The sequence below is a fragment of the Streptomyces sp. NPDC005393 genome, from assembly GCF_040606675.1.
In the GTDB taxonomy this organism is placed as follows: Bacteria; Actinomycetota; Actinomycetes; order Streptomycetales; family Streptomycetaceae; genus Streptomyces.
In genome coordinates this window covers 51,654-166,996 of record NZ_JBEXFG010000004.1, presented here as the reverse complement: position 1 = coordinate 166,996, position 115,343 = coordinate 51,654, and the positions used below count along the sequence as shown (strand labels likewise).

Here is a 115,343-nt window from a genome sequence, read left to right as displayed (position 1 = left end):
CGCAGAAGGACCCGGGAGATCTAGCAGGCGGCACGGCAGCAGCAGGACGCGCGGAAGGCGCAGAGGGGCTTCCAGCAAGCCGGGAAGGGCAGGCGGGCATGGACGAGACGCTGGGCGGTCGAGCGGGGCCGCTGAAAGCCGTGGAGGCGGCCAACCGGGACTTCAACCGGGCCTCGGTCGAGGAGCTGTGCCGCGAGAACGGCCTCATCTTCACCCCGAGGGGCGCGGTCTACGAGATAGGTTGGGCCCGAGCCCGAGCGCTTTTCCACGACCGGCAGGGCCGGGCCTACGTGGACGCAGTCCTGGTGGCCGAGTCCCTGGACCTTCCCCCCGAGGATTGGGGCTGGGTGGAGATGTGGCTGGAGGCTCGTCACCTGCCAGTGGTCTCCCTGGAGCGGGGGATGCACGTGGCCCTAATGGTGGAACTGCACCACCTCGCCCGGGTCCTGGGAGACGTCCTGCCCGAGCCGGCGGACGTGCGGCAGGTGCGCGCGTCCTGGGTACGCACCTGGTCCACCCCGGCCACCCAGACCGACATCGAGGCGCTCGCCGTGCAGCAGGGCCGGTGAGGAGGAGACAGGTGAAACTGCCCCGACGTCCCGTCCAGGTCCAGCCGAGGGTTGCCGGGGATCCCGGGATCGCCCGAAAGTCCGCGACGCCCCGCTTTCGAGCCCCCTCAGTGGCCATCTACCCGACACTCCAGCGGTTTCCTGGCCGTCCGGTGACTTCCAAGCCAAGGGGGGCGGTGCCCTTCTGGGAGAGGTGAGCGAGAGGTCGGGTTCCTGACCGAAGAGGACCCGACCTCCAGACGTCCGCAGTAGGTTGGGCCGATCACAGGGGAGAGGGGATTCCATGCACGCGCCGTCAGCCGGAAAGAGCTTCTACGTTCCGTCCGACGGACCCAAGGATCGATTCGTTCCTCCCCCAGGCAGGATGCCCCGACTGCACCTGGTCGACCACCAGGGGGACCTGCGCCTCTGCGAGGACGCGACGGGTCTCCTGGTGGGACCGACGGACCGACGCCTCCACCTGGCGGGCCTGTACACGACGAACCTCCGGGGTGAGCGCCACTACGCCAAGGCCGCCCGGGAGGCCGATCTCCGGCCTGGCCGGCTCGTGCGCCTGGTTCCCGAGCCCGACAACCCCCACGACGCCAACGCCCTCGCGGTCCACCCCGAGCAGGGCCCGGCCCTGTCGGATACGTGAACAAGGCGAAGGCGCGGTCGTGGTCGAAGCTCCTGGCCGAGGGGGTCCGGCTCCGGGCCATCAGCCTCCGAGGGACAGGCCCTGGGAAGCCCTGCCATGCGGTCGCGGTACTCGCAGCTGATCCGAAGGTGATCGACCACCTGCTCTCCCCACGGCCCATCGGGTTGCCCGCCCCCGTCTTCATGCGGAGCCGTTGAGTTGCGCCTGCGCCCTGAGGGTGGCGTGGGTCAGCGTTTGATGCGTCCGCGGATGGCGAGGGCGCCGAGGGCGAGGAGGGTGGGTTCGAGGAGGCGGGAGATCATCTCGATGTAAGTGCCCCAGGTGGTGAGGTTCTGCCCGGAGGAGCGGAAAATCACCGAGTTCACGGCGACACGGGTGGCTTTCTCTGCGCGGGCCCAGGTCATGCGCTTGGACCATCCGCCGTGCAGGGTGGGGTCGGGGGTGGTGGTGTTGAGGCTGATCTTGCTGCCGTCGAGGGTTCCGGTGGTGGCGGGGTCGGGGTCGTGGGTCGGCAGGCCGACGCCCATGAGGAGCAGCACGGTCAGCGACATCGCGGCGAGCAGCCAGGCGAAGGCTCGGGAGGCGCGCAGGCCGTAGCCGGACAGCAGCCAGTAGGCCCACAGCAGGTGGCGTTCGCCTTTCGCGGTGCCAGTGCGGTCGTGGCGGCGCATCTCGCACTCGCCGTAGTAGAAGTCTGCGGCGCCGGGTTCGTTCTTGCCGTCCTCGAAGGCTTTGCGGAGCTGGCGGTAGAGTGCGGCGACGTTCTCGGGGTCGGGGGTGAGTCCGGGGTCGGGGTGGTGCGGGCCGGGACGCCACTGGCGGGGCGAGAGGGTGTGTCCTGGAGGCGGTGCGGGCTGGCCAGCCCTCCGCGCGCGCCAGTGGTGTTCCTCAGCCAGGGTGCGCCGACGGGTCCACCGCGTCAGTCGCAGTCCGCGGCGATGCCAGCCGGTGGGTGTGGGGGCGAAGATGGTACGGCCTTCCAGGCGGAGCTGGTCGAGGTGGAAGGCCCCGGAGAACAGGCAGTCGGTCAGATCGGTGTGAGTCAGGACCAGGTGGGCGGCATCCACCCCCTCTACCGAGGCCACCCGCACCCCGTCGTGGCAGCCTGACAGCAAGCTCTCGTCCACGGTGTGCCCGGAGCTGGAGGCGAAAGGGGCCGGGTGGGCGACGACCGCTACAGGCGCCGACAGCACCGCATGCCCGAGGTTTGCTCTGGCGTAACGCACACGCACCGTCGCCGTCGACTCCCACCGAGTCCGCTCGCAGCGCACCCTACGTGCCGCAATCTCGAGCGTCACCGGTACCTCAAACACAGCACCGGACAGATCCACCAGTGCCGCGCACACGAGCGGCCCCAATCCCGAAGCTGCCGTGAACCGTGTCCTGCCGAACCCGGCGGTGCCGGAGAGTTGCGCCCCGTCGAATCCGACGTCGCCTGAGAACTGTGCTCCGTCGAACCTGACGTCGCCGGAGAACTGTGCCTCGTGAAACCCGACGTAGCCGGAGAACTGCGCTCCGTCGAACCCCGCGTGGCCGGAGAACTGCGCCTCGCGGAACCCCGCGTGGCCGGAGAACTGTGCCCCGTCGAACCCGGCGTGATCGGAGAACTGTGCCCTGTCGAACCTAGTGGTGCTGGAGAACTGCGCCTCGTCGAACCTGGCGTCGCGGGAGAACTGCGCCTCGACGAACCCGGCGTGCCCGGAGAACTGCGCATCGACGAACCCGGCGGTGCCGGAGAACTGCGCCCCGTCGAACCCGGCGTGCCCGGAGAACTGCGTCCCGACGAACCCGGCGGTGCCGGAGAACTGCGCCCTGTCGAACACTGCGTCGCGGGAGAAGTGCGCCCTGTAGAACGCGGCGCCGCGGGAGAACTGCGCCTCGTCGAACCTGGCGTCGCGGGAGAACTGTGCCTCGTGAAACCCGGCGCCGCCGGAGAACTGCGTCCCGTCGAACCTGGCCTCGCCAGAGAACTGCGCCCTATCGAATCCGGCGGTGCCGAGGTGGGGTTTGCCGGTGGTGGGGTCGCGGAGCGCGCTAAGAAGCTGGTTCAGCAGGGCTTGGGTGAAAGGGGTGCCACCGTGGTCAATGTCGGCGCCAGGAGTCAGGCCAGCCAGGTAGGTGTCACGGTCTGCATCGGACAGGTGGGCAAGGCATGCGGTGTGGCCGGGCACGTGGATGCCGCGGCAGCCGACGGGATCGGCGGTGGGGTCCGCACCGTGTGCGCAGTACGTCCGGGAGGGCGCCCCAGGTATGGAGGGTGGGGGTGTGCTCATGACGTGGCGGCTCCCCTGCCATGTGCCGGTCCAGGGCCTCGTTCAGGCAGGACGCACAATTGGGCCCGGTCAATCCCTTCCACAGTGGAAGGGCGTGTACGTCGGACCGGCGTCCAGCCCCGTTCCCGTACCCGCCGCCCCCGACGAAACTTCCCCAGCCAGTCACCCCTCACCGGCCACAGCCTGCCAGCTCAGGCCCAGCCACGCAGGGGTGTTCAGCAAACTGATCGGCAACCGCTGCGCACGGTGCCGCGTGGCGACGGAGCGTGCGGCAGCAGCCCACTGAACGGCCCCTCCACGGACGGGGCAACAGTGGTGCCCAAACTCGTCGCCCTCCTGGTCCCCCTACACCTGTAGAAAACAGGCAGGGCTGCTGCTCAGTGGAACGACGCGGGAGACCGTTCAGCCGGAGTACGGCGGAATCATTTCCACGGGAGCACCTTCTCCAGCAGACCGCTCACCTGGCCGGCGTCCTCTGTAGACACCAGCTTCCACAGACCGGTGACGATCAGGATGATGCGCAGGCTCTCCGCCCCGGGAGAGCCGCTCACCTGTGGCAGCATCGGCAGCACGATCCCTGCGGCAACCAGTGATGCGGCTGGCCAGATCCGAGGCCAGACCCTGCGTAGCAGACTCACGCGCGGTGCCCGTTCTGGCGCGTTGGCCAGCAGGGCTGCTCGATCTCCCGCGAGCAGGGCCTCTACGGCGCAGACCAGGGAGCCGACGATCCGATCGATGTCCTCGGCGCTCCTGGCGGTGGCCAGATGGCGCTGGTGAGCTCGGAAGGCCTCAGCGACCCGGAGCGCCTCGTCCTTCATTTCGTAGGCGAGGGGACTGCGCCTGGGCACCGAGCCACTACGTGCGAGAGCCGTCTCGGCGTGGAAGGCGATTCCTTCCAACTCGCGGCACGAGCGACGGACCGCAGGTTCGGACCACCACTGCTCCCGGCCTTCCGCGATCCGTGCCACTGCCCGGACGGTGCGCAGGGTCAGTCCGTCGTACGGCCAGCACCTGCGGTTGATGCGGTAGGTCTGGTAGGCCACCTCCAGGGCACTGAAGGCGGAGAGCGTCAGCAGCGCCAGGCACCCTGCGTCCCAGCCCCAGATCACGGACCGGAGATGCCCCTTGTGCCCGACGTCGATGGATCCGGTGGCGGTGAAGAACAACGACGCCACCGGTACACCGACGGTCCCGATGACGACGACCGTCGCAGCACCCCTGCTGCGTGCGTAGCGCGGAAGGACTGCGAGAACCGGCCAGATCACCGCCCCCACTGCGACCAACCCGGCCGTGAAGAGCAGGAGATGCAGCCCGAGGTCGAGCCACGGCTCGCCTACGGCTCGGACGACAAACACTGCGGCGCAGACGGCGAGGCAGATGTACACGGCAAGGTGCATGGGCCCACTGACAGCAAAAGAGGGAAGTCCGTCGGCGTACCGGTATCGACGTGACGCACGGCGCAGTTCAGCACGCATATGCTGTCTACGGTCCCGGTCGGCGATCGGGAGGCGATCGAACGCGTCGAGGTCTTGTTCAACGTCAGCGCGGCAGGTCTGGGCAAGCTGTATTCGTGCACGGCGAATCACGGCTGCATCCACGGTCTCTCCAATGTGAAGGGGCAGGGATTCAACCGCACTCGGCCGGCTCCCAGACTGCGCGAGGCCCCCAGCACAAGGCGGTTTCTAGGGGTCGTCGCAACACGTGGTTGTGTCGTTCAGGCCGCGAGCAGTTTATGCAGGCGCTCGGCTGGGGTTTCCCAGCCGAGCGTTTTGCGTGGGCGGCCGTTGAGTTCGGCGGCGACCGCGTCCAAGTGCTCGTGGGTGTGGACGGACAGGTCGGTGCTCTTGGGGAAGTACTGCCGGAGCAGGCCGTTGGTGTTCTCGTTCGAGCCGCGCTGCCAGGGGCTGGCCGGGTCGCAGAAGTAGACCGGAACATCGGTGGCCAGGGTGAAGGCGCCGTGGGCGGCCATCTCGCTGCCCTGGTCCCAGGTCAGTGAGCGGATCAGGTGGGAGGGCAGGGTCTGGATGGTCGTGACCAGGGCGTCGCGGACGTGTTCCGCGCTGCGGCCGTCGGGCAGGTGCAGGAGCATTACGTAGCGGGTGGCGCGTTCGACCAGGGTGACGATGGCGGACGCGTTGTCCTTGCCGATGATCAGGTCGCCCTCCCAGTGGCCTGGCACGGCCCGGTCGTCGGCTTCGGCGGGACGCTCGCTGATCATGACCATCGGGGTCGCGAACCGCGGTTGTCGGGAGGCGGCCTGGCGGTGCGGCTTGCGGCGGGTACGTCCGGTGCGCAGAGCACGGGCCAGCTCGCGGCGCAGTTCACCGCGGCCCTGGACGTAGAGGGCCTGGTAGACCGTTTCGTGGACCACTTGCATCTCCGGCCGGTCGGGGAACTGTGCCCGCAGAGCCTGGCAGATCTGCTCCGGGCTCCACCGTAGGTCCAGACGGTCCTGGATGAAGTCCCCCAGCTCAGGGGTCCGGCTGATCTTGCCGGGCTTGGGCCTTGGCCGGCGGGAATCGGCGCGGGCCTGTGCGGCAAAGGGGCGGTACTGGCCGTTTTCGGGGTGCCGGTTGCGGCGGATCTCCCGGCTGATGGTCGACGGGCTGCGGCCCAGCTCGGCGGCGATCGCCCGAACCGACGCCTTCTCGCGCAGCCGGTCGGCGATGTAGATCCGGTCGACCTCACGCAGGTATCGGGACGGACCAGGAGGCGGCACCACCGCATTCGCCGGTGGTGCCGCCTTGTTCCTGCCCGACGGATTGCGGCCGTTACGCCATCGCTTTCCCGTCCGGATGTTGATCCCGACGCGTCGACATGCCTCCCGGCTGCTCAGCCCCTGGTCCATGAGCCGGAAGTATTCCTCCCGCTCACGGACCAGCCGTCTGCGCCCTGAGCCGTCCGGACCTTGCGGATCTCGAAGTCCATCGCACCCCTTGAACTGGGGTGTTGCGACGACCACTAGAACCAATGCCGTTCAGTTAGGGCGGGGCCCGGGGCGTCAAGGGCCGCTCATGAGCATGTTGATGCTGATGGTGGCTTTGTAGGTGGTCCGGTCGATGGCGGGTCCGCGCGCGTTGTATTTGGAGATCGCTCGTTTGACGATGCGGTCTTTGGTGCGGACCCGCCGGGTGGGCAGGAGGTGGGCCAGGACGTGACGGCCGATGGTGCCGACCAGATCGATGTCGGTGTCGGTGTCGGTGATGATTCCGGCGGCCAGGACGAGCTGGTCCCGGGCTGCGGCGAGGGCGGTGAGGAATCCGGCCCTGTCGGGGTCGGTGCCCGGGATGCTGTCGGTGGCGTCGGTCATCGCGGTCCGCAATGCCTGGTAGGTGGTCAGCAGGGCCCAGACCTCCTGCTCGACGCCGTCCGGGGTGCGGGCCCGCAGGACGTGTCCGCCCAGCATCGTGGACTTCAGCTCCGCGTAGGCGGTCTCGATCTCCCAGCGTTCGTGGTAGAGCCGGACGAGTTCGCCGGCCGGGTGGGTGGCAGGGTCGGTGAGGGTGGTCAGCAGCCGGTAACGGCCCGTGCGGGTGCCCTGGGCGGTGCGGAGGGTGATCTCGGCCTCGATGACACGCACGGTCAGGGGACCGATCCGCGTCAGTGTCGAGCCGTCACGGCAGCGGGCCACCGGTGGCAGCTTCCGGTTCGTCTTGCAGCGCACGAGCACATCGGCGCCGGTGGCGGCCAGCTGGTTCAGCAGTGCGGAGGCGGCGAAGTTCCGGTCCCCCAGCAGCAGCATCCCGGCCCGGAGATCCACCGCCAGGCGGCGGGCGTATTCCAGTTCGCCGGTCGTGGCCGGACCGAACACGGCCCCGATCACCGACCGGGTCCCGCAGGCCACCAGCGCGGCCAACCGCAGTTGCGGGTAGCCCGAGATCCCGTTGCCGAGCCGCTGCCGGGTGAACACCGCCAGATTGGCCGGGCAGTCCGGGACCGACAGCAGGGTGCCGTCGACCGCGACGACCCTCAGACCCCGCCATCGTCCGGCGCCAGCGGTCGTAGCCGCAGGGCCACTCACCAGGCCGAACAGGGCTTTCATCGGCGCCGGCCCCAGCCGCTGGCGGGCCTGGCGAAGTGCGCTGCCACTGGGCCGGGCCGGCGCCAGCCCCGCCAGCCCGGCACATAACCGGTCGAAGACCTGCTGGTAGCCCAGTCCGTTGAAGAGTGCCGCGGCCAGCAGCAGGTAGACCGTGACCCGCGCCGGTACCAGCCGGACCCTGCGCTGCACCGCACCGGTATCCGCCAGCACCTCATCGACCATCTCGAACGGGATGATCCGGGTCAGCTCACCGATATGCCCCGGCGCAAAGACTCCGGCCGCTACCCCGAGCGTCCTTGTTATGGCAGCCTGTTCTAACAGCGGAGCTCCTGTGGTGATGATGTCTTGGAGTGACATCCCTCTTCTACAGCAGCTCCGCTGCCTTGTTCACCAGCCTTGACGAACGACTTCCTCACCTAACTGAACGGCATTGCCACTAGAACCCAAGCAATCGCCAGGGGCCTCGCGTAGGAGCGATCACTTGTACCAGTACTTCACGCCCTTGTGGCGGGAGCACGTACCTCTGAAGGTCTTCGAGTACGAGTACGTGCCGTCCTTGCACTTCGCGGTGGCCCCGTTCGGATGGGGCTTACCAGCGGCGCAGGTGCCGGTGGTGTGATGCGCGCAGGTGGCCTTCGCCGCGGCGTGGACGGCCGGGATCAGGAGGGTCGCGGCCACCGTGAGAGCGGTGACCGTGCTACGGACGACGGAGCGGCGTGCGGGTACAGCGGTACGGATCAAGACAGATCCCTTCCTGAAGGACTGGTGAAGGGCCTGATCTTTGCGGCAGTCCGTACTGCTGTGGGAGCAGAACATCTACCTCGTGACCATCCGGTGACGGGGTGTACGAGAACGAGATCGCATTCGAACGGTGAGTCTTTCCTCGCAGAGTTCACGCGCGGCGCCACTGTCCCGAGACCGTCTCGTCATACGACGTGCCGTTGCAGGTAGGCGATCGCGCTCTGGAGAGCGTCGACACTGTCATCGAAGTGGCCGATGCCCAGGTTGCAAGCGCGGCATAGGAGTCCGCGGACCTTGCCGGTTCGGTGGCAGTGGTCAACGTTGACTTGGGCGCCCGTCTCCGCAAAGGGCTGGTCGCAGATCCCGCATCGGTCGTCCTGGGCCTTCAGCAGCGCCAGGTAGTCCTCCACCGTGAGGCCGTACTCCTTCTTCAAGTTCCGCTTAAAGGCGACTTCAGCTCGACACCGCTTGCAGACACGGTTGCCCTCGCGGTTGATCCAGACGTTGTCTCCGGCGAGTGGGTGGCCCTTGTAGCAGTGAGTCTTTTGGCGGTTGTGTGGCCGGCGTTCGCGGGTGGCAGGGTCGATGCCCTGAGAGCGGAGCTTCGACTCCCACGAGCAACGCCGACAGGCCCAAACTCCGGTGACCGGGTGCGTGTAAAGGTTCTCCCCGTCCAGCGAATGCCCCTTAGCGCATTCGTCGGGCACGACGCGCTCCTCCTTGGATGCACCGAAGGCCCGCTCGCCAAGGTCACGCCAGAGGCGAGAATGCGCATGGTTCACGCACAGCCTCTTGTTCGGGCAGTCACGCGTGAGCGTCTGCCCCTTCCTCAGGGTGCCCCCGTGGTGCTCGTACATCCACCGTTGGACGTAGACGAGCGGGTTCTCGCCGCGTTGATACCGGCCGCTGTCGTAGTAGCGAGGACGTCCATCCTTGTCGGTGTCTCCGGTCCAGACCATGCAACCCGTGTCTGTCATTTTGACGTTGGCCATGACGACCGTGACGCTGATCGGCGGCTTCGGGCCGACCGGCTCCGTTGTTCCATTGCGCTTGAAGCGCCGGTAGCACGGCTGGCACATGCCTCTACGTGAGGCGAGTTTTCCGCAGCCCGTGCTGCATGTGTTCGGCATGGGGGCCAGCGAAGCAGCCCCGGCCCAGCGCGTGACGGAGAATCCAAAAAGCTCGTACCGTACCGAGACCCCAGATGTAGGATCCGTCGCGCGATCCGAGTCCGGGCCAGAGCGGATCACATCTAAATCACGGGAGTCCTGTGGACAACATGGCCCCGCTCAGCGGTTGGTGCCGACAGCCGACTCCGCAGGACCGGTACAGCGGGTCGGGTCTCTGGACGGGCGAGGCCCTGCCTGGCTGTGGACCAAGCGACGCTCGTTGAGCGGCATGGGTCGGGACCAGCTCGGCTACTGATGGCCGTACGAGAGCGTCAATCCCGCCTGCAACTCCTCACGCACCTTCGTCAGCCGGTCGCGATCCCCGACCTGCACCTGGTACTGGACCGCCCCGCCCGGAACGCCCTTGACGGTCAGTGGCCAGGTGCAACTGTCCGCAACCACCACGCCGGATGTGCCCTTCTCCAGGCGCCCCTGTGCCAGTTCATGCCCGTCGAGGTCGAAGACGCGGACCGGAGTGCCGCTACGGAGGTCGGCGTAGGAGTCGATGCCGACGCACCCCTCGTCCTCCTGACCGTGAACCCAGGGGTCGAAGACGGTGACCTTTCCGGTGGCCGTGAACGGAGGTCCAGACGGCCGCGAGTCTCCGCTGCCGGAAGTGGCCCACCAGGCGATGCCCACGGAGCTGGCGCCCACCACGAACCCGATGGCAGCGTAGGCGATACGCATGCGCCACCGCTGGAGTGCAGGGACACCCTGCTGCTGTGCGAGGGGTGATGCGTTCTCGTTGGGGGGCAGAGGCTCGTCAGACATGCGCGGATCATGACAGCGCCGCCGCGAGGGGGATCCGTACTCATTGGAGCCGTAGCGGAATTGTGATTGCACGAGGTCGACAGCCCGGTCGCCACCGTTTCCGAGCTGATCTCCATGAACATCCTGTCCTGGAAGGCGGGAGCGCTGGGAAGGGACGGACACACGCCGCGATAGAGGAGAACCTATGCCGCTCCCGCCCACGAACGTCACTGCCGAACAGCGCACTGCCGCCCTCGCCAAGGCCCTGGAAGTCCGCCGGGCCCGATCTGTCCTCCTCGCGGAGGTCAGAGAGCACGGGGTGGAGGGCCTGGTCTCGGTCCTGGCCCGGAGCGACGACGGGGACCAGGCGGCCCTCCGGCTCCGGGTTCTCCGGCTGCTCCGCGCCCTCCCCGGTATTGGCCCTGTGCGGGCCCGACGGCTCCTGGAGCGCCTCAGCATCCCCGAGAACCGCCGGGTGCGGGGCCTGGGCCCCAACCAGCGTGCCGCCCTGCTGGAGGCCGTCGACGGCAAGTCGCAGGGCTGATCCCCGCCCTTGGGCCTCCCCAGCCGGCCAGCCCTCCACGAGCCCTCTCCCCCACCTGCGAGGAGGGGGCTCCGCCTGGCCAGTAGCCGGTCTCCTCCGTAGGCCACCCAGGCGGCCTTGCCAGCTCGGGTCCGACAGGAACCTTGATGGCCATGAACCGGTACGTCCTCGCGTCCCGGGCACGAAGAAGCCCCCGATCGGAAATCGTCAGGGGCTTCTTCATGTCCAACGGCGCCCCAGCCCCGCGAAGGGGTGAAGGGCGCGGTGGCGGTCCGGCAAGACCTCGCTGCGCAACGGGCAATCTCCGGCAAGGAAGAACGTTGTACAGCTACACCCATTCTAGCGTGAACCCCCTCAACCTGGGCGCTGACTTCGGGGGTTCTGCGATTGAGTCCCCCATCGACTCCTGGCGGGCGATGGTCTGCCGGGGCTTCAGGGTCTTCCCGCTCAAGGGGAAGGTTCCCGCCGTCAAGTGGAAGTCCGACGCCTCCACCGATCCCGGCTGGATCGCCCAGCAGCTCTCCCGTCCTGGCATCACCGGGTACGGCGTCGTTATGGGCTCCGGTGTCCTCGCCGTCGACACCGACACCCCCGAGGCCGAACGGTGGGCCTCCTCCACCCTCCCGGCCACGTTCACGGTCCGCACCGCCAAGGGGTTTCACCGCTACTACCGAGTGCCCTTCCGTTCCCGCAACAGCTCACAGCACTCCACGGTCCGAATCGCCGACGGCACGGACATCCGAGGAGACGGCGGCTACGTCGTCGGTCCCGGCTCCCGTCACCCCTCCGGCGCCGTCTACCAGGTCTCCTCGGACCTCCCCATTGCCGACCTTCCCGAGGAGTTCCACGACCGGGTGAGGGCTCCGGAGCCCCAGGCGCAGAGGACCAAAAACGCTCACGGGGGCGTCACTCCTCCCGTTCTCCTGAATGCACAGAGGAGTGACGCTCTGGTGACCGTTTTTGCTGACGACCCGAGGGTGAAGACCCGGACTCGTCAACTCCTTCAAAACGTCTCCGACGGCCGGGACTTCCGCCTGGCCCGGGTGCTGTTGTCGCTCATGCGGAGCGGTCTGAGCGACGAGGAGTGTGTCCTCCAGGTGATGCAGTCCCCGCTGGGCGGCAAGGTTCGTGAGAAGGGGAGCGACTACCTGGTCTCGAAGGTGACGTACATACGCGCGTACGTCACCGAGCACCCCTCGGTCCGCTTCACCCCGGAGAGGTGGCGGGAGAGGGCGGCCGGGACCACGATGCCGAGCGGGATGCGCAAGACGGTGGACGCCATCGCCCTGATCGCCACCCAGGCCAACGCCACCAAGCTCGTCCTGTCCTCGTACAAGGTTGCTGAGATGAGCGCCCAGGGGCAGCAGGCGGCTGCCCGGAACATCGCCAAGCTCGTGCTGGCCGGCTGGCTGAGGCTGAACACCAAGACCAACGTCCAGGCCCGGGGATACGCGCGCTCGTACGCACTGACGGTCCCGGCCTCCTCCTGCTCATCGGAGCGGCTCGGCGTGGTGGACACCGGCATGGACTCCTGGCGGCACGGCTGCAAGGCGCACTGGTACCCGCTGTACACCGCGCTCCTGACCTTCGAGGGGCAGGTGAAGGAGCTGGCCCATCGGACGGGCAAGAGCCTGCCCACTGTCCGCCGACAGCTCGCCGAGATGCAGGGGCTGGGGCTGACCCGTAAGACCGGCAAGGTCTGGTCCCTTACGGAGGGTGCCGACCTCCGGGTGCAGACCCTGGCGGTGGGTACCAAGGCCGAGGGTGCCCGGGAGCGCCAGAAGCAGCGGCATCAGGAGATCCGAGCAGCGCGGGCGATGGAGCTGGAGTTGCTGGCGTTCTCGGGTGCCAAACCCGAGCCCGCTCGCCGTTGCGGGCAGCCCAGGGCCGACGGATCGCTCTGCCGGAGGGTGTCACGCTCGGGTACCTGCCCTCAGCACCGGGAAGCCGCCGGGCAGGCCCGTCAGGTGGCCGTCCAGGAGTCGCTGGCCGCGAAGGTCCAGCACGGGCCTCAGGAGGTCGCGTCGGGGGTCGCTGAGCGGCGGATGAAGCCGATCTCTCACACGTCCGCCGAGGGCCCGCAAACCGTCCTCCAGAAGCCCGTGGCGATGCTGCCGCAGCAGCGTGTCCCGACACCTCTGAAGGCCACGCAGGAGGCCGCGGTGGTGGCGCTGCCGACGCCGGAGGAGGAAGTCGAGCGGCTACCCGTGAGCCAGCCGCTTGCCGCGATGAGGACCAGGCTGCTCGCGCCTCTGGCCGCCTGACCTCGGTCGGGCCCTCCGTGGTTCCGAGGGCGGTCGGCTAGCTCCTGTCCAACTCACTCCAGGACCGCCGAAGGGGTGAGGAGCCCCTGCTCGGGGCCTCGTAAGGAGATCTCCGTGCCGTACGTCGTCACCATCAAGCCCGAGTTGGCGGACATCTGCCTCCCCGGCAACATTCGAGTCCAGGGTGGAACGTCTGTCCGGCTCTCCGACACCGAGTACGCCCTCACCACGGCCTCGGCCCGGAACGCCCTGTTCGCCGAAGTGGAGCAGGCCGACATCCCCGTGTCCAAGGAGTACGTGGGCTTCCAGGACGTCCTCCGCCTGTCGAAGGCAGGCGGCACCATGACGGGCGACCTTGCGGTGACCGGCCGGCTGCGTTCGTCAGTCAACGAGGTAGTGGGCCTCGATGTAGGCGACGGTGGAGTCATACGGCTCCCCCACCGGCTTCAACATGTAGTGGCGGAAGACCGCGGCGGTGGCGCGGCGGACGCCGCGGTTGCGGGCGTCGGCGTTGTCCCATGACCGGGCGAGGGTGCGGGTGACCACCTGGTCGATCTCGTCGGCCAGGTTCTTCTCCGTGACGGTGAGGCCGGGCGGTGCGTGGTCGTGGATGATCCGCGACAGGACGCCCACGTGGTCGTCGTCCAGCACGACGACGGCTTCGTCGGGGTGCTTCTGGGCGTCCACGATGGCGCGGGCGACCCGAAGTGCTTCGGACAGGAACCCGAGGGCGTCCTGGGAGTTCTGGATGATCCGGTCCCGCAGCCGCTTGATTCGCTCCGCGAGGGCGGTGTACTTCGCGGACCCCGGTTCGACGCCCTTGTCGAGGGCGGCCTTAATGTGGTCCAGGATCTCCGCCGCGGACGGCGGCGTCTTGTCCTCGCCGTCGTCCTTGTCGGGCTTGGGACGGACGAGGGCCAGCAGCTCCTTGAGGATGGCGATGCCCTGGGCGTCCAGGACGAGGGGTTCCTCCTGGGGGGCGACCACGGAGAAGGAGTGGACGTGGGCGTTGATGATCTCCAGGACCATCGGTCCCAGCTCGGCCAGCCGTTCCTTCCTCTCCTCGTCGGAGGACTTCTTGAACAGGGTCGTGTACACGGACCCGAACAGCCCGAAGCCGTCCCGGTACTTGGCGATTCGCTTGTCGGTGTTGATAAGCGGGTACAGGCGGGCCAGGAGCCGGTAGTCCTTGGTGAACACCTCGGCGGCACCAGGGTTGGCGTCCAGGAAGACGTTGATGGCTCGCACGGACTCGTATCCGTGGACCGTGAGGTCCAGGTCGTCCACGTCCGCGAGGAGGTCTTCGATGCGGGCGAAGGTGGTGCGGAACTCGGCGACCAGCTCGGACAGGTCGGTGACGAACCCGCCGCCCTTGCCGGCCCCCTTTGCGGTGGGGTCGGCGACGGCCCGCTGGACCTCTTCGGCCAGGCCGATGTAGTCCACGACCACGCCGGAGGTCTTCACGAACCCGGTCGGGGACACCCAGGTGCGGTTCGGGCGGGTGATCGTCTGGAACAGATTGTGGGCCTTCAGCGGCTTGTCCAGGTAGAGGACGCCCTCGTTGGGGGCGTCGAACCCAGTCATCAGCTTCGCGGTCACCACCAGGAAGCACAGCGGGTCGTCCGGGGTGAGGAACCGCCGCTTCTGCTCCTCCTCCTCGGCCTCCGAGAGCCGGAACGGCCGCATGGCGGGGTCTTCGTCCTTGGAGTCCGAGACGGAGATATTCACCTCGGCGGTGATCCGGTCATGCTTCCCGACCTCGGCGAGCACCTGTGACGCCTCGAAGCCGGCCAGCAGCTTGTTGATCTTGTCCGTGTACGCCACGGCCAGCTCACGGTTGAAGGCGACGACCTGGGCCTTGAGGCCGTTGCGGTAGGCGCCGGCCAGGTAGTGGTCCACGATGTCCTGGCAGACCGCGTGAATGCGTTCGGGGTTGGCGAACACAGAGGTGAGACGCCCGAACTTGCGAGACAGGATCTCACGGTCGGGGTCGTCGAGGTCGAAGTCGTCAGCGAACTGGTCGAACTCGGCCTGTAACTCCTGGTCGTCTATCTCGAAGGCGACCGGGTGCGGGTCCAGCATCACCGGGACGGTCGCCTCGTCCAGCAGGGACCGGGACACCGAGTACCGGTGCAGCACCCTGCCCGGGTCGGTCTCCTCGCCGAAGAGGGCGAAGGTGTCGGTGGCGAGGTTGCGGACGGGGGTGCCGGTCATGCCGAAGAACTTCGCGTGCGGCAACGCTGCGCGCATCTGCCCGGCCAGGGACTTCGACCGGGCGGACTGGGTGCGGTGTGCCTCGTCGACTAGCACGATGATGTTGTCCCGGGTCGACAGGTTCTTGCCGGCGTCGGCGAACTTGTGGACGGTCGTGGAGATGACGCCGCGCACGTCGTCGGTCAGCAGCGCCCGCAGCTCTGCGCTGGTGGCGGGCTGGTGGAAGTAGGCGTCCCCCATCGCGGAGGTGAACACCCCGGAGGTCTGCCGGACGAGCTGGGTCCGGTCCGAGAGCAGGATGATCGTGGGCGACTCGGTGCGGGTGTCGGCCAGCAGCAGCGAGGCGGCGAACACCATCAGCAGCGTCTTCCCGGACCCCTGGTGGTGCCATATCAGGCCCTTCGACCCGCCCGCCAGCACCCGCTCGTGGATTAGGTGCGCGGCCTCCATCTGCGGGTAGCGGGGGAGGTACTTCTTGTCCGCACCGCCCCCGGAGGTGTCGAAGAGGGCGAAGTTGGCGAGCATGTCCAGGATCGTGGCCGGGTTCATCAGCAGCTCGACGGAGCGCTGCACGTCGGCCTGCCCGGACAGGTTCTCGTCGTCGGCGGTGGACCTGAACGGCTGCCACAGGTTCGTGGGCGCGCCAGCGGCACCGAACCGCAGCTTCAGCCCGTCGGAGGCGACGGCGAAGACGTTGGGGGTGAAGAACCACGGGTACTCGGTGGCGTACACGTCGTTGATCTCGCGGGCGGCGTCGGCCCACCCGGACTTCGCGGTCGGGGACTTCACCTCGAGCACGACCAGGGGCAGGCCATTGACCCAGTACACGAGGTCAAACCGGCGGGAGGTCTTGCCGGGGACGGTGATGGTCACCTCGTCGGAGACGACCAGCATGTTGGCGGTCGGGTGCTCGAGGTCGATGACCTTCAGGGCGTGCCACACGCCGTCGGCGTCCCGGAACTCCTTCCGGCCCCGCAGCAGGCGCAGCACCTGCTCGTTGGCCCGCACCAGCCCGCCTTCGACGGCGTTGACCGTGGCGACGATCTCCTCGACCACCGTGTCCACGTCGAACCCGTCGATCACCCCAGGGTTTAACCGGACGATGGCGTCCCGCAACTGGCCGACGACCACCGTCTGCGTCATCTCACGCGGCAGCGACTTGCCCGCTGTGAAGCCCCAGCCCATCGGGAGGGACCACTGGATCATCAGGTTCTGGAACTCACGCTCCCGAATGCCCTTCGCCACGGCTCAGACCCCCAGTTCGGCGGACTCGATCTCGATGGTGCGGTCCAGCAAGCTCGCGAGCAGACCGGAGCGTGTACTCCGGAGGCGGGCGGCCTCAGCACGCGCCGCATGGGCGTTCGCGCGAACGGACAGCACGACGGAGGAAATCTCCCGCTGCCGGTCCAGGTCAGGAAGCGGGATCGGTGTCTCACGAATGCGATCCTGACTGACGTTGAACATTGAGGCGCTGGTGCCTGTAGCCGAACTCGTGATGTGGGTCCGGGACGACTTCAGCGCCATCACCACCACGAGGAAGTCCGGGTCCAGTTTGGGTGACGGCACGAGTCGAAGAGTCTTGTCGGCCAGGTAGAGGCCGTTCCGAACATCGGCAGGGACTCGCGCGACGGCCCCGACTCGCAAAGGTGTGTTCGCTCGCGTGATGAGCACGTCGCCGGGCTGAACAAGCGCGGACTCAGGCATGGACGTGCCAGGTAGAAGGGTCTTGGACTCTTCCGGGAGGAACCGGAAGGGCGTGATCGCGCTGACCTTCAACACGCCAAGCTCGCCAGCGCCCGGGGGCCTCTTGTCTGCCTGGGGACTTTTCCCCCCTCGAATGTCATCGAGCATCGTTCCGAGCGCCACGATTGGTTCGTTGGAGAGCAGGTCTTCGGCAACGGCCATCGACACGCTGTCCAGCGCCTCGGCCTCTTCGTCGAGTGCTGCGATCTGGTCGTCGACCGCGTCGAGCATCTCGACGATCCGCGCTTGTACCTCACGGGGTGGGATCGGCAGTTGGATCTGCAAGAGTTGCTCTGGGTTGAGACGCTTGCGTCGTTGAACTGTCCCGCTCACTCGGTTCTTCATTTCTGCCCACAGTCGCGGTGAGCGACAGACGTGCCTCATCCAGTCGGGCATCAGTTCTGGACCAAGCGTGAACGTCGGGAACTCGTTGCTCACGACGAATCCATCGAACTCGGCAGGTACTACGGTGATCGGGCCTTCCCACGCGGTCAGTTTTCGCATCACGACCTGGTCAACGCGCAGCACGTTCATTGCCGCGTACTCTGTCTCTCCGCCGTCGAGTTCGCCTTTAGCGACAATCCCCTGTCCTGCGTTCAGGACCCCGGCCAGGCGGTAGGTAGTTGCAGGCTTCATCGGTGTGCGCTGGATTTCGAGGCGCATCACCTCTCCGAGCGGACGAAGCGGATAGCCGTCACTCATCGAAGCCCTCGATCCCGGCGGCGGCGAGTACGTCGAGCATCCGTTGCTCGGTCTTCTGGCGCTCGGCTCGGGCGACGTTGTACGCCTCGATGAGGGTGCCGAGGTCTTCGGCCTCAGCTGCGGCCTGCTTGATGTACCTGCCGATGTTGAGGTCGTACCCGTTCGCCACGATCTCCGTGGTGTGGACGAGCCGCGCCGAGAGCCCACCTGCTTCATTGGGGTCCACCGGGTTGCCGTCGGCGTCGTATTTTGACTGGTAGGCAGTCACCACATCGGCGATGTCCGCCTCAGTCAGGACGTTGCGGTTCTTGGCTTTGGTGAACCGCTTGGAGGCGTCGATGAACAGCACCCCGTTCCGGCGCTCCTCGGCCTTGGTGCCAGGGGCACGAAACACAAGGATGCAGGTCGGGATGGAAGTCGAATAGAAGAGGTTCGCTGGCAACCCGATCACGGCTTCCAGGAGGTCATCGTCCAGGACCTGCTGGCGGATGGCTGCCTCCTGCCCACCGCGGAAGAGGACACCGTGAGGCAGAACGACGCCAGCGCGGCCCTTCTTCGGGTCCATGCTGGCGATCATGTGCTGGACAAAGGCCCAGTCAGCCGACGACTGCGGGGCGACACCGCCGATGGCGCGCGGGTCGTTGGTCCAGGGCTTCCACTTCAGGCTGTAGGGCGGGTTGGCGAGGATTACGTCGAACTGCGCGACGGACCCGTCCGGCTTCTTGAAGCGCGGGTCCTTCAGGGTGTCGCCGACCTCGACCTGGAACTGGGTGAGGTTGTGCATGAAGAGGTTCATGCGGGCCACGCCGGCGGTGTCCGAGACAGACTCCTGCCCGTACAGCTTGAGCGTATAGCCACGCCCGCCGTGGGCCTTCAGGAGGTTCGCGGAGGCGATGAGCATGCCGCCCGACCCGCAGGTCGGGTCATACACCGACTCATGCCCCTTGGGGTCCAGGATCTCGACGATCAGTTCGACGACCTCGCGCGGGGTGAAGAACTGGCCGGCGCGGGTGCCGGACCCGTCGGAGAACCGCTTCAGCAGGTACTCGTACGCCCCACCGAGCACGTCGTGGGACATGTTGCCCTCGTGCATCTTCGGGGTGCGGTCCATCGCCTGCATGACCGCCGCCAACACCTCCCCCGATAGCACCTCTTCGGAGGTCCAGGTCATGGACCCGAACAGGCGGGAGAACTTGTCAGGGTTGGCCGTCTCGATGGCCTGCAGGGAGGCGCGGACCCGCTGGCCGAGGCCGGGCTGGGTGATGGTGGCGAGGATGGACGACCAGGAGGCGCGACGCTCGGCGACGGTGCCGGGGTGGATGAGCGGGATCTCGAACGACTGGTAGTCGCGGTACTCGATCTCGTGGGCTTCCTCGGCGGAGAGACCGTCCAGGCCCTCGTTGTCGGCCAGGAACTCCTGGTGGTTGTGCTCCCAGGTGTCCGACAGGTGCTTCCAGAACATCAGCGGGAAGACGACCGAGGAGTATTGCGCTTCGGGCATCGCCACGCGCAGCTCGTCGGCGGCGTCCCACAACCGGTTCTCGATCTCCTGCTGGGTCACTGCCATCAGTCGGGGGTGTCCTTGCTCGTCATAGGGTGGCGACCCGAAGGCCGTGGTGTTCCTGCTGGTCACCCTATTTCGGGCGGGCCCGGCATGTACACGCCGGGCGTGTCCTGCCGATGAACACACGCGGGGCGTCGTATTCCCTGTGCGGGCGACTCACCCACGGTATCTCTCCCCAGGACCACGAATTACGGCAAACGGCCCAAACAGCTCGTTCACCCTTGGCGGGGCGACTAGTTCCGCCTCCCCGCCTGTGCCGGTGCCCAGCGGCCATGGCCTCCTCGGCTGGTCCTACGACCCGTCGTTCGCCGTCAGCACGCTCACGCCGACGCTCGGCACCGTGTACCTGTCGGCCGTCTACATCCGGCAGGCCGTAACCGCAAGCTGTGGTTCATGCTCGGCACCGCGGCCACCACGCCGACAGCGGGCCAGAACTGGATCGGTCTGGTCAACTCCACCGGAACGATCCTTTCGACGGCGAGCCTGGTCTCCCTTATCACCAGCGGCAGCGTCCCCAAGTCGGCGACTCTCACGGCCGCCCAGTCGCTGGCCGCCGGGACGTACTGGGTGGCGCAGCTCTTCAACGCGGCTGCCGTGCCGTTGATCTACAGGACCGCGATGCCCTTCACGGGCTTCGGCGTGGTCAACCAGTCAACGGCCACCCAGCGGTACGCGACCGCCGGGACGTCCCAGACGACGCTGGCCAGCATCACGATGTCGAGCAACGCAGCTGGCCAGTCCATCTGGGTCGCGGTCAGCTAGAACAAGCCCCCGACCCTGGGGAGTCCCTGGGTGTGGTTCGCCCTGGGGCCGGGTCTTTTTAATTCCATCGCACCTGTAGTACAGGCGGCGGTACGGTCCTCGGCATGGCTCGTACCTGCGTCTTCTGTGGCGCTACTCCGCTAACGAAGGAGCACACACTTCCTAAGTGGCTCAAGTCTGTGTTGCCACCCGGCGGCTCTCGGGCCCTCCACGTCCGCGAGACAGAATCAACCCGGGCTCAACGCGTCGCACCGGCGCTTGACGCCACAGTCAAGATCGTTTGCGCGCCCTGCAACAACGGCTGGATGAACGGACTCGAAAACGAGGTGCGCCCGTTCCTGCCCGACTTGATCAACGGACGAGCGGTCGAGCTGACCCCAGAGAACCAAGAAGCACTGGCCTCTTGGTCTCTCAAGACCATGTTCATGTTCGCGGGTCAGAACAAGCATCCCAGGTTGGAGATGCTGCCACTGAAGGACTGCGCCGCCTTCTATCGCGATCGTGAGCCCAGCCGCTTCATGATCGCCAGAATCGGTGCCATGGAGCCCTGGGAAAACGACGAGGGTTCAGCCATGGTCGAATTCGTTTGCCCTCAGTACAGCTGGCCAGCCCCTACCGCCAACCCGACGTATGTCTCGACGCTGAGGATCGGCTGGTTGTTGATTCAGCTGGTCCGGGCCGGGTCCCTCGATGACGATCAGATCCTTGCGCCCTTTGATCCTCATCCCATGTTCCATCCACTGTGGCCTGTCGGCGCTACGCTGACGTGGCCACCGCCGAGGCAGTTGCCAGCAGCCCACATGGCGGCCATCGCCCGCCCAACCACTCTGCCGATTCAGTGGGCGCGCCCGTCAGAGCTTACGGACCGCACATAACTCGTCGCCTCTGTAGTACAAGCGCCGCTACCGTCCTGGCATGGACGATTCGCTCTCCTTCGAGAGCTTCCTCGAAGGCGCCAAGAAGGCCGCGCACCGGGCCATGGATGACCACGGGCGCGGCGAGTACGACGAGTTCGCGCTCCACGCTGGAGTCGCGATCGAGCGGCTCGCCAAGGCCGTTCTAGTCTCGAAGAATCCGATCTACATCGTCGAGGTCAAGGGCAACTCCAACAGCAACACAGACATGCTGTTTCACATGGGCGGCCACCGAAGAGCGAAAAAGGTGCGCACGATTGGGGCGTCCGAGGCTATATCTCGCCTACGTGCCCTGGATGTCCTCTCTCCAGACAAAGAGCTGGACACGCTGATCGACGTGCGGAACGGGGTTGCCCACGCAGGGAGCGGAGACGAGGCGAAGGCCTTCTTGCCGACTCTCGCCAAGACCGTCGAGACCCTGCTTAAGGACCTGGGTGGTTCGCTGAATGCCTTCTGGGGTCGGTGGACCATCGCAGCTCGGATGGCGGTCGACAACAAGCGCAGCAAGGTCTACCGGGACGTCCAGGTGAGGATCAAGCAGGCGAAGCATCGTTACGACGATCGGTTCTCTGATCTGCCTGAACATCTCCAGCAGCACCTCAAGATCGAGCAGCTACGGCTGGACGTCTTCAGGGTGGGTCTCACGGGGAGTGGCATCCAGATCGAGAGTCGTGAGAAGTGTCCTGCTTGTGGGAGCGGAGCCCACGTTCTCTCAGCGAACCAGGGTACGGAGGAGTCCCCGCACTTCACCGTTATTGCCCTGCGTTGCTCCATGTGTTACCTCAGGCTCGCCACTCGGGACGAGCTTGAGGCCGCTGGGGTGGACGTCAAGAGTGTTGATGATCGGGCCGCGTACCAAGCCGCAACATTTTTTGATGGCGCAGTGCTCTCGGAGAGGACGTTTCACATGAGGGTGGAGCAGTTCCTGAACACCGAAACCCACGATCCGGATTGATCTTCTCCCCAAGCCCGGCTCCCCAGCCGGGGTTGGATCCCTGAAACCGATCGCCCCTGTAGTGCAGGCGCCGTACCGTCCACTCATGGACGATTCCCTCTCCTTCGAGAGCTTCTACGAGGGCGCCAAGAAGGCGGCGCACCGGGCTATGGGTGACCACGGGCGCGGCGAGTACGACGAGTTCGCTCTCCACGGCGGTCTCGCGGTCGAGAAGCTCGCCAAGGCGGTCCTCGTCTCGAAGAACCCGGTCTACATCGCGGAGCCTCGCAACGAGGACATGCTGATGTACCTCGGCGGTCACTTCCAGGTGGCCGAGGATAAGGTCCGCACCGTCGGGGCCAAGGAGGCCATCGCCCGTCTTCGGAAGATCGGTGTGCTCCAGGCGGATCCCCAACTCGACCTGCTGATCTTGATGCGCAATGGGGCAGCCCACGCCTCCCCCGACAGCGCCGAGGCCAAGGGGATGATCTCTCCCCTCACCCAGACGATCGAGACGCTGCTCCACCATCTCGGCAAGCCGCTGGGCACCTTCTGGGACCGCTGGACGCAGGCCGTTAAGGCGGCTGTGAACGAGCAGGAGGACCAGGTCTTCCGGGACGTACAGCTGCGGATCGCGCAAGCGCTGGGACAGGGAGGGCCGGGGCATCGGCAAGCGCACCGGCGCCAACGGCAACCAGGCCCTGAACGTTGCGCACTACGCCATCGTGGGCCTGGTGGGCAGCGAGGGCCTGACCGAACCCACAGACGAGATACTCTCCGCGATACGCGACGGCATCGAGCTGCTCCGCCAGCACGGAGCCGGGGACGAGATCCTCGGCCACCGTGACGGGTACGCGACCTCCTGCCCTGGCGGCCCGCTCTACGCCTGGGTCAAGAAGGGGGCTCCCCGCCCCAAGGGCACCGAGCCGACCAACCCCCCGGCGAAGCAGTACGAGCCCTTCCCCGGAGCCGCCTGGTTCTCCATGGGCCGTAAGAGCCCGATCGTGGCCCGCATGCACAACCGTCTGGTTGCCGTCGGCTGCGGCCGCTACCAGTCCTCGGCGAACAAGAACGTCATCGGCTCCGGGGACGTCGCCTCGTACGAGGCGTGGCAGAGGCATTGCGGCTTCACCGGCAAGGCGGCCACCTGGCCGCCCGGGAAGACCACCTGGGACCTGCTTCGTGTCCCGAAGAGCTGATCTCCACAACGCCTCTCTGACATGACGCTGCCCCCTCGTCTGGCCTTCGGGCCGGGCGAGGGGGCTTTTGTCGTGCCCGAGGTCAGTGCAGGGCCTCGATGGCCTTCAGGATCAACGTCCGCGCCTCGACAGCCTCCACCTTCTGCCCACTCAGGGTCACACACCCTTGACCCGCCGTTCGCGTCACGGTGAAGGTGGTCGTGCACCAAGGTGCAACACCTTCGCTGAGGAGATCGCCATGCGCTTAAGGTTCCTGGGCATCATCCCAAACACCCCGAACACGGACTCACCGACCATCTGGCTCGATGAGGAGACCGGAGACCTGCTGATCCAGTCCTACAAGGCCACAGAGGAAGAAGTGAAGGCGTGCCAGGAGATCGGATCGATCCCCGGGCACTCCACGGACGTCCCGGATCACGAGGTGATCATCAGGCTCCCTAAGGTGATGCGGAAGTTCCTGCCCCGCGACGACGAGGACGACCGTGGCCAGCTTTCCTGAACGCCTGCGCACCACCCAACGGACGGCGTTCCACCTGGAGATGCGCGACAGCTACACCCCAGACGACCCGACCTATCTGAGCTGGAAGCGCGGCGACCAACTCGATGTAATGGAGGTCTACCGGCCGTGGGTCGACATGGTGCGCGAGGCTGTAGCGCGCGGCGTCGTCGTGCGCCGGGCGCGCATCGTGTCAGAGCCGGTCACCGACTACATCCGGTTTGAGCACGCGGTGACCTCCATGAACATCGCAGCCGGTGAGGAGGTGCGCTGGCTACCGCGTCGCCACGCCTCGGACATTGCGCTGCCCGGCAATGACTTCTGGATCCTCGATGACACGCTGGTGCGCTTTGGGCACTTCTCCGGCGACGGGGAAATCCTCAGCGAGGAGTGGACAGAGGATCCTGCGGTCGCGCGCCTGTGCGCTTCAGCGTTCGACACCGTGTGGGGGCGAGCCATCCCGCACGAGGACTACAAGATCTGACCAAGCAGAACATGCCCGCGTCACCGTCATCCAGCGCCGAGGCCGCACGAAAGGCCCTCGCTGCCCGCTTACGAGACCTGCGCCTGGATGCTGAGTTGACGGTGCGCGAGCTCGCCGACCGAGCCGGCTGGAGCCACTCCAAGGTGTCCCGGATCGAGAACGTCCGAACGGCTCCGTCCCCCGAGGACACCCGCGTATGGGCGCGCGCGTGCGGGGCGGACGACCAGGCCGAGGACCTCGTCGCCGCGCTGCGCACGGTGGAAGGCATGTGGATCGAGTGGCGGCGTATGGAGCGCAGCGGCCTGCGGAAGGCGCAGGAGTCCGTGCGGCCGTTGTACGAGCGCACGCGTGCGTTCCGTGCATATGACTCGTGGCTGGTGCCGGGCCTGTTGCAGACGATGAGCTACACCGCAGCCATCCTGCACGCCACCCGGAAGCGCCGTGGACTGGTTGATGACGTCGATGCCGCCGTGGCTGAGCGCATGGACCGCCAGCACGTGCTGTACGAGGGCCGCCACACGTTCGCTTTCCTCATCGAGGAGGCCGTCCTGCGGGCAGGGATCGGAGGCCGGGAGGTGATGCGCGAGCAACTGCGGCACCTGCTGACGGTCGGGTTCCTACCCCAGGTGAGCCTCGGCATCGTGCCGATGCAACCCTCGCGCGAGGCAATGCGCCCCGTGGAAGGCTTCTGGATCTTCGACAATGCACAGGTGGCTGTCGAGCTGGTCTCCGGCTACCTGACGATCAGCCAGCCGCAGGAGATCGAGATGTACGCCCAGGTGTTCCGCGAACTGGGCGACCTCGCGGTGTACGGGGAGAAGGCCCGAACGCTCATCCACGAGGCCATCACAGTGCTGGGGTGAAATGCGTGCACCATCGTGCACCAAGCTGGAGCCTTGAGTCGCCCTGTCCGTACGGTCCGTAACAGGACCCCGGCGAGGCGGTGGAACCTCCCGGGGCGCGGCCAACGCCACAAGGAGCGCCAGCATGGCCACTTCTACCACCCAAGCCCTCCCGTGGACACCGCCGAACACCGAGGACGTCGAGGCGTTACCGGTGGGCAAATGGTGGGACGCCATCTCCGCACCCACACCGGTCGCAGACCGCACCCTTGAACTCCTCGGGCGGGACTCGGGCGCCGTCATCCAGGACGACACCTACGGCAAGACGTACTGGCTCGTCGGCATCGACACTTCCACCCCCCGCACCTGGCGCATGCGACAGGTCCGCATGCTCACCGAACTCGCCGACGAGGGCACCCTCCTCGGCGTACCCCCCGCCTCCTGGGGGCCCGAGCACCAGACGTACTGGCGGATCCCGCTCGGCCCAGACCGGTATCTGACCGACATCAATCGCCTGGTCCCGGCCCTGCGCCAGGCCCTCGACGAGGTCCTCGGCCCGGCACCGGACGGCCGACAGCTCTGCTACCGCTGCCAGCTCCCCACCGACGAACCGGTCCCGGTCGCCGTCGAGCACAGCGGCAGCGTCGCCAGCACGACCGTCTACGCCTGCCCCGCCCACGCCCGGGACTACCCGCGCGACGCGGTGGCCCAGGCGGCGGCCATGCGCCGCGCTCTCGATCGCGGCAGGTCCCGATGACGGCGGCCGAGGAGACCAAGGACCCGTTCGCCGACGAGGCATGGCGCACAGCCATCGAGCACGCCGCGGGCTGCCTGGCCTGCCGGACGCCCGGCGCCGGATGCCAGACGGGCGAGGCGCTCCTGGACGCGTACAACGCGGCCATGCGGCAGCGGCGACCAGGCGATGCCGGATGAGCCACCGCCGAAAGTCCCCCGCCGAGCGGGCCGGGCTGGTCGCCTTCCGTGCCGCCCGCATGGGCCTGCTGATCGGCGCCGAGCTCGCGCTGCTGGTGCTCGTGATCGCCCTGTGCATCGCGGGCAACCCGAACCGGTAGCCCATCACACGAGGAGGATCGTGTCTCAGCCCAAGCCCGCGCCTCAGCCCGCGCCGCATCCCACGTGCGGACGCCCCGGCTGCGGCATCTGCGCCAGGGGCTTCTAGACCGGGTGGGCCGCTGGGCTCCGGACCCCCGCCGGAGCGCTGGCGCCAGCGGCCCGCCCTCCAAGCCCCGCCCCGGATCGCGCGCTTGGAGGCCAGCGACCGGGACGAGGACCGTGCACTACCCGACTGAGAGAGGCAGGCACATGGCCGAACGTACGGCATTACTGGACGACACACAGCGACAAGGCGTCGCTCAGACCGTCCTCGACAACAACCCCGGCATGGAGCCGGGCATGGCCGAGCGGATCGCGGACGAGGCGGCTAAGTTCGTCCTCACGGCCGCACAGTTCCCGCAGGCGGCACTGACACCCTCCAGGGTCGTGGACGAGGGATGGCATGCGCTCATCCTCCACACCCGCCTGTACAAGGCCCTCTGCGCGCGGAGGGGCGACTACGTCGAGCACACCCCCGGGTACGACCCGGAGAACTACGATCCGGCGATCCTCACTCGCACGCAGGCCATGATGCGCGAGGCGGGTTTCATCCCCGACGAGGAGCTGTGGACCGCGCCGGACAAGCCCCTCGTCGCCGTGGCCGCCAAGTGTCAGCACTCGGACGACGGCGGCCCGATCGTCGTCCAACCGAAGCCGAAGCCCAAGGGCTGACCCGTAGGCTGCGGCCCGGAAAGAGGAGGCACCTGATGGAGTGGATCAACCCGAAGTATGCGGACGTGGTGAAGGCCATGCGGCAGGCGCAGGCGGAAGCCTCCCAGCAGGACCCGCCGGTTACCCAGCCCGTCCGAGGGTTCGTCGTCCCCGATTCTGGACCCGGCTCGCAGCCCCGCTGACGACCGCGTCAAGCCCCGCCCGTGCGTCACCCCCGTGGCGTGCGGGCGGGGCCTTCCTATCCCGCCAGGCGCAAGAGGAGAGCCCGTGCAGAGCATCGCGTTCCCCTGGTTGAGCAAGCTCTCGGACGAGCGGGCGTACGAGTTCGTCGGTGAGGTGATCGAGGCGGCCCACACGGTCGGGGCCCACACCGCTTTCCTCGGCACACTGGACCAGCTCATCTCCGCCTGGGCGGTCACGGCCGAGGCCGTCGGCGTCGTGCGGGATGCCCTGGAGGAAGCCGGCCCACCGTAGGGCCCAGGAGGCCCCAGGCGAGAGCCCCGGCCGCAGCGGCCGGGGCTCCCTTCCATTCCGGGAGGATCAGTCCTCGTCCTCAAACACGAAGTCCTCGTCCGTCAGGTCCTCGATCTCGTCGTCCACAAGGTCGGGACGCCGGAACTGGACATCACGTTCCCGAGTCCAGCGATACGACCAGTCGATCTCGCTGGTGATCCCCTTGATGCTGTCAGGCGGCAGGACCTTCTGAGCCTCCCGGATGGCCGCCTCTACCGCCGCTTCGTAGGCGGCACGTGCGCGCTGATATTGGACAGTCGACCCTTCCGTCTGAAGGTCGAAGTCGATAGTGATCGTCAGGTGCTTCGGCGCAGGATCTTTGGCCATAGCTCCCCCCTCGTTACATTGCGGGCAATCAGTATCAACTGACGTGGCAGTAGATGGGAGCCATACCCCTCAAACCCTCAAGTAGATGTTCTACAAGGAAATTGTGGTGGGCGACCTTGAGGACGTCCACCTCGGGGAGGGTGGGGTGCGCCGCCAGAAGCGCTTGTTGGGCGGGTGGTTCCAGGTCGCCGAGGAGGAGAAGGGTCAGGCCCGCCGTGTGGACGAGGAGGGTCACGCTCGCGTCGTTCGGCCCCTCCTCCGCTGTCAGGGCGGGCGACGGCGCGGGCCAGAGGACCTCCCAGGACAGGGGGCCGAGGTGGCGGCGCTCCCCCGGCGCCGCCTCGACCACCGGGATATGCGCCGCCCCCGCCCGGCGCCGTACGAACTCGGCCTGCCCGGGCGGCTCCTGGAGGCTGGTCGTCTCGATCGCGCCGACCGCCCGGCCGTGCATCGCGCCGGTCAGCCCGGCCACGTGGTCGGCGTGGAAGTGGGTGAGGATCAGCAGCGGGATCCGGACGACACCCAAGGTCCGCAGACAGCGATCGACGGCTGCCGGTTCGGGGCCGGTGTCCACGACGACGGCCGTGCCGGGACCCGCTGCCAGGACGAGCGCGTCGCCCTGACCGACGTCGCACGCCACCATCCGCCAACCGTGCGGCGGCCAGCCGGTGATGACGCGGGCCAGGGGTGCCGGGCGGACGATCGCGAGCAGCAGAAGCAGCGCGCATACGGCGCACAGCCAGCGGTGGTGCAGCAGCGGGCGGCCCACGAGGATGAGGGCCAGGGTGACGGCTGCCAGCAGCAGCCCGCCGGTCCAGCCGCCCGGCCAGCCCGTCTCGGCTCCGGGCAGCCCCGCGCCCGTACGGGCCACACCGGCGATCCATCGGGCGAACCAGCCGGCCGGCCAGGCGATCCACTCGGCGGCCAGGGGCGCGAGGGGAGCCACCGCGAGCGCGGCGAAGCCGAGGACGGTGGCCGGGCCGACCGCCGCTTCGGCGAGGAGGTTGCAGGGGATCGCCACCAGGCTCACCCGCGCGGCCATCACTACCACGACCGGCGCGCAGACCGCCTGAGCCGCCGCCGCGGCCGCCAGCACCTCGGCCAACCGGGGCGGTATGCCACGGCGCCGCAGGGCGTCGCTCCACGTCGGCGCGAAGGTGAGCAGTGCGCCGGTGGCCAGCACGGAGAGCAGGAACCCATAGCTCACGGCCAGCCACGGGTCGTAGAGGACCAGCGCGAGGACGGCCGCCGCCAGGGCCGGGAGCAGGGACCGGCGGCGACCGGTGCCGATGGCGAGCAGCGTGATCAGCCCACAGACGGCGGCGCGCAGCACGCTGGGCTCCGGTCTGCAGACGATCACGAAGCCGAGCGTGAGCCCGCCCCCGAGGAGGGCGGTCGTCCGGAGCCGGATCCCGAGCGCGCCCGCGAGACCGCGCCGCTCGGCCCGTGCGGCGAGGTGGGGCGGGCCGGTCAGCAGCGCGAGCACGAGCGTCAGATTGCTGCCGGAGACGGCCATCAGATGGACCATGTCCGTGGCCCGGAACGCCTCGTCGAGATCGGGCGGCACCCGTGAGGTGTCCCCCACGACCAGCGCCGGGAGCAGCGCCCGTGCGTCCGGGGAGAGCCCGTCGGTCGCGGTGCGCAGCCCGGCGCGCAGCCGTCCGGCCAGCCGCTGGAGCGCGCTGGGCGCGCCGATGACGCGCGGCGGCCCACCACCCCTGACGCGCACCACGGAGGCGATCCGGTCCCCGTCGCGCAGCGGCGGCGCCAGGCGGCCGTGGACGCGCAGGCGTGTGGAGGGCAGGAGCCCGAGCCAGGCCGCCTGCCCCTTTCGGGCGCCCGGGTGGACGGTAAGGAGCACGGGGGCGCGGGTGGCGGTCGTGGTCCCGTCGGGCCCGGTGACCCGGCCGGCCTCGGCTTCGAGGACTACGGACGCGGGCGCGAGCGCGGCCCCCCGCACCCGGGGCCGGCTGAGCCGAGGGTCGCCCGTGACCGTCACCTGGGCGGTGACCTCGGCGTACTCCCGGGCCAGGGACGGGACAGGGCCGCTGCGCACATCCGCCGCATGCGCCGCGGCGACCGCCCCCGCCGCGGCGCCGCACAGCAACACCGCCACCATGGCTCCCACCCGCCGCCTGCGCCGCCCGGCGTCGTGCGGCGAGGGCCACGAGGGCGGCGAGGGCGGCGAGGGCGGCGGCACATCGTGGGAGACGGCGGCGCCGCCGCGTCCGCCCAGCGCCGGGTCGGCTCGGCGGCGGGCCGCATACAGCAGTGCCGCCGCGACCAGGCAGGCGATCGTGCAGGTCACGGCCACCGTGCGGGCCGGGACGCTCAGGGCGAGGGCCGCGGCGGCCCAGGCCGCCAGGGCGGGCGGGATGAGGCGAAGGTCGGCCGGGCCCTCCTGGCGTGGGTCGGACGCCCCGTGCGGTGACGTGGCGGCCGCGTGGACCGGGGCACGCTGCGTGACCGTCATGGGCGGACCAGGGGGCGCAGGTCGGCGAAGCGGCGGTCGCCGATGCCGTTGACCTCACGGAGTTCGTCGACAGCGCGGAAGCCGCCGTGCTGGGTGCGGTAGTCGATGATGTGCTGGGCAAGCACCGGGCCGACGCCCGGAAGGGTGTCGAGCTGTTCGGCCGTCGCGGAGTTGAGGCTGACCGAGCCGCCGGGCACACCCCCCGGTCCGACCGCTGCCCCCGGTCCGACCGCTGCGCCCGGCACGCCCGATGGGCTGGCTGCGCCGGTGCCGGGCGGTCCGCCCGCCGGGGCGCCGACCACGATCTGCTCCCCGTCCACCAGCGGGCGGGCCCGGTTCAGCCCGTGCATGTCCGCGCCCGGCCGTACCCCGCCCGCCGCCTCGATGGCGTCGGCGACCCTCGCCCCGGTGGGGAGCTTCCGCAGCCCCGGACGCCGGACCTTGCCCGTCACATCGACCACGACCGCCCTGCTCTCCCCGGGCGTCGGGCCGGGCTTGGCGGGCGTCGGGCCGGGCTTGGCGGGCGCCGCGCGCGGGGGCTCCGGGTCCGGCGCCCGGACGGTCTGCGGGCGGCCCGTCCAGAAGTGGTACGCCGCGAACGCCACGGCGACCAGCAGGGCCACCGCCAGGGCCGCGAGGGTCCTGAGCTCGATACCGCAGCGCAGCTGAAGCCACAGCGGCAGCCGCTCCCGCAGTGCCAGCCGCGCCCGGTCACGGCGGCGCAGTGCGGCACCGCCGTCTCCGCCGGCCACGACCTCCTCGCCGGCCACGACCTCCTCACCGTCCGCGGCATCCTTCGCATCGTCACCGGGCAAGGGTTCAACCGCGTCCGCTGCCATCGCCCATCGCGGCGTGGCCCGCTCGCCTCCGGCCTTCGGCCCGTCCCGACTGCCCATGAGCGGGGGCGTCGGCGGGGTGGGGAGCAGGGTCGCGGCTCGGGTGGCGCGTAAGGCGGCGGTGGGGCGGGGGCGCCGGTGGGCCATGCAGGAGTGGCCCCCGGCCCCGGGGCGGGCCGCGCCGGGGCCGGACGGCGGGCGGCGGCCCGCTCCGATGTCGCGGTGGCGGCCGCGCCCCGGCCCCGTGGTGACTGTCCGTGTTCGTGACCTCATGCCACCCGACGGTAGACACACTCGGTCGATCCCGCCGCCACGCCTCAATTCCCGGGGATAACCCACAGGTTGTGGATAACTCTGCCGTCCGGGCGGGTGAGCGGAAGCCGTCCACCCAGCGCTACCGCGGCGAGACGACCGCGCCCAGCAGCCCCGGCCCGGTGTGCGCCCCGATCACCGCGCCCACCTCGCTGACGTACAGCTCCTCGAGCCCCGGCACCCGCTCCCGCAGCCGCTCGGCGAGCGCCGTGGCCCGCTCGCCCGCCGCGAGATGCTGCACCGCGATGTCCACCGGGCTCTTCCCGGCCCGCTCCACCACGATCTCCTCAAGCCGGGCGATGGCCTTCGAGGCGGTGCGGACCTTCTCCCGCAGCTCGATCCGTCCCTCGTCGAGCTGGAGCAGCGGTTTGACCGCGAGCGCGGAGCCGAGCAGGGCCTGAGCCGCGCCGATACGGCCGCCGCGCCGCAGATAGTCGAGGGTGTCGACGTAGAAGTAGGCCGCGGTGCCGTCGGCCCGCTTCTGGGCCGCGGCGACGGCCTCGTCCAGCGTGCCGCCGCCCTCCGCGGCCTCGGCCGCCGCCAGGGCGCAGAAGCCGAGCGCCATCGCGACCATTCCGCTGTCCACCACCCGCACCGGCAAGGGCGCGTCCTGGGCGGCGAGCACGGCGGCGTCGTAGGTGCCGGAGATCTCGGCCGACAGATGCAGGGAGACGACGCCCGTCGCGCCCTGCGCGGCGGCGGCCCGGTAGGCGGCCGCGAACATTTCGGGGCTGGGCCGGGATGTCGTCACCGGCCGGCGCTTCTGCAGCGCCTGTGCGAGGGACCGGGCCGAGATCTCGGTCCCTTCCTCCAGTGCCCGGTCCCCGAGCACCACCGTCAGCGGCACGGAGGTGATGCGATGCCGCTCCATCGCCTCCTGCGGCAAGTAAGCCGTTGAATCGGTCACGATCGCGACATGGCGGGACATGACAGCGAGATTATCGGGGCAAGCCCCGAGCCGACAGCGCGACCCCACCGGATGATCAATGACCGTACCGGTCAGGCCGTGTTCTCGGGGCGGGCGGACTTCTGCCAGGGCTTCTGCCACGAATAGCCCTCCGCCCGGGGCGCCGTCCCCAGCGAGGGCGGCTCGGGCGCCGGCCGCGGCTCCTGCGGCTCCGACGTCCAGTGCCGCAGCGCCCCCGCCTCCATGTCGATCTCCCGCCCCAGCGCGTCCAGATCGTCCTGCGCGAACCGCTGCGCCCGGTCCTGTGCTGCCCAGCGCAGCGAGCCAGCGGAGTGGGTGATCCGCTGCGTACGCTCCCGCAGCTCGGGGAGCAGGGACGCGAGACGGGCCTTGTCGGGCTCCTGCTCCAGCCGCTTCAGATCGTCGTCCAGCTCACGGCCGTGCTCGCTCAGCCGCCGGAACAGCCCCAACGACTCCGACAGGGACCGGTCTTGCGGGGCGGCGGCCCGCAGCGCCTGCTCGGTGGCGCGCATCGAGGTGCGCAGGGACAGCCGCAGCTCGGCGAGCTGGCCGGCCGCGCCCGGCTGGGCGAGCTGTCTGGCACGGAGCCGGGTGTCCTCCACCGTGCGACGGGCCTGGTGCACCGTGCGGTCGATGCCTCGCTTGGCGGCACGGACCGTGCGCACGGCCGCGTAGACCCCCACCGTGACGAACAGCAGGAAAAGCAGCAACAGGACCCAGAGAATGGCTTCCATGGGCGCTCCTTCGGGGCGTCGGTCACGGCAGCGGCGCTCGTCCTCCCACCTTAAACGGACCGGGCGGGCCGGGGGTTCCTGTGAAACCCCCGCCCTGCCCGTAGGTGAGATCCCTGATACGAAACGGAACGATCAGGCCGGGACGATATTGACCAGCTTCGGTGCCCGCACGATCACCTTGCGGATGCCCGCGCCGTCCAGCGCCGCCACCACCGCCGGGTCGCCCAGCGCCAGCGCCTCCAGCTCCTCGTCGGAGACCGAGGGGGCGACCTCCAGCCGCGCCTTGACCTTGCCCTTGATCTGCACGACGCAGGTCACGGTCTCGTCCACGACATACGCCGGGTCGGCGGCCGGGAAGGGCTCATGGACGACCGACGTGGTGTGCCCCAGCTTGCGCCACAGCTCCTCGGCGATATGCGGGGCCAGCGGCGCGATCAGCAGCACCAGGGTCTCGGCGACCGAGCGGGGCACCTCGCGCACCTTGGTGACGTGGTTGTTCAGCTCGGTGATCTTGGCGATGGCGGTGTTGAAGCGCAGGCCCACCATGTCCTGCCGGACGCCGTCGATGGCCTTGTGCAGGGCGCGCAGCGTCGCCTCGTCGGGCTCCGCGTCGACGACGGCTACCTCACCGGTGGTCTCGTCGACGACATTGCGCCACAGCCGCTGCAGCAGCCGGTACTGGCCGACCACGGCGCGGGTGTCCCAGGGCCGGGACACATCCAGCGGCCCCATGGCCATCTCGTAAAGGCGCAGCGTGTCCGCCCCGTACTCGGCGCAGATCTCGTCCGGCGTGACGGCGTTCTTCAGGGACTTGCCCATCTTGCCCAGCAGCCGGCTGACCTTCTCGCCCTGGTAGTAGTACGCACCGTCGCGCTCCTCGACCTCGGCGGCCGGGACGGCGATGCCGCGGCTGTCCCGGTAGACGTAGGCCTGGATCATGCCCTGGTTGTAGAGCTTGTGGAACGGCTCGGCCGAGGAGACATGGCCCAGGTCGAACAGCACCTTGGACCAGAACCGGGCGTACAGCAGATGCAGCACCGCGTGCTCGGCGCCGCCGACGTACAGGTCGACACCGCCGGTGGGCTGCCCCTCGCGCGGCCCCATCCAGTAGTGCTCGGTGTCGGCGTCCACCAGCCGCTCGCCGTTGCGCGGGTCCAGATAGCGCAGCTCGTACCAGCAGGAGCCGGCCCAGTTGGGCATGGTGTTGGTCTCGCGGCGGAACGGCCGCGGACCGCGCCCGTCGCCCAGGTCCAGCACCACATTGACCCACTCCTCGTTCCGGGACAGCGGGGTCTCCGGGGAGGTGTCGGCGTCGTCGGGGTCGAAGGTACGCGGCGAGTAGTCCTCGACCTCGGGCAGCTCCAGCGGCAGCATCGACTCGGGCAGCGGATGGGCCACGCCGTCCTCGTCGTAGACGATCGGGAAGGGCTCGCCCCAGTAGCGCTGCCGGCTGAACAGCCAGTCGCGCAGCCGGTAGTTGACGGTGCCCTCACCGATGGACCGGTCCTCCAGCCACGCGGTGATGCGCGCCTTGGCCTCGGTGACGCCCAGCCCGTCCAGCGACACGGAGTCGCTCGTCGAATTGACGATCCGGGCGTCGTACGAGACGAAGGCGTCGTCCCAGGTCGACGGGTCGGTGCCACGGTCGTCGGAGGGCTCGACCACGCACCGCATGGGCAGCTCGAAGGCGCGGGCGAAGGTGAAGTCACGGGTGTCGTGCGCCGGCACGGCCATGATCGCGCCGGTGCCGTAGCCCATCAGCACATAGTCGGCGATGAAGACCGGTACGGGCTCGCCGCTGACCGGGTTGATCGCGTACGCGCCGGTGAAGACGCCGGTCTTCTCCTTGACCTCGGCCTGCCGCTCGACTTCCGACTTGACCGCGGCCTGCTTACGGTAGGCGTCGACGGCCGCGGCCGGGGTGGCGTGGCCGCCGGTCCATACGTCGTGGGTGCCCTCGGGCCAGGCGGCCGGGACGATCTCGTCCACCAGGCCGTGCTCGGGGGCGAGCACCATATAGGTCGCACCGAACAGGGTGTCCTGGCGGGTGGTGAAGACCGTGATCTTCGCGTCGGGGTGGTCGGCCACCGGGAAGTCCAGCCGGGCGCCCTCGCTGCGTCCGATCCAGTTGCGCTGCTGCAGCTTGATGGCCTCCGGCCAGTCCAGCGCGTCCAGGTCGCCCAGCAGCCGGTCGGCGTAGGCGGTGATCCGCATGTTCCACTGCCGCAGCTTGGCCTTGAAGACCGGGAAGTTGCCGCGCTCAGAGCGGCCGTCGGCGGTGACCTCCTCATTGGCCAGCACGGTGCCCAGACCGGGGCACCAGTTGACGGGCGCGTCCGAGGCGTAGGCCAGGCGGTAGCCGCTCAGGACGTCGGCCCGCTCGGCCTCGGTCAGCTCGGTCCAGGGGCGGCCGTCGGGGGTCGGGCGCTCACCGGAGGTGAACTGCTCGACCAGGGTCTCGATCGGGCGCGCCTTCTTCGCCTCCGGGTCGTACCAGGAGTTGAAGATCTGCAGGAAGATCCACTGGGTCCACTTGTAGTAGTCCGGGTCGATCGTCGCGAAGGAGCGGCGCGGGTCGTGGCCCAGGCCCAGGCGGCGCAGCTGGCGCCGCATGTTCTCGATGTTGGCCTCGGTGCTCACCCGGGGGTGGGTGCCGGTCTGCACGGCGTACTGCTCGGCGGGCAGGCCGAAGGCGTCGAAGCCCAGGGTGTGCAGGACGTTGTGGCCCGTCATGCGGTGATAGCGGGCGTAGACATCGGTGGCGATATAGCCCAGCGGATGGCCTACGTGCAGGCCCGCGCCCGAGGGGTACGGGAACATGTCCATGACGAACTTCTTGGGCCGTGCGACGGTCTCGGGGTCGCCGGCCAGATCGCCGCTCGGGTTGGGCGCGGCGTACGTGCCGTTCGCGTCCCAGAAGTCCTGCCATCGGGCTTCGATATCAGCGGCCAGCGCGGCCGTGTAGCGGTGCGGCGCGGCCACCTCGGCTGCGGCATTGGTCTCGCTCATGGTCCTCAAAGCTCCATCGGTCGTCTCTGCCTGCGGTAACGCAACGGATCCCGCTCGCTTCCGAAACAAAAAGGCCCCTCGCACAGGAGGGGACGCCGCGCTGATGCCGACCGGAGCTGTGCTCGGTCGGTATCGATCAGCGCGGCCCGCTAAGCAGAAGGCGTACGGCACGCATGGGGCCAGGTTACCGCAGGGCGCCAAGGGCCCGCACCGAGGGAAGCCACCGGGGGGCCACGACGACAGACGGGCCGCCCTCTCGGACGGCCCGCCTGTCGCTGCCGGGGGTGCGGGTGGCGAAGCCCCCGCCCGCGCGGCGCAGCCGCGCAGAAATGACGAAGTTGAGGCGGCAAACGCCCTGCGTGAGCAGGGTTCACCTGCAGGGGCTGGGGGTGCGGGTGGCGAAGCCCCCGCCCGCGCGGCGCAGCCGCGCAGAAATGACGAAGTTGAGGCGGCGAACGCCCTGCGTGAGCAGGGTTCACCTGCAGGGGGTGGGGGTGCGGGTGGCGAAGCCCCCGCCCGCGCGGCGCAGCCGCGCAGAAATGACGAAGTTGAGGCGGCGAACGCCCTGCGTGAGCAGGGTTCACCCCTCAACGGAGTGGAGCTAAGGAGAATTGAACTCCTGACCTCCTGCATGCCATGCAGGCGCTCTACCAACTGAGCTATAGCCCCAGGTCTTGCCTCCGCCCGGTTCCCCTCGGCGGCATCGCCTACATTACACGGACGGCCCGGCCTTCCGCCAAATCGATCGCCGCGGGGCCCGGAGCCCCGTTACGCCGTCGCGAACGAATAGAAACGCTTCAGCGTGCAGTGCTCGTCGAGGAGCCGACCGTAGATCGGCTCCCCTTCCAGCTCCCGGTAGGTCTCGATCGGATCGCCCTTGATGATCAACGCCTGCGCGCACTCCGCACACCAGTACTGATAGTCGGAGTTGAGCGGCTCCATGTCGCGGACGATCGGTGTGCCGCTGCCGCACCAGTCACATTTCCTGCTGTGAGCTCCCATGTCACTCAGCTCCAGCTATGGCCGCAGGCCGTACACACGTAGGAAACACCGCCGTTGTCGCCGAGGACCTGGGCCACATCGCCGGAGCCACAGGACGGGCATGCGATGCCGGAGTCGCAACGGGGGACGTCGGGCGGGATAGGCGAGGTATCCCTTCGGGCCCTCGCCCACGACACGTCGGAAAGGTCCTCGAGCGCGTCGAGGATGCTGGTCGGCATCCCACCGTCCCTCCCCATCGGACTATCGGCCCCATCCCCCTCCGGCCGTGCCGATTCTGCCATGGGACGACGCCCAGGTCAGTGGAGATGCCTCACACGTCTCACCAGACTCATCAGCGCTCCGCACAGCGCGGCCCCGGTCAAAGCGACGCAGGTCACCCACAGGGCGTCCGCGGAGTCCCCGGCGCCCGGCACCGCGCTGTCCGCCTTGTCCGCGATATCCAAGAAGACGGCCCCGAAGACGGCGACCCCGGTGAGCAGGCCGAGTTGAGCGGATGTCACCAGTACACCGCTGGCGTCCGCCGCGTCCTGCTGCCGTACGGTCGCCAACGTCCGCGTCAGCACGGGGCTGTAGGCGAAGGCGAGGCCCACGCCGACGGCGGCCATGGCGGCGTAGAGCCACAGGCCACCGTCCGTGCCGTCGCGCAGCGCCAGGCCGACCCCCGTGAACGACACGGCTGCCAGAGTGAATCCGCCCGGTACGGCGAAGGGCTGCCAGCGGGCGGAAAGCCGCTGCCAGTTGAGCCCCACCACGCCGAACGCGACCGCCGTGGGCACGAACGTCAGCCCCGCCCGCAGTGCGCTGTAACCGAGCCCGCCCTGCACATGCAGCGTCCTGAACAGGAACCCGCGTTCGCCGCCATCCCGAGCGCGATACGGACCACCGCGAGCGGCATCCCCGGCGCCCGCGCCACCCGCGGGGAAATCAGAGCGCCGCCGTGCCGGGCCAGCCGCGCCTCGTACGCCGCGAAGAGCGCCACGAGAACCGCGCTCAGCCCCAGCATGATCCAGCCCCACAGCAGCCAGCCGCGCTCCTGCCCGAGCACCATCGGCACCGTGAACAGCAGTACGGCCGCCGTGAGCAGCACCAGACCGGGCAGATCGAGCCCGCCCCCGCGCACGCCGGCCGGGCGGTCGCCGCTCGCACGCGGCGGATCGGCGGGGGTGCGCGGCGGATCGGCGGGGGTGCGCAGCAGCCGCGGCCCGAGGACGAGCAGCGCCAGCCCGATTGGCACGTTCACCAGGAAGACCGGACGCCAGCCGGTGCCGAAGAGATCGGCCTCGACCAGCACCCCGCCGAGGATCTGCTCGGCGGCGGCGCCGGAGGCGAGCACCGCGGAGTACGCGCCGAGCGCCCGCGCCCGTGAACTGCCCGTGTAGGTGCGCTGGATGAGGCTCAGCACCCGCGGCAGCATCAGCGCGGCCCCCGCCCCCTGGACGAACCGGAACGCGATCAGCTGCCCGGTGCTCGTGGCGAGATCACAGGCGAGCGAGGCGCCGGTGAAGACGGTGATCCCGATGAGGAAGATCTGCCGGTGGCCGACCATGGCGCCCAGCCGCGCTCCGGTGATCAGTAGTACGGCGTAGGAGATGGTGTAGCCCGCGATGACGAGCTGCAGTCCGGCGCCTGAGGCGTGCAGATCAGCCCGGAGGGTCGGGGCGGCGATATTGACGATGAAGACGTCGAGGACAGCCATGAGCTGGCCGGTGAGGACGATCGCGAGCGGCCAGCCGGGGCGCGGCGGCCGCCGCCCGGCCCGATTGTCAGTGGCGTCGCGTTTACTGGGTCTGCCGATGTCCCTTGTGGGCGGAGGAGAGGCGGTCAGGGTGGTGTGCGTCATGGACCGAGCCTGTACGCGGGCCGGTACGGGTAACGAGAGCCCGCCGATGCTGGTGCTGACAGCACCTGGCAGCCTTCCGCCGCTGCCGGAAGCATGGGACCACAGTGCCTGGCCCGGGGGACATGGGGAGCGACCATGGCCGTGAAGACTCAGCATACGCCGACCGCCACCGCCCCGACAGCCGCCAGAGCCCTTCACACCCTCCCCCGCGACGTTGCGGCCTTCACCGGCCGCGAAGACCAACTGCATCGACTCCTCACGGCGACCGCGAACGACCCCAGGTTGTGGCCATCCACACGGTCGACGGCATGCCCGGCGTCGGGAAGACTGCCCTGGTCACCCATGCCGCGCACCAGCTGGCTGGGCATTACCCGGACGGTCCCGTCACTCCGAGCCTCAAACAGGACGTCCAGCACGTCCGATCCAACGCTGATGGTCGGATCCCCGGGTGAATCGCCCCCCGGGCTCCCACAGAACCGTCGTGCGCGAGCAACTCTGAGAGGGCGTCCTGCGAGGTTTTCGCGAGTTCTAGAGAGGGTCATTGGCGGCTGACCGTACGGGTCACGCCCGCGACGATCGTCGTCGCCAGGGTCCAGCCGGTGATGATCAGGGCGTATGACAGCCACTGGTGCCAGCCATCAGGGGCGAACGCTGGCTCTTGGCCGAAGTTGACGACCGGCAGGAGCAGGTCGAGGGTGTAGAAGACGGGGTTGAAGTCAGGCGCCTCGCCCGCCTTGATGGGGCGTGGGTGGTCCAGGCCATACGCGATCGATCCGATAATCATGAGGGACAGGAGCCAGACGGCCGCGCGCAACGGGCGGAAGCCGTAGCCGACGGTGGCGTCCTGGACGTACCCCCACAGCCGCCCGTACCAGGTGAGCGTCGTGCGTCGGCGGCGCTGCTTGGCGAGTTGGACGAGCCGGGCCGCGTCGTCGTCACCGGCATGGCGGTAGGCCGCCGTCAGCTGCTCGTAGCCGTGCGGCTCATACTGCTCGCCGTCGAGCTCCAGCATCGGAAGGCGGCGTTCGGCGGGCTCGTGCGGGGTGAGTACGCTGTACGTGAGATTGCTGAGATACACCTGGTCCGGCAGCATCTCCGGTTCAAGGGTCAGGATCTCTATTTGAGAACGCCGCAGATTCAGGGCGCCCTCGATGCGATTGCCCCCGCGCAGCCAGAGTTCACCGATGACACAACTGCTTGCCCGCAGTGCCGTGTCGCCCGGATGCGACAGGTGGGCGTGGAGCAGGTCGAGACGGCCCGATATGCGCGAGCCTCGGAGCTCGACCCGGCCCCGCGCACGTACGCACCGCGCCCGTACATGGGCTCCCACGTTGAGGTTCTGCGCGTCCAGCGCGGTGCCATCGGGCTTGTTGAACTCGGCGTCCTGAACGTTGATCCGCCCGGCGACGGAGGCGCCAGTGAGCCGCACCTGTCCGTGCGCGCGCATCGCTGGCGCCCACACGTCGTCCCCGATCTCAGCCTGGTTGAGCTGCAGCACCGGCTCAGAGTCGTCCGGCGCCGTGAACTCCGCCCGCTCCATGAACAGTGCCCTGGAAATCTGCGCCCCACCGAGCCGCACTGGCCCCCGCATACGGCAGTCCGTCATCCGCAACACCCCCTCGATCCGCAAGGCCGCCGAGGTCAGGCCCGGCAGAACGGACTTGCTCAGATTGAGCTGGCGCAGCTGGGCACCGTACAGGTCTGGAACGCCGTCGAATTGGCAGTGGCTTAGCCGGATGGCGGCGTCGATCGTGGCGTACTTCAGGTCCAGTACGCCGGTGATCCGCGCCCCAGGTGTTGCCGAGCGCCGGATCCTCGTTCTCGGCGGCGCGGAAGTCCACGGACTCGCCTCGCGGAAAGGCCCGCCATATACATACCTCGGCCGGCGTCAGATCGTTGGTCTCGCTCACGCCGGGACTCTGACGTGCTGCGTTCGGGCTGTCAACTGCCGCAGCTGGTCACGCCAGGCGGTGCTGCCGGCAGCGGTCGGCCCGCCGGATGCACCGGGGAATCGCCCCGTCACTCCGAGCCTCGAACAGGACGTCCAGCACGTCCGATCCAACGCGGGTCGACGTCACCGACAGAAGTTCCTGGATGAAGACGAGCTCGTCACCAGCCGAATTGAGTACAGCCATCAGCGGCTCATGCCCGCGTCAGCCACTGGGGACCCGGTGCCCCTGATCCGTGTTCGTCTCGACAGCCCATACAGGCTCAACGACCACCAGGGATCAGAAACACGCACTAACTACACGTGCCACCCGAAGACCTCAGGCAAAAGGGTGCGGCGGGATCAGGATCCCCGGCCCGGAGACGGATGAGCTGATCGGCAAGCTGGTGATCGCGAAGTACGAGGAAGAAGCCAACCAGCGGCAGGCAGCCAGTCCCGAACTCCCGTTAGGGCCCGACACTGACGAGACCCTCCCAGCCCAAGCGTCGATCCGATGCGGCGCATGAGGTTCCCCGGTCGTTGAGTTCATGTGCGAGCATGATCCTGCGCAACGCAGCATCGGAGAAGCCCACGGCCAAGAAGGCCGCGAGGAAAGAGGCCGCCAAGCAGACTGCGGCGAAGAAAGCGGTCGCGACGAAGACGAGCCACCGGCCGCGCAGTGCATAGCCGCGGTGCGTCGGTGCGGTGCGTCGGTGCGGTGCGTCGGTGCGGGGCGTCGGTCACGGAGGGCCCGAAGCTCTGGCAACGGCCAGCACAGCCCTCGTCCTCGCTCACCCCCGCCTGCATCGCCCACGCACACCCCACAGTCGAAGCAAGACGTGCGACAAAGAGTTACATCCGCCAAGGTGTTGCTGGCTGGAGCAGGGCCGCCCGATCAACGCGAGCGTGCAGGTGCTGGACGCGGTCGCCCGCACCCTGCGGCTGGACCACGCCGAGCGCGAGCACCTCTACCACCTCTCCGAGGTGCCGTATGTGCCGGACCAGGAGCGTGACGCCCGGACGGTGAGCCCCAAGGTGCAGGGCATCATCGAGGCGCTCGACCCGCTCCCCGCGGTGGTCTACAACGCCCGCTACGACGTCCTGGCGAGTAACGCCGCGTACGGCGCGCTCTTCCCGGCCACGCTGCTGGCGCCCGCCCCCGAGCGGAACGTGCTGTGGCAGCTGTTCGTGACCCGCAGATGCTGCGCCGCCTTAGCCTCGATCCACCGATGTGGTCTGAGAGTGATCTTCTGAGGGGTTTCTGAGTCGGTCTGGGGCTGGCTGGTGGGCGTGGACGTGTTGTATCTGCTGGTTTGCCCAGCTCTTCCACGGTGCGGTTCCGGTCGGGCCCTGGCGGGCGAGGTGGTCGGGGGCGTCAGGCTGGTTCGGGCGGTGCGTGGACCGTGTCGAACAGGTGTGTCCAGGCGTGCTGCCAAGGCCAGTTGTGCGGCAGGTGCAGGGTGATGCGGCGGGCGGAGCGGGCGATCCTGGCGGGAAACGTGGATCAGGTGGCCGCGGAGGGTGGCGGTGGTGGCCTTGGTGTGGAAGGCGGAGGCCAGGGTACCGGTGGCCCGTAGCAGGTTGTAGGCCATCGCCCACAGGGTCAGCCAGGCCGCGTTGGCGTGGAAGTGTCCCGACGGTAGGTGGGCCAGGGCCGAGGCATTGCTGTCGGCGATGACCTGCTCGACGACGGCGCGTCGACAGCTCGAAGAGTGCCAGGAAGATCTCGATGCTGCCCGATCCGTCAACCGTGAGTACATGGCTCGACTCAACGATCCACCCACGTCTTCGAGTTGAGAGATCACCGCGTCTATCGACTTCGGCGAGCCCAAAGAGCTTCGCCGAAGCCCGTAGGATCAGGGCGTGGCATTCATGAGCACCCCGCACTGCTGCTTCCTGTGATCGGAAGACGCTGAGGGCGATGCCGGACGGCGTCGCCCTCCTTGGCGTGCCTGCCGCGTGAACCATGTTCCCGGCGCTGCCGCTCCTCCCTGGGGCAGTGACTTTCCGGGCGCACGTGCAGGCACGGTCTCTTCCCATCACCCCTGCCAGGAGTGCCTCGTGCCCGTGTTGCTTCCCCCTGCCCTCGAACTGTCCCTCGACCTGCTGCGCTGCCCGACGTGCCGGACGCGCCGCCTGGACCCCGACGGCCGCGGCTCGCTGCGTTGCCCGGCGGGTCACGCCTTCGACATCAGCCGCCACGGCTATGTCAGCCTGCTGACGGGCACCCGTGCCACCAGTGGCGACGACGCGGCGATGGTCCAGGCCCGGGACCGGTTTCTGTCCACGGGCAAGTACATGCCCATCCGGCAGGCCGTGGCCCGCCTGGCGGCCGACTCCATGCCTGAACAGGGCACCGTTGCAGACGCCGGATGCGGCACGGGCTACTACCTTGGCGGCGTACTCGACCAGCTGCCCGGCGCCCGTGGCCTGGGTCTGGACACCTCGGTGCGCGCCTTGCGCTCGGCAGCCCGAGCCCACGAACGAGCCGCCGCGGCCACCTGGGACGTCTTCCGTCCCTTCCCGCTGGCCGACGATGTGGCCGATGTCGTACTGGACGTGTTCGCCCCACGCAACCCAGCCGAGTTCCACCGAGTGCTCCGCCCGACCGGCCGGTTGATCGTGGTGCGTCCTACCGGTCGGCACCTGGCCGAGCTGCGCAGCCGGGTGCCTGCGATGGTCACCATCGATCAGGCCAAGGAACAACGCCTGCACCAAGTACTGGACCCCTTCTTTGAGGCCGCCATCACCGAACAGGTCGAGTACCCCACGTCCCTGTCCAGGCTGGAGGCCCTCGACCTCGTGGGGATGACGCCGAGCGCACGCCATTTGGGCAGCACAGACCTCAATGATCACGGCCGCCTGCCCGAACAGGTCACCGTCTCCGTGCTGGCCACCGCCTACCAGCCCCGGTGACCACCAGCCGCGCCTGCGTCCGCTGACCGACCGGCGTCCTTCTGTCCCACAACGTCGGGAAGGAAGGACGCCCGTTGCTGGCGGCACCTGGGACGCGATGCCGGCGCAGCTGACCGCACTTCTGAGCTGGGAAGATAGCGGTGTTCCAGGCCGGTCGCGGGCAGAACCCCAACAGAACCTCGGAGCCCTTCGCCACGCGCTGCACCAAGTGCAGAAGCAGCGACGAGCCCCGAAACACCTCACCAAGGGCCGGGACGCGCCTGGCAGGCCGCAGGCACCACCACACGCCGCAAGCGGGCCTCGGCACAAAAACAGCGCCCTCCCCCGGAGGGGAAGGACGCTGCCTGGGACCTGGCCCTGGCCGCCCTGGTGGGCGGCCATTGGGAGGGCAAAAGTACCAACGGTACTTCTGTGGTGGAGCTAAGGAGAATTGAACTCCTGACCTCCTGCATGCCATGCAGGCGCTCTACCAACTGAGCTATAGCCCCGCTGTTCTCTGCGCCGAAGCCCTTCGAACGAGAAGGAGCATAGCCGGTGACCTGCCGGAAAAGGAAATCCGCTCAGTCGTCGTCGCCGAGCACCGGCTCGGGCAGCGATCCGGCGTTGTGCTCCAGCAGCCGCCAGCCCCGCGCGCCCTCGCCCAGCACGGACCAGCAGCAGTTCGACAGGCCGCCCAGCGCCTCCCAGGTCCGGGGATCCAGGCCGAGCAGCCGCCCGATGGTGGTGCGGATGGTGCCGCCGTGGCTGACCACCACGAGCGTGCCGTCGTCCGGCAGCTTGTCTGCGCTCTCCAGCACCACCGGCGCCGCCCGGTCGGCCACCTCGGTCTCCAGCTCACCGCCGCCGCGCCGGACCGGCTCGCCGCGCTTCCACGCGTCGTACTCCTCGCCGAACCGCGCGATGATCTCGTCGTGCGTGAGCCCCTGCCACGCGCCCGCGTAGCTCTCCCGCAGCCCCGCGTCGTGCGAGACCGACAGGCCCGTGACGGCGGACAGCTCGGCGGCCGTGGCCGCCGCCCGCTTGAGGTCGGAGGCGATGATCGCGTCCGGCTTCAGGGCGGCCAGCAGCCGCGCCGCGCGGTGCGCCTGCGCGACGCCGGTGTCGGTCAGCTCGATGTCCAGGGAACCCTGGAAGCGGCGCTCGATGTTCCAGGCGGTCTGGCCGTGCCGCCACAAAACTATGCTACGGCCACGGCCACCCACGGTGCCGTTCAGCTCAGCTCACCGCCCGGGCCGCCGTCCGACGCCTGTGCCTGCGCGTACTCCTGGGCCTTGCCGCGGGTGGCCTTGGCGTCGGCCGGCAGCTCCAGCTGCGGGCAGTCCTTCCACAGCCGCTCCAGGGCGTAGAAGACCCGCTCCTCGCTGTGCTGGACGTGCACCACGATGTCCACGTAGTCCAGCAGCACCCAGCGGGCCTCGCGGTCGCCCTCGCGGCGCACCGGCTTGGCGCCGAGGTCCTTGTTCAGCCGCTCCTCGATCTCGTCGACGATCGACTTGACCTGGCGGTCGTTGGGCGCCGAGGCCAGCAGAAAGGCGTCGGTGATCGAGAGCACGTCGCTGACGTCGTACGCGATGATGTCGTGCGCCAGCTTGTCGGCGGCCGCCTGGGCGGCGGCGTTGATGAGCTCGATGGAGCGGTCCGTGGCGGTCACAGGCAAGGCTTTCGGTCGGTGGTATCTGAAACGTCTGACACCCCCAAGGGTCTCACGCCCCACCGTCAGCCCGGTCGGCCATGGCAGGACGGCCGCTCCCGGTCGGCCATGGCAGGACGGCCGCCCGGGAGCGGCCGCCCGTGCCGGTCAGCCCTGGCTGTCGTAGTCCGAGCCGAGCACGACCGTGATGTCCGCGTTGGCCGCGCCCTTGCCCTTCTTCACCGCGCTCGCCGGCAGCCCGAGGGTCTTGGCGACCTCCTTGGCCTGCGCCGCCTGCGCGGCGTCCGCGTAGGTCACCCGCGAGGCCGGCTGCGGCGTACCGCCGCCCTCGGTGGCCGCGACAACCGTGAAACCGCCGTTGACCAGCGCGACCCGCGCCGAGCCCGACGCGTCCTTGGTGCCTCCGGCGTTGCTCACGCTCACCCGCGGCGGGGTGTCCTTGTCGGTGTTCTTGACCGTGCCGCCGAGGATGTCCTTGACCACACGGTCGGTCGCCTGGGTGCTGAGCGTCCCGTCCGGCTGGACGGGCAGCATCGCGGTGTCGTACTTGCCGCCCTTGGCCTGCCCGGCCAGCTTCGCCAGCGACGCACCGAGCTGCTGCTCCGAGAGCGACGGATCGGGGATCTGGGCCAGCGACTCCACCGTGCTGGTGGCCCCCTTCGTATCGCTGGAGACCTTCTTCAGCGCCGCGTGCATGACCTGGCCGAACCGCGCGAGCTGCTTGGCCTGCGCCTCGCCCGGTGCCCGGTAGGTGGCGTACGCCACAGCCGCCTGCCCGCTCAGGATCTGCTCCCTGCCCCGCTTGACCAGCGGGTCCTCGCCCTTCTGGGCGCTGGGGACGGTCGCGTCGGTGTCCAGGGTGATACCGCCGACCAGCTCGACGAGGTTCTCCAGGTACGGCGTGTCCAGCCGCCAGGTGCCCTGGATCTTCGAGCCCAGCAGGGTGCTCAGGGAGTCGCGGGTGGAGTCGGAGCCCTCGTCGGTCACCGACTTGCCGAGGGTGGTGGAGCCGCCGTCCTCGGTGGAGACGGCCAGCGAGTTCGGCAGCAGTACGGTGGTGCCCTTTTTGGTGGTCTCGTTGTCCACCAGCAGGGCGGTGGAGGTGCGGCCGCCCTTGGTCTCGCGCAGATGGACCACGATCACATCGCGCTTCTGCGGGCCGCCCGCGGCCGCCTGGTCCGTGCCGTCGCCGGACAGTCCCGGGAGCTTGCCCGCGTACCAGAGGTAGCCGACGCCGCCGGCCGCGGCGAGGACCAGGACCACGACCAGCGCGACGATGCGGTTGCGGCCCTTGCGCTTGCGCTCGTCACGGCGCTCGGAGCGGGTCTCGGCGAACTTCAGCCAGTCGATGACGTCGTCGGACTCCTCGTCGTGCTCCTCGACGAAGGAGAACTCCTCGGTGTGGTACTCCTGCTCGGGCTCCTGCGGCCCCTTCCGCTCCGGTTGTTGGGGCGCGTCGGCCTCGCTCCGGGGCCGGCGCTGCGGCTCCCGGAGCTCCTCGGGGCTCAGCTGCTCGTAGGGGTTCGGCTCGCGCTGCGGGGGGACGGTGGGCGCATAGTCGTAGCCGTAGCCCTGCTGTTGCTGCTGCTGCTGCCCGTACTGCTGTTGCTGCTGGATGTAGAGGTCGTACTGCTGCTGCGTCTGGGCCTGCTGGGCCTGCTGGGCCTGTGCGTACGGGTCGTAGCCGTACCCGTCCCGCTGCTGCCCGTACTGTTGCTGTTGCTGTTGCTGTTGCTGTGCGTACGGGTCGTACTGCTGTTGCGCCGCCTGCGGCTGGTACACCGGCCGCCCATAGGCGTCATAGCCGTAGATCTGCGGCTCCTGAGCATACGGATCCTGCGCGTACGGGTCGTACGAGTCCTGTCCGTCGTTCACCGGGGGTACCCCTTCAGCAGTCGTGCCGGTACAGCTCGCGCTTGTCGATGTAGCGCACCACGCCGTCCGGCACCAGGTACCAGACGGGGTCGCCATGTGCGACCCGCGCCCGGCAATCCGATGACGAGATCGCCAGCGCAGGTACCTCGACCAGCGACACCCCGCCCTTCGGCAGCCCCGGGTCGGCCAGTATGTGCCCCGGTCTGGTCACTCCGATGAAGTGGGCGAGCGAGAACAGCTCTTCGGCGTCGCGCCAGGTGAGGATCTGGGCGAGGGCGTCGGCGCCGGTGATGAAGAACAGATCCGCGTCACCGTTCGACGCGCGCAGCTCCCGGAGCGTGTCGGTGGTGTACGTCGGTCCGCCGCGGTCGATGTCGATGCGGCTGACCGAGAACTGCGGATTCGACGCGGTCGCGATGACCGTCATCAGGTAGCGGTCCTCGGCCGGGGACACCTTCTTGTGGCTCTTCTGCCACGGCTTCCCGGTCGGCACGAACACCACCTCGTCCAGGTGGAACTGCGATGCCACCTCGCTCGCCGCGACCAGGTGACCGTGGTGGATCGGGTCGAACGTCCCGCCCATCACACCAAGCCGCCGCTTGCCGGGCCCCTTCTGCTCTTCCATGCGTGCAGACCCTACTGGGCCCGGCCCGGAGCCGGGACCCATAGGGGCAATGGCCCAGGTCAGCGGTCCCGGTTGAAGCGCGTGGTGATCCACAGCAGCAGGAAGAGAATGACGAGAGCACCGCCACCGGTCATGAAGGGGCTGATGGTCGGGTGGGTGTCGGTGTGCTCACCGCCCTCGGCCGCGAGCGTGGTCAGGGCGTGTGCGGCGGTGGTGTAAGCGCTCATCGCAGGCAGTACCTATCCGGGTCTAGGCGTCACGTCACGTCCGCCACATCGTATGCGAGCCGGATTCCGGTGCTGATTTCAGTCCTGCTCTCAGCCCCCGTCTCAGTCCTGCTTGTAGCCGCGCAGCAGAAACCATGCCAGCAGTACGGCTCCCACGACGCCGACGATGATGATCGTGCGCAGCAGCGCGCCCGGTCCGTCGTTGTGGGAGTTGGCGGCGAGGACTTGGGTGAGGCCAGTCATATCGGGCATGTCTCCACGCTAACCCCCCGCGGGACAGGGCCTAGGCTGGGGTCCGCCGGGGGACGGGGCCATGTCCGAGGCAGCTGGGCGAGCAGGGCCATCGATACGAGGGGGCCAGATGAGTGACACTCATGAGACCGGCGGCGGCGAGGGCGGAGGCGCCCGGGAGCATGTGCCAGGACGTGACCGGCGGCGATTTCCGGGCATCTCCTCCCGCGCGTACGAACATCCGGCGGACCGTTCCGCGCTGGTCGCACTGCGCAGGCTGACCGGTTTCGACACCGTCTTCAAGGCGATGAGCGGCCTGCTGCCCGAGCGCAGTCTGCGGCTGCTGTACCTGTCCGACTCGGTGCGGGTCGGCGGGCGGCAGTTCGCGCATCTCCACGACATGCTGCGGGACGCCTGCTACATCCTGGACCTGGAGCGGGTCCCGGCCATGTACGTCACCCAGAATCCGCAGCCGAACGCGATGTGCATCGGCATGGACGCGCCGATCATCGTGGTGACCACCGGGCTCGTCGAGCTGCTCGACGAGGAGGAGATGCGGGCGGTCATCGGCCATGAGGTGGGCCATGCGCTGTCGGGGCACTCCGTCTACCGGACGATACTGCTGTTCCTCACCACTCTCGCGATGAAGGTCGCCTGGATCCCGCTCGGCAATGTGGCGGTACTGGCCCTGGTGACGGCGTTGCGCGAGTGGTTCCGCAAGTCGGAGCTGTCGGCGGACCGCGCGGGGCTGCTGGTCGGGCAGGATCTGCGGGCCTCGATGCGCGGGCTGATGAAGCTCGCGGGCGGCCATCACCTCCATGAGATGAATGTGGACGCCTTCCTGGAGCAGGCGGAGGAGTACGAGTCGAGCGGCGATCTGCGGGACTCCGTACTCAAGCTCATGAACATGCTGCCGCGCAGCCACCCCTTCACCACGGTGCGCGCCGCCGAGCTCAAGAAGTGGGCCGCGACCCGTGACTACCAGCGGCTCATGGACGGTCACTACCCGCACCGCGACGAGGACAAGGACACCTCGGTCAGCGAGTCCTTCCGGGAGTCCGCGAACCACTACGCGGAGTCGGTCCGCAGCAGCAAGGACCCGCTGATGGCGTTCGTCCGGGACGTGGCGGGCGGCGCCGGGGACCTGGGCAGCAAGCTCCGGGACCGGTTCGCGGGCGGCGGCAGGCCGGGCGGGGAGACATCCACGGGGACGCCGCCCCGCCAGGACACCGACGGCCCGGAGGGCCCGGAGGGCCGTACTCCGCCCGGGGACGACGAGCCCGGGGACACCGGGCCCGGGGACGACGAGCCCGGGGACACCCCGCCGAAGGGCTGAGGACCGCCCCGGAGGTCCCTCAGGACTACCCGTTCATCCGGGGCTGGGCGCCGGGGGCCAGGACGCCGCACAGCGAGACCGTGGTCCGGCCCGTCGCGTACGGGTCGGTACCGGTCGGGGCGTCGCCCTTGGCGCTCTGCCCGGCGAGCAGCGGCCGCAGATAGCCGGAGGAGTTCGAGGCGCACGCCTGCGGGCCCGCCAGCACGGCGCTCTGCACCAGCTCCACATGGCGGTCGCGCAGATCGTCCCGGTCGAAGCGGAACCGCGTCTCGCGGCGCACGGTGAACAGCGAGGCGTGGTCCGGTCCGCGCTCATGGGCCCGCTGGACCGCGTAGACGAAGGTGTGGTCGGCGGTGACCTCCAGCGTCGCGGGGCCGCGCTCGAGGACCGTCAGGGTGCCCTGGACCCGCACCGGGGTGTCGGCGAGCGTCACCTCGGCCGGGTTGAAGCGGGTCAGCCAGCCGACGGCCGCGTGCCGGCCGTCGTCGACCGGGTGTTCGAAGCTCTGGTCGAACTGGTCCTGCTGGGCCGGATCGAGCAGCAGCCGCACCGCCTGCACCGGGCCGCCGGTCAGCACAGCCGGGTCGATGGCGGATCTGACCAGGTACTCCTTGGCCGTGGTGAGCGCCGTCATCACCTGGCTCTCGGAGAAGGTCTGGGTGCGGCGGACGCCGGGCAGGGTGACCCCCTCGGCGCCGGTGCGGAACTCGGCGGCCGGGCTGTTGAGGTACAGCTCCGCCGGCAGCCCGCCGGGCACCTCACCGCGCGGCGCGAGCGGCACCACGCTGCTGTGCAGCGGCTCCACGGTCTGCGGCTGAGGGGCCTGGTAGGGGTGGCGTACGCCCATATAGACGGCCGCGGCGAAGGCGACGGCGATCAGGAGGATGAGGACGACGGCCTGGCGCGACGCCCCGGCCCTGGCCCAGGCGTGCCGGCTGCGCACCGCTCGCGCGTGCTCGCCCATGCGCTCCTGGGCGGAGAACTCCTGGAGCCGGGCAGCCCGAACGAACGACTCGTCGAAGACGACGGAACGATACTCGTCCTCACCACCTCCCGGGACGCCTTCGGGTGTCCCCTCGGGAGGGTCTCCACGCCCGGTCATACCTCAAGAGTAGGTCGCCGACAGCGCCGATAAACGCGGTAATACTCCACAGCCGGGGACGGTCCGGGGAGGAAACGCCGCATAGTGCACGACGTGCTATCGCGCGTCGAGCGTGCCGCGGTCACGGCGACCGTGGCACGACGGACACGGCCGGTGCGTCGGACTCGGCCGACGTCGTCGCCGGCGGGTCGCCGGGCTGCCGCCCGGCGGGCGTGCCGTCGACCCCGGTGGTGGCGGGCGGCGGAGCGGGCTCCTGGCGGTTGCCCGAGGCGCCCCGGTAGACGGCGGTAAAGGCCAGCGCGACCACCCCGATACCCATCAGAACGGCCAGCAGCCAGGCCACCGGGCGGTGCCAGCGGGCATGGCCGCGATAGGGCCGCCCGGCGCTTCCGTAACGCCCATAGGGGCCGTACACGCCGTCCGGGTCCCGGCCGGGGCCGAAGCGCCCGTCCGGATCGGTGTCGTCATCCGGGTCATATCCGAAATCGGCGTCGCCCTCGGGGCCGTAACCGTCCTCGAAGAGCTCGTCCTCGGGGGGCACGGCGGCGGTGCGGCGCCGTGACGCCTCGGCCTCCGCGCGGGCCTCGGCGGCGGCCAGCATCCGCTCGATGGCGGTGGGCTCATGGATCGCGGCCGCCCGTACGAACTCCTCGTCGAAGACCACGGTGGCGAACTCGTCGTTCGCCTCCCCGTGGCTGCGGTCGTCGGGCTCGTCCCCGTCCGGGAACGGCTTGCCCCCCACGTCGTCCGGCACCCATTCAGAGTAGACCGGACGGGTCAATTTGGGCAGGGCGAAAATGGTATTCGGGGGAAGATCCGCCCCAGGACGGTCGGTAATCGGGTATCCCCCGAACGGGTGAGTCAGCGAGTGTGGCCGTCGCCGGTCACGATGTACTTCGTCGACGTGAGCTCGGGCAGGCCCATGGGGCCGCGGGCGTGCAGCTTCTGGGTGGAGATGCCGATCTCGGCGCCGAAGCCGAACTGGCCGCCGTCGGTGAACCGCGTGGAGGCGTTCACGGCGACCGTCGTGGAGTCCACCAGCTGGGTGAAGCGGCGGGCGGCCGCCTGGGAGGTCGTGACGATGGCCTCGGTGTGCCCGGAGGACCACAGGCGGATGTGGGACACCGCGGCGTCCAGGGAGTCCACGACGGCCGCCGCGATGTCGTACGACAGGTACTCGGTCTCCCAGTCCTCCACGGTCGCCGGGACCACCGTGGCCTTGGCCCCCTCGGCGGCGGCCAGGACGCGCTCGTCGGCGTGGACCGTGACCCCGGCCGCGGCCAGCGCGTCCAGGGCGCGCGGCAGGAACTGAGGGGCGATGTCCTGGTGCACCAGCAGCGTCTCCGCCGCGTTGCACACGCTGGGCCGCTGGGCCTTGGAGTTCACCAGGATCTCGACGGCCATGTCGAGATCGGCCTGGGCGTCCACGTACACATGGCAGTTGCCGGTGCCGGTCTCGATGACCGGCACCGTGGACTCCTCCACGACGGTACGGATCAGGGCGGCGCCGCCGCGCGGGATCAGCACGTCCACCAGGCCCCGGGCGCGCATCAGTTCACGCACCGACTCACGGCTCTCGCCCGGCACCAACTGCACGGCGTCCGCGGGCAGTCCGGCCCCGCCGACGGCGTCCCGCAGAACCTTCACCAGCGCGCTGTTGGAGTGGTACGCGGACGAAGAGCCGCGCAGGAGCACGGCGTTGCCCGACTTCAGACAGAGCGCGGCGGCGTCCACCGTGACATTGGGCCGGGCCTCGTAGATGATCCCGACGACGCCGAGCGGGACCCGCACCTGGCGCAGATCGATCCCGTTGGGCAGCGTCGAGCCGCGCACCACCTCACCGACCGGGTCGGGCAGCGCGATCACGTCCCGGACGTCGGAGGCGATGGCCCGCACCCGCTCGGGGGTGAGCGTCAGCCGGTCGACGATCGCCTCGCTGGTGCCGGCCTCGCGGGCCCGCTCCACATCGACCGCGTTGGCCTCGACGATCTCCTTGGTGCGCACCTCCAGCGCGTCGGCCATCGCGAGCAGCGCGTCGTCCTTGACGGCGCGCGGCAGCGGGGCGAGATCGGCCGCCGCGGCCCGGGACCGGTAGGCGGCCTGGAGGACCGGGGACTTCGGCCAGGGGTCGGTGAGCGGCGAGGTGGGTGCGCTGGTCATGCGGGCAGCCTACTGAGCCGGGGGCCGGAACCTCTCCGCTATTCCGCTCTTCGAGATGACGTTCTCACATGGCGGTGGGCGCACATCCGTCCTCAGAACGGATGCACGCCCACCGGGGAGGCCGGCGGCGGCCCGTACCCCTCCGCGATGCGCTGGTGATACGTCTCACGGTCGATGACCTCGAGCCCCACGATCTCCCAGGGCGGCAGCTTGGCCGTGGACCGGTGCTCGCCCCACAACCGCAGCGCGACCGCCGCCGCGTCATGCAGATCCCGGGCCTCTTCCCAGTAGCGGATCTCGGCGTGATCGTTGGCATAGCGGCTGGTCAGCAGAAAGGGATGATCATGGGCCAGTTGCTCCAGGCCCCGCCGGACCTCCCGCAGCGGCGCCTCGGTCCCCGAGACGCTGAGGGTGATGTGCCACAGCCGGGACGCCTCATCGCGCACGGCGCCGTGCGCGACGGCGTCGCCGACCCCGGCGTCACCCGCTCCGACACTGGTCAGGGTGCGCTCCGCCGCCCCTCTGGGCGGCGCCCCCGGGCGCCCTCGTCTCACCGGCGGCCTCCTGTAGCTCGCTGCTCCGCTCACGCGCGGGCGGAGCGTTTCGGGGCGGTGCTGTGGCCCGCGGCTCCCGCTCCGGGCCCGTCGACCGCACCACGGGACCGCAGCCCGCGCGACCCCGTTGAACAAAGTTGACCAGTCCGCGCCCGGCCGCGGGGCGGTTTTCCCCTTTTTTCGGCGGCTCGGTTCGCCTCCGGGGCGCTTCAGCCTCCCCCAGCCTTCGGCCGGGGGTGCCCCCTGTCGGGGGTCGACCGTGCTCGGCCACTCGTTCCTCGCGGCTTGCGCGCGCCCTCCCTTTCGACAGCGGCGCCCCTTCGGCTCACTCGCCGGGCGGGCGCCCCGGCCCGAGGGGCCTCCGCCCGGCTCCCCCTTACGACAGCGGCGCGTCCCTTCGGCTCGTCCCCAGCTACCGGTGGGAGGTGCCCCCAGCCGGGGGTACCCCATAACGATGAGAACCCTCGCGGCCTGGCGCCCCGGAGGCGAACCGAGCCCTTAAAAAAAGGGGGCCCCTCACACGCCGCGGTCCAGCACAACCAGGTCGTCCCGGTGTACGACCTCGCGCTCGTACGCGGGGCCGAGATCCCGCGCCAGATCGCGGGTCGACCGCCCGATCAGCCGCGGGATCTCCTTGGCGTCGAAGTTGACCAGCCCGCGGGCCACCGCGCGGCCCTCGGTGTCCCGCAGCTCCACCGGGTCCCCGGCGGTGAACTCCCCTTCCACGGCGGCGATCCCGGCCGGCAGCAGCGAGGTGCGGCGCTCCACGACGGCCCGCACCGCCCCCTCGTCCAGGGTGAGCGCGCCGCGCGGAGCGGAGGCGTGCGCGAGCCACAGCAGCCGGTTGGCGGAGCGGCGGCCGGTGCGGTGGAAGTACGTGCCGGTGCGGCGGCCGAACAGCGCGTCACCGGCCCGACTGGCCGAGGTGAGCACCACCGGGACCCCGGCCGCGGCGGCGATCCGGGCCGCCTCGACCTTGGTGACCATGCCGCCGGTGCCGACCCCGGAGCGGCCCGCGCTGCCGATCGAGACGCCGTCCAGGTCCTTCGGGCCCCTGACCTCCTCGATCCTGGAGGTGCCGGGGGTCCTGGGGTCCCCGTCGTACAGGCCGTCCACATCGGAGAGCAGCACCAGCAGATCCGCCCGGACGAGATGGGCGACCAGGGCCGCGAGCCGGTCGTTGTCACCGAACCGGATCTCGTCCGTGGCCACCGTGTCGTTCTCGTTGACGATCGGCAGCGCGCCCATGGCCAGCAGCTGGTCCAGGGTGCGGGTGGCGTTGCGGTAGTGGGCGCGGCGGCTGGTGTCGTCCGTGGTCAGCAGCACCTGGCCGACCCGGCGCCCGTAGCGCGCGAAGGAGGCCGTGTAGCGGGCCACCAGCAGCCCCTGCCCGACGCTCGCGGCGGCCTGCTGGCGGGCCAGGTCGCGGGGGCGCCGGTCCAGGCCCAGCGGCGCCAGCCCGGCGGCGATCGCGCCGGAGGAGACCAGGACTATCTCCTTGCCTTCCCCACTGTCCTCACGGTCCCCGTCGAGGGCCTTGGCGACCACGTCGACCAGCGCGTCAACGCGGTCCGCGTCCAGACCCCCGGCCGCGGTGGTGAGGGAGGACGAGCCGATCTTGACCACGATCCTGCGGGCGGCGGCCACCTCGTCCCGTACCGCCGACCCGTCCTGATGCGCCACGCCGCTCCTTCGCTCGTCCCCGGTTCCGCACCCGCCTCGACGAGACGCGTGCCCTACACACTCATCATGACAAGGGGGCAATCTACGGCAGACGGGCCCTCGCCTGCCTCTGCATTTCAGCCCCCGGACACGGCCGCGGACACCCGTACGAGAGATCATTTAGGGCCGTTTCGAACCGGTTGGCACCAGCGCGGATTGTCACCGGGCCGGGCATCGGCATACGGTCAGGGGTCTCCCCATAGTCCATCGCTCTCCTGCCAGGAGCCCTCCCCGTGCCCTCTGCCGGAATCGCCCCACGCCGGGTCGTACAGCTGACGGCGCTGCTCGCGATGCTCGTGTTCTTCACCACACAGCTCGTCGGCGCCGTGCTTCCGAACGTACCGCTCCTCATCGCCGCCTCGGCATGTGGTCTCGCGCTCGATCTGTTCCTCCAGCACCAGCAGCCAGGGCTGCTGTCGCTGCTGAGCAAGGTCCGCTTCGACGTCACGGTGCGCCAGCTGTTCCGCGACATGCTCATCATGGTCGGGCTGCTGCGTATCGAGGGCATCAATCCCCTCCATGAGCAGGCGCCCCTGACCGTCGGGCTGCTCCTGTTCTATGTGGTGCACTTCGCCTGCCAGGCCGTGGCCATATTGGTCCGCCGCAGCCGGCAGCTGCCGTTCGTCACCCGCAACATCGACGCCTCCGCACTACGGCTGTCCGACGCCCCGCCGCGGCTCTTCGCCCGCCAGCACGGGCGCCGGCTGCTGCGGCTCGCGGCGCCCATCACCGCCGGTCTGCTGATCACCGCCGCCACCAAGGACGCTCTGTGGGGCGGTATCGGCCTGGCCGTCGGGCTGCTGACCGCCATCGGCGGCACCATCCATCTGGGCACCTGGCTGCTGCCGCGCAAGCGCGTGGTGAGCGAGGCCAAGGCCCTGGAGTGGCTCGACACGTGGCTGGCCGAGTACCGGCCGACCGTGGGCATGTACTTCTCCGGCGGCAACTCCTCGGCGTACCAGGCGAACATGTGGCTCTCCACGCTCGCCGCGCTCGACGGCAACCCGATCATCCTGCTCCGTGAGCGCTTCATGGTGCAGAAGATCGAGGCGACCGACGTCCCGATCCTGTGCCTCCCCAAGGTCGCGCATCTGATGCGGATCGAGCACTCGACGCTCAAGGTGCTGCTGCACCCGGCCAACTCCGGCAAGACCTCGCAGGTGCTGCGCATTCCGTCGATCAAGCACGCGTTCACCAACCACGGTGAGAGCGACAAGCTCTCCAGCTGCAACCCGTACGCCAAGGCGTACGACGAGGTGTGGGTCGCGGGCCCGGCCGCGCGGGAGCGCTACCAGCTCGCCGACATCGGCGTCGAGGACAAGGACGTCGTCGAGGTCGGCCGCCCGCAGCTGGCCCCCATCCGGCCCTACGCGGGCGTGCCCACCGGTGAGTTCACCACCGTGCTGTACGCGCCGACCTGGGAGGGCTGGGACGGGAACCCCGGTAACACCTCGGTGGTCCTGGCCGGCGAGAACATCGTCCGCGAGCTGCTCGCCGACCCCGAGGTGCGGCTGCTGTACAAGCCGCACCCGATGACCGGCTCCGTCGACCCGCGCGCGGGTCGCGCCAACGACCGCATCCAGGCGATGATCGCCGAGGCGAACACCCAGCGGACCGGCGCCCGTCCGGGGCCGGAGGCCGCCGCCGAGCTGGCCAAGCGCACCGATGAGCTCAACTGCCTCACCAGCACCGCCTTCCGCCCCAGCGCGGACGAGATCGAGCGCATGCGGCTCCAGGGCGCCCCGGAGGACAACCGCGCGGCGACCGTCGCCGCGGCCACCGCCGCCTGGGAGAGCGCCTACTGGGCCTCGCTGCCGGCGTGGGAGCACCAGGTCATCGCCGGCCCGCGCCCGGCGATCTTCACCTGCTTCAACCAGGCCGACGTGCTCATCAGCGATGTCTCCAGCGTGGTGTCGGACTACCTGACGAGCGAGAAGCCGTACGCCGTGGCGAACACCAGCGGTCTGTCGGAGACGGAGTTCCGGGCCGGCTTCCCGACGGTGCGCGCCGCCGCGATCCTCACCCCGGACGCGAAGGGCGTCGCCGGGCTGCTCGAAGCGGTCCGCAACCCCGAGAAGGACACCCACGCCGCCGCCCGCGCCGAGCTGAAGGTCCACCTCCTCGGGCCGTCCGACCCGCCGTCCCTGGTGCGCTTCAACCAGGCCACGCAGGATCTGTGCACCAAGGCCGACGAGCGCCGGGCCCGGATGGCCACGCGGCTCTCCGATGAGATCCCCTCCCAGCGGGAGGCCCGGGACGCGGCGGAGGAGATGGAGCTGGAGTCCGGCTCCTCGGAGCCGGAGGAGACGGCGACGGTCTAAGCCGCCGAAAGCCGCCCACAGCGGCCTAAAGGGCCCGGGAGCTCCCTCCCGGGCCTTTTTGTCGTACGGACGGCCGTACGGCCCCGAGCGCGGCCCCCAAAGGCCCCGGCGGGCCTCACAGGCTTCGGGTGGCCGCCCGGACTCCGTCCGGGGGAGCGGGGGCACCCCGCAAGACGCCCCCACCGCCCCCTAGAACGGCTTGAACGCGTCGTACTCCGCCTCCGCCTCATCCCGCCCCGCGTCACGCTCACGGCGCCGCTGAGCAGCCGGACGAGGCGCCTCGAAACGGTGGTCCTCGCCTCGGCGGCCCAGCATCTCCGCGCCGGCGGACATCGTCGGCTCCCAGTCGAAGACGACCGCGTCGTCCTCGGGGCCGATGACGACCTCGTCGCCCGCGCGGGCGCCCGCCTTCGTCAGCTCTTCCTCCACGCCGAGGCGGCCCAGGCGGTCGGCGAGGTAGCCGACGGCCTCGTCGTTGGCGAAGTCGGTCTGGCGGACCCAGCGTTCGGGCTTCTCGCCCAGCACCCGGTAGAAGCCGTCCTCGACGACGACCTTGAAGCCGGCGTCGTCCACGGCCTTCGGCCGGATGACGATCCGGGTCGCCTCGTCCTTCGGCTTCGCGGCACGCGCATCGGCGACGATCTTGGCCAGGGCGAACGACAGCTCCTTGAGACCGAGATGGGCGATCGCCGAGACCTCGAAGACCTGGTAGCCGCGGGCCTCGAGGTCGGGCCGGATGATGTCGGCGAGGTCCTTGCCGTCGGGGACGTCGACCTTGTTGAGCACCACGAGCCGCGGCCGGTTCTCCAGGCCGCCGTACTCGGCCAGCTCCGCCTCGATGACGTCGAGGTCGGTCACCGGGTCGCGCTCGGACTCCAGGGCCGCCGTGTCCAGCACATGCACCAGCACCGAGCAGCGCTCGACATGGCGCAGGAACTCCAGGCCGAGGCCCTTGCCCTGGCTGGCGCCGGGGATCAGACCGGGGACGTCCGCGATGGTGTAGACGGTCGAACCGGCCGTGACCACACCGAGGTTGGGCACCAGCGTGGTGAAGGGGTAGTCGGCGATCTTCGGCTTGGCGGCCGAGAGCACCGAGATCAGCGAGGACTTGCCGGCGCTCGGGTAGCCGACGAGGGCCACGTCCGCCACGGTCTTGAGCTCGAGGATCACATCCCCGGCGTGGCCCGGCTCGCCCAGCAGCGCGAAGCCCGGGGCCTTGCGGCGGGCCGAGGCGAGGGCGGCGTTGCCGAGGCCGCCGCGGCCGCCCTGGGCGGCGATGTAGGTGGTGCCCTCGCCGATCAGGTCGGCGAGCACATTGCCCTGCTTGTCGAGGACGACGGTGCCGTCCGGGACCGGCAGGACCAGATCCGTGCCGTCCTTGCCGGAGCGGTTGCCGCCCTCGCCGGGCTTGCCGTTGGTGGCCTTGCGGTGGGGGCTGTGGTGGTAGTCGAGCAGCGTGGTGACCGACTGGTCGACGACCAGGATCACATCGCCGCCCCGGCCGCCGTTGCCGCCGTCCGGGCCGCCGAGCGGTTTGAACTTCTCTCGGTGCACGGAGGCGCAGCCGTGGCCTCCGTTACCCGCGGCGACATGCAGCTCGACGCGGTCCACGAAGGTGGTCATGACGGGTGCCTCCAGATACATACGGGGTAGGTGGTGTCGTTATGGCGCTCTTGCCACTCGTAACGCGCCGAGGGCGGACCCGCTTCCCCGTCACGGGAAAGAGCGGTCCGCCCTCGGAAAGGTGTGCGGTATCGCGCCGGGGCTGATTACTCAGCGACCGGGACGATGTTCACGACCTTGCGGCCACGGTGGGTGCCGAACTGCACCGCACCGGCGGCCAGCGCGAACAGCGTGTCGTCGCCGCCGCGGCCGACGCCCGTGCCCGGGTGGAAGTGCGTGCCGCGCTGGCGGACCAGGATCTCACCCGCGTTGACGGCCTGGCCGCCGAAGCGCTTGACGCCGAGCCGCTGGGCGTTGGAGTCGCGACCGTTCCGAGTGGACGATGCGCCCTTCTTGTGTGCCATGTCTCCTCAGTCCCTTACTTCGCAGCCGAGTCGATGCCGGTGATCTTCAGCGCGGTGTGCAGCTGGCGGTGGCCGATCCGCTTCCGGTAACCGGTCTTGTTCTTGTACTTCAGGATGTCGATCTTGGCACCCTTGTGGTGGTCAACCACCTCGGCGTGAACCTTCACACCGGCCAGGACCCACGGGTCGCTGGTGACGGCATCGCCGTCGACAACGAGCAGAGTCGAGAGCTCGACGGTGTCGCCGACCTTGCTGGTTCCAATGCGGTCGACCTCGATGACATCGCCCACGGCCACCTTCTGCTGGCGGCCGCCGGTGCGCACGATTGCGTACACGCGGTTCTCACTCTCTCGCTAGTAACAGGGACCTCTGATGCCAGCCGCTCACACGGCCCCAAAAGGGTCGTGGTCACCGAGTGATTCCTTGCGGTTCACCATCGGCGAGCGGCCTCTCCCGGTGGACCGGGAGGGATCTGCTCAGGGGTTTGGCGTACAGACGCCGAGGGTCAAGGCTACCAGAGCCCGGAGGGGCACCTACTCACGTGAGTAGGTGCCCGTCAAGGCCGGGTGCCGTCAGTCGTCGGCGGCTGCCGAGACCGACTGCGGCGTCTGCTGCTCCGCCGCCGCGGTCTTCTTCGACGTCGACTTCGAAGCCGCCTTCTTGGTGGTCGTCTTCTTCGCCGTCGTCTTCTTGGCCGCGGTCTTCTTCGCGGTGGTCTTGGCCGCGGCCGCGGTCTTCTTGGCGGCCGTCTTCTTCGCCGGGGCCTTCTTGGCGGCCTTACGGGCCGTCTTCTTGGCCTCGACCTCCGGCTCCTCCAGCTTCTCCGGCTTCGGCTCCGCCGCGGGCGCGGTGACGACCACCACGGCCGCCTCCTCGGAGCCCGTGGGCGAGCCCGCCGGGGCGGTCACCTTACGGGTCACCCGACGGCGCGTACGCGGCGCGGGAGCGGCCGGGGCGGGGGCCTCGGCCACCTCGGGCGCGGCCTCCGGCTCGGTGGGCCCGGCGGCCGGAGCGGGCGCCTCGGCAGCGGCCCGCGGCTCCGGCTGGGCCTGCGGCGCCTCCTTCGGCTCGTCCGGCGCCACGACGACCACGGCCTCCGGCTGCTCGGCGCCCTTCGGCGCGCCCGCCGGGGCGGACACCTTCCGGGTCGCCCTGCGGCGCGGACGCCCACGGGTCGCGGCGGCCTCGGCCTCCGCGGCGCTGCTGTACAGCTCCTCGTCGGGCACGAAGGCCGGCTCCGGCAGCGCCTTCGGCTCCGCGACCTCCGCGGCGACCTCGGCCGCCGTCTCGGCCACGGCCACGGCGACCTGCTCCGACTCGGGCACCTGCTGGCCGCCGCCCGCCGCGGACTTCTTCTTCTTGCGCTTGCCGCCACCGCCGACGACGGCGGTCGGCTGGTCCATGTGGACGATCACGCCGCGGCCGTTGCAGTGCACACAGGACTCGGAGAAGGACTCCAGCAGCCCCTGGCCGACCCGCTTACGGGTCATCTGGACCAGACCCAGCGAGGTGACCTCCGCCACCTGGTGCTTCGTACGGTCCCGGCCCAGGCACTCCAGCAGCCGGCGCAGCACCAGATCGCGGTTGGACTCCAGCACCATGTCGATGAAGTCGATCACGATGATCCCGCCGAGGTCGCGCAGCCGCAGCTGGCGCACGATCTCCTCGGCCGCCTCCAGGTTGTTCCTGGTGACCGTCTCCTCCAGGTTGCCGCCCTGGCCGGTGAACTTGCCGGTGTTGACGTCGACCACGATCATCGCCTCGGTCCGGTCGATCACCAGCGAGCCGCCGCTGGGCAGCCAGACCTTGCGGTCCAGCGCCTTCATCAGCTGCTCGTCTATCCGGTAGGTGGCGAAGACATCGACGTCCGACGTCCACTTCTGCAGCCGGTCGGAGAGGTCGGGCGCGACGTGCGAGACATAGCCGTGGATGGTCTCCCAGGCGTCCTCACCGCTCACGATGACCTTGGAGAAGTCCTCGTTGAAGATGTCGCGGACGACCCGGACGGTCATGTCCGGCTCACCGTAGAGCAGCGACGGGGCGTTGCCGCTCTTGGCCTTCTGCTTGATCTCCTCCCACTGCGCCTGGAGCCGCGCGACGTCGCGGGCCAGCTCCTCCTCGCTCGCGCCCTCCGCGGCGGTACGGACGATCACGCCCGCGTCCTCGGGGACGATCTTCTTGAGGATCTGCTTCAGGCGCGCCCGCTCGGTGTCGGGCAGCTTGCGGCTGATCCCGGTCATCGAGCCCTCGGGCACGTACACCAGATAGCGGCCGGGCAGGGAGACCTGGCTGGTCAGCCGCGCGCCCTTGTGTCCGATCGGGTCCTTGGTGACCTGGACGAGGACGGGCTGCCCGGACTTCAGGGCGGTCTCGATGCGGCGCGGCCCGTTGGCGAGCCCCAGCGCGTCGAAGTTGACCTCGCCCGCGTACAGCACGGCGTTACGGCCCTTGCCGATGTCGACGAAGGCGGCCTCCATCGACGGCAGTACGTTCTGGACCTTGCCCAGGTAGACGTTGCCGACGTAGCTGGTCGCCTGCTCCTTGTTGACGAAGTGCTCGACGAGGACGTTGTCCTCCAGCACGCCGATCTGGGTGCGCTCACCGCTCTGGCGGACGACCATCACCCGCTCGACCGCCTCGCGGCGGGCCAGGAACTCGGCCTCGGTGATGATCGGCACCCGGCGGCGGCCCTGCTCGCGGCCCTCGCGGCGGCGCTGCTTCTTGGCCTCCAGACGCGTCGACCCCTTGATCGACTGCACCTCGTCGGCGCCCGTGCCGGGCACTTCCTTCTTACGGGGCTCACGGACCTTGACGACCGTGCGCTCCGGGTCGTCACCGTCGGCCTCGCCCTCGACGGCGTCCCCGCTGCGCCGGCGGCGGCGACGGCGGCGACGGCTGCTGCTGGAGCCACCACCGGTGGTCTCACCGGCCTCGGCGTCCTCCTCGTCCGGCTCCTCGGCGCCCTCGCCCTCGGCGCCGGACTCGTCCTCGTACCGCTCGTCGGTCTCGCCCTCGGAACGCCCCTCGGCGCCCTCGGCGTCGGCGGCCTCGCCCCGGCGGCGGCGGCGCCCGCCACGGCGACGGCGGCGGGACGGGCGGTCGCCCGACTCCTCGTCGCCGTGCTCGTCCTCGGCCTGCTGGGCCTCCGCCTCCGCGGGCTCGGCGGCCTCGGTGGTCTCCTCGGCCTCCACCCGCTCCTCGGCGGGCTCGCCGCGGCGGCGGCGCCGACGGCGACCGCCGGTGGCGGGCGCGGCGGGCTCGGGGGCCTCGGCGGTGTGCTCTTCCTCTTCTTCCTCGGCCTCGTCCACGGCGGCGGCGGCCTCGGCGGCGGCGCTCTCCGGGGTCTGGAACACCGGCTCGGTGAACACCGGCGCCTGGAAGACGGCCGTCGGCGGCCGTACGGCCCGGCGGCGCGAACGGGGCGCGGGCTCGGGCTCGGCCTCGGCGGCCTGGGCCTGCGCGGCCTGCGGCTCCGGCTCGCCCTGCTCCTCGGCGGCGGGCGCGGTGCTACGGGTCGCACGGCGACGGGTGCGGCCGCGCGGCGCCTCCTCGGCCTCCGCGCCGCCGGTCTCCTCGGCGGGCCGGCCCTGCTCCTCGGCGGCGGGCGCCTCGGCGGCCTCGGCCTCCGAGGGCGTCCCGGCGGGGGCGGTCGCCTTACGGCTCGCACGGCGACGCGTACGAGCGGGCGCCGCGGGCACGGTCTCGGTCTCGGCTTCAGCGGACTCCTCCGCAGACTCCGCCGTCTCGGCGGTCTCCGGCTCACCGGCCGGGGCGGCCGCCTTACGGCCGGCACGACGGCGCGTACGGGCGCGCGGAGCCTCATCGGCCGGGGCGTCTGCGGCGACTGCTGCTGGGGCGGTGGCCTCGTCACCACTGTCACCAGCGGCCGCCGCAGACGACGCGTCCGCACCGGCGGCCTCGGTCTGGGGGGCGCCCGCCGGGGCGGTCGCCTTACGGCTCGCACGACGGCGCGTACGAGCGGGCGCCGCGGGCTGCTCGGCAGCCTCGGTGGCCTCACCGGCGTCGGCCGCGTCGGCGGTCCTGGTGGACCGCTCCGCGGGCTCCTCTGCCGGCACCACGGTCTCGGCGGCCTCCGGCGCACCCGCCGGGGCGGCCGCCTTACGGGTCGCACGGCGGCGCGGACGGGCCGGCGGCGCGGGCTCGGCCGCGGGCTCCTGGGCGGCCTCGGCGGAAGCCTCGGCCTCGGTCGTCTCGTCACCACGGCCGGCATCGGCCGGCACCACGGTCTCGGCGACCTCCGGCGCACCGGCCGGGGCGGTCGTCTTGCGCGTCACCCGACGGCGCGCACGGGCGGGCGGAGCGGCGGAATCCGTGTCAAGGTCGGCCTCGGGCCCACTCGCGGCGGCCACGGCGGCCCCGGCGGCGATGGGCTCGGAAGCTCCGCCGGCACCGATCTGATCAGCCGGTATGGCCGGTACGGCGGGTGCGGTGACCTCGGCGTCGCCCACTACGCCGACCGGCGGACCGGCCGGCCGGGAGGCCGCACGGCGGCGGCGCGGCGGCAGGGTGTCGCTGGGCGTGCTCTCGATGGAATCCCCGGGGACGGCGGCGCGTGGCGCGGCTTGCCCAAGGGGCTGGACAGGTTGGGTCGGCTCAATCGGCTCGAGCATGCGGGCGTTTCTCCCGTCACGCTCCCGGGCGCCGCGCCTGCTTCCGGCCGGCCATCCGCGCTATGCGCGGGTGCCGACCGTCCGGGGCGTGGGCGCCGCACGGGAGCTGTCGTCTCGCTCGCCGGGACCGGAAATGCCGGGACCGGCGAAAGTCTTCTGGTCAGTGCGCCAGCCGGACCCGGGTGGCTCCCAAGTGCATCGGCGGCGCATCGACGGCGGTCCTTACGCGGAACCTTCCGGCGCCATCGCGGCGGTCAGCTCGGCGGCCGTGGATGGGGCGGCCGGGACTGCCTCGCGATCGGGCGCGAGCGGGTCGGTCACCGTGCCGGACTCCTCATCGAGCAGCCCCTGCGCCAGCCTGGTCACCGCTGCGGGGACCGGCGGCGCCAGGTCGGCCGTAGCGCGGAGACCGGACAGGACGTCGTCGGGTCGTACAGCAGGTGTCAGGTGCCGTACCACCAGCCGCAGTATCGCACAGCCAGCGTCCTCCGGCCTATCGGCCCGAGGCGCGAGCGCCTCCAGCCGGGCCACCGCGGCTCGGGCGTCGAAGGTCCGCAACCCATTTTTCGTCCGGCGCTCGACCTCGACCGTGTCGGCCTCGAGGAAGGCCGCGACGGCCCGCTCGGCCTCCGCCGGGGCGACCCGGTCGAGCCGGATCTCCCATACGGACGCCTGCAGCCGGTCGGTGAGGCCGGGGGTACGGGCCTCGACGGCGTCGATGACGTCGAGACCCGCGGGCAGCGACTCGTCCAGAAGGACGCGCAGCCTCTCCGGGTCGCGCGCCTCGGTGAGCTGGATCTCCAGGTACTCGGCCTCACTGCCGGTGCCGGTGGGTGCGGCATTGGCGTACGACACCTTCGGGTGCGGGGTGAAGCCCGCCGAGTACGCCATGGGCACCTCGGCGCGGCGCAGCGCCCGCTCGAAGGCGCGCTGGAAGTCGCGGTGGCTGGTGAACCGGAGGCGGCCGCGCTTGGTGTAGCGCAAACGGATGCGCTGCACCGCCGGTGCGGGCGGCGGGCCTTCGGGCTGTCGCTTGCCCAGGGGACTGTCTCCTTGTACTTTCTTGCGGTCGAACACCAGGGCCTGTGCGGCCCTCGTGTCTTCCAGCCTACTTTGTGAGCCGAGGGTTACCGGACGGCTACTTCACGACCGACAGCGGCAGCAGCTTCCGGCCCGTCGGGCCGATCTGGATCCCGGTGTCCATCTGCGGGCAGACGCCGCAGTCGAAGCACGGGGTCCAGCGGCAGTCGTCGACCTCGGTCTCGTCGAGGGCGTCCTGCCAATCCTCCCAGAGCCAGTCCTTGTCGAGACCGGAGTCGAGGTGGTCCCAGGGCAGGACCTCCTCGTAGGTGCGCTCGCGCGTGGTGTACCAGTCGACGTCCAGACCGAAGTCGGGCAGCGTGCGCTCGGCGCACGCCATCCAGCGGTCGTACGAGAAGTGCTCACGCCAGCCGTCGAAGCGGCCACCGTCCTCGTAGACGGCGCGGATGACCGCGCCCACCCGGCGGTCGCCGCGCGAGAGCAGGCCCTCGACGATGCCCGGCTTGCCGTCGTGGTAGCGGAAGCCGATGGAGCGGCCGTACTTCTTGTCGCCGCGGATCTTGTCGCGCAGCTTCTCCAGCCGCACGTCCGTCTCCTCGGCGCTGAGCTGCGGCGCCCACTGGAAGGGGGTGTGCGGCTTCGGCACGAAGCCGCCGATCGAGACGGTGCAGCGGATGTCGTTCTTGCCGGACACCTCGCGGCCCTTGGCGATGACCTTCGTCGCCATGTCGGCGATCTCCAGGACGTCGTCATCGGTCTCGGTGGGCAGACCGCACATGAAGTACAGCTTCACCTGCCGCCAGCCGTTGCCGTACGCGGTGGCGACGGTCCGGATGAGGTCCTCTTCCGAGACCATTTTGTTGATGACCTTACGGATGCGCTCGCTGCCGCCCTCGGGGGCGAAGGTCAGGCCCGAGCGGCGGCCGTTGCGGGTCAGCTCGTTGGCGAGGTCGATGTTGAAGGCGTCCACCCGGGTCGAGGGGAGGGACAGGCCGATCTTGTCCTCCTCGTACCGGTCGGCGAGACCCTTGGCGATATCGCCGATCTCGGTGTGGTCGGCGGAGGACAGCGACAGCAGTCCGACCTCCTCGAAGCCGGTGGCCTTCAGACCCTTGTCGACCATCTCGCCGATGCCGGTGATGGACCGCTCGCGCACCGGGCGGGTGATCATGCCCGCCTGGCAGAAGCGGCAGCCACGGGTGCAGCCACGGAAGATCTCCACCGACATCCGCTCATGGACGGTCTCGGCGAGCGGAACCAGCGGCTGCTTCGGGTACGGCCACTCGTCGAGGTCCATGACGGTGTGCTTCGAGACCCGCCACGGCACGCCGGAGCGGTTCGGCACCACCCGGGAGATCCGGCCGTCGGCCAGGTACTCCACGTCGTAGAACTTCGGCACATAGATGCTGCCGGTGCGGGCGAGGCGGAAGAGCAGCTCATCGCGGCCGCCCGGCCGGCCCTCGGCCTTCCAGGCCCGGATGATCTCGGTCATCTCCAGCACGGCCTGCTCACCGTCGCCGAGCACCGCGCAGTCGATGAAGTCCGCGATCGGCTCCGGGTTGAACGCGGCGTGACCGCCCGCGACCACGACGGGGTGGTCCTCGGTGCGGTCGGCGGCGTCCAGCGGGATGCCGGCGAGATCAAGCGCGGTGAGCAGATTGGTGTAGCCCAGCTCGGTCGAGAAGGAGACGCCGAAGACGTCGAAGGCGGACACCGGGCGGTGCGCGTCCACGGTGAACTGCGGCACCTTGTGCTCGCGCATCAGCTCCTCGAGGTCCGGCCAGACGCTGTACGTACGCTCGGCGAGCACGCCGTCCCGCTCGTTGAGGACCTCGTAGAGGATCTGGACGCCCTGGTTGGGCAGACCGACCTCGTAGGCGTCGGGGTACATGAGCGCCCAGCGGACGTCACACTCATCCCACCGCTTGACGGTGGAGTTGAGCTCCCCGCCTACGTACTGGATCGGCTTCTGCACATGCGGGAGCAGGGCCTCGAGCTGTGGGAAGACCGACTCGACAGACATCACAGGACTTTCGTGAGTGGGACAGGGATGACCCTCAAGCCTAACGTGGTCCGGAACATCGCACTCGTCCCGGTCCGGATCACCCCCGCGCCGGCGGGGAAGCCGTGCACCAGTACCAACGATCGGCCATTCGTTCGGTCACGCTCCCAGGGCCGCCCGGTGCTTGGGGCGCGAGGCCTTCGCCCAGGCGCCCGGCAGCTCGCGCTCGCTGTCGGCCGCCCGCGCCTCCTCGCGCCCGTAGAGCAGCCCGAAGGTGAAGTCGCTCTCCCCCGCGCCGTGCGCCTGTGTGGCCAGCACCCGCAGCGCCTCACGGGCGACGACGCTGTCCTGGTGCTCGCCGAGCACGTCCTGCAGGGCTTCCATACGGCGGGCGAACTTCTTCGCGGGTTTGCCGAGCGCGGGCCGGGCGGTCTCGGCGGCGTAGCGGACGCGCTTGGCAGCCTTGCGGGCCTGGTGGACGGTGATGTCGCGGTCCGGCCCCGGGGCCGTCTCCAGGGCGGTGGCCATCCGGGCCGCGAGCCGCTCGTAGTCGCGCAGCACGGCCTTGGCGGCCACCGGCCCGGCCGGCTTCGCGGCGGCGGGCCGCAGCGGCGGGTCGGCCACCAGCGCGTCGAGGGTGTCGAGGAGCGTGAGATAGCGGTCGCTGTCGAGCGCGCCGAGCACGATCTCGCGTGCGCTGTCGCGCCGCGCCTGCGACCAGTGGCACAGCCGGGCCTCCACCGGGCCGAGCCGGAGGTCGTCCGGCAGCTCGGCGAGCCGGGTCTCGAGCCGTGCGGTGAGCACCTCGCGGTCGCGCTCCACACCGAGCTCGCCGGCCAGCCACTTCAGCTCGTCGCCGATCGGATCGGTGACCGTACGGTCGAGGACCGTGCGGTACGAGCGGAACGCGCTGCGCAGCCGGCGGGTGGCGACGCGCATGCGGTGCACCGAGTCCGGTACGTCCCGGCGCACGGCGGGGTCGAGCTCCACGAGGGCGTCGAGCTGTCGGCGTACGTAGTCCAGGACGACATCGCCCGCGCCGAGCGGGCGCCGCGGGGCCTTCGCGTCCTGTCGGACCTGCTGGGCGGTCGTGGCGGGTTTCCCGGGCTTCGCGGGCCGGCCGGGCTTGGCCCCGCCGGCCTCGACGGCGGTCGCGCCCGCCTCCGTCTCGGCCAGGGCCTTGGCGAGCTTGGAGGGGCTCTCGGCGCGGTGCAGACCCCCTTCGCCGAGCCGCACCTCGACCGCGTCGAGCAGCCGCTGGTCGTGGCCCCGGTCCTCGGCGAGCTCCACCTCGACCTCGGTCCACCGCACCGGCTCGCTCTCCTCGGGCGCCAGCCGCCGTGCCGTCACGCGGTCGACGGACACCTCGGCGAGCACGGTGCCGTCGGCGTCCACCAGATGTTTACGGTCCCGCTCGGATCGCAGATGGGCGAGTGGGAGCAGCGGGGCGCGGCGGACCCGCGAGCGCAGGAGCGCGGCCATCTCGGACGGCACCTCGTCGCCGAGCGGCGCGTGGATCTCCTCCCGGGTGTCCGGTCCGACCGGCAGCTTCAGATGCCAGCCCGCGTCATCGCCGCCCGTGCGGCGGCGCAGGGTGATGCCGTCCGCCAGAAGCCGCCGCCCGGGGGTGTCGTAATAGGTGGCGTCGAGGGTGGTCACCCCTTTGCTCACCACGGACGCGACCGGGCCGGCGCCGGTCAGCTCGGGCAGACCCGGCAGGTCGGGCCGTCCGGACGGACCGGCTTCTTCGGCCGTCGCCTCGTACTTGCGCTCGATCTCCTGCTTAGTATCGACCATGTTGTGACACGTTCCCCAACGCCACCCTGGCAGACCTACGCGGAGACCGGACGTTGCACCCGGATCGACTGCAGGAGGCCGACGGCGATCCATACGGCGAACATCGACGAGCCGCCGTAGGAGACGAAGGGCAGCGGCAGACCGGCGACCGGCATGATGCCCAGCGTCATGCCGATGTTCTCGAACGCCTGGAAGGCGAACCAGGCGATGATCCCGGCGGCGACGACCGTCCCGTACAGCTCCGTGGTGTCACGGGCGATCCGGCAGGCGCGCCACAGCACGACCCCCAGCAGCACGATGATCAGACCGGCACCGAGGAACCCGAGCTCCTCCCCCGCCACCGTGAAGACGAAGTCGGTCTGCTGCTCGGGCACGAACTGACCGGTGGTCTGGGTGCCGTGGAAGAGCCCCTTGCCGGTGAGACCGCCGGAGCCGATCGCGATCCGCGCCTGGTTGGTGTTGTAGCCGACACCGGCCGGGTCCAGGGCGGGGTTGGCGAAGGCGGCGAAGCGGTCGATCTGGTACTGGTCCAGGACGCCGAGCTTCCAGACGAGCAGCGCGCCGATCACCGCGGTGAGGATCAGTCCCGCGACCCAGCGGTTGGAGGCGCCGGAGGCGAGCAGTACGGCGAGCACGATCACCGCCATGACCATCACCGAGCCGAGGTCCGGCATCATCAGGACGATCGCGATGGGGAGCGCGGCCAGTCCGAGGGACTGGACGACGGTGCGATGGTCGGGGTGGAACCGGTCGCCGGCGTCCACGCGCGCGGCCAGCAGCATCGCCATGCCCAGAATGATCGTGATCTTGGCGAACTCGCCGGGCTGGAGGGAGAATCCGCCGCCGATCACGATCCACGCGTGGGCGCCGTTGATGGTCGAGCCGAGCGGGGTGAGGACGGCGAGGACGAGCACGACGGACAGGCCGTAGAGGATCGGGACCGCGCCGCGCAGGGTGCGATGGCCGAGCCAGATGGTGCCGATCGCGAGCAGCAGCCCGATACCGGTGTTCATGGCATGGCGGACCAGGAAGTAGTACGGATCGCCCTGGTTGAGCTCGGTGCGGTTGCGGGTCGCGGAGTGGACGAGCGCGGCGCCGATCGCCGACAGGGCGAGGGTGGTGAGCAGCAGCACCCAGTCGAGGCGGCGGACGAGCGAGTCGCGCGCCATGAGCTTGCTCCAGGTGCCGCGCTCCGGGGTGAAGCGGCGGATGGAGTAACTGGTGGAAGCGCTCACCTGTGCCTCCTGTTCATTACTCCGCCCGCGCGGCGCAGAGGTGCGGCCTTCGTTGTCTGCTGCGGCCCGGCGGCCGCGCGTGCGTCACTCACTGCCGGCCTCCCCGGCGCCGCTGGTCCCGGGCCGCCCGCTCGAACTGCTTGCCGAGCGGCTGGGCCTCGATGGAGCCGTCGGGCTCGATCCTGGGGAGGCCGGCCTGAGGCTTGGGCAGCAGCGCCTTGTGCTCGTCGATCTTGCCCTTGGCGTCGATTCCGTAGAGCGCGTTGTAGATCTTGCGCACGGCCGGGCCCGAGGCCCCGGAGCCGGTGCCGCCCTGGGAGATCGTCATGACGATCGAGTAGTCCTTGGTGTACGTCGCGAACCACGAGGTGGTCTGCTTGCCGTAGACCTCCGCGGTACCGGTCTTGGCGTGCATCGGGATCCTGTCCTGCGGCCAGCCCTGGAACCGCCAGGCGGCGGTGCCCCGGGTGGCGACGCCCGCGAGCGCGCTGTCGATTTGATCGTGCGTCCGGGCGCTCATCGGCAGCTTGCCGTGTGACGTGGGCTTGATCTCCTGGATCTGCTTGCCGTCGGGGCTGACGATCGCCTTGCCGACGGACGGGTTGTAGAGCGTGCCGCCGTTGCTGATCGCCGAGTAGATGGTGGCCATCTGGATCGGGGTGACCAGGGTGTCGCCCTGGCCGATGGAGAAGTTGACGGAGTCACCGGCGCGCATCTTCATGCCTTCGAGGCAGTTCTCGTAGGCGAGCCGCTGGCCGTAGTCCCCGTCCCTCTTGCCGCTCTTGCACCAGGCGTCCTTGTTGGCCTTCCAGTAGTCCTTCTTCCACTGGCGGTCGGGGATCCGGCCGGTGACCTCGTTGGGGAGGTCGATACCGGTCTCCTTGCCGAGGCCGAACCGGTGGGCGGTCTTGTAGAACCAGTCCGCCGGCTTCTTCTTGGGCTTGTTGCCCCCGTCCTTCTTCCACTCGTCATAGGCGAGGCGGTAGAAGACGGTGTCGCAGGAGACCTCCAGCGCGCGGCCGAGGCTGATCCCGCCGTGGCTCTGGGACTCGAAGTTCTTGAAGACCTGGCCGCCGATGTTGAACGAGCTGGTGCAGGGGTAGGGCCCGTTGAAGCCGTATCCGGCGTTGACCGCGGCGGTTGTGGGGATCACCTTGAAGATCGAGCCGGGGGCCGCCTGGCCCTGGATGGCCCGGTTCAGCAGCGGGTAGTTGCTGTCCTTGCCGGTGAGCTTCTTGTAGTCCTTGCCGGAGATGCCGCCGACCCAGGCGTTGGGGTCGTACGCCGGGTTGGAGGCCATGGCCACGACCCGGCCGGTCTTGGCCTCCATGACCACGACCGCGCCCGAGTCCGCCTTGTAATTGGTGCTGGTGTTCTTGTCGAACTGCTTGCGGGCGTCCCTCATCGCCTGGTCCAGCTCCTTCTCCGCGACCGCCTGGACGCGGGAGTCGATGCTGGTGACGACGTTGTCCCCGGGGCGGGCCCGCTGGCTCTCCCGCTGGCCGATGACCCGGCCGAGGTTGTCGACCTCGTAGCGGGTGACGCCCGCCTTGCCGCGCAGCTGGGTGTCGTACTCGTGCTCAAGGCCGTTGCTGCCGACCTGGTCGGAGCGGAGCAGCGGCGACTTGGTGTGCTCAGCCTTCTTTATCTGCTCATCGGTGACCGGCGAGAGATAGCCGAGCACCTGGGCGGCGTTGGAACCCGCGGGCGCGGCGTAGCGGCGCACGGCGGTGGGCTCGGCGCTGATCCCGGGGAAGTCCTCTTCGCGCTCGCGGATCTGCAGGGCCTGCTTGGCGCTGGCCTCGTCCGTGATCGGGATGGGCTGGTACGGGGAACCGTTCCAGCAGGGCTGGGGGGTCTTGGCGTCACACAGCCGGACCTTGTCCATGACGTCCTTGGGCTTCATCTGCAGAACGCCCGCCAGCCGGGTGAGGACGGCCTTCCCGTCGTCCGGCAGCTTCATCAGCTCGGTGCGGCTGGCGGAGACGACGAGACGGGTCTGGTTGTCGGCGAGCGGCACGCCGCGGGCGTCCAGTATCGAACCGCGCACGGCGGGGTGGACGACCTGCTGGACATGGTTGTTGGCGGCTTCGGCGGTGTACTCGTCGCCGTTGCGGATCTGGAGATACCACAGACGGCCGCCGAGGGTCAGCAGCAAGGAGAAGACCAGGATCTGGATGGCGACGAGCCGGACGGTGACCCGCGGAGTCCGTCCGGTCTCCGGGATGTTGCTCATGGCGCGCCTCCGCTGAGGGTGGTGGCGGGCGACGGGTGGGCGGCGGGAGATGGCAGCCTCACAGGCGCTTGACCCCCTTGATGCGTCCCGTCCTGCTCTTGCCGGCCTTCGAGAGCAGCCCACCGCGCTGGCTGCTGATGCGGGCGGTCCGGCCCGGGCGGCGGAGCCGGCTCATCCGGCTCATCCGGCCGGTGCTGACGCCGCCCGCCGCGCTGATCCAGCGGGACGCGCTCTCGCCGCCGGTGCCACCGGCGCTGTCGGCCATCGGATCGTTCTCACTCCGTCTGGCCAGCCCCATGATGAGCGGCACCGTGAAGGGCGCCAGCAGCAGGTCGTAGAGGACGGCGGTGAACAGCAGCTTGCCCAGGCCCACCTGGCGGGCCGCGTCGTCACCGACGAGGATGCCGACGCCCGCGTACAGCAGCGTGGCCCCGAGGGCCGCGGCCACGACCACGAGCATCGGCCCGGTGGCCGACCGGAGCTGGCCGGTCTCCGGCTTGGCGAGCCCCGCCAGATAGCCGATGACGCACAGCACCAGCGCATAGCGCCCGGCGGCGTGGTCGGCGGGCGGGGCGAGGTCGGCGAGCAGGCCCGCGCCGAAGCCGATGAGGGCGCCGCCGGTGTGGCCGTAGACGAGCGCGAGGCCGAGGACGACGAGCAGCAGCAGATCCGGTACGGCGCCGGGCAGTTGCAGCCGGGCGAGCACACAGATCTGGACGACGAGGGCGAAGACCACGAGGACGGTCGACAGGACGATCCGGTTGAGGTGCAGCATCGGTCAGCTCCTGTTGGCGGCCGGGCTCGTGGGCGTGGCGGAGGGGGTGGCCGTGACGGTGACCGTGGGCGTCGGCTTGGGCTTCGCGGGCTTGGGCGGCAGCACGGTGTCGCGCGGGTTGGTGCGCGGCGGCTGGACGACGACCCCTACGATGTCCAGCTTGCTGAATCCGACGTACGGGCGCACCTGGAGCGTGCGGGTGAGGTCGCCGCCGGTGGGGTCGACGCGGACCACCTTGCCGACCGGGACGCCGGGAACGAACGGCTTGTCAGCCTGGGAGCCGAAGGTGACGAGCCGGTCGCCCTTCTTGATCTTGGCCTTGCCGTTGAGGAGCTGGACGTGGAGCGAGCGATCGCCGCGCCCGGTGGCGAAGCCGAGCTCACCGGACTTCTCCATCCGGGTGCCCACGGTGAAGTCCGGGTCGATGGCGAGCAGCACGGTGGCGGTCGAGGGGCCGACGGTGGTGACCCGGCCGACCAGTCCGTCGCCGTTGATGACGGTCTGGTCGCGGCGGATGCCGTCGTCGCTGCCGACGTCGAGGGTGACGGTCCAGGAGAAGCCCTGGGCGGCGCCGATGCCGATGACCTCGGCGCCCTTGATGCCGTACTGGCCTCGGCCCGCGGTCTTCAGCAGCTTGTCGAGCTCACCGGCGCGGGCGTGGTTGCGGGCGTCGCTGCCGAGCCGCTGCTTGAGCTTGGCGTTCTCCCGTTCCAGGGCGCTGATCCGGTCGTGCCGCTCATCGGAGTCCCGTACGGCCGCCACGGCGTTGCCGACCGGGTCGACGGCGGAGGAGACCCCGTCCTCCACCGGGCCGAAGACGGAAGCGGCGGCCTGACGGGCGCCGTCGAGGGGCGAGTCCTCGCCGCCGCGGATATCCACCGTGATCAGCGCGAACGCGATGGCGACCAGCAGCACCAGGAGCAGCCGGCTCTCTCGTGTGTCCCTCACGTGCGGCGACGTGCCTTCCTCGTCGAAGTCGGACCGATCCCGGATTTATGGTGTGCGACCGGTCCTGGGGAGCCTTATGCCTGTATATCAGCGTTCCGCCGCACGGGCAGCCATCCACCCGTACGGCGGATCCGCCGGATTGTCATCTGCGGGGCTGGGCGTCCAGCACCTGCTGGAGCGCCTCGAACTCCTCGACGCACTTGCCGGAGCCGAGCGCGACCGAGTCCAGCGGGTCCTCGGCGATATGGATCGGCATGCCGGTCTCGCAGCGCAGCCGCTCGTCGAGGCCGCGCAGCAGCGCGCCGCCGCCGGTGAGCACGATGCCACGGTCCATGACGTCACCGGAGAGCTCCGGCGGGCACTTGTCGAGGGTGGTCTTGACCGCGTCGACAATGGAGTTGACCGGCTCCTCCATGGCCTTGCGGACCTCGGCGGCGGAGATCACGACGGTCTTGGGGAGCCCACTGACCAGGTCGCGGCCGCGGATCTCGGTGTGCTCCTCCTCGTCGCTCTCGAACGCCGAGCCGATTGTGATCTTGATGTTCTCGGCGGTGCGCTCACCGAGCAGCAGGCTGTATTCCTTCTTGATGTGCTGGATGATCGCATTGTCCAGCTCATCGCCCGCCACCCGGATGGACTGGGCGGTGACGATGCCGCCCAGCGAGATGACGGCGACCTCGGTGGTGCCACCGCCGATGTCCACGACCATGTTGCCGGTGGCCTCGTGGACCGGGAGGCCGGAACCGATGGCGGCGGCCATGGGCTCCTCGATGATGTGCACCTGGCGGGCGCCCGCCTGGGTGGACGCCTCGATGACGGCGCGGCGCTCGACTCCCGTGATTCCGGAGGGAACACAGATGACCACACGGGGGCGGGCGAGATAGCGGCGCTTATGGATCTTCAGGATGAAGTACCGCAGCATCCGCTCGGTGATCTCGAAGTCGGCGATAACGCCGTCCTTGAGCGGACGCACAGCGACGATGTTGCCAGGGGTGCGGCCGATCATCTTCTTTGCCTCGGCGCCCACGGCGAGAATTCCGCCGGTGTTGGTGTTGATGGCGACGACGGATGGCTCGTTGAGGACGATCCCGCGGCCCCTGACGTACACCAGCGTGTTGGCGGTCCCGAGGTCGACAGCCATGTCACGGCCGATGAACGACATGTTGTTCCCCATGAGGATACGTCAGGCCTTCCCTACTGGAGCGTTTGCTTACTTGAGGTCGGCAGGGATGTGTGGTGCGCTGCGAGGCGCGGAAGCTTCATCGTAGTCACGCCCGCTCGAACACGCTGCGGGGGTCCTCCGCCATTGTCAGCAGAACACGAGCCCGCCCCACCTAATGGTGACGTCGTGTCGCGGAGATGCGTTCCCCCGATCGGCCCGCATATGCCAAGGGGCGGCCGAGAAATTCGACCGCCCCCAGGTCAACAGGGGGTGTGCCAAGCTGATGAACGATCAGGCGAGATCGGGACGATCAGGCAAGACCGGGAAAGAAAATCTTGATTTCCCGTTCGGCGGACTCTTCGGAGTCCGAGGCATGGATCAGATTTTCCCTCACGATGGTGCCGAAATCGCCACGGATGGAGCCCGGCGCCGCGGCGATCGGGTCGGTCGGCCCGGCCAGCGCCCGTACGCCCTCGATCACCCGCTCGCCCTCGACGACCAGTGCCACGGCCGGACCGGAGGCCATGAACTCCACCAGCGGCTCGTAGAACGGCTTGCCGACATGCTCGGCGTAGTGCTGCTCCAGGACCTCATGGCCCAGCTCGCGCAGCTCCAGGGCACTGATCGTCCAGCCCGCCTTCTTCTCGATCCGCCCCAGAATCTCGCCCACCAGACCGCGTCGTACGGCGTCGGGCTTGAGAAGGACGAGCGTGCGCTGGCTCACTGTGCGGGCTCCTTAGGGAAGTGGCGTGCGGGTGAAGCTGTGTCGCAGAGGCTACATGGGTGAACGTGGCCCACGTTACGCAGCGTCAGCGGAGGGAGCGGAGGACGCGGCGAACCGCGCCTTCGCCTCGTCGACCTTGCGGCCGAAGTAAACGGAGGCCCACCACAGAGCGGCGAAGACCACGCCGAGGAAGAACATCGTGGTGACGATGAAGCCGCTCAGCACCAGGCCGATCTGGAGGGCCCAGCCGATCTGCACCGCCCCGGGACGGCTCAGCGCGCCGCACAGCAGCACACACAGCGCCATGGCGACGCCGCAGACCGTCCAGACAGTGCCCATCGACAGATCGGACATCTTCATCGCGACCAGCCCGGCGAAGCCGATCACAAAGAACTCGCCGATCAGAGTGGAGGCGCACAGCGTTCGCATATCAGCCCTTCCCCAGGAGCAGCCGGGCCTCGCCGACCGTGATCACCGAGCCGGTCACCAGCACACCCGCGCCGGAGTATTCGCCCTCTTCCTCCGCAAGGGTGATCGCCTCCTCCAGGGCATCGTCAAGCCGCGGCTCGACCTGTACCCGGTCGGGGCCGAAAACCTCGACGGCGATCGCGGCCAACGCGTCCGGGTCCATCGCGCGATGGCTGGAATTACGGGTCACCACGACCTCGGCGAAAATCGGCTCGAAGGCTTCCAGAAGGCCGCGGACGTCCTTGTCGTCGCTCGCCCCGACCACACCGACCAGCCGGCTGAAGCCGAACGCCTCGGTGACGGCCTCGGCCGCGGACCGCGCGCCCGCCGGGTTGTGCGCGGCGTCCAGCACCACGGTGGGGCTGCGGCGCACGACCTCCATACGGCCGGGCGAGGTGACGGAGGCGAAGGCGGAGCGGATGGTCTCGAGGTCCAGCGTGCGGGCATGCTGGGTGCCGATCCCGAAGAACGCCTCGACGGCGGCCAGCGCCACCGCCGCGTTATGCGCCTGATGGGCGCCGTACAGCGGGAGGAAGATGCCGGGGTACTCACCGCCGAGGCCGCGCAGCGTCAGCAGCTGCCCGCCGACCGCCTGCTCACGGGAGAGCACGCCGAACTCCATGCCCTCGCGGGCGACCGTGGCGTCCACCTCGACCGCGCGCTTGAGGACCACGGAGGCGGCCTCCACCGGCTGCTGCGCGAGCACCACGGTGGCGTCCTGCTTGACTATCCCGGCCTTCTCCGTGGCGATCTGCTCCGGAGTGGTGCCGAGCCGCTCGGTGTGGTCCAGGGAGATCGGCATGATCACGGCGACGCCCGCGTCGATCACATTGGTGGCGTCCCAGGAGCCGCCCATGCCGACCTCGACCACCGCGATATCCACCGGCGCGTCCGCGAAGGCTGCGTACGCCATACCGGTGAGCACCTCGAAGAAGGACAGCCGGTGCTCCTGTTGGCCGTCGACCATATCGATATACGGCTGAATATCCTGGTATGTCTCGACGAACCGCTCGGCGGAGATCGGCGACCCGTCCAGGCTGATCCGTTCGGTGATGGACTGCACATGCGGGCTCGTATAGCGGCCGGTGCGCAGATCGAAGGCGCCCAGCAGCGACTCGATCATGCGGGCGGTGCTGGTCTTGCCGTTCGTCCCGGTGATGTGGATCGAGGGGTAGGCCCGCTGCGGCGAGCCGAGGATGTCCATCAACGACTCGATCCGCACCAGCGAGGGGTCGAGCTTGGTCTCCGGCCAGCGCTTGGCCAGCTCCGTCTCCACCTCGCGCAGGGCGCGGTCCACCTCGGGGTCGGCCGGCCGGGCCGGGATGCCGTCCCCCTGCGGCGGCCCCGACTGCGCGCGCAGCGTCCGGCTGCCGGCCTCGATCACCGCCAGATCGGGGTCACGGTCGGTCTCGGCTCCGACGATCTCTTCGAATTCGTCGGATTCGTCGGATTCGTTCTGGGGGCGCTCGCTCACGCCGTCCAGTCTACGAGGCACCCTGTTTCTTTCCTGGCTCGGTTCGCCTCCGGGGCGCTCGAGTCGCTGTCGACAGTCGACCGTGCTCGGCCCCCCCTTTTTCAGGGCTCGGTTCGCCTCCGGGGCGCTCCAGCCTCCCCCTGCCCAGCCGACCGTGCTCGGCCACTCGCGCGGCGGTAGCCGCATAGCGATGGGAGCCCTCGCGGCCTCCGCGCGCTCTCCCTTTCGACAGCGGCGCGCCCCTTCGGCTCACTCGCCGGGGAGCGCGGCCTTCATGACCGACTTGGCGATCGGCCCGGCCAGGCCGCCGCCGGAGATATCGGCGCGCGCCGCGTCGCTGTCCTCGACCACCACCGCGACCGCGACCTTGTGGCCGCTGCCGTCATCCGCGTAACTCACGAACCACGCGTACGGGTTGGCGCTGTTGTTCTCGCCGTGCTGGGCGGTGCCGGTCTTGCCGCCCACCGTCACCCCGGGGATCTTCGCGTTGGTGCCGGTGCCCTTCTCCACCACCGTCCGCATCGCGGACCGGAGCTCGGTCGCGGTGTCCTTGGACATCGCCTGGCTGTAGGTCTTGGTCCCGGTGCGGTCCAGCGCGGACGCGTTGCCATCGGTGGTGCGGTCGACCTCGTACGGGGTCATCAGCTTGCCGTCTTCGGCGATGGCCGAGGCGACCATCGCCATCTGCAGCGGGGTCGCGGTCACATCGAACTGGCCCATACCGCTCAGCGCCGTCTGCGCCCGGTCCATACCGTGCGGGTAGAGGCTCTTCGCGGCGCGCACCGGAATGTCCAGCTTGGAGTCGTCGAAGCCCAGCTTCTCGGCCTGCGCCGCCACCTTGGACTGGCCCAGGTCCACGGCCATCTTCGCGAAGACCGTATTACAGGAGTACTGCAGGGCGGTGCGTAGCGTCGCGTTCTCACAGGGCGCCGACCTGTTCTCGTTGTGCATATCGGTGGTCGTGCCCGGCAGGCGGTACGGATCCGGGCTCTTGGTCGGCTCGTCCACCGAGGAGTACAGCCCGTCCTCCAGCGCCGCGGCGGCGACCACCAGCTTGAAGGCCGAGCCCGGCGGATACGTCTGGCGCAGGGCCCGGTTCAGCATGGGCTGCATCTTTTTCTTCTGCAGCGCGCTCCATGCCTTCCCGTCGGCCGTGGAGGAGCCCGCGAAGGAGCCAGGGTCGTAGGAGGGCGTGCTGGCCAGGGCGAGGATCGCGCCCGTCTTGGGGTCGATCGCCACGGCCGCGCCGGTCTTGTTCCCCAGCCCGTTGTACGCGGCCTTCTGCGCGGCCGGGTCGATCGTGGTGATCACATCGCCGGGCTTGGACCGCTCCCGGGTCAGCGCCTGGAGCGGATTCTTCAGCCGGCTGTCGGAGCCGTCGAGGACCCCCCGGTCCAGCGCCTCCAGCTGATTGCTGCCGTACGACTGCGAGGCGTATCCGGTGACCGGCGCGTAAAGCTTCCCGTCGGTGTACGTCCGCTTGTACTTCAGACTGCCCGTGGTGGCGGCGGAGCCGGTGACGGGCTTGCCGCCGACCAGGATGTTGCCCAGCGGGCCCGCGTACTGGGAGATGGCCGTCCGGCTGTTGTGCGGGTTGTCCCGGAGGCTGCTCCCTCTCGCCACCTGGACATAGGTGACCCAGATGAGCAGGGCCAGCACGAGCAGCAGGGAGAACACGGAGGCGTTCCGCAGGGGCTTGTTCATAGAGGGGTGGAGCTCCTTCCGGGACGTACGGGCAGATAACTCCCGGAAGGCAGGGTTTGGTTCCTGCGGGGCATTCCTGTGCGGCGACTGTGAGATATGACGCGAAGCGCCCCCGCCGGCATGCGGCGGGGGCGCTTCGTGGGTCTCAGGGTCTCAGCCCTTCGGCTCAGCCCTTGGGCAGCGCGGCCAACTGGGCGGTGATCCGGGCGATGTCGGCCTCGGCGGTCGCCTGGCGCGTACGGATCTTGTCCACGACATGGTCGGGCGCCTTGGCCAGGAACCCCTCGTTGGACAGCTTCGCCGTCGTCTGCGCCTTGTCCTTCTCGGCCGCGGCGAGATCCTTGGCCAGCCGCTTGCGCTCGGCCTCGATGTCGATCGCGCCGGACAGGTCGAGCGCCACGGTCGCACCCGCGACCGGCAGCGAGGCGGTGGCGGTGAAGCCCTCACCGGCCGGCTGGAGGCGCAGCAGGGAGCGCATCGCGTCCTCGTGGGCGGCGAGCGAGGTGCCCGACAGCTCCAGCCGGGCCGGGACCCGCTGGCCGGGCTGAAGCCCCTGGTCGGCGCGGAACCGGCGGACCTCGGTGACCACCTGCTGGAGGTTCTCGATCTCCCGCTCGGCCGCCTCGTCCCGGAAGCCGCTGTCCCCGGGCCAGTCGGCGATGACGACCGACTCCTGCCCGGTCAGCGAGGTCCACAGCTTCTCGGTGACGAAGGGGACCACCGGGTGAAGCAGCCGCAGCGTGACGTCCAGGACCTCGCCGAGGACGCGCCGCGAGGCTTCGGCCTCCGCGCCGCCCTTGAGGAAGGTGGTCTTGGACAGCTCGACGTACCAGTCGAAGACCTCGTCCCAGGCGAAGTGGAAGAGCGTGTCCGAGAGCTTCGCGAACTGGTAGTCGTCGTAGTACGCGTCGACGTCCGCGACGACCTGGTTCAGCCGGGACAGGATCCAGCGGTCGGTCGCCGAAAGCCGCTCGGGCACGGGCAGTTCGCCCTCGACCGTCGCACCGTTCATCAGCGCGAAGCGCGTCGCGTTCCAGATCTTGTTGGCGAAGTTACGGGACGCCTGGACCCAGTCCTCGCCGATCGGGACGTCCACCCCGGGGTTGGCGCCCCGGGCCAGGGTGAAGCGGACGGCGTCGGAGCCGTAGGTGTCCATCCAGTCCAGCGGATTGACCGCGTTCCCAAAGGACTTGGACATCTTCTTGCCGAACTGGTCACGGACCATGCCGTGCAGGGCGATGGTGTGGAACGGCGGGGTGCCGTCCATGGCGTACAGGCCCATCATCATCATCCGGACGACCCAGAAGAAGAGGATGTCGTAGCCGGTGACCAGGGCCGAGTTCGGGTAGAACTTCTCCAGGCTCTCGGTCCGCTCGGGCCAGCCGAGCGTGGAGAACGGCCACAGGGCCGAGGAGAACCAGGTGTCCAGGACGTCGCTGTCCTGGGTCCAGCCCTCGCCGCTCGGCGGCTCCTCGTCCGGTCCGACACACACGACCTCGCCGTTCGGGCCGTACCAGACCGGGATCCGGTGGCCCCACCACAGCTGGCGCGAGATGCACCAGTCGTGCATGTTGTCGACCCAGTCGAAGTAGCGCTTCGACATGTCCTCCGGGTGGATCGTGACCCGGCCCTCGCGGACGGCGTCACCCGAGGCCTTGGCCAGCGGCCCGACCTTGACCCACCACTGCATGGACAGCCGCGGCTCGATGGTCGTCTTGCAGCGCGAGCAGTGGCCCACGGAGTGGGCGTACGGGCGCTTCTCGGAGACGATCCGGCCCTCGGCGCGCAGCGCGCCGACGATGGCGCTGCGCGCCTCCAGCCGGTCCAGGCCCTGGAAGGGACCGTGGGCGGTGATGACCGCGTGCTCATCCATGACGGTCAGGTTCGGCAGGCCGTGGCGCTGCCCGATCTCGAAGTCGTTCGGGTCGTGGGCCGGGGTGACCTTGACCGCGCCGGTGCCGAACTCCGGGTCGACGTGGCTGTCGGTGACGACCGGAATACGGCGGCCGGTGAGCGGCAGCTCGATCTCGGTGCCGACCATATGGCGGTAGCGCTCGTCGTCGGGGTGGACGGCGACCGCGGTGTCGCCCAGCATCGTCTCGGCGCGGGTCGTCGCCACGACGATGGACGTGTCGCCCTCGCCGTACCGGATCGAGACCAGCTCGCCGTCGTCGTCCTGGTATTCCACCTCGATGTCGGAGATGGCCGTGAGACAGCGCGGGCACCAGTTGATGATGCGCTCGGCGCGGTAGATCAGCTCATCCTCGTAGAGCTTCTTGAAGATGGTCTGGACGGCCTTGGACAGCCCCTCGTCCATGGTGAAGCGCTCGCGGTTCCAGGCGACGCCGTCGCCCAGGCGCCGCATCTGGCCGGAGATCTGCCCGCCGGACGCGGCCTTCCACTGCCACACGCGCTCGACGAACGCCTCGCGGCCCAGGTCGTGGCGGGAGACGCCCTCCTTGGCCAGCTCGCGCTCGACCACGTTCTGCGTGGCGATACCGGCGTGGTCCATACCGGGCTGCCAGAGCGTCTCGTAGCCCTGCATCCGCTTGCGCCGGGTGAGCGCGTCGATGATGGTGTGCTCGAAGGCATGGCCGAGGTGGAGCGACCCGGTCACATTGGGCGGGGGGATGACGATGGTGTAGGGCTCTTTGCCGCTCTTCGCGTCCGCCTCGAAGTAACCGCGCTCTACCCAGCGCTCGTACAGCCGCCCCTCTACATCGGCCGGCGCGTACTGGGTCGGCAGTTCGGGGTGGCTGTTCGGCCCGCTGTCGGGGCGCTGCGAAGAGTTCTCGGTCACGACCGCAGTCTAAAGGGCGGCGGCACTCCGTTACGAACCCGTTGTGGCCCCGGGGCAAAGGCACCCGGGCGCGTCGGGAAGGATGTTGCGCACCTGTCATGCGCATCAAGGAGAGGCACGATGAGCCATCAGCAGCCGCCGCCGCAGCCCGGTCCCTACGGGGGGCAGCCGGGACCGTACGGCGCCGGTCAGCCGCCGGTGCCGAACCCGTACGCGCAGCAGCCCGGCTACGGGCAGCCGCCGCAGGGGGGCTACGCCCAGCCCAACCCGTACGGCGGGAGCGGCCCGTACGGCGGGCCCGCGAGCCCCTACGGCCGGCCGCAGCAGGCGCCCGGACCCCAGCAGCCGCCGGGGCCGCAGTACTACGGCGGGCCGCAGCCGCCGGCGCCGTCGGTGGGTCCGGGGACCAGCGGACGCGGCAAGGGCAGGACGATCGGGATCGCGGTCGGCGCGCTGGTGGTGGTGGGAGCGCTGACGGGGGGCGCGTTCGCGCTGTTCGCCGGTGACAGCGGCCCGTACAAGCTGACGACGCCGAAGACTGTCGCCGGGGAGTACCAGCGCCAGGGCTCGGGCACCGACGACGGCGATCTGTCCGCCGCGGGCAAGAAGGATCTCCAGCAGGTCCCGGTCGTCAAGGATCCGCATCTGGTGGCGGCCGACTACCAGACCTCCGGCAAGGAGATGCTGAAGTTCACCGGTGTCTGGGGCGAGGTGACCGACCCCGAGCGGGGCGCGGACCTCGCCCTGGCGGTCATCGTCAAGACGCTGCAGGACAACGGCACCGCCCAGGCCAAGGGCAGTCCCGAGCAGTTCTCGCCGGACGGTTTCGACGGGAATGTCCTGAAGTGTCAGGCATTGAAGTTCACCTCGGATCAGGGATCCATGGAGGCCCCCGCGTGCGTCTGGGGCGATGAGAACACTCTGGGCGTCACCGTGATGGCGGACCCGGCGGCCGCGGTCATCGGCGGTGGCATGTCCCTGAAGGACGCCGCCGATGTCACGGCCAAGGTGCGCAAGGACGCGCGCGTCGAGATCGGCAGCTAGCCCGAAACCGGCGAACAGCAACACATCAGAATATGTCGAACGAGGGAAAAACATGAGCTACAACCAGCCGGGCCCCTACGGCCAGCAGCCCCAGCAGCCGGGTCCCTACGGCCAGGGCGGTGCCGCCGGCCAGCCCGGCTATGGCTACCCGCAGCAGCCCGGCCCGTACGGCCAGCCGCCGCAGGGCCAGCCGCCGCAGCCGGGGTACGGCTACCCGCAGCAGCCGCAGCAGCCCGCGGGCCCCTACGGTCAGCCCGCGGCCCCTTACGGCCAGCAGCCCCCCTACGGCCAGCCGGGCATGCCGGGCCCCTACCAGCCGGGCCCGGGGCAGGGCGGCGGCAACAAGAAGAGCCTGGCCATCGCGATCGGGGCGGTGGTCCTGGTGGCCGCGGTCGTCGGCGGCGTCCTGCTGTTCAAGGGCGGGGACGACGGCGGCAGCGCCAAGGTCGCCGACGACGGCAAGCGCTACAAGCTCACCACGCCGCAGACCGTGGCCGGCGAGTACACGAAGGAGGGCTCCGGCACCGACGGCGGCTCGCTCAGCTCGTCCGACAAGGACGACTTCGCCAAGTTCGGGGTCACCAACCCGGAGGGCACGGGCGCCAGCTACAAGTCGGGCCAGGGCATGACCGCGAAGGCCCTGGAGTTCAAGGGCGTCTGGGGCGAGGTGAAGGACCCCGAGGCGGTCGTCGACGGAGCCTTCGCGAAGATAGCCAAGGAGGCCGCGGACGACCCGTCGGCCGGCAGCGGCGCCAAGGCCGAACTGGTGGGAAGCCCGGAGAAGGTGTCCCCCAGCGGACTCGACAACGCCGTGATGAAGTGCCAGAACACGAAGTTCACCCCCGGTACCGGTTCCAGCGCGAGCGGCGGGCCCGGCGGCAAGGGCTTCACCATCCCGATCTGCATGTGGGGCGACCACAGCACCGTGGGCTATGTGGTCGTCTCCGACACGGCGTCCGCGCTCACCGGCAAGGGCTTGACGCTCGACCAGGCCGGGGAGATCACCGCGAAGGTCCGCAGCGACGCGCGCGTCGAGATCAAGTAGCGGCTCGGGCCGCCCAGTTCACAGGCCGCAGCACCCCGGAGGGGGACTCCACACCCATGAGCTACCACCAGCCACCGCCGCCGTCGGGTCCGTACGGCGGCAGCGGGCCCGGCCCGTACGGGGGCGCCCAGCCCAATCCGTACGGCGGAGGGCAGCAGCCGCCCGCGGAGCCCAATCCGTACGCCCAGCCGCCGGGTTACGGCTATCCGCAGGCGCAGCCCCCGCAGGCGTACGGCTACCCGCAGCAGCAGGGCCCCTACGGCCGGCCCCCGTACCCCGCGCCGCCCGCGGCCGGCGGGGGCGGGCACCGGACCAAGATCATCGCGATCACGGCGGCCGGGCTCGTGGTGGCCGGTGCGATCGTCACCGGCGCCGTCGTCCTGAGCGGCGGTGACGACAGCCCGAAGGCGATGAAGCTCATCACCCCCAAGACGCTCGACAAGGGCACGTACACCCTGGACAAGGGCACGGACGACCTCAAGAACGAGGGCACCAGCGTGCAGGAGAGCATGCCGAAGGGCGCGACCTCCGTGCTGGCCCAGTACAAGCGGTCCGACGACGAGAACTCGGGGCTCGCCTTCTCCGGTATGTACGGCGAGATCAGCGACCCCGAGAAGGTCCAGGACGAGATGTTCAAGGGGTTCGAGAACGGCGAGGGCTCCCCCACCGTCGAACAGAAGCGGAAGCGGTTCCGGCCCGACGGCGCGGACGGCCCGGCGGTGGACTGCGAGGTCGTGAAGCTCTACGACCGGATCTACGCCCCGGCCTGCACCTGGGCGGAGAAGACGGACGCGGCGATGGTGCTGGACGTCAACGCGGAGCACACCTCCGTGTCGGACGCCGACATGGAAGCCTTCGCCAAGACGACCGCGGGCATCTACAAGGACACCCGCGAGCCCGCCTGAGGAAGGCCGCCCAGGGCGCCACAGGACGCCCTCAGGGCGCGTACGGCACGAAGAGGGCCCCGGAATCCGGGGCCCTCTTCGTATGCGCTGTGCGAGGCGCCTACGCGCTCTTCTCGTGCCGCTCGCCCGGCTCGGTGCCGCGGGTGCGCGGAACGAGCGTCGGATTGACGTTCGAGTGGACGACGTCCTCGGTGATGACGACCCGGGCCACGTCCTTACGGGACGGCACCTCGTACATCGCCGACATCAGCACCTCTTCGATGATGGCGCGCAGGCCGCGCGCGCCGGTGCCGCGCAGAATCGCCTGGTCGGCGATGGCCTCCAGGGCCGGGCGGTCGAAGTCCAGCTCCACACCGTCGAGTTCGAACAGCCGCTGGTACTGCTTGACCAGCGCGTTCCGCGGCTCGACCAGGATCTGCAGCAGCGCCTCACGGTCCAGGTTGTGGACGGAGGTGATGACCGGGAGACGGCCGATGAACTCCGGAATCATTCCGAACTTCACCAGGTCCTCGGGCATGACCTCCTGGAACTGGTCGCTCGCCTCGATCTCGCGCTTGGAGCGGATCGTGGCGCCGAAGCCGATACCCTTGGCACCCGCCCGCGACTCGATGATCTTCTCCAGACCGGCGAAGGCACCGCCCACGATGAACAGCACGTTCGTCGTGTCGATCTGGATGAACTCCTGGTGCGGGTGTTTCCGGCCGCCCTGCGGCGGCACCGACGCCGTGGTCCCCTCCAGGATCTTCAGCAGCGCCTGCTGCACGCCCTCGCCGGAGACATCACGGGTGATCGAGGGGTTCTCGCTCTTGCGGGCCACCTTGTCGATCTCGTCGATGTAGATGATGCCCGTCTCGGCCTTCTTGACGTCGTAGTCGGCGGCCTGGATCAGCTTGAGGAGGATGTTCTCCACGTCCTCGCCGACATAGCCCGCCTCGGTGAGCGCGGTCGCGTCGGCGATGGCGAAGGGGACGTTGAGCATCCGGGCGAGGGTCTGCGCCAGCAGCGTCTTGCCGGAGCCGGTGGGGCCGAGCAGCAGAATGTTGGACTTCGCCAACTCGATGCCGTCGTCGCGGCTGTTGCCACTGTTCTCGCCCGCCTGGACCCGCTTGTAGTGGTTGTAGACGGCGACGGAGAGCGCCTTCTTGGCGGGCTCCTGGCCGACCACATAGCCCTCGAGGAACTCATAGATCTCACGCGGCTTGGGGAGTTCCTCCCAGCGCACCTCGGAGGTCTCGGCGAGCTCTTCCTCGATGATCTCGTTGCAGAGATCGATGCACTCATCGCAGATGTACACACCCGGGCCCGCGATGAGCTTCTTCACCTGCTTCTGGCTCTTCCCGCAGAACGAGCACTTGAGCAGGTCGCCGCCGTCACCGATGCGTGCCACGAGGTGCTTCCCCTTCGCCTTGGATCCGCTTTGCTCCGCGGATCCGGGTGCTTGCGCTGCGCTTTCTGCGTCTGTTTCCGGGGGCTGGCCCCCAGCCCTCTATGACGGTACCTTGCCGGGCCCCCGGTTCGGGCCCCCCTTGGACCGACTCGATCCAAGGGGGCCGATGTCACCGGTGCTCAGCCGAGGCCGACCGAGGTCTTACGGGTCGAGACGATCTGATCGATAAGACCGTACGACAGCGACTCCTCGGCGGTCAGGATCTTGTCCCGCTCGATATCGTCACGGATCTTCTCGATCGGCGTGGTCGAGTGCTTGGCCAGCATCTCCTCGAGCTGCGAGCGCATCCGCAGAATCTCGTTGGCCGCGATCTCCAGATCCGAGACCTGGCCGCGGCCGGTCTCGCTGTACGGCTGGTGGATCAGGATACGGGCGTTGGGCAGCGCCATCCGCTTGCCGGGCGTCCCGGCGGCGAGCAGGACGGCCGCGGCGGACGCCGCCTGGCCCATGCAGACCGTCTGGATGTCGGGCTTGACGAACTGCATCGTGTCGTAGATGGCGGTCAGCGCCGTGAACGAGCCGCCGGGCGAGTTGATGTAGACCGAAATATCGCGGTCCGGGTCCATCGACTCCAGGCACAGCAGCTGCGCCATGACGTCATTGGCCGAGGCGTCGTCGATCTGGACGCCCAGGAAGATCACCCGCTCTTCGAAGAGCTTCGCGTACGGGTCGTACTCGCGGATGCCCTGGGAGGTGCGCTCGACGAAGCGCGGGACGACATAGCGGGATTCGGCCATCGGGCCGGTGTACTGGCCGCTGCCGGAAAAGGTGTTCATCTGGGTCTTCACCATCCTGTGGCGATCTGAGGGCTGGAGGTCGGCTACGGGACGGCGGGACTCAGGCCCCGGTGCCGCCCCCGCCCGGAACGCTGGAGGCGGACGTCATGACGTCGTCGACCAGGCCGTAGTCCTTGGCCTCCTCGGCGGAGAACCAGCGGTCGCGGTCGGAGTCGCGGGTGATCTGCTCGACCGTCTGACCGGTGTGGAAGGCGGTCAGCTCCGCCATCCGCTTCTTGGTGTGCAGCAGCCGCTCGGCGTGGATCTTGATGTCCGAGGCCGAACCCGCCAGGCCCGCGGAGGGCTGGTGGATCAGGATCTCGGCGTTCGGCAGCGCGAACCGCTTGCCTGGGGTGCCGGCGCTCAGCAGGAACTGGCCCATCGAGGCCGCGAGGCCCATGGCGATGGTGACCACGTCGTTCTGGATGTACTGCATGGTGTCGTAGATCGCCATGCCGGCCGAGATCGAGCCGCCCGGAGAGTTGATGTAGAGGTAGATGTCCTTGTCCGGGTCGGCGGCGAGCAGGAGCAGCTGCGCCGTGATCTTGTTGGCGATGTCGTCGTCGACCTGCTGGCCGAGGAAGATGATCCGCTCACCGAGCAGCCGGTTGTAGACCTGGTCGCCGAGGCCACCGATGGTCGGCTCGCCGGCGGCGGAAGGCATCGTATTCGTCACGTATCCACCTGCTCGTCTCTGACGGCGACTGGCCGTCTCAGCGTCTTCTCTTGGGCGCGGGAGCGTGGCCGCCGGTGCGCTCCGGCGGGCTTGCGAGACTCCCCTGCCCTCGTATCTACGGACCCTAACGCGCTGGTCGGCGGGCGCCATCCCGCATCAGGAACTGTTCGCTCTGAGCGCAGGTTCCGGCATTCGGAGGACATCGCGGAACACGAACGGGCCCGGACGCGTACAGACGTTCGGGCCCGTTCGTACGGGCTGGGGAGCCGGTGGGATCAGCCCTCGGCCTTGTCCTGCTCGCCCTGGGACTCCGCGGGCGCCTCGGCGGCGGCCTCGGCCGCTGCGGGCTCCTCGGCGCTCTCAGCGGCTTCCGTGGCCTCGGTGGCCTCGGTGGTGGCCTCGACCGTCTCGCCGGTCTCGTCCTCGTCGTCGAGGTCCACGGTCTGGCCCTTGTCGTCGACGACCGTGGCGGCCTCGACCACGACGGCCAGCGCCTTGCCGCGGGCAACCTCGCCGACCAGCATCGGCACCTGGCCGCCCTCGACGACGGCCTGGGCGAACTGGTCCGGGCTCATACCGGAGGACTGCGCACGGCGCATCAGGTGCTCGGTGAGCTCCTCCTGGCCGACGGACAGCTTCTCCTTGTTGACCAGCTCGTCGAGGACGAACTGGGTCCGGATGCCCTTCTCGGCCTGCTCCTTGAGCTCGGCGTCGAACTCCTCGGCGGTCTTGCCCTGCATCTGCAGGTAGGACTCGAGGTTCAGGCCCATCTGGCCGAGCTGGTGGTGCTCCAGGTTGTGCTTACGGGTCTGGATCTCGTCCTCGAGGAGCTTCTCGGGGATCGGCACCTCGACCAGCGCCAGCAGGGCTTCCAGCACCTTCTCCTGGGCCTGGGTGGCCTGCTCGAACTTCTTCGACTGCTCCAGGCGCCTGCGGCTGTCGGCGCGCAGCTCCTCGAGGGTGTCGAACTCGCTGGCCAGCTGGGCGAAGTCGTCGTCCAGCTCGGGCAGCTCGCGGGCCTTGACCTCGGTGACCTTGACCGAGACCTCGGCCTCCTTGCCCTGGGCGGAGCCGCCCTTGAGCTCGGAGGTGAAGGTGGCGGAGCCACCGGCCTCCAGGCCGGTCACGGCCTCGTCGATGCCCTCGAGCAGCTCACCGGAGCCGATGGTGTAGGTGACGCCCTCGGCGACACCGTCCTCCAGCACCTCGCCGTCGACCTTGGCCTCCAGGTCGATCACGACGATGTCGCCCTCGGCGGCGGCGCGCTCGACCGGGGTGGTGGTGGCGAAGCGCTCGCGCAACTGTTCGATCGACGCGTCGATGTCCTCGTCCGAGACCTCGACGGAGTCGACGGTGACCTCGATGCCGGAGTAGTCCGGGATCTCGACGTTCGGGCGGATGTCCACCTCGGCGGTGAACGCCAGCAGCTCGTTGTCCTTGAGCTCGGTGATGTCGACGTCGGGCTGGCCGAGCGGGTTCAGCTCGCCCTCGTTGACCGCGTCGGTGTAGAACTTCGGGAGCGCGTCGTTGACGGCCTCCTCCAGTACCGCGCCGCGGCCGAAGCGCTGGTCGATGATACGGGCCGGGATCTTGCCCTTGCGGAACCCAGGCACCGTGACCTGCTGGTTGATCTTCTTGTACGCCGCGTCGAGGCTGGGCTTGAGCTCCTCGAAGGGCACCTCGACAGTGAGCCGAACCCGAGTCGGGTTCAGGTTCTCCACGGCGCTCTTCACGGTTCGGTCTCCTTGGGGGCTGACGTGTGGTGTTCTGCTGCGGTGCGCTGTTGCGTCGCAGCGGATGGCGTCCGGGAGAAAAGACACAGACGCGCAGCTTGCATAGTAACCGCAAGCATGACGGGCCCCACAATGCGATCTTGATGTTTGTGATGGTCGGGGTGGCCGGATTCGAACCGACGACCTTCCGCTCCCAAAGCGGACGCGCTACCAAGCTGCGCCACACCCCGTCGGTGCGACACGTAGGGTACATGCCCGGGGACACCCCGGCTGCCGGTTATTCGACTGGTGGGCAAGGGTGTGCAGGGAACGGCCCGGACCCGCTACGATGCATCCCGTGCCGCGGCTCGGGCGATCATGCCTGTGCGTGTGGGACCGGGCGACCGGCCATCCACCCCGTACGCGGCACGCGCGGGCGTAGCTCAATGGTAGAGCCCCAGTCTTCCAAACTGGCTACGCGGGTTCGATTCCCGTCGCCCGCTCCACGACGTCCGGCCCGGCCCCGGGGAACTCCCCGAGCCGGGCCGTTCGCATTCCCGGGGCCGCCCCGAGGGCCGGGTCAGATGTCTACGTCGCTGATGGAGCTCGCGACCGAGTCGAGGAAGTGCTGGATGTCCGGCGCGAGGTCGGATGAGGCCAACAGGAAGCCGAAGAGCGCCGCGACGAGGGCCGGCCCCCACTTCACCTGTCCATTGCGGATCATCAGCACCAGGATGATGCCCACCAGCAGCACCAATGACAGGGAAATGGCCACAACTGATCACACACCCTCGGTCGCACATGTCTACCCCGGCCCCGGAAGCACGCGACCTCGCACACCCCCGCGGCACCATCGTGCCATCAACTCCCGCCGTACAGCAGCCGGGTGGAGCGACCTCCAGTCATCAGTGCACACGAAACCCACCCTGCCGCTACCCGCCCCGGAATCCTTCACACAAACAGGCACGGGTGATGCCTGCCACAATTCGAGGAGGCACGCGGGGGTGGAATTCCGACCTGATCCGATAGCCCGTGCGGGAATTGGGAATTCGTCCGGCGGTCGCTCGACCGGGTGACAAAACATCAATGAATCAGACATTCCGCTTGCGCCTCCTGCGGGGCAAATGCACCATTTAAACAGGATGAAACACGGCAGAACGGGCAGTCCGCGCCGCCCCGCAGGGCGAGGAGATCGTTTTGTCGACTCCATAAGGGCCGACTATCGGCCGAGTCGCGGAAGCTATTACTGGCAAAGAACTGAACGAGGTTTTACGGAATACAGGTTTCAGCGCTATCGTGCCTCGGATGTTCCACGCTGCCATGACTCCCCTACGCGCAGTGCGGTCCCGGGTGCTTTCCCTCAGTTCCTGGTGGGAGGGCCTGTGACCAACTCCCTGCGCCCGCACGGTTATCAGCGGGCCCCCCTCCCACCGGCCCGGGAGGCGGAGCCCACTCCCCCCATGCCGCGGGGCCAAGAAGCAGGGCACCGGGCCACCGCCCCGGCCGCCTCCAGCGCCCCCGCCGGACAGAAGCCCAAGCAACGGGACGCGTTCTTCGACAACGCGAAGTACCTCGCGATCGTGCTGGTCGCGATGGCCCACTCCTGGGAACCGCTCACCGACGGCAGCCGGACCGCGGAAGCGCTGTACATGACCGTGTACACCTTCCACATGCCGGCCTTCATCCTGATCTCCGGCTACTTCTCGCGCAGCTTCGACATGCGGCCGGACCGGCTCAAGCGGCTGATCACCGGGGTCGCCGTGCCGTATGTGATCTTCGAAGTGGCGTACACCCTCTTCAAGCGCTGGGCGGACGACGATCCGACGTACGACTTCAGCCTGCTCGATCCCTGGTACCTCACCTGGTTCCTGGTCGCGCTCTTCGCCTGGCGGCTGACCACCCCGATCTGGAAGCTGGTGCGCTGGCCGGTCCCGCTGTCGCTGGCGATCGCCACGCTCGCGTCCGTCTCGCCCGACATCGGCGACGACCTCGATCTGCAGCGGGTGCTCCAGTTCCTGCCGTTCTTCGTGATCGGCCTGTGCATGAAGCCCGAGCACTTCCAGCTGATGCGGCGGCGCCAGGTCCGGATCCTGTCGGTGCCGATCGGTCTGTGCGCCCTCGTGTTCGCCTACTGGGCGGCGCCCCGGATGAGTTCTGCGTGGTTCTACCACCGGGACAGCGTCCAGGAGCTGGGCGCCCCGCCGTGGACCGGCCCCGTGATGACGCTCGCCCTCTTCGGCTGCTCGATGGTGCTCGTCAGCTGCTTCTTCTCCTGGGTGCCGCGGCGGAAGATGTGGTTCACCGCGCTGGGCGCCGGGACGCTGTACGGCTACCTGCTGCACGGCTTCCTGGCCAAGGGCTCCCGCTTCTGGGGCTGGTTCGACGACTACCAGTGGCTGCACAAGCCGCTGGGCGAGATCACGGTGACGCTGATCGCCGCCTCCGTGATCACCGTGCTGTGCACACCCCCCGTGCAGCGCGCCTTCCGCTTCGCGATGGAGCCGAAGATGGTGTGGGCCTTCAAAAAGGACCCCGCCGAACAGGCCCGCAGCCGTACGACGACGGCGGCCTGAGCCAAGACGGCGAGGACCCGTGGGGCTGGACCGTGCACGCACGGCCCAGCCCTCTTGCCGTGTCGCCGGGTGTCCCTCAGCCCCGCCGGGGCGTCTCCCGGCGCAGCGCCGCCCGTGCGGGCAGCGTCGTCGCCACGAGGCCGAGCGCCACGGCGAGGACCATGCGATGGCGAAGCAGCGGCGGGCGGGCGTCCTCGCCGACCACGTCGTATCCGCCTCCGAGGGCCCTCCCCGCCGGCAGGGCGGCCCGCGCCGGGTCCGTATGGGGTGTGGCCGCGGCCATGGGGCTGCCGCGCACCGGGGTGCTCGTCCCGGCCCGGCGGGCTCGGGCGACGGCCGCCGGCTGGAGACCGCCTCGGCGCAGGGCGTCTCGGGGAGCGGCCGCGAGCCGGCGGCGGTGCAGGACCTGGACGTCGTACGGGCGGCCTGGACGCCCTGGGGCCGGCGAGGAGGTCACCGACCGAGACGGCTACGCGGCCGCTCAGGACGAGCCGTATCGGGGGTAGGGCTGACCCCGCCGGGTGCGGGATGGGTGCCGGGGGATGCTTTGCCGTACGGCCCGGGTTCGGCGGGGGTGGGAAGAAGCCGGGCTAATGGCGGCAGATCAGCAGCAGCGCTCGGTCGTCGTTGACGTCCTTGGCGACCGTTTCGATCAGATGCCAGGCCGCGCCGTGGAAGCCGGAGGCCACATAGCGGTCGGCCTCGCCCGTCAGGCGGTCGATGCCTTCGCTGATGTCGCGGTCGGCGGTCTCGACGAGGCCGTCGGTGAAGAGCATCAGGACGTCGCCGGGGCGCAGCGTGCCCTTGGTGGGGTCGAACTGGGCGACGTCGTAGACGCCGAGGAGCGGGCCGTCGGCGGACTTCTCCTCCCATTTGCCGGTGCCCGCGCTCAGCTGGAGCGCGGGCAGATGTCCGGCGGAGAAGAGCTCGAAGTCGCCGCTGTCGAGGTCGAGTACGAGATGGACGGAGGTCGCGAAGCCCTCGTCCCAGTCCTGGCGGAGGAGATAGCCGTTGGCGGCCGGGAGAAAGCCGTGCGGGGGCAGCGAGCCGAGGAGGCCGCCGAAGGCGCCGGAGAGAAGCAGGGCGCGGGAGGCGGCGTCCATGCCCTTGCCGGAGACGTCGGTGAGGACGACTTCGAGGGTGCGGCCGCCGCCGGTACGCGCGGCGACGACGAAGTCGCCGGAGAAGGACTGTCCGCCGGCCGGGCGCAGCGCCATCTCACGGTGCCAGCCGCGCGGCAGGCCGGGCAGCTTGCTCTGGACGCGGATGCGCTCTCGCAGGTCGAAGAGCATGGTGCCGCCGCGCCGCCACGGCACCCCGACCCGGCTGCGGAACTGGGCGATCAGCAGGCCGAAAAAGCCGACGGCGGCGACGACCAGGATGGTGCCGGGGGTGACCCGGGAGGAGGCGTCCTCCTCGGTGTAGGGGCCGAGGACGGCGGACTCCACGATCAGGGCGCTGGCGGCGGCCGCGTACAGGGCGAGCAGGCTGGCGGGGCGCAGCAGCAGCCCGCCCGCGACGATGGGCAGGACGAGGGCGGAGGGGGCGCACCAGTCGGGCTGGGCGATGGTGCCGCAGGCGACGGCGGGGACACCGAGGAGCAGCGCGGTGAGGGCGAGCCGGTCGGAGCCTTCGCCGCGGAAGTAGTCGACTCCGGCTTTGCGCACGCCTGTGCGAGCCCGGTGCAGAGCCTTGCGCATCCGGGCCATCGGAGTGTCCGCGCCGCCAGTCATTGCATCGGGACCCTACCCACCCGTTCGGACGCGCGTCGATTCGTGGCGCGTTGAACCACCCACCCAGGGGGGCAATTGTAAGCGAATTTCGTTCGCGTGTATGGGAAACTGCTGCTAGGGATAAGAATATGACGACTGAGCAGCGGGTGCTCGATCCCACGATTTGGGATGATTGGTACGGAAAGCTGGTGCTCGCGTTCGGCGGCGTACCCGAGGCGCCGGAGGAATCCGCGCTCTGGCGGGACTTGACCGAATGCGAGCGCTCGATCGGCGCCTGGGACGGCGAGGACATCGTCGGCACGGCCGGGCTGTTCAGCTTCCGGCTGTCGGTTCCGGGCGGCGCGGTCGTACCTGCGGCCGGCGTCACGATGGTCAGCGTGCAGGCCACCCACCGGCGGCGCGGGGTGCTGCGGGCCATGATGAGGCGCCAGTTGGACGATGTGCGCGCGGCGGGCGAGCCGCTGGCCGTCCTGACCGCCTCCGAGCCGGACATCTACGGACGGTTCGGGTACGGCGCGGCCACACAGAGCGCCTTGGCCGAGATCGACACCACCCGGGTGCGGCTGACCGTCCCTGAGGGCACCGATGACGTGAGGCTGCGCGCCGTGGCGCCGAATGCCGCCGTCGGGGCGTGCGAGGCGGTCTACGCCCGGCGGGTGACCGAACGGCCGGGCATGCTGGAGCGCCGCCCCGGCTGGGAGCGGGTGCCGCTGCTGGACCCGCCGGGCGAGCGCGAGGGGGCGTCCCCGCTGCGCTGCGTGCTGGCCGAGTCGGGCGGCGAGGTCACCGGATACGCGCGCTTCGCGGTCAGGCCCGACTGGGATCCGGCCGGACCGAAGGGCGTGGTCGTGCTGCGCGATCTGGAGGCCCTGGACCCGGCGTCGTACGCGGCGCTGTGGCGCTTCCTCTTCGACCTCGACCTGACCTCGGCGATCAGGACGGGCGGCCGCCCGGTCGACGATCCATGGCACCACCTGGTTTCGGACATCCGCCGGTGCGCCGTACGGCTGCGCGATTCGCTGCATGTACGGCTGGTGGATCTCGGCGCGGCGCTGGAGGCGCGAACGTATACGACCCCGGTGGACGTCGTCCTGGAGGTCACGGACTCCTTCTGCCCCTGGAACGAGGGGCGCTGGCGGCTGACCGGCGACGCGAAGGGCGCCTCCTGCACACGCACCAGCGACGCCCCCGATCTGCGGCTCGGCGTGCGGGAGTTGGGCACGGCGTACCTCGGCGGGGTCTCGCTGGCGGCGCTGGCGGGCGCGGGCCGCGTCCAGGAGGCGCGGCAGGGCGCGCTGGCGGAGGCGTCGGCCGCCTTCACTTCCCTCGTCGCCCCCTGGCTTCCCCACGGCTTCTGAGGCGGCCCTCAGGCCTTTAGCCCCTAGGCTTTCAGGCCCTTAGGCCCGCTGGCAGTCCGGGCACCAGAACAGGTTGCGGGCGGAGAGGTCGGCGGTGCGGATCTCTCCGCCACAGATATGGCACGGCTGTCCGGCGCGGCGGTAGACATAGACCTCTCCCCCGTGGTCGTCGACGCGCGGCGGGCGGCCCATCGCCTCGGGGGTGTGCTCGGGGCGGACGCTGTCGATCCGGTTGTTCCGTACGCCCTCGCGCATCAGCTCGACGAGATCCGACCAGATCGCGTCCCATTCGGCGCGCAGGAGCCGGCGGGCGGGGCGGTAGGGGTCGATACCGTGCCGGAAGAGGACCTCGGCGCGGTAGACATTGCCGACACCGGCGACGATCTTCTGGTCCAGCAGCAGCGCGGCCACGCTGACGCGGCTGCGGGAGATCCGGGCCCAGGCGCGGTCGCCGTCGTCCGCCGGGCGCAGCGGATCGGGGCCGAGCCGGTCGTGGATCGCCCGCTTCTCCTCGTCGGTGATCAGCGCGCAGGCCGTCGGCCCGCGCAGATCGGCGTATCCCGTGGGGTTCGCCAGCCGCAGCCGGACGGTGTCGGTGGGCGGCGGGGCGGGGGCCGGCCCGAAGCCGTACGTGCCGAAGAGCCCCAGATGGACATGGACCCATCCGGTGGCGGCGAAGTCCAGGAAGAGGTGCTTGCCGTGCGCCTCGGCGTGGTGCAGCTCCTGCCCGTCGATCAGCGCGGCGCCGTCGGCGAACTTGCCCTGGGGGCTGGTGGCCCGGACGGGCCGGCCGCCGAAGGTCTCGAGGTGGTCGGCGGCCAGCCGGTGGATGGTGTGCCCTTCGGGCATCAGTCGCCGTGGGGGTGGTGGGCGGGGATGGGCGGCAGCTCGCCGGTGGTCTCGTAGGCGGCGAGCATCTGGATGCGGCGGGTGTGCCGCTCCTCACCGGAGTACGGAGTGTTCAGGAAGATCTCGACGAACTTGGTCGCCTCTTCCTGGGTGTGCATCCGGGCGCCGACGCTGATCACATTGGCGTCGTTGTGCTCACGGCCGAGGGCGGCGGTCTGCTCGCTCCAGGCCAGGGCGGCGCGTACCCCCTTGACCTTGTTCGCCGCGATCTGCTCGCCGTTGCCGGATCCGCCGATCACGATGCCGAGGCTGCCCGGGTCGGCGGCGGTCCGCTCGGCGGCGCGCAGGCAGAACGGCGGGTAGTCGTCCTGGGCGTCATAGATGTGCGGGCCGCAGTCGACGGGCTCATGGCCGCCCGCCCTGAGCCAGTCCACCAGGTGGTTCTTGAGTTCGAAACCGGCATGGTCGGAGCCGAGGTACACGCGCATAGCCCGAGTGTGACATGGCCGTGTCGCTCATGCCGCGCCGGGTAGGCGGGACGGAAAAACCTTTCGGCACCAAAGAACCTCATGAAAACGTCAAGTAACGATCCGGAATCAAAGGTTCAACAAATGGTCCTCCTGAGATTCACTGGCGTCGCTCGTACCGCGAGAGCAAAGGAACCGAGCACATGAGCGCACAACCAGCGACCACCTCGAAGCAGCAGGCGCCGGGCGGCTCCGGACCAGGCTCCCCCGACGGCCTCAAGGCCGGACTCAAGAACCGCCATCTGTCGATGATCGCGATCGGCGGAGTGATCGGCGCCGGCCTGTTCGTCGGCTCCAGCGCGGGGATAGCGAAGGCCGGGCCCGGCATTCTCGTCTCGTACGCGCTGGTCGGCCTCATGGTCGTCCTCGTCATGCGAATGCTTGGCGAAATGGCCGCCGCCAATCCCAGCTCAGGCTCCTTCTCCGCCTACGCCGACCGGGCGCTCGGCCGCTGGGCCGGTTTCTCGATCGGCTGGCTGTACTGGTTCTTCTGGGTCGTGGTGCTGGCGGTCGAGGCGACCGCCGGCGCCAAGATCCTGGAGGGCTGGTGGCCCGCCGTACCCCAGTGGGGCTGGGCGCTGATCGTGATGGTCGTGCTCACCGCCGCCAACCTGGTCTCGGTCTCCTCCTACGGTGAATTCGAGTTCTGGTTCGCCGGGATCAAGGTCGTCGCGATCGCCGCGTTCATCGTGATCGGCGGGCTCGCGGTCTTCGGGCTGCTGCCGCACTCCGACAACGCGGGCGCGGGGCTGTCCCACCTCACCGACCACGGCGGCTTCCTGCCCAACGGACCGGGCGCGATCCTCACCGGTGTGCTGCTGGTCGTCTTCTCCTTCATGGGCAGCGAGATCGTCACCCTGGCGGCCGGTGAGTCCGAGGACCCGCAGCGGGCCGTCTCCAAGGCGACCAACAGCGTGATCTGGCGGATCGCGGTCTTCTACCTGGGCTCGATCTTCGTCGTCGTGACCCTGCTGCCGTGGGACTCCAAGGCGATCGCGGACAAGGGAAGCTACGTCGCCGCGCTCGACTCGATCGGCATCCCGCACGCCGGCGACATCATGAACGTCATCGTGCTGACCGCCGTGCTCTCCTGTCTCAACTCCGGCCTCTACACCGCCTCCCGGATGGCCTTCTCGCTGGGCCGGCGCGGCGACGCCCCGGCCGCCTTCGGCCGTACCACCGCGCGTGGCGTCCCGCAGGCCGCGATTCTCGGGTCGGTCGTCTTCGGCTTCCTCGCCGTCTGGTTCAACTACCAGTGGCCGGACACGGTCTTCAACTTCCTGCTGAACTCCTCCGGTGCGGTCGCGCTCTTCGTGTGGCTGGTCATCTGCTTCACCCAGCTGCGGATGCGCGGGATCATCCTGCGCGAGAACCCGGAGAAGCTGATCGTCCGGATGTGGCTGTTCCCGTATCTGACCTGGGCGACGATCGGGATGATCTCGTTCGTGCTGGTCTACATGCTCACCGACAAGGACGGGCGCGAGCAGGTGATCCTCTCCGCGCTGGTGGCCCTGCTGGTGGTGGGCTTCGCCCTGGTCCGCGAGCGGATCACCGGGGCCCGCGGCCCGGCCGCGGCCGACCCCGCCACCAAGGAGTCGGTGGCCCCGTAAACGGCCACGATCCACGCGTCGCCCGCGCACGAGCCGTGCCGTACGAGCCGGGGCCCGCACCCATGGAGGGTGCGGGCCCCGGCCGCGTGGTGGTCGCGGCGCCTGTTCAGCCGCGGCGGCCGAGCAGCTTCCAGGCGGCGGGCAGCGCGCCCATCGCCAGCGCGGCCTTCAGCGCGTCCCCGATCAGGAACGGGGTCAGCCCGGCCGCGACCGCCTGGCCGAGGGATATGTGGGCGGCCACCGCGAGGTACGGGACGCCCACGGCGTAGATGATCGCGGAGCCGGCCGCCATGGTGCCCGCGGTGCGCAGCACCCCGCGGTCGCCACCGCGCCGGGCCAGCGCGCCCACCACGGTTGCGGCGAGCAGCATGCCCAGGACGTAGCCGAAGGACGGCGCGGCAGCGCCGGAGCCGCCCTCGGCGAACCACGGCATGCCCGCCATGCCGACCAGGGCGTACAGCGCGAGGGAGAGGAAGCCCCGCCGGGCCCCGAGCGAGGTGCCGACCAGCAGCGCGGCGAAGGTCTGGCCGGTCACCGGCACCGGCGAGCCGGGGACGGGCACCGAGATCTGCGCGGCGAGACCGGTGAGCGCGGCGCCGCCGAGGACCAGCGCGGCGTCACGGACGAGGACGCGCCGGGCGGGAAAGACCGCGTCCGCGAGGACGGTACCGGGCGAGGCGGCGGCAGAAACAGTGCTCATCAGCGAGGCTCCGAGGTGAGAGGCGGTGCGGACTACGGCGACGTTAGCCCAGTGAACGATCGTCGATCATCGTCGAATGGAACAAAGGCCGGGCCATGCGCTTGGCGGCTTCGGGCAGATCACCGCGATACGCAGCGTGACCATGGTGTCCGATATGCAGAAAATTCAGAGATCATTGTTGTCCTCATCGGACGCGCGCTTCACACTGAGGACGTTTTGCATCCGCCCGCTCCGCACGCAACAAGGGTTGAAGACGAACACATGAACAGGACACCTGCGTCCCCGGCGCCACAGAGCGCTGCCGAGGCTACCGGCGCGGGCGCGACCGCCACGCCCCCGCTCTCCCATGGCCTCAAGCAGCGCCATCTGTCGATGATCGCCCTCGGCGGCGTGATCGGCGCGGGCCTGTTCGTCGGCTCCGGCGCCGGAATCGCCGCCGCCGGTCCGTCCATCGTGATCGCGTACACGCTGTCCGGGCTGCTGGTGATGCTCGTCATGCGGATGCTCGGCGAGATGTCGGCCGCCAACCCGGCCTCCGGCTCCTTCTCCGTGCACGCCGAGCGGGCGATCGGGCCGTGGGCGGGGTTCACGGTGGGCTGGATGTTCTGGATCCTGCTGTGCGTGGGCATCGCGGCCGAGGCGATCGGCGCGGCGGGAATCATGGTCCAGTGGTTCCCGGGCACCGATTCCTGGATGTGGGTCGCCCTCTTCATGGCGGTCTTCTGCGGTACGAACCTCGCTGCGGTCAGCAACTTCGGCGAGTTCGAGTTCTGGTTCGCCGCGCTGAAGATCGCCGCGATCACCCTCTTTCTCGTGCTGGGCATCCTCGCCATCCTCGGCGTCCTGCCGGGCACCGACGCCCCGGGCAGCGCCAACCTCACCGGTGACGGCGGCTTCCTCCCCAACGGTGTGGACGGCCTCGTCGTCGGCCTGCTGGCCTCCGTCTTCGCGTACGGCGGACTGGAGACGGTGACGATCGCCGCGGCCGAGTCCGAGAACCCGGTCAAGAGCGTCGCCGGCGCCGTGCGCACCGCGATGTGGCGCATCGCCCTCTTCTACGTCGGCTCGATGCTGGTCGTCGTCACGCTGATCCCGTGGAACGACAAGGCGGTCGTGGCCGACGGCCCGTACGTGGCGGTCCTCGACCACCTCGACATCCCGGCGGCCGGGAACATCATGAACGTCATCGTGCTGGTCGCGCTGCTCTCCGCGATGAACGCCAACATCTACGGCGCCTCCCGCATGTCCTACTCCCTGGTCACCCGCGGCGAAGGCCCCGCCTTCCTCGGCAAGGTCAGCTCCGGCGTACCCCGCCTCACCGTCCTCGCCTCCTCCCTCTTCGGCTTCGTCGCGGTGCTGCTCAGCTACTGGTGGCCGGACACCATCTTCAAATGGCTGCTCAACATGGTCGGCGCCGCCGTGCTGGTGGTCTGGGGCTTCATCGCCGTCGCCCAGCTACGGACGCGCAGCCGCCTCGAGCGCGAGGGGCCCGAGAAGCTCGTGGTAAAGATGTGGCTCTTCCCCTACCTGACCTGGGTCGCACTGGCCGCGACAGTCGGTGTGCTGCTGCTGATGCTCCGCGAGAGCGACACCCGCACCCAGCTGTACGCCACAGCCGTGATGACGATCGCCCTGGCGGTCATCGGCTATGTGCGGCAGCGCGCCGTGGTCGCGCGGCGCGAGGGCTGATCAACGCCGGGCTTCGGCCTCGGCCTGCCAGTCGGCGAGCCGCTCACGGTTTTGGACGACGAACGGGTGCTCGGGTCCGAGCATCCGTTCGCGGCGTTCGATGAGCTCCTGGAGCCCCGCGATGGCCTCATCTCACTTGCCCAGCCCGTGGGAGTGCCGCTGCGGCTCAGGCAGCCGCGGGGTCAGTTCGTCCAGAATGCGGCGCAGTTCATCCGCGACCTCCGGCCGCGCCGCCAGCAGCCGACGCACCCGGCCCTGCCATTCGGTGGTCAGCTCGGCCTCGGACTCCTCATCGCCCGTCTCGCGCGCGAGGAGCAGATCGGCGCGGTTCGCCTCGAACTCGTCGCCGATGCCGTCGGCCCTGGCGGGCTGGAACCGCTGCCAGAGGGCGACCAGACCGTCCCAGGCGGACTCCCAGGCGTTGGTGGCCATCAGCGTGACCATGATGGTGCCAGCGAGCCGGGGGCTGAGACCCATCCGGACCACCAGGCCGACGCCGGACCGGGTACCTCACATGGAATCGCTTGATAAAACGCTTGCTTCACATCAAGCACTTTTTCCGGAGGTACCCCCAGCCCGCTGTCCGGCGTCAGGCCAAGCCCCAGACGGCAGGCGCCGCGACCGGCCACCGCCACCGCCGGCCCGACGCCCGGCAACGCGGCCCGGCCCCGCTCCTACCTGCCCCCATGCTCAAGGCGCCGAAGGCGCGAAACGAAACCCGCACCACGCCACCGGCCCGAGCACCGGCACCGGCACCGGCACCGGTCAGTCGAAGATCGGGCCGACCGTGCGGGTCCGCTTGATCTCGTAGAAGCCGGGCGTCGAGGCGACCAGCAGGGTGCCGTCCCACAGCTTGGCGGCGGCCTCACCCTTGGGGGCGGGGGTGACGACCGGGCCGAAGAAGGCGACCTGCTCGCCGTCCGAGCCCGGGGCGGCGATGACGGGGGTGCCGACGTCCTGGCCGACCAGGTCGATGCCCGCCTTGTGGGAGGCGCGCAGCTCGGTGTCGTACTCGTCGGAGTCGGCGGCGTCCGCGAGCTCGGCGGGCAGACCGGCCTCCTCCAGGGCGGCGACGATCGTCTCGCGGTTCCTCTCCAGGCCCTGGTTGTGGAAGCGGGTGCCGAGGGCGGTGTAGAGCGGGCCGAGGACCTCGCTGCCGTGCTTCTGCTCGGCGGCGACGCAGACCCGGACCGGGCCCCAGGCGGTCTTCATCAGCTCGCGGTACTCCTCGGGCAGCTCATCGAGCTTGGGCTCGTTCAGTACGGCCAGGCTCATCACATGCCAACGCACCTCGACCGGGCGGACCTTCTCCACCTCGAGCATCCAGCGCGAGGTCATCCACGCCCAGGGACACAGCGGGTCGAACCAGAAGTCGGCAGGAGTCTTGACGGTCTCGGTCACGGTATCTCCTCGGCGCACGCAGATGAATCAGACAGGGATCAGATACTGCAGATCAGATACTGAAAGATCAGTATCTGCTTCAAGCAACGTGGGAGGGATCCGACCGCATTCCCCGATTCCCCCTGTCAGTGCACCGTGACATGATTTCGGCTGTCCGATATCCGAGACACTGCCGAGGGAGCTACGTCGTGCCCGGTGAGAATCTGACCCGTGACGAAGCCCGCGAGCGGGCGAAGCTGCTGGCCGTGGACGCGTACGAGGTGGCGCTCGATCTGCGGTCGGCGGTCGGGGAGCACACCGGGCGCGGGCCGCGCACCTTCCGCTCGACCACGACGGTCCGCTTCCGCTGCGCCCAGCCGGGCGCGGGGTCCTTCATCGATCTGCTGGCGCCCTCGGTGACCGAGGTACGGCTGAACGGCCGGGAGCTGGACCCGGGGGCCGTCTTCGACGGGACGCGGATCGCGCTGGACGGGCTCGCCGCCGAGAACGAGCTGGTGGTGGACGCGCAGTGCGCGTACAGCAGGACCGGTGAGGGGCTGCACCGCTTCGTGGACCCCGAGGACGGCGAGGTGTATCTCTACACCCAGTACGAGCCGGCCGACGCCCGCCGGGTCTTCGCCAACTTCGAACAGCCGGACCTCAAGGCGCCGTTCACCTTCTCGGTGACCGCCCCGGACGGCTGGACGGTGCTGAGCAACGGGACGGTCGCCGGGGTCGGGCCCGCGGGCTCCGAGGGCGGGGGCGCGATCACCCGCTTCACCCCGACCCAGCCCATCTCGACGTACATCACGGCCGTCGTCGCGGGCCCGTACCACTACGAGTCGGACCGCTACAGCCGCACGCTCCCCGACGGCTCGGTCCTGGAGATCCCGCTGGGCGCGCTGTGCCGCAAGGGGCTCGCCAAGCACTTCGACGCGGACGACATCTTCACCGTCACCAAGCAGGGTCTGGACTTCTTCCACGACCACTTCGACTACCCGTACCCCTTCGGCAAGTACGACCAGGCGTTCGTCCCCGAGTACAACCTCGGCGCGATGGAGAACCCGGGGTGTGTGACGTTCCGCGAGGAGTTCATCTTCCGCGGCAAGGTCACTCAGGCGTCCTACGAGGGCCGGGCGAACGTCATCCTGCACGAGATGGCGCATATGTGGTTCGGCGATCTGGTGACCATGGAGTGGTGGGACGACCTGTGGCTCAAAGAGTCGTTCGCGGACTTCATGGGGACCTTCTCGCTGGTCGGGGCGACCCGCTTCACCGACGGCTGGATCACCTTCGCCAACCGCCGTAAGTCCTGGGCCTACCGCGCCGACCAGCTGCCGTCCACCCACCCCGTCACGGCCGACATCCGCGACCTGGAGGACGCCAAGCTCAACTTCGACGGGATCACCTACGCCAAGGGCGCGTCCGTGCTCAAGCAGCTCGTCGCCTACGCCGGGCAGGACGCCTTCCTGGAGGGCGCGCGGCGCTACTTCAAGCGGCACGCGTACGGCAACACCCGGCTGGCCGATCTGCTGTCGGTGCTCACCGAGACCTCGGGCCGGGACATGGCCGCCTGGTCCCGCGCCTGGCTGGAGACCGCGGGCGTCAACGCGCTCACCCCGCAGGCGACGTACGACGCGGCCGGGCACATCACCGAGCTGGCGGTGGTCCAGGAGGCCGCCGAGAGCACTGTTTCCGATGATGCGGCTCCGCCGCGTGGCACGCTGCGGCCGCACCGGATCGCCGTCGGGCTCTACCGGAAGGACGCCCCCGCCGGAGAGGCCGCCGGGGCGCTGGTGCGCTATGCCCGTGCCGAGGTCGACATCGACGGCCCCCGTACGGTCGTCACCGAGCTGACCGGGGCCGGGCGGCCCGATCTGATTCTGGTCAACGACGACGACCTCACCTACTGCAAGATCCGCTTCGACGAGGACTCGCTGGACACCCTGCGCGAGCACCTGGGCGAGCTGGCCGACCCTCTCGCCCGCGCGCTGTGCTGGTCCGCGCTGTGGAACATGACCCGGGACGCCCTGATGCCCGCCCGCGACTACCTCGGGCTGGTGGAGAGGTTCGCCGGGGCCGAGACCGACATCGGCGTGCTGCAGATGATCCAGACATGGGCGCTGTCCGCCCTGCACCACTACACCGCGCCCGGCAGCCGTGAGGAGGCGGGCGGCCGGATCGCCGAGGCCGCGCTGCGCGAGCTGCGGCTCGCCGCGCCGGGCAGCGGGCATCAGCTGGCCTGGGCCCGGTTCTTCGCCCAGGTCGCCGACGCCGACGCCGAGCTGCGGCTGCTGCGCGGGCTGCTGGACGGCACGGCCAGGATCGACGGGCTCGATGTCGACCAGGAGCTGCGCTGGACGTTCCTGGCGTCGCTCGCCGCGCACGGGGCGGCCGACGAGGCGTTGATCGCGGCCGAGCTGGCCCGTGACGACACCGCCTCCGGCAAGCGGCACCAGGTGCGCTGTCTGGCCGCCCGGCCGTCGGCCGCGGTCAAGGCCGAGGCATGGGAGGCGCTGGTGGAGTCCGACCGGCTCTCCAACGCGCTGGTGGAGGCCACCATCTCCGGCTTCGACCAGCCGGGCCAGCGGGAGCTGCTGGCGCCGTACGCACCGCGCTACTTCGAGGTGATCGAGCGGATCTGGCAGGAGCGGTCGATCGAGATCGGGATGGCGATCGTGCGGGGGCTGTTCCCCGGCACCCAGGGCGACGCCACCACGCTGGAGGCGACCGACGCCTGGCTGGCCGGCCGTCCGGACGCGGCGCCCGCGCTGCGGCGGCTGGTTCTGGAGGCGCGCGACGACCTCGCGCGGGCGCTGCGCGGACAGGAGTGCGACGCGCGGGCGGCCGTCTGACGGCTCCGGCAGCCGCTCGGGGCAGAGGGGCGGGGACCCTTTCGGCATTCGAACTGCCGTACTTTAGTGCGGTGTTGTCCAGTTTTGTCGACGAGTCTGTAACAGCGGTTAGCGGGTGGAGCGGGGACGGGAATGGCGGGGGCATGAGCCACAACACGCCGCTGACACCCCGCCCCCTCCACCACCTCTCGGACGTCCAGCGCCGGGTTCTGACGTCACGTCAGCTACGCGAACACGGTGTGACCGCAGCCGTCGCCGCGGAGCGCTGCCGGGCCGGCGGTCCCTGGCAGCAGATTCTGCCGGGCGTCCATCTGCTCCACCCCGGCCCCGCCACCAGCGAGGAGCGGCTGCTCGCGGCGCTCCTGTACACCGCGAGCCGCGGCCAGACGGCGGCCTCCGGCGGGCAGCCGGGGAGCGGCGGGGAGCCGGCCGGCGGCGGCGAGGCGATGATCACCGGGCTCGCGGCGCTCGCCCTGCACCACTTCTCCTCCGCCCCCCCGCTGCCCTCTCTCGACCGGGTCGACGTCCTGGTGACGCGCACCCGGCGGCTGCGCTCCACCGGCTTCGTCCGCTTCGTACGGGCGGGCACCCTGCCCAGCCCCCAGTACGTGGCCGGGGTGCCGACCGCGCCGGTCGCCCGCGCCCTCGCCGACGCGGTCAGCCGGCTCACCGACGCCGCCCTGGTCCGCAGGCTGCTCACCGAGTCCGTACGCCATGGCCACTGCGAGGCGGCGACGGTCGTCAAGGAGCTGAGCTCGGCCCGGCTGCTGTCCCGGCCGCATGTCGTGGACGCCGTGGACGCGCTGCTCGCCGAGGGCCGGGCCATCGCCGAGGGGCGGCTGTACGACATGGTCCGCGGCTACGGCCTGCCCGAGCCGCTGTGGAACGTCGAGCTGCGGCTGCCCGGCGGCCCCCGCCTCGGCGGGGTGGACGCCTACTGGCGGGAGGAGGCCGTGGCGGTCGAGATCGACGCGCGGGCGCCGCACCCCGACGAGCACGCCCCGCGCGGCGGGTACGGCCGCAAGCGCGAGCATCTGGAGGGGCTCGGCATCACGGTCGTCCGCGTCACCCCGAAGAAGCTCCGGGAGTGCCTGGAGGAACAGGCCGCGGTGGTCCGTACCGCCCTCATCGCCGCGGCCGACCGCGACCCGGCGTCCTATGTGGTCGTCCTGCCGCGTTGAGCGCGCGGCCCGGTCCGCGGCTCACGCCTTGCGCAGCAGCAGTTCGGTGTTGCGGTCGTCCGGGTCGCCCGCGAGCTTCTGGCTGGCGCCCGGCGCGTTGAAGGACAGCTCGCGGTAGAGCGCGGCGAGACCGGTCTGGGACAGGTCCTCGAAGTCCGTGCGGTGCGGGGCGGCCGACTCGATGAGCGTGGTGAACAGGGACAGCGTGCCGTCGTGGTTGTCCACGACCTCGATGACCCGGGCCAGCTGGGGGAAGTCGACGTGCGAGGCGGTGGTGATCTCCCAGAAGGTGCCGTGCGGGGTGATCTCGTTCTGGTGGCTGTGGCCGTTGATCCAGGCCAGCACCTGGGGGTTGCGCTTGAAGAGGGCGACGATCTCGTCACCGCCGTGGCGGGCCTCGCCCGGCCGGGCCGGGTCGCGATTCATGTTGCCCATGCTGTCGCTGTAGTGGTGGCTGAAGACCAGGACGTAGTCGTCCTTGTGAGCCTTCAGGGTCCGCTCCAGCCAGCGCAGTTGGGCCGTGCCGAGCGAACCGGTGTAGTGGCCGCCCGGGTCGGTGGTGTCCAGGCTGATGCCGATGACGTCGTCGGAGATCCGGAACGAGTAGTAGAGAGTGCCCTCGTCGAGGTTGGCCTTGGTGTAGCCGTGGCCGACCGGGCCGGGCCCGGTGTGGGCCGGGTCGAGGTGCGCGGCGAGGTACTCGACTTGTGTGAACGGCGCGCGGCGCTCATCGGGGGTGACGGTGCGCATCTGCTTGGTGTGCGCCTTCAGCAGCGCCTTCAAGTCCTTGCCCTGGGGATCGGCGCCCTTGCGCGTGCCCTTGTAGATCTCCTCGGCCTCGGCGGCCGGAATGATCTCAAGCTTGCGCTTACCGGTGGCCAGCTCCGCGAGGTAGTCGCCGCCGAAGGAGTAGACGCCGCCCGCCAGATCGTCGTGGTTGCCGATGGTCGAATACCACGGCAGCCGCAGCCCGGGGCTGTTGACGGTGCGCAGCGCCGCCTTGAGGAAACCGTCGATCCGCGGGAAGCCGAGCTGCTTGTCGGCGTCGCGCAGCGCCTGCTCGGGGTGCCAGAACGCCTTGAGACCGCTGTTCTGCACGCCCTCGTAGTGGCGCGGGTCGCCGGTGTTGGGGGCGATCCGGCCGCCGTTCATCGAGGTCAGGAACCAGTCCAGCTCGATCTTCGAGTTGTTGTCGGTGTTGTCGCCCGTGGTCATCACGAAGGACAGCGGGGCGCCGGTGGCGGGCCCGCCACGCAGCCCGTTGACCCGCTCGATCAGGGAGGCGACGCCGACGACGGTCAGCGCCTCGTGCGGCCGCCAGGCCCCCGTCCGCCCGGAGCGCAGGAACTCATAGCGCAGCGGGTGCTGGACGTCGGTGAGGTGGAGGTCCGTCAGCTGGACGAAGGAGGCGAGCGCGGTGCGCCGGTCCTCGCGGCCGCCCTTGGCGCCGGTGATCTCGGTGCGCACCTTACGGGCCCAGGCCGGGCCCTCGCCGAGCCGGCGGTAGCCGGTGCCGGTGCGCGCGGCGGAGAACGTCTCCAGCGTCGTACCGGCCTTGGAGGGCGCGGCGGGGGCGGTGACCACCCGGCGGCCCGCGGCGCGCACGGTGGCGGGCTGCGAGGCGTCCGCCGAGCCGCTGGCGGGTCCGAAGGCGATCCCGAGACCGGTCGTGACACCCGTGGCGGCGGTGGCGGCGAGGAAGGTGCGACGATCGAGAGCGGAGGCGGCGGACCGTATGCGGGACATACGCGATCTCCCCGAGTAGATACGCGGAAGCGGCGGGCAGTCGGCGCTGCCCTTCACTTCGGATCGTTGGCTTCGGGGATGGCCTGCGCGTAAACGACGTGGCAACGCCCGTCGCCGAAATCGACACGTGGATCTTGGCGGGAGCAAACAGTCATCGCGCGCTGGTGAACCGGCAGTCTTCCGCTCACCGGGTGTTCATGCGGCCGGGAAGCCGGATGCGGGAAAAGTCACGAGCCGGTTACGTCACAGCCTGAGAGACTGGTCGGCGGGTAGGCGCCCGGAACAGGCACGACCAAGGAAAAGGGTAGATATGAGGATCGGAATCGTCGGAGCGACCGGCCAGGTCGGCGGAGTGATGCGCAGGATTCTCGCCGAGCGCGATTTCCCGGCCGAGCAGCTGCGGCTCTTCGCCTCCGCCCGCTCGGCGGGCCGTACGCTCCCGTGGCGCGGCACCGAGATCGCCGTCGAGGACGCGGCCACGGCCGACTACTCCGGTCTGGACATCGTGCTCTTCTCCGCGGGTGGCGCCACCTCCAAGGCGCTGGCCGAGAAGGTCGCCGCCCAGGGCCCCGTCGTGATCGACAACTCCTCCGCCTGGCGGATGGACCCCGAGGTTCCGCTGGTCGTCGCGGAGGTCAACCCGCACGCGGCCGTGGACCGCCCCAAGGGCGTCATCGCCAACCCGAACTGCACCACCATGGCCGCCATGCCGGTGCTGCGCCCGCTGCACGAGGAGGCCGGTCTCACCGCCCTGGTGGCCACCACCTACCAGGCCGTCTCCGGCTCCGGGCTGTCCGGCGTCGCCGAGCTCGACGGCCAGGTCCGCAAGACCGCCGACCGCGCGGCCGAGCTCACCCACGACGGCGAGGCCGTCGAGTTCCCCGAGCCGGGCGTCTACGCCCGCCCGATCGCGTTCAATGTGCTCCCGATGGCCGGGAAGATCGTCGACGACGGCCGGCACGAGACCGACGAGGAGCAGAAGCTCCGCAACGAGAGCCGCAAGATCCTGGAGATCCCCGGGCTCAAGGTCTCCGGCACCTGTGTCCGCGTCCCGGTCTTCACCGGCCACTCGCTCCAGGTGAACGCCCGCTTCGAGCGCCCGATCAGCGTGGAGCGCGCGTACGAGCTGCTGGCCGGCGCCCCGGGCGTGGCCCTCTCGGAGATCCCGACCCCGCTCCAGGCCGCCGGCCAGGACCCGAGCTTTGTGGGCCGGATCCGGGTGGACGAGACGGTCGAGCACGGTCTCGCGCTCTTCCTCTCCAACGACAATCTGCGCAAGGGCGCGGCGCTGAACGCCGTGCAGATCGCCGAGCTGGTGGCGGCCGACCTGGGCTGATACCCGGGGCGCGCTTCATCCCGGGCCCCGTGGGAGCGGCCGAGGCCGCTCCCACGGGGCCTTTACTGGTTCAGTCGCCGCGGCCGCAGGCCGTGCCGTCGCGGTTGCGGTCGAGGCGGTGGCGGTCACGGCCGTGGGTCTTCATGGCGCCGTATCCGCGCGCGAGCAGCCATGCGCAGCGGTCGGCCTTGGCCACGCCACGGGGGAACCTCCACGGCACGCACTGGTCGCCCGTGCCGTAGGTGTGGTCGCACCCGTCGTACCCCTCGGCCAGGGTCACCGCCCTGGCGCCCCGCTGCTTCTTCGGCTTGGGCGCGGCGGACGGATCGTCGGCGAACGGCTGGGTGTGGGCGGTGGCGGCCGTCTCGCCGCCGATGTGCACCCAGCGGGAGGCCGAGGGGACGCCGTCCGCGCCCACGACGGAGAGCATGTACCAGCCGGGCGGCGCGAGGTTGGGGTTGCTGGTGAGGTTGAGGTCGATGGTGTTGCCGCCGGCCACGGTCATCGGCAGGTCGACATAGCGCTGGTTGGGGTCGGAGGAGTGGGTGACGGCCGCGGGCCGGATCAGCGACGCCTTGGTCACCGGCCTGTCCACGGTGATGCGCTGTGTCGAGCCGTACGCCCACTCACCGGACGCGGCCGAGGTGATGCGCGGCCGCGCGCCGCGGAAGAGATACGGCGGCTCGTAGATCGAGATCCGGCGGTCGAAGGAGCCGTCGCCGGGGTTGTTGCCGACGCTCAGCACCCGTCCGTCGGGCAGGAGCAGCGACGAGGAGTGGTAGGTCCGCGGGACCGGGTCGGTGGCCAGGCCCGGCTCGAAGGCGCCCGAGGCGGGGTTGAACAGCGACGCCTCGAAGACCGGCTTCTCGCGGTAGGTGTGCAGGGCGCCGCCGGTCTCCAGGACCTTGCCGTCCGGGAGGATCACGGTGGAGACGTAGACCTTGCCCTCCTCGCCGGTCTGTGCGGTGCCGTCCTCGTAGTGGCCGTGCGGCAGATCGGGGCCCGGGACGTACGCGGGGTCGTCGGCTTTGAGGTCGATGAGGTCGGTGAGGCGGTGGGCGTTCTCGGTGATGGTGTGGTTGCCGCCGCCCACGGTGAGCACCCGCTGATCCTGGGCCGGGGGCAGCAGTACGCTCATCGACTCGTCGCGCTCATCCTTGCGGCGCAGCCCGGGTACGTCGGTGATGGTGCCCATGTCGTAGTCGTAGAGGGATGCGCCGGTGCCGGGCAGTCCGACGCCGAAGACATGGCTGCCGGTGTAGAAGAGGCGGCCGTCCTGGAGCAGGATCATCGCCGGGTACAGGCCCCAGAAGCTCCAGGTCTGCTTCTCGCAACAGCCCTTCCAGGCACCGGTGGTGTGGTCGAAGCGCTCGTTGAGGACGGTGCCGTTCGCGGTCTCGTCGAGGCCGCCGAAGGAGGTGACGTCGCCGTTGCCCATGGCGGTGGCCGAGGGGTACCAGTGTCCGGCGATCATGTCGTTGGTGCGGGTGTAACGGTTGGTGGCGGGATCGAAGACGTACGAGGTCTTCAGGCCCTTGTAGCTGACGCTGCCGTCGAGCGCCGCGTAGTCCTTGTTGCCGCCCATGACCAGGACGCGGCCGTCCGGGAGCTGGACGTGCCCGGCGCAGAAGAAGTCGTCGGGGGTGGGGATGTCGGTGAAGGTGTCGGTCGCGGGGTCGAACACGGTGGTCTTGAAGGTCCCGGCCTTGAACGCGTCGCGGTCGTTGCCGGAGCCCGCGATGAGCAGGACCTTGCCGTTGTTGAGCAGGACCGAGTGGATGGCCCGGACCGGGGAGGGCATGTCGAGGACGGTCCAGCGGCCGTCGCAGGCGAGGCTGGTGTCCTCGGGGGCGCAGACCGGTTCCTCGGGGCCGGGGACGGTCGCGTCGGTCATGGCGTAGTCGTCGGTGGCGAGGGTGCCGGTGCCGTAGAGGGTGATGCCCCAGGTGATCCGGTCGGTGCCGGCGGGGACGGGCGGGGTGCGGACCTCGGCGCGCGCGTAGTCGGAGGTGACGGGGAGCGTCTTGAGATCGGTCCACCAGGTCCAGCCGCCGGCGGCGTCGTGCCGGAAGAGCGTGATGACGGTGTTCGGCGAGGTGGTGCGGTACCAGGCCGACACGTCGTACTGGTGGTCCGGGACGACGGCCGGGGCGCAGTCGTTCTCCAGCATCATCATCTTGCGGTCGCCGGAGGCGAGGCGGGTGATGGTCAGTTCGACGGCGTGGCCGCCGCTGTGGGCGCCGGCGGCGCCGGTGACGGTGAAGGTGTGGTCGTTGTCGCCGTAGCCGGACTTCTCGAAGCAGGTGGGGAAGCCGTCGGCGCCGAGGTTCTCCAGACCGGGGTTGGTGATGAGGTTGGGCGCGGCCTTCGCGGCGGCCCGGGCGTCGGGGTCGGGCGGGGACAGGGCGAGGACGACGGACGCCAGGGCGGTGAGCAGGGCGGCCAGCAGTCGGCCTGCCCTTCGTCGTCCGGCCTTTCGGGGTGGGCTCGGTCTCCTCATGGGTTCCCCTCCTGTTGGACTGATCGGTGGTTTCCCGGGCCGTGCGGCCTCAGTTCCCGGGCCGGTTCCGGGTCTCGTTCCGGGTCTTGAGGATGTCGATGCGGCCGCCGCCCTCGCCGAAGGTCGCGACGGGCGTCGAGTGGCGGAGCAGGTCGGCGATCGTCGGCATCTGCGGGTTGTCCCGCTCGCCGCGCAGGGCGGGCGTGGAGACGACGTAGTCGATGTCGCGCCAGCCGTGCGGCAGGGTCTTGGCGATGGCCGGGTCCTGGTCGACCTTGTAGTGCCAGATGGCTCCGGTGCCCGGTCGCAGACCGCTGTCGACGGCGTCGAGCCACAGCACTCCGTCGACGACCATGCGGGTGTCGGCCGGGTGCGGGATATTGCCGTCGCGCAGCCAGCGGGCGGCGTCGTAGTAGGCGTCGGTCTCGGCCGTGGTGGCGTTGTGGCGGTCGGTACGGGACCAGGGCGGGGCGATCAGCAGGGCGGCGGCGGTCAGCAGCAGCGCGGCGGCGACGGCGCGTACGCCGCGTACGCCGCGTACGCCGCGTACGCCCCGCGCACCGCGGGCGAGGCGCCCGGCGGGCAGCGCGGCAACGGCCGCCTGGGCCACCGCGGTCAGGGCGATGGCGAGGAACGGCAGCAGTTGGATGACGTACATCTTCGGCAGATAGCCGCCGGGCCGCATCGCGACGGCGGCGAGCAGCAGGGCGGCCAGGGCCGGGCCGCGCAGCCGCAGCCCCGACCGCCGGGGCAGGGCGAGGACGACGAGGGTGGCGGCCAGCCCCGCCAGCGGCAGGACGGGGTCGGCCTCGAGCCACTGCCGTACCAGCGTGTGGGCCTCGGTCCCGGAGCGGAACATCGAGCCGGTGCCGGCCCGCCCGGCCAGCTGGAACTTGAGCGTGCCGAGCAGCGAGACATGGCCGGCGCCCGGCAGCAGCTCGTTCTTGAGCAGGGCGTACAGCGGATAGAGCAGGGTGATGCCCAGCAGTCCGGAGGCGAAGCCCGCGATGGAGAAGGTGCGCGTCCTGCGGTGGCTGCCCTGCCAGAGCGCGACGACCACGGCGGGCAGGACGACGGCGATGGTCTCCTTGGACAGGATCGCGATCGCGAGGCAGACACCCGCGCCGACGTGGTGCCACAGATGACGGCGCGGGGACAGGGCGTAGGCGAAGGCGGCCAGCACCCACAGGACGGCGAAGTTGTCGAGGTAGATCTGCCGGCCCAGGGTCACCGAGAGCGGCGAGAGGGCGTAGAGCAGGGCGGCGCCCGTGGCCGCCCAGCGGTTCAGCCCGCCGCGGCGGGCGACCAGGCAGGTCAGGGCGGTGGTGGCGGCGGCGACGGGCAGCATGGCGATCCGGCCCTGGACGAAGGTCGGCAGGTCCGGCAGGAGCCAGGACGGCAGCCAGGACAGGGCGGCCAATTGCGTCCAGCCGAGCGGTGGGTGGTCGTACCAGTACGTGTAGTGGGCCAGGCCCTCCCCATGCTGTACTGCCCACGCCTGCGCCAGATAGGTGCCCTCGTCGTCATTGGGAAAGGGCAGTCCGCCGATGTTCCAGGCGCGGACCGCCACAGCGAGCATCACCACCGGCAGCAGAAGTGCGAGGTCCGGCGTGCGGCCGGTGCGTAATCTCCGCACCCTGGGCACAGGCGTATCCGCCGTGCCCATGGAACGCGCGGACGAACCCTCTTCCACGGGCAATGTGACGTACCCCACGGAACCCCCCTCAGAACACCGTCGGCACGGCTTTCCAGAACACCAGCGAACCATAACGGGCAGATAAATTCCCGGTTTCAGAGCGGCGACATGTTCCGGTCGGCCGGCGATGTCCCGCGAATACGGAACAACACAATCCGTAATTGACGCCCGGGAAAATCGGATGCTACGGTCTCGTCCTGTTTCGCCGGAGCACCGCTGGAATCCATTGGGGGGAATTCCATGGCGCTTTCCGCCGTGTTGTTGTTCGTGTCGCTGGTGCTCATGGCGTCGGCCGCCATCACGCTGTGGTGGATGATGCATGCCTGGCGCACGCCCGAGACCCTCGAAGCCACCGCGTTCGCCGAGCCCGACGGCGAACACCGGTTGACCTTCTCACTGCTGGTCCCGGCCCGGCACGAGGAGGCCGTGCTGGCCCATACCGTCGAGCGGATGCTCCGCATCGACCATCCGGACTTCGAGATCGTGGTGATCGTCGGTCATGACGACCCCGGCACCGCCGCCATCGCACACCGGCTCGCCACCGTCCATCCCGACCGGGTGAAGGTCGTCACCGACCACCATGAGCGGAAGAACAAACCGCGGGCGATGAATACCGCGCTGCCGCATTGCCGCGGCGAGATCATCGGGGTCTTCGACGCGGAGGACATCGTTCATCCCGAACTCCTCACCCATGTCGACTTCGCCTTCCACCGCGATGAAGGGGACGGCAGACGCACGGATGTGGTACAGGGCGGCGTCCAGCTGATGAACTACGAGAGCAGCTGGTACGCACTGCGCAATTGTCTCGAGTATTTCTTCTGGTTCCGCAGCCGATTGCATTTACACGCCAGAAAGGGGTTCATTCCGCTCGGCGGCAATACTGTCTTCGTACGAGCCGATCTGCTGCGCGCCACCGGCGGCTGGGACGGCGACTGCCTGGCCGAGGACTGTGACCTGGGCGTACGGCTCTCCAGCGGCGGCGCCAAGGTCCAGGTGGCCTATCACGCGGCGCTCGTCACCCGTGAGGAGACACCGGGCTCCCTGGTCGCCCTCTACAAGCAGCGCACCCGCTGGAACCAGGGCTTTCTGCAGGTCCTGCGGAAGGGCGAGTGGCGCCGGCTGCCCGGCTTCGGGCAGCGCGTGCTGGCCCGCTACACCCTCACCACCCCCTTCCTCCAGGCGTTCAGCGGGGTGGCCGTGCCAATCGGCGCGGGCGTGGCGGTGGCGGGCGGAATCCCGCTGCCCGCGGCGCTCTTCGCGTGGCTGCCGGTGCTGCCCATGGCCGCGATGATGGCCTTCGAATGCGCCGCGCTGCACGACTTCGGCAGGCAGTACGGCGTCAGGATCCGGCTGCGGCACTACGCCCAGCTCGTCCTCGGCACCCCCGTCTACTCCCTGGTCCTCGGCGCCGCGGCCGTGCGGGCGGTCTGGCGCGAGTACACCGGGCGCAACGACTGGGAGCTGACCTCCCACGTCGGCGCGCATCTGAACAGCGCGGAGCCGGAGGCGAGTGAGCCGAAGGGGCGCGCCGCTGTCGTAAGGGAGAGCGCGCGCAGGCCGCGAGGAACGAGTGGCCGAGCACGGTCGACCGTCGACAGGGGCTAAGGCGCCCCGGAGGCGAACCGAGCCGCGAAAAACCGGAGGCGAGTGAGCCGAAGGGGCGCGCCGCTGTCGTAAGGGAGAGCGCGCGCAGGCCGCGAGGAACGAGTGGCCGAGCACGGTCGACCGTCGA

At 69.8% G+C, this 115,343-nt stretch carries 95 protein-coding genes, 4 tRNA genes and 4 pseudogenes; 35 read left to right on the top strand and 68 right to left on the bottom strand.

Going from position 1 to position 115,343, the window contains the following annotated elements; all coding sequences use genetic code 11:
* The first annotated feature begins 98 nt into the window (after positions 1–98).
* A complete protein-coding gene (locus ABZS71_RS06630; protein ID WP_356208030.1) occupies positions 99–569 on the top strand; it encodes a hypothetical protein in 471 nt (156 codons plus the stop codon).
* 364 nt (positions 570–933) lie between these two features.
* Positions 934–1,206: a hypothetical protein gene (locus tag ABZS71_RS06625; RefSeq protein ID WP_356208028.1), complete on the top strand. Its 273-nt coding sequence runs from the start codon at positions 934–936 to the stop codon at positions 1,204–1,206.
* 227 nt (positions 1,207–1,433) lie between these two features.
* Here the strand turns inward: ABZS71_RS06625 and ABZS71_RS06620 are convergent, their stop codons facing one another.
* The 7 genes from ABZS71_RS06620 to ABZS71_RS06590 form a co-directional block, all read right to left on the bottom strand.
* Positions 1,434–3,479 carry a pentapeptide repeat-containing protein gene (locus ABZS71_RS06620; RefSeq protein ID WP_356208027.1) on the bottom strand — a complete coding sequence of 682 codons (2,046 nt, stop codon included), beginning with the start codon at positions 3,477–3,479 and terminating at the stop codon, positions 1,434–1,436.
* A gap of 422 nt (positions 3,480–3,901) precedes the next feature.
* Entirely contained in the window at positions 3,902–5,077 is a 1,176-nt protein-coding gene (locus ABZS71_RS06615) for a hypothetical protein (RefSeq protein WP_356208026.1), read from the bottom strand.
* A gap of 116 nt (positions 5,078–5,193) precedes the next feature.
* A complete protein-coding gene (locus ABZS71_RS06610; protein ID WP_356208153.1) occupies positions 5,194–6,315 on the bottom strand; it encodes an IS30 family transposase in 1,122 nt (373 codons plus the stop codon).
* 165 nt (positions 6,316–6,480) lie between these two features.
* Complete coding sequence (locus ABZS71_RS06605) at positions 6,481–7,878, bottom strand: IS4 family transposase (protein ID WP_355860983.1); 1,398 nt, start codon at positions 7,876–7,878, stop codon at positions 6,481–6,483.
* 120 nt (positions 7,879–7,998) lie between these two features.
* Complete coding sequence (locus ABZS71_RS06600; RefSeq protein ID WP_356208025.1) at positions 7,999–8,262, bottom strand: DUF3761 domain-containing protein; 264 nt, start codon at positions 8,260–8,262, stop codon at positions 7,999–8,001.
* 185 nt (positions 8,263–8,447) lie between these two features.
* Positions 8,448–9,392, bottom strand: a complete 945-nt coding sequence (locus ABZS71_RS06595; protein WP_356208023.1) for an endonuclease VII domain-containing protein — start codon at positions 9,390–9,392, stop codon at positions 8,448–8,450.
* 288 nt (positions 9,393–9,680) lie between these two features.
* A complete protein-coding gene (locus tag ABZS71_RS06590) occupies positions 9,681–10,202 on the bottom strand; it encodes a hypothetical protein (protein WP_356208021.1) in 522 nt (173 codons plus the stop codon).
* A gap of 184 nt (positions 10,203–10,386) precedes the next feature.
* Here ABZS71_RS06590 and mihF point away from each other — a divergent pair, with 184 nt between their 5' ends.
* Together mihF and ABZS71_RS06580 are read left to right on the top strand one after the other, a co-directional pair.
* Positions 10,387–10,725, top strand: coding sequence for an integration host factor, actinobacterial type (gene mihF, locus ABZS71_RS06585; protein ID WP_356208020.1), 339 nt, complete (start codon positions 10,387–10,389; stop codon positions 10,723–10,725).
* Positions 10,726–11,069: 344 nt separating this feature from the next.
* Positions 11,070–12,989: a bifunctional DNA primase/polymerase gene (locus tag ABZS71_RS06580; protein WP_356208019.1), complete on the top strand. Its 1,920-nt coding sequence runs from the start codon at positions 11,070–11,072 to the stop codon at positions 12,987–12,989.
* 381 nt (positions 12,990–13,370) lie between these two features.
* Here ABZS71_RS06580 and ABZS71_RS06575 read toward each other — a convergent pair whose 3' ends face one another.
* Genes ABZS71_RS06575 through ABZS71_RS06565 form a run of 3 tightly spaced genes read right to left on the bottom strand, consistent with a single transcriptional unit; the run spans position 13,371 to position 19,215 of the window.
* On the bottom strand, positions 13,371–16,448 hold the full coding sequence (locus ABZS71_RS06575; protein ID WP_356208017.1) for an HsdR family type I site-specific deoxyribonuclease: 3,078 nt from the start codon (positions 16,446–16,448) through the stop codon (positions 13,371–13,373).
* Positions 16,449–16,451: 3 nt separating this feature from the next.
* A complete protein-coding gene (locus ABZS71_RS06570) occupies positions 16,452–17,648 on the bottom strand; it encodes a restriction endonuclease subunit S (RefSeq protein WP_356208016.1) in 1,197 nt (398 codons plus the stop codon).
* Positions 17,641–19,215 carry an N-6 DNA methylase gene (locus tag ABZS71_RS06565; protein ID WP_356208015.1) on the bottom strand — a complete coding sequence of 525 codons (1,575 nt, stop codon included), beginning with the start codon at positions 19,213–19,215 and terminating at the stop codon, positions 17,641–17,643. Before ABZS71_RS06565 ends, ABZS71_RS06570 begins: the two co-directional genes overlap by 8 nt.
* A gap of 390 nt (positions 19,216–19,605) precedes the next feature.
* Here ABZS71_RS06565 and ABZS71_RS06560 point away from each other — a divergent pair, with 390 nt between their 5' ends.
* From ABZS71_RS06560 to ABZS71_RS06495, 14 genes are all read left to right on the top strand, one after another.
* Positions 19,606–19,974, top strand: coding sequence for a hypothetical protein (locus tag ABZS71_RS06560; RefSeq protein WP_356208013.1), 369 nt, complete (start codon positions 19,606–19,608; stop codon positions 19,972–19,974).
* A 305-nt stretch (positions 19,975–20,279) separates the two neighbouring features.
* Complete coding sequence (locus ABZS71_RS06555) at positions 20,280–20,849, top strand: hypothetical protein (protein WP_356208011.1); 570 nt, start codon at positions 20,280–20,282, stop codon at positions 20,847–20,849.
* A gap of 40 nt (positions 20,850–20,889) precedes the next feature.
* A complete protein-coding gene (locus ABZS71_RS06550; protein WP_356208009.1) occupies positions 20,890–21,843 on the top strand; it encodes a hypothetical protein in 954 nt (317 codons plus the stop codon).
* A gap of 85 nt (positions 21,844–21,928) precedes the next feature.
* Positions 21,929–22,669: a hypothetical protein gene (locus ABZS71_RS06545; protein WP_356208008.1), complete on the top strand. Its 741-nt coding sequence runs from the start codon at positions 21,929–21,931 to the stop codon at positions 22,667–22,669.
* A complete protein-coding gene (locus ABZS71_RS06540; RefSeq protein ID WP_356208006.1) occupies positions 22,557–23,021 on the top strand; it encodes a peptidoglycan-binding protein in 465 nt (154 codons plus the stop codon). Before ABZS71_RS06545 ends, ABZS71_RS06540 begins: the two co-directional genes overlap by 113 nt.
* Positions 23,022–23,259: 238 nt before the next feature.
* A complete protein-coding gene (locus ABZS71_RS06535) occupies positions 23,260–23,520 on the top strand; it encodes a hypothetical protein (RefSeq protein WP_356208005.1) in 261 nt (86 codons plus the stop codon).
* Positions 23,504–24,001 carry a DUF6879 family protein gene (locus tag ABZS71_RS06530; RefSeq protein WP_356208003.1) on the top strand — a complete coding sequence of 166 codons (498 nt, stop codon included), beginning with the start codon at positions 23,504–23,506 and terminating at the stop codon, positions 23,999–24,001. The genes ABZS71_RS06535 and ABZS71_RS06530 overlap by 17 nt, the downstream gene beginning before the upstream one ends.
* Before the next feature lie 11 nt (positions 24,002–24,012).
* The gene (locus ABZS71_RS06525) at positions 24,013–24,864 is read left to right on the top strand and encodes a helix-turn-helix transcriptional regulator (RefSeq protein ID WP_356208001.1); all 852 of its coding nucleotides are present in this window, start codon (positions 24,013–24,015) and stop codon (positions 24,862–24,864) included.
* A 124-nt stretch (positions 24,865–24,988) separates the two neighbouring features.
* On the top strand, positions 24,989–25,600 hold the full coding sequence (locus tag ABZS71_RS06520) for a hypothetical protein (protein ID WP_356207999.1): 612 nt from the start codon (positions 24,989–24,991) through the stop codon (positions 25,598–25,600).
* On the top strand, positions 25,597–25,776 hold the full coding sequence (locus tag ABZS71_RS06515) for a hypothetical protein (protein WP_356207997.1): 180 nt from the start codon (positions 25,597–25,599) through the stop codon (positions 25,774–25,776). The genes ABZS71_RS06520 and ABZS71_RS06515 overlap by 4 nt, the downstream gene beginning before the upstream one ends.
* Positions 25,773–25,916 (top strand): hypothetical protein, encoded by a 144-nt coding sequence (locus ABZS71_RS06510; protein WP_356207996.1) that lies wholly within the window; start codon positions 25,773–25,775, stop codon positions 25,914–25,916. The genes ABZS71_RS06515 and ABZS71_RS06510 overlap by 4 nt, the downstream gene beginning before the upstream one ends.
* A 250-nt stretch (positions 25,917–26,166) precedes the next feature.
* On the top strand, positions 26,167–26,628 hold the full coding sequence (locus ABZS71_RS06505; protein WP_356207995.1) for a hypothetical protein: 462 nt from the start codon (positions 26,167–26,169) through the stop codon (positions 26,626–26,628).
* A gap of 35 nt (positions 26,629–26,663) precedes the next feature.
* Positions 26,664–26,810: a hypothetical protein gene (locus ABZS71_RS06500; RefSeq protein ID WP_356207993.1), complete on the top strand. Its 147-nt coding sequence runs from the start codon at positions 26,664–26,666 to the stop codon at positions 26,808–26,810.
* Between the two features lie 85 nt (positions 26,811–26,895).
* On the top strand, positions 26,896–27,102 hold the full coding sequence (locus ABZS71_RS06495; protein WP_356207992.1) for a hypothetical protein: 207 nt from the start codon (positions 26,896–26,898) through the stop codon (positions 27,100–27,102).
* 66 nt (positions 27,103–27,168) lie between these two features.
* On the opposite strand, the gene ABZS71_RS06490 is transcribed toward ABZS71_RS06495, so the two are convergent.
* From ABZS71_RS06490 to ABZS71_RS06435, 12 genes and pseudogenes are all read right to left on the bottom strand, one after another.
* Positions 27,169–27,468 (bottom strand): hypothetical protein, encoded by a 300-nt coding sequence (locus tag ABZS71_RS06490; RefSeq protein WP_356207991.1) that lies wholly within the window; start codon positions 27,466–27,468, stop codon positions 27,169–27,171.
* A 34-nt stretch (positions 27,469–27,502) separates the two neighbouring features.
* Positions 27,503–29,941, bottom strand: coding sequence for a ComEC/Rec2 family competence protein (locus ABZS71_RS06485; RefSeq protein ID WP_356207990.1), 2,439 nt, complete (start codon positions 29,939–29,941; stop codon positions 27,503–27,505).
* The gene (locus tag ABZS71_RS06480; protein ID WP_356207989.1) at positions 29,938–31,050 is read right to left on the bottom strand and encodes a ComEA family DNA-binding protein; all 1,113 of its coding nucleotides are present in this window, start codon (positions 31,048–31,050) and stop codon (positions 29,938–29,940) included. Before ABZS71_RS06480 ends, ABZS71_RS06485 begins: the two co-directional genes overlap by 4 nt.
* Before the next feature lie 121 nt (positions 31,051–31,171).
* A complete protein-coding gene (locus ABZS71_RS06475) occupies positions 31,172–32,017 on the bottom strand; it encodes a DegV family protein (RefSeq protein WP_355848190.1) in 846 nt (281 codons plus the stop codon).
* A 71-nt stretch (positions 32,018–32,088) separates the two neighbouring features.
* Entirely contained in the window at positions 32,089–32,751 is a 663-nt protein-coding gene (locus ABZS71_RS06470) for a hypothetical protein (protein ID WP_356207988.1), read from the bottom strand.
* Positions 32,752–32,883: 132 nt separating this feature from the next.
* The gene (gene leuS, locus ABZS71_RS06465; RefSeq protein ID WP_356207987.1) at positions 32,884–35,760 is read right to left on the bottom strand and encodes a leucine--tRNA ligase; all 2,877 of its coding nucleotides are present in this window, start codon (positions 35,758–35,760) and stop codon (positions 32,884–32,886) included.
* 596 nt (positions 35,761–36,356) lie between these two features.
* A tRNA-Ala gene (locus ABZS71_RS06460) sits at positions 36,357–36,429 on the bottom strand.
* A gap of 99 nt (positions 36,430–36,528) precedes the next feature.
* Positions 36,529–36,762: a hypothetical protein gene (locus tag ABZS71_RS06455; protein WP_355848198.1), complete on the bottom strand. Its 234-nt coding sequence runs from the start codon at positions 36,760–36,762 to the stop codon at positions 36,529–36,531.
* A 5-nt stretch (positions 36,763–36,767) separates the two neighbouring features.
* Positions 36,768–36,980 (bottom strand): hypothetical protein, encoded by a 213-nt coding sequence (locus ABZS71_RS06450; RefSeq protein WP_356207986.1) that lies wholly within the window; start codon positions 36,978–36,980, stop codon positions 36,768–36,770.
* A 78-nt stretch (positions 36,981–37,058) separates the two neighbouring features.
* Positions 37,059–38,458, bottom strand: a pseudogene (locus tag ABZS71_RS06445) (MFS transporter).
* A 682-nt stretch (positions 38,459–39,140) separates the two neighbouring features.
* Positions 39,141–40,512 (bottom strand): annotated as a pseudogene (locus tag ABZS71_RS06440) (membrane-associated oxidoreductase).
* A 48-nt stretch (positions 40,513–40,560) separates the two neighbouring features.
* A complete protein-coding gene (locus ABZS71_RS06435; RefSeq protein ID WP_356207984.1) occupies positions 40,561–40,737 on the bottom strand; it encodes a hypothetical protein in 177 nt (58 codons plus the stop codon).
* A 350-nt stretch (positions 40,738–41,087) separates the two neighbouring features.
* On the opposite strand from ABZS71_RS06435, the gene ABZS71_RS06430 reads away from it, so the two are divergent.
* Positions 41,088–41,216, top strand: a complete 129-nt coding sequence (locus tag ABZS71_RS06430; protein WP_356207983.1) for a hypothetical protein — start codon at positions 41,088–41,090, stop codon at positions 41,214–41,216.
* A gap of 186 nt (positions 41,217–41,402) precedes the next feature.
* Positions 41,403–41,744 (top strand): annotated as a pseudogene (locus ABZS71_RS06425) (transcriptional regulator); the annotation flags it as partial.
* A 160-nt stretch (positions 41,745–41,904) separates the two neighbouring features.
* Here the strand turns inward: ABZS71_RS06425 and ABZS71_RS06420 are convergent.
* Positions 41,905–42,223 (bottom strand): annotated as a pseudogene (locus ABZS71_RS06420) (transposase); the annotation flags it as partial.
* Between the two features lie 367 nt (positions 42,224–42,590).
* On the opposite strand from ABZS71_RS06420, the gene ABZS71_RS06415 reads away from it, so the two are divergent.
* Positions 42,591–43,445 carry a putative RNA methyltransferase gene (locus ABZS71_RS06415; RefSeq protein ID WP_356207981.1) on the top strand — a complete coding sequence of 285 codons (855 nt, stop codon included), beginning with the start codon at positions 42,591–42,593 and terminating at the stop codon, positions 43,443–43,445.
* A gap of 412 nt (positions 43,446–43,857) precedes the next feature.
* On the opposite strand, the gene ABZS71_RS06410 is transcribed toward ABZS71_RS06415, so the two are convergent.
* From ABZS71_RS06410 to ABZS71_RS06380, 7 genes are all read right to left on the bottom strand, one after another.
* Positions 43,858–43,933 (bottom strand) — tRNA-Ala (locus ABZS71_RS06410).
* A gap of 72 nt (positions 43,934–44,005) precedes the next feature.
* Positions 44,006–44,659 (bottom strand): histidine phosphatase family protein, encoded by a 654-nt coding sequence (locus ABZS71_RS06405; RefSeq protein ID WP_356208152.1) that lies wholly within the window; start codon positions 44,657–44,659, stop codon positions 44,006–44,008.
* Entirely contained in the window at positions 44,656–45,096 is a 441-nt protein-coding gene (gene rsfS, locus ABZS71_RS06400; RefSeq protein WP_355848212.1) for a ribosome silencing factor, read from the bottom strand. The genes ABZS71_RS06405 and rsfS overlap by 4 nt, the downstream gene beginning before the upstream one ends.
* Before the next feature lie 147 nt (positions 45,097–45,243).
* Entirely contained in the window at positions 45,244–46,971 is a 1,728-nt protein-coding gene (locus ABZS71_RS06395) for an LCP family protein (RefSeq protein ID WP_356207980.1), read from the bottom strand.
* A 13-nt stretch (positions 46,972–46,984) separates the two neighbouring features.
* Positions 46,985–47,596: a nicotinate-nucleotide adenylyltransferase gene (gene nadD, locus ABZS71_RS06390; protein WP_355848218.1), complete on the bottom strand. Its 612-nt coding sequence runs from the start codon at positions 47,594–47,596 to the stop codon at positions 46,985–46,987.
* A 59-nt stretch (positions 47,597–47,655) separates the two neighbouring features.
* Positions 47,656–47,823 (bottom strand): hypothetical protein, encoded by a 168-nt coding sequence (locus tag ABZS71_RS06385; RefSeq protein WP_355848221.1) that lies wholly within the window; start codon positions 47,821–47,823, stop codon positions 47,656–47,658.
* 102 nt (positions 47,824–47,925) lie between these two features.
* Positions 47,926–48,075 (bottom strand): hypothetical protein, encoded by a 150-nt coding sequence (locus tag ABZS71_RS06380; RefSeq protein ID WP_356208162.1) that lies wholly within the window; start codon positions 48,073–48,075, stop codon positions 47,926–47,928.
* A gap of 109 nt (positions 48,076–48,184) precedes the next feature.
* Here ABZS71_RS06380 and ABZS71_RS06375 point away from each other — a divergent pair, with 109 nt between their 5' ends.
* Positions 48,185–49,390, top strand: coding sequence for a M48 family metallopeptidase (locus tag ABZS71_RS06375; RefSeq protein ID WP_356207978.1), 1,206 nt, complete (start codon positions 48,185–48,187; stop codon positions 49,388–49,390).
* Positions 49,391–49,415: 25 nt separating this feature from the next.
* Here the strand turns inward: ABZS71_RS06375 and ABZS71_RS06370 are convergent, their stop codons facing one another.
* From ABZS71_RS06370 to proB, 5 genes are all read right to left on the bottom strand, one after another.
* Entirely contained in the window at positions 49,416–50,492 is a 1,077-nt protein-coding gene (locus tag ABZS71_RS06370; RefSeq protein WP_356207976.1) for a hypothetical protein, read from the bottom strand.
* Positions 50,493–50,613: 121 nt separating this feature from the next.
* Entirely contained in the window at positions 50,614–51,246 is a 633-nt protein-coding gene (locus tag ABZS71_RS06365; protein ID WP_355848230.1) for a hypothetical protein, read from the bottom strand.
* Positions 51,247–51,353: 107 nt separating this feature from the next.
* The gene (locus ABZS71_RS06360; RefSeq protein WP_356207974.1) at positions 51,354–52,652 is read right to left on the bottom strand and encodes a glutamate-5-semialdehyde dehydrogenase; all 1,299 of its coding nucleotides are present in this window, start codon (positions 52,650–52,652) and stop codon (positions 51,354–51,356) included.
* A gap of 92 nt (positions 52,653–52,744) precedes the next feature.
* The gene (locus ABZS71_RS06355; RefSeq protein ID WP_355848236.1) at positions 52,745–53,206 is read right to left on the bottom strand and encodes a hypothetical protein; all 462 of its coding nucleotides are present in this window, start codon (positions 53,204–53,206) and stop codon (positions 52,745–52,747) included.
* A 516-nt stretch (positions 53,207–53,722) separates the two neighbouring features.
* Complete coding sequence (gene proB, locus ABZS71_RS06350; RefSeq protein WP_356208150.1) at positions 53,723–54,853, bottom strand: glutamate 5-kinase; 1,131 nt, start codon at positions 54,851–54,853, stop codon at positions 53,723–53,725.
* Between the two features lie 308 nt (positions 54,854–55,161).
* Between proB and ABZS71_RS06345 the strand changes: the two genes are divergently transcribed.
* A complete protein-coding gene (locus tag ABZS71_RS06345; protein ID WP_356207973.1) occupies positions 55,162–57,249 on the top strand; it encodes a hypothetical protein in 2,088 nt (695 codons plus the stop codon).
* Between the two features lie 189 nt (positions 57,250–57,438).
* Here the strand turns inward: ABZS71_RS06345 and obgE are convergent, their stop codons facing one another.
* The 17 genes from obgE to ABZS71_RS06260 all read right to left on the bottom strand — a co-directional run bounded on the left by obgE (position 57,439) and on the right by ABZS71_RS06260 (position 82,273).
* The gene (obgE, locus tag ABZS71_RS06340; protein WP_356207972.1) at positions 57,439–58,872 is read right to left on the bottom strand and encodes a GTPase ObgE; all 1,434 of its coding nucleotides are present in this window, start codon (positions 58,870–58,872) and stop codon (positions 57,439–57,441) included.
* Positions 58,873–59,018: 146 nt separating this feature from the next.
* Entirely contained in the window at positions 59,019–59,276 is a 258-nt protein-coding gene (rpmA, locus tag ABZS71_RS06335; protein WP_009717948.1) for a 50S ribosomal protein L27, read from the bottom strand.
* 14 nt (positions 59,277–59,290) lie between these two features.
* Complete coding sequence (gene rplU / locus ABZS71_RS06330; protein WP_009717947.1) at positions 59,291–59,611, bottom strand: 50S ribosomal protein L21; 321 nt, start codon at positions 59,609–59,611, stop codon at positions 59,291–59,293.
* Between the two features lie 237 nt (positions 59,612–59,848).
* Complete coding sequence (locus ABZS71_RS06325) at positions 59,849–63,907, bottom strand: Rne/Rng family ribonuclease (protein ID WP_356207971.1); 4,059 nt, start codon at positions 63,905–63,907, stop codon at positions 59,849–59,851.
* Positions 63,908–64,129: 222 nt separating this feature from the next.
* Complete coding sequence (locus ABZS71_RS06320; protein ID WP_356207970.1) at positions 64,130–64,906, bottom strand: TIGR03936 family radical SAM-associated protein; 777 nt, start codon at positions 64,904–64,906, stop codon at positions 64,130–64,132.
* A gap of 139 nt (positions 64,907–65,045) precedes the next feature.
* A complete protein-coding gene (locus ABZS71_RS06315) occupies positions 65,046–66,971 on the bottom strand; it encodes a TIGR03960 family B12-binding radical SAM protein (RefSeq protein WP_356207968.1) in 1,926 nt (641 codons plus the stop codon).
* 138 nt (positions 66,972–67,109) lie between these two features.
* The gene (locus ABZS71_RS06310; protein ID WP_356207967.1) at positions 67,110–68,747 is read right to left on the bottom strand and encodes a CYTH and CHAD domain-containing protein; all 1,638 of its coding nucleotides are present in this window, start codon (positions 68,745–68,747) and stop codon (positions 67,110–67,112) included.
* A 35-nt stretch (positions 68,748–68,782) separates the two neighbouring features.
* Complete coding sequence (gene rodA, locus ABZS71_RS06305; RefSeq protein ID WP_356207966.1) at positions 68,783–69,982, bottom strand: rod shape-determining protein RodA; 1,200 nt, start codon at positions 69,980–69,982, stop codon at positions 68,783–68,785.
* An 88-nt stretch (positions 69,983–70,070) separates the two neighbouring features.
* A complete protein-coding gene (gene mrdA / locus ABZS71_RS06300) occupies positions 70,071–72,218 on the bottom strand; it encodes a penicillin-binding protein 2 (protein ID WP_356207965.1) in 2,148 nt (715 codons plus the stop codon).
* Between the two features lie 58 nt (positions 72,219–72,276).
* Complete coding sequence (mreD, locus tag ABZS71_RS06295) at positions 72,277–72,990, bottom strand: rod shape-determining protein MreD (RefSeq protein ID WP_356208149.1); 714 nt, start codon at positions 72,988–72,990, stop codon at positions 72,277–72,279.
* A gap of 6 nt (positions 72,991–72,996) precedes the next feature.
* Complete coding sequence (gene mreC / locus ABZS71_RS06290; RefSeq protein ID WP_356207963.1) at positions 72,997–73,941, bottom strand: rod shape-determining protein MreC; 945 nt, start codon at positions 73,939–73,941, stop codon at positions 72,997–72,999.
* 142 nt (positions 73,942–74,083) lie between these two features.
* On the bottom strand, positions 74,084–75,103 hold the full coding sequence (locus ABZS71_RS06285; RefSeq protein WP_356208148.1) for a rod shape-determining protein: 1,020 nt from the start codon (positions 75,101–75,103) through the stop codon (positions 74,084–74,086).
* A 310-nt stretch (positions 75,104–75,413) separates the two neighbouring features.
* Positions 75,414–75,827 (bottom strand): nucleoside-diphosphate kinase, encoded by a 414-nt coding sequence (gene ndk, locus ABZS71_RS06280; protein ID WP_355848275.1) that lies wholly within the window; start codon positions 75,825–75,827, stop codon positions 75,414–75,416.
* A gap of 75 nt (positions 75,828–75,902) precedes the next feature.
* On the bottom strand, positions 75,903–76,256 hold the full coding sequence (locus tag ABZS71_RS06275) for a DUF4233 domain-containing protein (protein WP_356207961.1): 354 nt from the start codon (positions 76,254–76,256) through the stop codon (positions 75,903–75,905).
* 1 nt (position 76,257) lies between these two features.
* Positions 76,258–77,769 carry a folylpolyglutamate synthase/dihydrofolate synthase family protein gene (locus tag ABZS71_RS06270; protein ID WP_356207959.1) on the bottom strand — a complete coding sequence of 504 codons (1,512 nt, stop codon included), beginning with the start codon at positions 77,767–77,769 and terminating at the stop codon, positions 76,258–76,260.
* Positions 77,770–78,018: 249 nt separating this feature from the next.
* Entirely contained in the window at positions 78,019–79,473 is a 1,455-nt protein-coding gene (locus ABZS71_RS06265; protein ID WP_356207958.1) for a penicillin-binding protein 2, read from the bottom strand.
* A gap of 166 nt (positions 79,474–79,639) precedes the next feature.
* On the bottom strand, positions 79,640–82,273 hold the full coding sequence (locus ABZS71_RS06260) for a valine--tRNA ligase (protein ID WP_356207957.1): 2,634 nt from the start codon (positions 82,271–82,273) through the stop codon (positions 79,640–79,642).
* 120 nt (positions 82,274–82,393) lie between these two features.
* Here ABZS71_RS06260 and ABZS71_RS06255 point away from each other — a divergent pair, with 120 nt between their 5' ends.
* Genes ABZS71_RS06255 through ABZS71_RS06245 form a run of 3 tightly spaced genes read left to right on the top strand, consistent with a single transcriptional unit; the run spans position 82,394 to position 85,267 of the window.
* Positions 82,394–83,317 carry a hypothetical protein gene (locus tag ABZS71_RS06255; protein WP_356207955.1) on the top strand — a complete coding sequence of 308 codons (924 nt, stop codon included), beginning with the start codon at positions 82,394–82,396 and terminating at the stop codon, positions 83,315–83,317.
* A 52-nt stretch (positions 83,318–83,369) separates the two neighbouring features.
* Positions 83,370–84,362 (top strand): hypothetical protein, encoded by a 993-nt coding sequence (locus ABZS71_RS06250; protein WP_356207953.1) that lies wholly within the window; start codon positions 83,370–83,372, stop codon positions 84,360–84,362.
* Positions 84,363–84,418: 56 nt separating this feature from the next.
* Entirely contained in the window at positions 84,419–85,267 is an 849-nt protein-coding gene (locus ABZS71_RS06245; RefSeq protein WP_356207952.1) for a hypothetical protein, read from the top strand.
* 100 nt (positions 85,268–85,367) lie between these two features.
* On the opposite strand, the gene clpX is transcribed toward ABZS71_RS06245, so the two are convergent.
* The 5 genes from clpX to ABZS71_RS06220 all read right to left on the bottom strand — a co-directional run bounded on the left by clpX (position 85,368) and on the right by ABZS71_RS06220 (position 90,129).
* Positions 85,368–86,654, bottom strand: a complete 1,287-nt coding sequence (gene clpX / locus ABZS71_RS06240) for an ATP-dependent Clp protease ATP-binding subunit ClpX (RefSeq protein WP_355848298.1) — start codon at positions 86,652–86,654, stop codon at positions 85,368–85,370.
* Positions 86,655–86,833: 179 nt separating this feature from the next.
* Entirely contained in the window at positions 86,834–87,490 is a 657-nt protein-coding gene (locus ABZS71_RS06235; protein WP_355848377.1) for an ATP-dependent Clp protease proteolytic subunit, read from the bottom strand.
* Positions 87,491–87,551: 61 nt separating this feature from the next.
* Positions 87,552–88,166, bottom strand: coding sequence for an ATP-dependent Clp protease proteolytic subunit (locus ABZS71_RS06230; protein ID WP_355848301.1), 615 nt, complete (start codon positions 88,164–88,166; stop codon positions 87,552–87,554).
* Positions 88,167–88,441: 275 nt separating this feature from the next.
* Positions 88,442–89,899, bottom strand: coding sequence for a trigger factor (gene tig / locus ABZS71_RS06225; protein ID WP_356207951.1), 1,458 nt, complete (start codon positions 89,897–89,899; stop codon positions 88,442–88,444).
* 153 nt (positions 89,900–90,052) lie between these two features.
* Positions 90,053–90,129 (bottom strand) — tRNA-Pro (locus tag ABZS71_RS06220).
* A 181-nt stretch (positions 90,130–90,310) separates the two neighbouring features.
* Between ABZS71_RS06220 and ABZS71_RS06215 the strand changes: the two genes are divergently transcribed.
* Positions 90,311–90,384, top strand: a tRNA-Gly gene (locus tag ABZS71_RS06215).
* 74 nt (positions 90,385–90,458) lie between these two features.
* Here ABZS71_RS06215 and ABZS71_RS06210 read toward each other — a convergent pair.
* Positions 90,459–90,653: a hypothetical protein gene (locus ABZS71_RS06210; RefSeq protein WP_355848307.1), complete on the bottom strand. Its 195-nt coding sequence runs from the start codon at positions 90,651–90,653 to the stop codon at positions 90,459–90,461.
* Between the two features lie 607 nt (positions 90,654–91,260).
* Here ABZS71_RS06210 and ABZS71_RS06205 point away from each other — a divergent pair.
* Entirely contained in the window at positions 91,261–92,451 is a 1,191-nt protein-coding gene (locus tag ABZS71_RS06205) for an acyltransferase family protein (protein ID WP_356207949.1), read from the top strand.
* Between the two features lie 76 nt (positions 92,452–92,527).
* Here the strand turns inward: ABZS71_RS06205 and ABZS71_RS06200 are convergent, their stop codons facing one another.
* Both ABZS71_RS06200 and ABZS71_RS06195 read right to left on the bottom strand, forming a co-directional pair.
* Positions 92,528–92,908, bottom strand: a complete 381-nt coding sequence (locus ABZS71_RS06200) for a hypothetical protein (protein WP_356207947.1) — start codon at positions 92,906–92,908, stop codon at positions 92,528–92,530.
* 133 nt (positions 92,909–93,041) lie between these two features.
* Positions 93,042–94,184, bottom strand: a complete 1,143-nt coding sequence (locus tag ABZS71_RS06195; protein WP_355848313.1) for a PP2C family protein-serine/threonine phosphatase — start codon at positions 94,182–94,184, stop codon at positions 93,042–93,044.
* 128 nt (positions 94,185–94,312) lie between these two features.
* Between ABZS71_RS06195 and ABZS71_RS06190 the strand changes: the two genes are divergently transcribed.
* Entirely contained in the window at positions 94,313–95,542 is a 1,230-nt protein-coding gene (locus ABZS71_RS06190; RefSeq protein WP_355848316.1) for a GNAT family N-acetyltransferase, read from the top strand.
* A 39-nt stretch (positions 95,543–95,581) separates the two neighbouring features.
* Here the strand turns inward: ABZS71_RS06190 and ABZS71_RS06185 are convergent, their stop codons facing one another.
* Both ABZS71_RS06185 and ABZS71_RS06180 read right to left on the bottom strand, forming a co-directional pair.
* Positions 95,582–96,391: a DNA-formamidopyrimidine glycosylase family protein gene (locus tag ABZS71_RS06185; RefSeq protein ID WP_355848320.1), complete on the bottom strand. Its 810-nt coding sequence runs from the start codon at positions 96,389–96,391 to the stop codon at positions 95,582–95,584.
* The gene (locus ABZS71_RS06180; protein WP_355848323.1) at positions 96,391–96,879 is read right to left on the bottom strand and encodes a ribose-5-phosphate isomerase; all 489 of its coding nucleotides are present in this window, start codon (positions 96,877–96,879) and stop codon (positions 96,391–96,393) included. Before ABZS71_RS06180 ends, ABZS71_RS06185 begins: the two co-directional genes overlap by 1 nt.
* A 182-nt stretch (positions 96,880–97,061) precedes the next feature.
* Between ABZS71_RS06180 and ABZS71_RS06175 the strand changes: the two genes are divergently transcribed.
* Positions 97,062–98,528, top strand: a complete 1,467-nt coding sequence (locus tag ABZS71_RS06175) for an amino acid permease (protein ID WP_356207945.1) — start codon at positions 97,062–97,064, stop codon at positions 98,526–98,528.
* Between the two features lie 106 nt (positions 98,529–98,634).
* Here ABZS71_RS06175 and ABZS71_RS06170 read toward each other — a convergent pair whose 3' ends face one another.
* Positions 98,635–99,228 (bottom strand): biotin transporter BioY, encoded by a 594-nt coding sequence (locus tag ABZS71_RS06170; protein ID WP_355848329.1) that lies wholly within the window; start codon positions 99,226–99,228, stop codon positions 98,635–98,637.
* A gap of 261 nt (positions 99,229–99,489) precedes the next feature.
* On the opposite strand from ABZS71_RS06170, the gene ABZS71_RS06165 reads away from it, so the two are divergent.
* Positions 99,490–100,917 (top strand): amino acid permease, encoded by a 1,428-nt coding sequence (locus ABZS71_RS06165; RefSeq protein ID WP_355848332.1) that lies wholly within the window; start codon positions 99,490–99,492, stop codon positions 100,915–100,917.
* 132 nt (positions 100,918–101,049) lie between these two features.
* Here ABZS71_RS06165 and ABZS71_RS06160 read toward each other — a convergent pair whose 3' ends face one another.
* Both ABZS71_RS06160 and ABZS71_RS06155 read right to left on the bottom strand, forming a co-directional pair.
* Entirely contained in the window at positions 101,050–101,394 is a 345-nt protein-coding gene (locus ABZS71_RS06160) for a hypothetical protein (protein ID WP_356207944.1), read from the bottom strand.
* A 288-nt stretch (positions 101,395–101,682) separates the two neighbouring features.
* Positions 101,683–102,318 carry a DsbA family protein gene (locus tag ABZS71_RS06155; protein ID WP_356207942.1) on the bottom strand — a complete coding sequence of 212 codons (636 nt, stop codon included), beginning with the start codon at positions 102,316–102,318 and terminating at the stop codon, positions 101,683–101,685.
* A gap of 188 nt (positions 102,319–102,506) precedes the next feature.
* Here ABZS71_RS06155 and pepN point away from each other — a divergent pair, with 188 nt between their 5' ends.
* Positions 102,507–105,152, top strand: a complete 2,646-nt coding sequence (gene pepN / locus ABZS71_RS06150) for an aminopeptidase N (protein WP_356207941.1) — start codon at positions 102,507–102,509, stop codon at positions 105,150–105,152.
* A 143-nt stretch (positions 105,153–105,295) separates the two neighbouring features.
* Positions 105,296–106,333 carry a hypothetical protein gene (locus tag ABZS71_RS06145; protein ID WP_356207940.1) on the top strand — a complete coding sequence of 346 codons (1,038 nt, stop codon included), beginning with the start codon at positions 105,296–105,298 and terminating at the stop codon, positions 106,331–106,333.
* A gap of 21 nt (positions 106,334–106,354) precedes the next feature.
* Here the strand turns inward: ABZS71_RS06145 and ABZS71_RS06140 are convergent, their stop codons facing one another.
* On the bottom strand, positions 106,355–108,079 hold the full coding sequence (locus tag ABZS71_RS06140; RefSeq protein ID WP_356207938.1) for a TIGR03767 family metallophosphoesterase: 1,725 nt from the start codon (positions 108,077–108,079) through the stop codon (positions 106,355–106,357).
* A 310-nt stretch (positions 108,080–108,389) separates the two neighbouring features.
* Between ABZS71_RS06140 and ABZS71_RS06135 the strand changes: the two genes are divergently transcribed.
* Entirely contained in the window at positions 108,390–109,415 is a 1,026-nt protein-coding gene (locus ABZS71_RS06135; protein WP_356207937.1) for an aspartate-semialdehyde dehydrogenase, read from the top strand.
* A 70-nt stretch (positions 109,416–109,485) separates the two neighbouring features.
* Here the strand turns inward: ABZS71_RS06135 and ABZS71_RS06130 are convergent, their stop codons facing one another.
* Positions 109,486–111,915 carry a galactose oxidase early set domain-containing protein gene (locus ABZS71_RS06130; protein ID WP_356207936.1) on the bottom strand — a complete coding sequence of 810 codons (2,430 nt, stop codon included), beginning with the start codon at positions 111,913–111,915 and terminating at the stop codon, positions 109,486–109,488.
* Positions 111,916–111,964: 49 nt separating this feature from the next.
* Entirely contained in the window at positions 111,965–113,551 is a 1,587-nt protein-coding gene (locus ABZS71_RS06125) for a phospholipid carrier-dependent glycosyltransferase (RefSeq protein WP_356207935.1), read from the bottom strand.
* 300 nt (positions 113,552–113,851) lie between these two features.
* On the opposite strand from ABZS71_RS06125, the gene ABZS71_RS06120 reads away from it, so the two are divergent.
* On the top strand, positions 113,852–115,216 hold the full coding sequence (locus tag ABZS71_RS06120) for a glycosyltransferase (RefSeq protein ID WP_356207933.1): 1,365 nt from the start codon (positions 113,852–113,854) through the stop codon (positions 115,214–115,216).
* Positions 115,217–115,343 lie beyond the last annotated feature (127 nt).

Bases quoted from the DNA above. Each gene is read 5' to 3' on its own strand.
- ABZS71_RS06560 (WP_356208013.1), top strand. From the start codon at position 19,606: ATGCTCGGCACCGCGGCCACCACGCCGACAGCGGGCCAGAACTGGATC.
- ABZS71_RS06435 (WP_356207984.1), bottom strand. From the start codon at position 40,737: ATGGCTGTACTCAATTCGGCTGGTGACGAGCTCGTCTTCATCCAGGAA.
- ABZS71_RS06520 (WP_356207999.1), top strand. From the start codon at position 24,989: ATGGCCACTTCTACCACCCAAGCCCTCCCGTGGACACCGCCGAACACC.
- ABZS71_RS06535 (WP_356208005.1), top strand. From the start codon at position 23,260: ATGCGCTTAAGGTTCCTGGGCATCATCCCAAACACCCCGAACACGGAC.
- ABZS71_RS06190 (WP_355848316.1), top strand. From the start codon at position 94,313: ATGACGACTGAGCAGCGGGTGCTCGATCCCACGATTTGGGATGATTGG.
- ABZS71_RS06475 (WP_355848190.1), bottom strand. From the start codon at position 32,017: ATGTCCCGCCATGTCGCGATCGTGACCGATTCAACGGCTTACTTGCCG.
- ABZS71_RS06140 (WP_356207938.1), bottom strand. From the start codon at position 108,079: ATGTCCCGCATACGGTCCGCCGCCTCCGCTCTCGATCGTCGCACCTTC.
- ABZS71_RS06450 (WP_356207986.1), bottom strand. From the start codon at position 36,980: ATGCCGACCAGCATCCTCGACGCGCTCGAGGACCTTTCCGACGTGTCG.
- ABZS71_RS06455 (WP_355848198.1), bottom strand. From the start codon at position 36,762: ATGGGAGCTCACAGCAGGAAATGTGACTGGTGCGGCAGCGGCACACCG.
- ABZS71_RS06120 (WP_356207933.1), top strand. From the start codon at position 113,852: ATGGCGCTTTCCGCCGTGTTGTTGTTCGTGTCGCTGGTGCTCATGGCG.
- ABZS71_RS06605 (WP_355860983.1), bottom strand. From the start codon at position 7,878: ATGTCACTCCAAGACATCATCACCACAGGAGCTCCGCTGTTAGAACAG.
- ABZS71_RS06590 (WP_356208021.1), bottom strand. From the start codon at position 10,202: ATGTCTGACGAGCCTCTGCCCCCCAACGAGAACGCATCACCCCTCGCA.
- rpmA (WP_009717948.1), bottom strand. From the start codon at position 59,276: ATGGCACACAAGAAGGGCGCATCGTCCACTCGGAACGGTCGCGACTCC.
- ABZS71_RS06180 (WP_355848323.1), bottom strand. From the start codon at position 96,879: ATGCGCGTGTACCTCGGCTCCGACCATGCCGGTTTCGAACTCAAGAAC.
- ABZS71_RS06250 (WP_356207953.1), top strand. From the start codon at position 83,370: ATGAGCTACAACCAGCCGGGCCCCTACGGCCAGCAGCCCCAGCAGCCG.
- ABZS71_RS06130 (WP_356207936.1), bottom strand. From the start codon at position 111,915: ATGAGGAGACCGAGCCCACCCCGAAAGGCCGGACGACGAAGGGCAGGC.
- ABZS71_RS06630 (WP_356208030.1), top strand. From the start codon at position 99: ATGGACGAGACGCTGGGCGGTCGAGCGGGGCCGCTGAAAGCCGTGGAG.
- obgE (WP_356207972.1), bottom strand. From the start codon at position 58,872: ATGACCACCTTCGTGGACCGCGTCGAGCTGCATGTCGCCGCGGGTAAC.
- ABZS71_RS06490 (WP_356207991.1), bottom strand. From the start codon at position 27,468: ATGGCCAAAGATCCTGCGCCGAAGCACCTGACGATCACTATCGACTTC.
- ABZS71_RS06175 (WP_356207945.1), top strand. From the start codon at position 97,062: ATGAGCGCACAACCAGCGACCACCTCGAAGCAGCAGGCGCCGGGCGGC.
- ABZS71_RS06570 (WP_356208016.1), bottom strand. From the start codon at position 17,648: ATGAGTGACGGCTATCCGCTTCGTCCGCTCGGAGAGGTGATGCGCCTC.
- ABZS71_RS06505 (WP_356207995.1), top strand. From the start codon at position 26,167: ATGGCCGAACGTACGGCATTACTGGACGACACACAGCGACAAGGCGTC.
- ABZS71_RS06235 (WP_355848377.1), bottom strand. From the start codon at position 87,490: ATGAACACCTTTTCCGGCAGCGGCCAGTACACCGGCCCGATGGCCGAA.
- ABZS71_RS06285 (WP_356208148.1), bottom strand. From the start codon at position 75,103: ATGTCGTTCATCGGCCGTGACATGGCTGTCGACCTCGGGACCGCCAAC.
- ABZS71_RS06255 (WP_356207955.1), top strand. From the start codon at position 82,394: ATGAGCCATCAGCAGCCGCCGCCGCAGCCCGGTCCCTACGGGGGGCAG.
- ABZS71_RS06325 (WP_356207971.1), bottom strand. From the start codon at position 63,907: ATGCTCGAGCCGATTGAGCCGACCCAACCTGTCCAGCCCCTTGGGCAA.
- ABZS71_RS06625 (WP_356208028.1), top strand. From the start codon at position 934: ATGCCCCGACTGCACCTGGTCGACCACCAGGGGGACCTGCGCCTCTGC.
- ABZS71_RS06385 (WP_355848221.1), bottom strand. From the start codon at position 47,823: ATGAGCGCTTACACCACCGCCGCACACGCCCTGACCACGCTCGCGGCC.
- ABZS71_RS06545 (WP_356208008.1), top strand. From the start codon at position 21,929: ATGGACGATTCCCTCTCCTTCGAGAGCTTCTACGAGGGCGCCAAGAAG.
- ABZS71_RS06370 (WP_356207976.1), bottom strand. From the start codon at position 50,492: ATGACCGGGCGTGGAGACCCTCCCGAGGGGACACCCGAAGGCGTCCCG.
- mihF (WP_356208020.1), top strand. From the start codon at position 10,387: ATGCCGCTCCCGCCCACGAACGTCACTGCCGAACAGCGCACTGCCGCC.
- ABZS71_RS06135 (WP_356207937.1), top strand. From the start codon at position 108,390: ATGAGGATCGGAATCGTCGGAGCGACCGGCCAGGTCGGCGGAGTGATG.
- ABZS71_RS06525 (WP_356208001.1), top strand. From the start codon at position 24,013: ATGCCCGCGTCACCGTCATCCAGCGCCGAGGCCGCACGAAAGGCCCTC.
- ABZS71_RS06275 (WP_356207961.1), bottom strand. From the start codon at position 76,256: ATGCGAACGCTGTGCGCCTCCACTCTGATCGGCGAGTTCTTTGTGATC.
- ABZS71_RS06510 (WP_356207996.1), top strand. From the start codon at position 25,773: ATGAGCCACCGCCGAAAGTCCCCCGCCGAGCGGGCCGGGCTGGTCGCC.
- ABZS71_RS06195 (WP_355848313.1), bottom strand. From the start codon at position 94,184: ATGACTGGCGGCGCGGACACTCCGATGGCCCGGATGCGCAAGGCTCTG.
- ABZS71_RS06380 (WP_356208162.1), bottom strand. From the start codon at position 48,075: ATGCCCGATATGACTGGCCTCACCCAAGTCCTCGCCGCCAACTCCCAC.
- ABZS71_RS06565 (WP_356208015.1), bottom strand. From the start codon at position 19,215: ATGGCAGTGACCCAGCAGGAGATCGAGAACCGGTTGTGGGACGCCGCC.
- ABZS71_RS06160 (WP_356207944.1), bottom strand. From the start codon at position 101,394: ATGGGTCTCAGCCCCCGGCTCGCTGGCACCATCATGGTCACGCTGATG.
- ABZS71_RS06310 (WP_356207967.1), bottom strand. From the start codon at position 68,747: ATGGTCGATACTAAGCAGGAGATCGAGCGCAAGTACGAGGCGACGGCC.
- ABZS71_RS06430 (WP_356207983.1), top strand. From the start codon at position 41,088: ATGATCCTGCGCAACGCAGCATCGGAGAAGCCCACGGCCAAGAAGGCC.
- ABZS71_RS06515 (WP_356207997.1), top strand. From the start codon at position 25,597: ATGACGGCGGCCGAGGAGACCAAGGACCCGTTCGCCGACGAGGCATGG.
- ABZS71_RS06485 (WP_356207990.1), bottom strand. From the start codon at position 29,941: ATGACGGTCACGCAGCGTGCCCCGGTCCACGCGGCCGCCACGTCACCG.
- mrdA (WP_356207965.1), bottom strand. From the start codon at position 72,218: ATGAGCAACATCCCGGAGACCGGACGGACTCCGCGGGTCACCGTCCGG.
- ABZS71_RS06360 (WP_356207974.1), bottom strand. From the start codon at position 52,652: ATGACCAGCGCACCCACCTCGCCGCTCACCGACCCCTGGCCGAAGTCC.
- ABZS71_RS06620 (WP_356208027.1), bottom strand. From the start codon at position 3,479: ATGAGCACACCCCCACCCTCCATACCTGGGGCGCCCTCCCGGACGTAC.
- ABZS71_RS06265 (WP_356207958.1), bottom strand. From the start codon at position 79,473: ATGAACAAGCCCCTGCGGAACGCCTCCGTGTTCTCCCTGCTGCTCGTG.
- ABZS71_RS06245 (WP_356207952.1), top strand. From the start codon at position 84,419: ATGAGCTACCACCAGCCACCGCCGCCGTCGGGTCCGTACGGCGGCAGC.
- ABZS71_RS06170 (WP_355848329.1), bottom strand. From the start codon at position 99,228: ATGAGCACTGTTTCTGCCGCCGCCTCGCCCGGTACCGTCCTCGCGGAC.
- ABZS71_RS06315 (WP_356207968.1), bottom strand. From the start codon at position 66,971: ATGTCTGTCGAGTCGGTCTTCCCACAGCTCGAGGCCCTGCTCCCGCAT.
- ABZS71_RS06145 (WP_356207940.1), top strand. From the start codon at position 105,296: ATGAGCCACAACACGCCGCTGACACCCCGCCCCCTCCACCACCTCTCG.
- ABZS71_RS06165 (WP_355848332.1), top strand. From the start codon at position 99,490: ATGAACAGGACACCTGCGTCCCCGGCGCCACAGAGCGCTGCCGAGGCT.
- ABZS71_RS06550 (WP_356208009.1), top strand. From the start codon at position 20,890: ATGGACGATTCGCTCTCCTTCGAGAGCTTCCTCGAAGGCGCCAAGAAG.
- ABZS71_RS06595 (WP_356208023.1), bottom strand. From the start codon at position 9,392: ATGCCGAACACATGCAGCACGGGCTGCGGAAAACTCGCCTCACGTAGA.
- nadD (WP_355848218.1), bottom strand. From the start codon at position 47,596: ATGGAAGAGCAGAAGGGGCCCGGCAAGCGGCGGCTTGGTGTGATGGGC.
- ABZS71_RS06480 (WP_356207989.1), bottom strand. From the start codon at position 31,050: ATGAGGTCACGAACACGGACAGTCACCACGGGGCCGGGGCGCGGCCGC.
- ABZS71_RS06555 (WP_356208011.1), top strand. From the start codon at position 20,280: ATGAACGGACTCGAAAACGAGGTGCGCCCGTTCCTGCCCGACTTGATC.
- ABZS71_RS06500 (WP_356207993.1), top strand. From the start codon at position 26,664: ATGGAGTGGATCAACCCGAAGTATGCGGACGTGGTGAAGGCCATGCGG.
- ABZS71_RS06375 (WP_356207978.1), top strand. From the start codon at position 48,185: ATGAGTGACACTCATGAGACCGGCGGCGGCGAGGGCGGAGGCGCCCGG.
- ABZS71_RS06185 (WP_355848320.1), bottom strand. From the start codon at position 96,391: ATGCCCGAAGGGCACACCATCCACCGGCTGGCCGCCGACCACCTCGAG.
- leuS (WP_356207987.1), bottom strand. From the start codon at position 35,760: ATGAGCGAGACCAATGCCGCAGCCGAGGTGGCCGCGCCGCACCGCTAC.
- ABZS71_RS06470 (WP_356207988.1), bottom strand. From the start codon at position 32,751: ATGGAAGCCATTCTCTGGGTCCTGTTGCTGCTTTTCCTGCTGTTCGTC.